This is a genomic window from Streptomyces sp. NPDC089424, assembly GCF_044749345.1.
GTDB lineage: Bacteria > Actinomycetota > Actinomycetes > Streptomycetales > Streptomycetaceae > Streptomyces.
In genome coordinates this window covers 226,854-340,074 of sequence record NZ_JBIVHU010000003.1, presented here as the reverse complement: position 1 = coordinate 340,074, position 113,221 = coordinate 226,854, and the positions used below count along the sequence as shown (strand labels likewise).

At 71.9% G+C, this 113,221-nt stretch carries 102 protein-coding genes and 2 tRNA genes (2 of these 104 only partly in view); 38 read left to right on the top strand and 66 right to left on the bottom strand.

All coding sequences use genetic code 11. The annotated features are described in order from the left end of the window. The 3 genes from sigR to ACIP2X_RS16510 form a co-directional block, all read right to left on the bottom strand. Positions 1 to 103 carry the start of an RNA polymerase sigma factor SigR gene (gene sigR / locus ACIP2X_RS16520; RefSeq protein WP_401674469.1) on the bottom strand. Its footprint begins 581 nt before the window's first position, so 103 of the gene's 684 nt are visible here — the first part of the coding sequence; the start codon lies at positions 101 to 103; its stop codon lies beyond the left edge, outside the window. A 256-nt stretch (positions 104 to 359) separates the two neighbouring features. Next, on the bottom strand, positions 360 to 1,001 hold the full coding sequence (locus ACIP2X_RS16515; protein ID WP_401673090.1) for an alpha/beta family hydrolase: 642 nt from the start codon (positions 999 to 1,001) through the stop codon (positions 360 to 362). A gap of 1 nt (position 1,002) precedes the next feature. Beyond that, positions 1,003 to 1,818 (bottom strand): SOS response-associated peptidase, encoded by an 816-nt coding sequence (locus ACIP2X_RS16510; protein WP_401673087.1) that lies wholly within the window; start codon positions 1,816 to 1,818, stop codon positions 1,003 to 1,005. Between the two features lie 50 nt (positions 1,819 to 1,868). Between ACIP2X_RS16510 and ACIP2X_RS16505 the strand changes: the two genes are divergently transcribed. From ACIP2X_RS16505 to ACIP2X_RS16490, 4 genes are all read left to right on the top strand, one after another. Next, positions 1,869 to 2,582, top strand: a complete 714-nt coding sequence (locus ACIP2X_RS16505; RefSeq protein WP_401673085.1) for a M50 family metallopeptidase — start codon at positions 1,869 to 1,871, stop codon at positions 2,580 to 2,582. A gap of 85 nt (positions 2,583 to 2,667) precedes the next feature. Further along, positions 2,668 to 3,984 (top strand): 3-phosphoshikimate 1-carboxyvinyltransferase, encoded by a 1,317-nt coding sequence (gene aroA, locus ACIP2X_RS16500; protein ID WP_401673082.1) that lies wholly within the window; start codon positions 2,668 to 2,670, stop codon positions 3,982 to 3,984. Positions 3,985 to 3,994: 10 nt separating this feature from the next. After that, complete coding sequence (rsgA, locus tag ACIP2X_RS16495) at positions 3,995 to 5,005, top strand: ribosome small subunit-dependent GTPase A (protein WP_401673080.1); 1,011 nt, start codon at positions 3,995 to 3,997, stop codon at positions 5,003 to 5,005. A 136-nt stretch (positions 5,006 to 5,141) separates the two neighbouring features. Further along, on the top strand, positions 5,142 to 5,465 hold the full coding sequence (locus tag ACIP2X_RS16490) for a DMT family transporter (RefSeq protein WP_401673077.1): 324 nt from the start codon (positions 5,142 to 5,144) through the stop codon (positions 5,463 to 5,465). 18 nt (positions 5,466 to 5,483) lie between these two features. Here the strand turns inward: ACIP2X_RS16490 and ACIP2X_RS16485 are convergent, their stop codons facing one another. Then, on the bottom strand, positions 5,484 to 6,089 hold the full coding sequence (locus ACIP2X_RS16485) for a TetR/AcrR family transcriptional regulator (RefSeq protein ID WP_401673074.1): 606 nt from the start codon (positions 6,087 to 6,089) through the stop codon (positions 5,484 to 5,486). 245 nt (positions 6,090 to 6,334) lie between these two features. On the opposite strand from ACIP2X_RS16485, the gene hisN reads away from it, so the two are divergent. Both hisN and ACIP2X_RS16475 read left to right on the top strand, forming a co-directional pair. Next, entirely contained in the window at positions 6,335 to 7,135 is an 801-nt protein-coding gene (gene hisN, locus ACIP2X_RS16480; protein ID WP_401673072.1) for a histidinol-phosphatase, read from the top strand. 110 nt (positions 7,136 to 7,245) lie between these two features. Beyond that, on the top strand, positions 7,246 to 7,638 hold the full coding sequence (locus ACIP2X_RS16475) for a cyclic nucleotide-binding/CBS domain-containing protein (protein WP_401673069.1): 393 nt from the start codon (positions 7,246 to 7,248) through the stop codon (positions 7,636 to 7,638). 97 nt (positions 7,639 to 7,735) lie between these two features. Here ACIP2X_RS16475 and ACIP2X_RS16470 read toward each other — a convergent pair whose 3' ends face one another. Continuing rightward, the gene (locus ACIP2X_RS16470) at positions 7,736 to 9,190 is read right to left on the bottom strand and encodes a catalase (RefSeq protein ID WP_401674466.1); all 1,455 of its coding nucleotides are present in this window, start codon (positions 9,188 to 9,190) and stop codon (positions 7,736 to 7,738) included. A 161-nt stretch (positions 9,191 to 9,351) separates the two neighbouring features. Here ACIP2X_RS16470 and ACIP2X_RS16465 point away from each other — a divergent pair, with 161 nt between their 5' ends. After that, a complete protein-coding gene (locus ACIP2X_RS16465) occupies positions 9,352 to 9,768 on the top strand; it encodes a Fur family transcriptional regulator (RefSeq protein WP_401673067.1) in 417 nt (138 codons plus the stop codon). 160 nt (positions 9,769 to 9,928) lie between these two features. Here the strand turns inward: ACIP2X_RS16465 and ACIP2X_RS16460 are convergent. The 4 genes from ACIP2X_RS16460 to ACIP2X_RS16445 form a co-directional block, all read right to left on the bottom strand. Beyond that, positions 9,929 to 10,002: transfer RNA gene (locus ACIP2X_RS16460), tRNA-Met, on the bottom strand. A gap of 104 nt (positions 10,003 to 10,106) precedes the next feature. After that, positions 10,107 to 12,023, bottom strand: a complete 1,917-nt coding sequence (locus ACIP2X_RS16455) for a tetratricopeptide repeat protein (protein ID WP_401673064.1) — start codon at positions 12,021 to 12,023, stop codon at positions 10,107 to 10,109. A 224-nt stretch (positions 12,024 to 12,247) separates the two neighbouring features. After that, positions 12,248 to 12,321, bottom strand: a tRNA-Met gene (locus ACIP2X_RS16450). A 44-nt stretch (positions 12,322 to 12,365) separates the two neighbouring features. After that, positions 12,366 to 15,338, bottom strand: a complete 2,973-nt coding sequence (locus ACIP2X_RS16445; protein WP_401674464.1) for a UPF0182 family protein — start codon at positions 15,336 to 15,338, stop codon at positions 12,366 to 12,368. Positions 15,339 to 15,499: 161 nt separating this feature from the next. Between ACIP2X_RS16445 and ACIP2X_RS16440 the strand changes: the two genes are divergently transcribed. After that, a complete protein-coding gene (locus ACIP2X_RS16440) occupies positions 15,500 to 16,042 on the top strand; it encodes a PPA1309 family protein (protein ID WP_401673062.1) in 543 nt (180 codons plus the stop codon). A gap of 51 nt (positions 16,043 to 16,093) precedes the next feature. Here the strand turns inward: ACIP2X_RS16440 and ACIP2X_RS16435 are convergent, their stop codons facing one another. The 4 genes from ACIP2X_RS16435 to ACIP2X_RS16420 form a co-directional block, all read right to left on the bottom strand. Then, entirely contained in the window at positions 16,094 to 17,191 is a 1,098-nt protein-coding gene (locus ACIP2X_RS16435; RefSeq protein WP_401673060.1) for a PDZ domain-containing protein, read from the bottom strand. A gap of 54 nt (positions 17,192 to 17,245) precedes the next feature. Continuing rightward, the gene (locus ACIP2X_RS16430; protein ID WP_401674518.1) at positions 17,246 to 17,428 is read right to left on the bottom strand and encodes a hypothetical protein; all 183 of its coding nucleotides are present in this window, start codon (positions 17,426 to 17,428) and stop codon (positions 17,246 to 17,248) included. Positions 17,429 to 17,522: 94 nt separating this feature from the next. Beyond that, positions 17,523 to 17,984, bottom strand: a complete 462-nt coding sequence (locus ACIP2X_RS16425; protein WP_401673057.1) for a molybdenum cofactor biosynthesis protein MoaE — start codon at positions 17,982 to 17,984, stop codon at positions 17,523 to 17,525. A 136-nt stretch (positions 17,985 to 18,120) separates the two neighbouring features. Beyond that, a complete protein-coding gene (locus tag ACIP2X_RS16420; RefSeq protein ID WP_401673055.1) occupies positions 18,121 to 19,233 on the bottom strand; it encodes an SDR family oxidoreductase in 1,113 nt (370 codons plus the stop codon). A 192-nt stretch (positions 19,234 to 19,425) separates the two neighbouring features. On the opposite strand from ACIP2X_RS16420, the gene ACIP2X_RS16415 reads away from it, so the two are divergent. Further along, entirely contained in the window at positions 19,426 to 20,880 is a 1,455-nt protein-coding gene (locus ACIP2X_RS16415; protein WP_401673052.1) for a zinc-dependent metalloprotease, read from the top strand. Beyond that, positions 20,877 to 21,392, top strand: coding sequence for an NUDIX hydrolase (locus ACIP2X_RS16410; protein WP_401673050.1), 516 nt, complete (start codon positions 20,877 to 20,879; stop codon positions 21,390 to 21,392). Before ACIP2X_RS16415 ends, ACIP2X_RS16410 begins: the two co-directional genes overlap by 4 nt. 58 nt (positions 21,393 to 21,450) lie before the next feature. Here ACIP2X_RS16410 and ACIP2X_RS16405 read toward each other — a convergent pair whose 3' ends face one another. The 4 genes from ACIP2X_RS16405 to ACIP2X_RS16390 form a co-directional block, all read right to left on the bottom strand. Beyond that, complete coding sequence (locus ACIP2X_RS16405; RefSeq protein WP_401673047.1) at positions 21,451 to 22,206, bottom strand: AIM24 family protein; 756 nt, start codon at positions 22,204 to 22,206, stop codon at positions 21,451 to 21,453. A gap of 16 nt (positions 22,207 to 22,222) precedes the next feature. Continuing rightward, positions 22,223 to 22,903, bottom strand: a complete 681-nt coding sequence (locus ACIP2X_RS16400; RefSeq protein ID WP_401673045.1) for an AIM24 family protein — start codon at positions 22,901 to 22,903, stop codon at positions 22,223 to 22,225. Positions 22,904 to 22,916: 13 nt separating this feature from the next. Continuing rightward, complete coding sequence (locus ACIP2X_RS16395; protein ID WP_401673042.1) at positions 22,917 to 24,647, bottom strand: TerD family protein; 1,731 nt, start codon at positions 24,645 to 24,647, stop codon at positions 22,917 to 22,919. A gap of 149 nt (positions 24,648 to 24,796) precedes the next feature. Next, on the bottom strand, positions 24,797 to 25,393 hold the full coding sequence (locus ACIP2X_RS16390) for a M48 family metallopeptidase (RefSeq protein WP_401673039.1): 597 nt from the start codon (positions 25,391 to 25,393) through the stop codon (positions 24,797 to 24,799). Positions 25,394 to 25,637: 244 nt separating this feature from the next. On the opposite strand from ACIP2X_RS16390, the gene ACIP2X_RS16385 reads away from it, so the two are divergent. Together ACIP2X_RS16385 and ACIP2X_RS16380 are read left to right on the top strand one after the other, a co-directional pair. Then, positions 25,638 to 26,864 (top strand): TOMM precursor leader peptide-binding protein, encoded by a 1,227-nt coding sequence (locus tag ACIP2X_RS16385; protein WP_401673036.1) that lies wholly within the window; start codon positions 25,638 to 25,640, stop codon positions 26,862 to 26,864. Further along, complete coding sequence (locus ACIP2X_RS16380) at positions 26,857 to 28,266, top strand: ABC1 kinase family protein (RefSeq protein ID WP_401673033.1); 1,410 nt, start codon at positions 26,857 to 26,859, stop codon at positions 28,264 to 28,266. The genes ACIP2X_RS16385 and ACIP2X_RS16380 overlap by 8 nt, the downstream gene beginning before the upstream one ends. A 25-nt stretch (positions 28,267 to 28,291) precedes the next feature. On the opposite strand, the gene ACIP2X_RS16375 is transcribed toward ACIP2X_RS16380, so the two are convergent. The 5 genes from ACIP2X_RS16375 to ACIP2X_RS16355 form a co-directional block, all read right to left on the bottom strand. Continuing rightward, positions 28,292 to 28,501 carry a hypothetical protein gene (locus ACIP2X_RS16375; protein ID WP_401673031.1) on the bottom strand — a complete coding sequence of 70 codons (210 nt, stop codon included), beginning with the start codon at positions 28,499 to 28,501 and terminating at the stop codon, positions 28,292 to 28,294. 142 nt (positions 28,502 to 28,643) lie between these two features. After that, positions 28,644 to 28,967, bottom strand: a complete 324-nt coding sequence (locus ACIP2X_RS16370) for a hypothetical protein (protein WP_401673029.1) — start codon at positions 28,965 to 28,967, stop codon at positions 28,644 to 28,646. Further along, entirely contained in the window at positions 28,964 to 29,332 is a 369-nt protein-coding gene (locus ACIP2X_RS16365) for a WhiB family transcriptional regulator (RefSeq protein ID WP_401673027.1), read from the bottom strand. Before ACIP2X_RS16365 ends, ACIP2X_RS16370 begins: the two co-directional genes overlap by 4 nt. A 175-nt stretch (positions 29,333 to 29,507) precedes the next feature. Beyond that, positions 29,508 to 29,831, bottom strand: a complete 324-nt coding sequence (locus tag ACIP2X_RS16360) for a hypothetical protein (RefSeq protein WP_401673024.1) — start codon at positions 29,829 to 29,831, stop codon at positions 29,508 to 29,510. Between the two features lie 165 nt (positions 29,832 to 29,996). Beyond that, positions 29,997 to 32,207 (bottom strand): ATP-dependent DNA helicase UvrD2, encoded by a 2,211-nt coding sequence (locus ACIP2X_RS16355; protein ID WP_401673022.1) that lies wholly within the window; start codon positions 32,205 to 32,207, stop codon positions 29,997 to 29,999. A 182-nt stretch (positions 32,208 to 32,389) separates the two neighbouring features. On the opposite strand from ACIP2X_RS16355, the gene ACIP2X_RS16350 reads away from it, so the two are divergent. Next, complete coding sequence (locus ACIP2X_RS16350) at positions 32,390 to 32,647, top strand: mycoredoxin (RefSeq protein ID WP_401673020.1); 258 nt, start codon at positions 32,390 to 32,392, stop codon at positions 32,645 to 32,647. A gap of 63 nt (positions 32,648 to 32,710) precedes the next feature. On the opposite strand, the gene nudC is transcribed toward ACIP2X_RS16350, so the two are convergent. From nudC to ACIP2X_RS16325, 5 genes are all read right to left on the bottom strand, one after another. Then, the gene (gene nudC / locus ACIP2X_RS16345; RefSeq protein WP_401673017.1) at positions 32,711 to 33,655 is read right to left on the bottom strand and encodes an NAD(+) diphosphatase; all 945 of its coding nucleotides are present in this window, start codon (positions 33,653 to 33,655) and stop codon (positions 32,711 to 32,713) included. Positions 33,656 to 33,803: 148 nt separating this feature from the next. Continuing rightward, entirely contained in the window at positions 33,804 to 35,207 is a 1,404-nt protein-coding gene (locus tag ACIP2X_RS16340) for a dipeptidase (protein WP_401673015.1), read from the bottom strand. Positions 35,208 to 35,217: 10 nt separating this feature from the next. Further along, positions 35,218 to 38,769, bottom strand: a complete 3,552-nt coding sequence (locus ACIP2X_RS16335) for an ATP-dependent helicase (protein ID WP_401673012.1) — start codon at positions 38,767 to 38,769, stop codon at positions 35,218 to 35,220. Between the two features lie 91 nt (positions 38,770 to 38,860). Then, the gene (locus ACIP2X_RS16330) at positions 38,861 to 42,271 is read right to left on the bottom strand and encodes an ATP-dependent helicase (protein WP_401673009.1); all 3,411 of its coding nucleotides are present in this window, start codon (positions 42,269 to 42,271) and stop codon (positions 38,861 to 38,863) included. Between the two features lie 257 nt (positions 42,272 to 42,528). Then, a complete protein-coding gene (locus ACIP2X_RS16325) occupies positions 42,529 to 42,915 on the bottom strand; it encodes an MGMT family protein (RefSeq protein WP_401673006.1) in 387 nt (128 codons plus the stop codon). Between the two features lie 186 nt (positions 42,916 to 43,101). Between ACIP2X_RS16325 and ACIP2X_RS16320 the strand changes: the two genes are divergently transcribed. The 3 genes from ACIP2X_RS16320 (at position 43,102) to ACIP2X_RS16310 (ending at position 49,281) form a co-directional block, all read left to right on the top strand. After that, positions 43,102 to 45,903: a YbhN family protein gene (locus ACIP2X_RS16320; RefSeq protein ID WP_401673003.1), complete on the top strand. Its 2,802-nt coding sequence runs from the start codon at positions 43,102 to 43,104 to the stop codon at positions 45,901 to 45,903. Between the two features lie 162 nt (positions 45,904 to 46,065). After that, positions 46,066 to 47,610 (top strand): alpha/beta hydrolase, encoded by a 1,545-nt coding sequence (locus tag ACIP2X_RS16315; RefSeq protein WP_401673001.1) that lies wholly within the window; start codon positions 46,066 to 46,068, stop codon positions 47,608 to 47,610. A 123-nt stretch (positions 47,611 to 47,733) separates the two neighbouring features. Next, entirely contained in the window at positions 47,734 to 49,281 is a 1,548-nt protein-coding gene (locus ACIP2X_RS16310) for an alpha/beta hydrolase (protein ID WP_401672998.1), read from the top strand. A 65-nt stretch (positions 49,282 to 49,346) separates the two neighbouring features. On the opposite strand, the gene moeZ is transcribed toward ACIP2X_RS16310, so the two are convergent. From moeZ to ACIP2X_RS16275, 7 genes are all read right to left on the bottom strand, one after another. Then, positions 49,347 to 50,525: an adenylyltransferase/sulfurtransferase MoeZ gene (moeZ, locus tag ACIP2X_RS16305; RefSeq protein WP_385376712.1), complete on the bottom strand. Its 1,179-nt coding sequence runs from the start codon at positions 50,523 to 50,525 to the stop codon at positions 49,347 to 49,349. 63 nt (positions 50,526 to 50,588) lie between these two features. Continuing rightward, on the bottom strand, positions 50,589 to 51,338 hold the full coding sequence (locus ACIP2X_RS16300) for a spherulation-specific family 4 protein (RefSeq protein ID WP_401672994.1): 750 nt from the start codon (positions 51,336 to 51,338) through the stop codon (positions 50,589 to 50,591). Then, complete coding sequence (locus ACIP2X_RS16295) at positions 51,326 to 52,408, bottom strand: NAD-dependent epimerase/dehydratase family protein (protein WP_401672991.1); 1,083 nt, start codon at positions 52,406 to 52,408, stop codon at positions 51,326 to 51,328. The genes ACIP2X_RS16300 and ACIP2X_RS16295 overlap by 13 nt, the downstream gene beginning before the upstream one ends. A gap of 446 nt (positions 52,409 to 52,854) precedes the next feature. Next, positions 52,855 to 54,093: a hypothetical protein gene (locus tag ACIP2X_RS16290; RefSeq protein ID WP_401672989.1), complete on the bottom strand. Its 1,239-nt coding sequence runs from the start codon at positions 54,091 to 54,093 to the stop codon at positions 52,855 to 52,857. Then, the gene (locus tag ACIP2X_RS16285) at positions 54,090 to 55,814 is read right to left on the bottom strand and encodes a DUF3492 domain-containing protein (protein WP_401672986.1); all 1,725 of its coding nucleotides are present in this window, start codon (positions 55,812 to 55,814) and stop codon (positions 54,090 to 54,092) included. Before ACIP2X_RS16285 ends, ACIP2X_RS16290 begins: the two co-directional genes overlap by 4 nt. Positions 55,815 to 56,025: 211 nt before the next feature. Then, entirely contained in the window at positions 56,026 to 57,558 is a 1,533-nt protein-coding gene (locus ACIP2X_RS16280) for a DUF3152 domain-containing protein (RefSeq protein WP_401672983.1), read from the bottom strand. An 8-nt stretch (positions 57,559 to 57,566) separates the two neighbouring features. After that, complete coding sequence (locus ACIP2X_RS16275) at positions 57,567 to 58,652, bottom strand: alpha/beta fold hydrolase (RefSeq protein ID WP_401672980.1); 1,086 nt, start codon at positions 58,650 to 58,652, stop codon at positions 57,567 to 57,569. Positions 58,653 to 58,973: 321 nt separating this feature from the next. Between ACIP2X_RS16275 and ACIP2X_RS16270 the strand changes: the two genes are divergently transcribed. From ACIP2X_RS16270 to ACIP2X_RS16255, 4 genes are all read left to right on the top strand, one after another. Further along, the gene (locus ACIP2X_RS16270; protein WP_401672978.1) at positions 58,974 to 59,198 is read left to right on the top strand and encodes a hypothetical protein; all 225 of its coding nucleotides are present in this window, start codon (positions 58,974 to 58,976) and stop codon (positions 59,196 to 59,198) included. 214 nt (positions 59,199 to 59,412) lie between these two features. Further along, positions 59,413 to 60,060, top strand: coding sequence for a TetR/AcrR family transcriptional regulator (locus ACIP2X_RS16265; RefSeq protein WP_401672975.1), 648 nt, complete (start codon positions 59,413 to 59,415; stop codon positions 60,058 to 60,060). Between the two features lie 139 nt (positions 60,061 to 60,199). Beyond that, positions 60,200 to 60,427, top strand: coding sequence for a DUF3107 domain-containing protein (locus ACIP2X_RS16260; protein ID WP_043503917.1), 228 nt, complete (start codon positions 60,200 to 60,202; stop codon positions 60,425 to 60,427). Between the two features lie 248 nt (positions 60,428 to 60,675). Then, positions 60,676 to 60,945, top strand: a complete 270-nt coding sequence (locus tag ACIP2X_RS16255; RefSeq protein WP_401672973.1) for a hypothetical protein — start codon at positions 60,676 to 60,678, stop codon at positions 60,943 to 60,945. Between the two features lie 196 nt (positions 60,946 to 61,141). Here ACIP2X_RS16255 and ACIP2X_RS16250 read toward each other — a convergent pair whose 3' ends face one another. Next, complete coding sequence (locus tag ACIP2X_RS16250; protein WP_401672971.1) at positions 61,142 to 61,909, bottom strand: ferritin-like fold-containing protein; 768 nt, start codon at positions 61,907 to 61,909, stop codon at positions 61,142 to 61,144. A 514-nt stretch (positions 61,910 to 62,423) separates the two neighbouring features. Between ACIP2X_RS16250 and ACIP2X_RS16245 the strand changes: the two genes are divergently transcribed. Next, positions 62,424 to 64,730: a DEAD/DEAH box helicase gene (locus tag ACIP2X_RS16245; protein ID WP_401672969.1), complete on the top strand. Its 2,307-nt coding sequence runs from the start codon at positions 62,424 to 62,426 to the stop codon at positions 64,728 to 64,730. 156 nt (positions 64,731 to 64,886) lie between these two features. Continuing rightward, the gene (locus tag ACIP2X_RS16240; RefSeq protein WP_401672967.1) at positions 64,887 to 65,762 is read left to right on the top strand and encodes an alpha/beta fold hydrolase; all 876 of its coding nucleotides are present in this window, start codon (positions 64,887 to 64,889) and stop codon (positions 65,760 to 65,762) included. Between the two features lie 45 nt (positions 65,763 to 65,807). Here ACIP2X_RS16240 and ACIP2X_RS16235 read toward each other — a convergent pair whose 3' ends face one another. Next, positions 65,808 to 66,704: an NYN domain-containing protein gene (locus ACIP2X_RS16235; protein WP_401672965.1), complete on the bottom strand. Its 897-nt coding sequence runs from the start codon at positions 66,702 to 66,704 to the stop codon at positions 65,808 to 65,810. Between the two features lie 225 nt (positions 66,705 to 66,929). On the opposite strand from ACIP2X_RS16235, the gene ACIP2X_RS16230 reads away from it, so the two are divergent. Continuing rightward, positions 66,930 to 67,082: a hypothetical protein gene (locus ACIP2X_RS16230; protein ID WP_393105601.1), complete on the top strand. Its 153-nt coding sequence runs from the start codon at positions 66,930 to 66,932 to the stop codon at positions 67,080 to 67,082. A gap of 72 nt (positions 67,083 to 67,154) precedes the next feature. On the opposite strand, the gene ACIP2X_RS16225 is transcribed toward ACIP2X_RS16230, so the two are convergent. From ACIP2X_RS16225 to ACIP2X_RS16215, 3 genes are all read right to left on the bottom strand, one after another. Beyond that, complete coding sequence (locus ACIP2X_RS16225) at positions 67,155 to 67,760, bottom strand: MarC family protein (RefSeq protein WP_401672962.1); 606 nt, start codon at positions 67,758 to 67,760, stop codon at positions 67,155 to 67,157. A 56-nt stretch (positions 67,761 to 67,816) separates the two neighbouring features. Then, positions 67,817 to 68,674 (bottom strand): PHP domain-containing protein, encoded by an 858-nt coding sequence (locus ACIP2X_RS16220; protein WP_401672960.1) that lies wholly within the window; start codon positions 68,672 to 68,674, stop codon positions 67,817 to 67,819. Between the two features lie 154 nt (positions 68,675 to 68,828). Beyond that, positions 68,829 to 69,470 (bottom strand): DUF6758 family protein, encoded by a 642-nt coding sequence (locus tag ACIP2X_RS16215; RefSeq protein WP_401672957.1) that lies wholly within the window; start codon positions 69,468 to 69,470, stop codon positions 68,829 to 68,831. A gap of 163 nt (positions 69,471 to 69,633) precedes the next feature. On the opposite strand from ACIP2X_RS16215, the gene ACIP2X_RS16210 reads away from it, so the two are divergent. Beyond that, a complete protein-coding gene (locus tag ACIP2X_RS16210) occupies positions 69,634 to 70,845 on the top strand; it encodes an MFS transporter (protein ID WP_401672954.1) in 1,212 nt (403 codons plus the stop codon). Between the two features lie 64 nt (positions 70,846 to 70,909). Here the strand turns inward: ACIP2X_RS16210 and ACIP2X_RS16205 are convergent, their stop codons facing one another. After that, positions 70,910 to 71,494, bottom strand: coding sequence for a suppressor of fused domain protein (locus ACIP2X_RS16205; protein WP_401672951.1), 585 nt, complete (start codon positions 71,492 to 71,494; stop codon positions 70,910 to 70,912). 503 nt (positions 71,495 to 71,997) lie between these two features. On the opposite strand from ACIP2X_RS16205, the gene ACIP2X_RS16200 reads away from it, so the two are divergent. Both ACIP2X_RS16200 and ACIP2X_RS16195 read left to right on the top strand, forming a co-directional pair. Beyond that, entirely contained in the window at positions 71,998 to 73,113 is a 1,116-nt protein-coding gene (locus ACIP2X_RS16200; RefSeq protein WP_401672948.1) for a magnesium and cobalt transport protein CorA, read from the top strand. 22 nt (positions 73,114 to 73,135) lie between these two features. Then, positions 73,136 to 73,654 (top strand): hypothetical protein, encoded by a 519-nt coding sequence (locus ACIP2X_RS16195; protein WP_401672945.1) that lies wholly within the window; start codon positions 73,136 to 73,138, stop codon positions 73,652 to 73,654. Between the two features lie 14 nt (positions 73,655 to 73,668). Here ACIP2X_RS16195 and ACIP2X_RS16190 read toward each other — a convergent pair whose 3' ends face one another. Then, positions 73,669 to 74,409, bottom strand: coding sequence for a hypothetical protein (locus ACIP2X_RS16190; RefSeq protein ID WP_401672943.1), 741 nt, complete (start codon positions 74,407 to 74,409; stop codon positions 73,669 to 73,671). Positions 74,410 to 74,635: 226 nt separating this feature from the next. Here ACIP2X_RS16190 and ACIP2X_RS16185 point away from each other — a divergent pair, with 226 nt between their 5' ends. The 3 genes from ACIP2X_RS16185 to ACIP2X_RS16175 are packed head-to-tail and all read left to right on the top strand — an operon-like array spanning position 74,636 to position 77,703. Then, complete coding sequence (locus ACIP2X_RS16185; RefSeq protein ID WP_401672940.1) at positions 74,636 to 75,931, top strand: magnesium transporter MgtE N-terminal domain-containing protein; 1,296 nt, start codon at positions 74,636 to 74,638, stop codon at positions 75,929 to 75,931. Beyond that, positions 75,915 to 76,526, top strand: coding sequence for a DUF1003 domain-containing protein (locus ACIP2X_RS16180; protein ID WP_401672938.1), 612 nt, complete (start codon positions 75,915 to 75,917; stop codon positions 76,524 to 76,526). The genes ACIP2X_RS16185 and ACIP2X_RS16180 overlap by 17 nt, the downstream gene beginning before the upstream one ends. Positions 76,527 to 76,569: 43 nt before the next feature. Further along, positions 76,570 to 77,703: an Mrp/NBP35 family ATP-binding protein gene (locus ACIP2X_RS16175; protein WP_401672936.1), complete on the top strand. Its 1,134-nt coding sequence runs from the start codon at positions 76,570 to 76,572 to the stop codon at positions 77,701 to 77,703. Between the two features lie 90 nt (positions 77,704 to 77,793). Here ACIP2X_RS16175 and ACIP2X_RS16170 read toward each other — a convergent pair whose 3' ends face one another. From ACIP2X_RS16170 to sigE, 5 genes are all read right to left on the bottom strand, one after another. Continuing rightward, entirely contained in the window at positions 77,794 to 78,528 is a 735-nt protein-coding gene (locus tag ACIP2X_RS16170) for a hypothetical protein (RefSeq protein WP_401672933.1), read from the bottom strand. 161 nt (positions 78,529 to 78,689) lie between these two features. Next, complete coding sequence (locus ACIP2X_RS16165; protein WP_401672931.1) at positions 78,690 to 79,109, bottom strand: sec-independent translocase; 420 nt, start codon at positions 79,107 to 79,109, stop codon at positions 78,690 to 78,692. 164 nt (positions 79,110 to 79,273) lie between these two features. After that, positions 79,274 to 81,292: a trypsin-like peptidase domain-containing protein gene (locus ACIP2X_RS16160; protein WP_401672928.1), complete on the bottom strand. Its 2,019-nt coding sequence runs from the start codon at positions 81,290 to 81,292 to the stop codon at positions 79,274 to 79,276. A gap of 134 nt (positions 81,293 to 81,426) precedes the next feature. Beyond that, positions 81,427 to 82,359 carry a zf-HC2 domain-containing protein gene (locus ACIP2X_RS16155; RefSeq protein ID WP_401672926.1) on the bottom strand — a complete coding sequence of 311 codons (933 nt, stop codon included), beginning with the start codon at positions 82,357 to 82,359 and terminating at the stop codon, positions 81,427 to 81,429. After that, positions 82,356 to 83,057: an RNA polymerase sigma factor SigE gene (gene sigE / locus ACIP2X_RS16150; RefSeq protein ID WP_401674462.1), complete on the bottom strand. Its 702-nt coding sequence runs from the start codon at positions 83,055 to 83,057 to the stop codon at positions 82,356 to 82,358. The genes ACIP2X_RS16155 and sigE overlap by 4 nt, the downstream gene beginning before the upstream one ends. 235 nt (positions 83,058 to 83,292) lie before the next feature. On the opposite strand from sigE, the gene ACIP2X_RS16145 reads away from it, so the two are divergent. Beyond that, positions 83,293 to 83,991, top strand: a complete 699-nt coding sequence (locus ACIP2X_RS16145; RefSeq protein ID WP_401674459.1) for an O-methyltransferase — start codon at positions 83,293 to 83,295, stop codon at positions 83,989 to 83,991. Between the two features lie 156 nt (positions 83,992 to 84,147). On the opposite strand, the gene ACIP2X_RS16140 is transcribed toward ACIP2X_RS16145, so the two are convergent. Continuing rightward, entirely contained in the window at positions 84,148 to 84,315 is a 168-nt protein-coding gene (locus ACIP2X_RS16140; RefSeq protein WP_003966491.1) for a DUF3117 domain-containing protein, read from the bottom strand. A 381-nt stretch (positions 84,316 to 84,696) separates the two neighbouring features. Here ACIP2X_RS16140 and ACIP2X_RS16135 point away from each other — a divergent pair, with 381 nt between their 5' ends. Further along, positions 84,697 to 85,500: an enoyl-CoA hydratase/isomerase family protein gene (locus ACIP2X_RS16135; RefSeq protein ID WP_401672924.1), complete on the top strand. Its 804-nt coding sequence runs from the start codon at positions 84,697 to 84,699 to the stop codon at positions 85,498 to 85,500. A gap of 14 nt (positions 85,501 to 85,514) precedes the next feature. Here the strand turns inward: ACIP2X_RS16135 and ACIP2X_RS16130 are convergent, their stop codons facing one another. Both ACIP2X_RS16130 and ACIP2X_RS16125 read right to left on the bottom strand, forming a co-directional pair. After that, positions 85,515 to 86,102: a DNA-3-methyladenine glycosylase I gene (locus ACIP2X_RS16130; protein WP_401672922.1), complete on the bottom strand. Its 588-nt coding sequence runs from the start codon at positions 86,100 to 86,102 to the stop codon at positions 85,515 to 85,517. After that, positions 86,099 to 86,452 carry a DivIVA domain-containing protein gene (locus tag ACIP2X_RS16125; RefSeq protein WP_401672919.1) on the bottom strand — a complete coding sequence of 118 codons (354 nt, stop codon included), beginning with the start codon at positions 86,450 to 86,452 and terminating at the stop codon, positions 86,099 to 86,101. The genes ACIP2X_RS16130 and ACIP2X_RS16125 overlap by 4 nt, the downstream gene beginning before the upstream one ends. Before the next feature lie 155 nt (positions 86,453 to 86,607). Between ACIP2X_RS16125 and folP the strand changes: the two genes are divergently transcribed. Then, the gene (gene folP / locus ACIP2X_RS16120; protein WP_401672917.1) at positions 86,608 to 87,468 is read left to right on the top strand and encodes a dihydropteroate synthase; all 861 of its coding nucleotides are present in this window, start codon (positions 86,608 to 86,610) and stop codon (positions 87,466 to 87,468) included. Positions 87,469 to 87,703: 235 nt separating this feature from the next. Here folP and ACIP2X_RS16115 read toward each other — a convergent pair whose 3' ends face one another. Beyond that, positions 87,704 to 88,462 (bottom strand): TIGR00730 family Rossman fold protein, encoded by a 759-nt coding sequence (locus tag ACIP2X_RS16115; RefSeq protein ID WP_401672914.1) that lies wholly within the window; start codon positions 88,460 to 88,462, stop codon positions 87,704 to 87,706. Positions 88,463 to 88,590: 128 nt separating this feature from the next. After that, a complete protein-coding gene (gene dapE, locus ACIP2X_RS16110) occupies positions 88,591 to 89,670 on the bottom strand; it encodes a succinyl-diaminopimelate desuccinylase (protein WP_401672911.1) in 1,080 nt (359 codons plus the stop codon). A gap of 83 nt (positions 89,671 to 89,753) precedes the next feature. On the opposite strand from dapE, the gene ACIP2X_RS16105 reads away from it, so the two are divergent. Together ACIP2X_RS16105 and ACIP2X_RS16100 are read left to right on the top strand one after the other, a co-directional pair. Next, positions 89,754 to 90,722: a heavy metal transporter gene (locus ACIP2X_RS16105; protein WP_401672909.1), complete on the top strand. Its 969-nt coding sequence runs from the start codon at positions 89,754 to 89,756 to the stop codon at positions 90,720 to 90,722. 339 nt (positions 90,723 to 91,061) lie between these two features. Continuing rightward, on the top strand, positions 91,062 to 91,508 hold the full coding sequence (locus tag ACIP2X_RS16100) for an ATP-binding protein (RefSeq protein WP_401672907.1): 447 nt from the start codon (positions 91,062 to 91,064) through the stop codon (positions 91,506 to 91,508). Positions 91,509 to 91,565: 57 nt separating this feature from the next. Here the strand turns inward: ACIP2X_RS16100 and ACIP2X_RS16095 are convergent, their stop codons facing one another. Then, positions 91,566 to 92,660: a bifunctional succinyldiaminopimelate transaminase/glutamate-prephenate aminotransferase gene (locus ACIP2X_RS16095; RefSeq protein WP_401672904.1), complete on the bottom strand. Its 1,095-nt coding sequence runs from the start codon at positions 92,658 to 92,660 to the stop codon at positions 91,566 to 91,568. A gap of 110 nt (positions 92,661 to 92,770) precedes the next feature. Then, on the bottom strand, positions 92,771 to 93,091 hold the full coding sequence (gene fdxA, locus ACIP2X_RS16090) for a ferredoxin (protein WP_362249186.1): 321 nt from the start codon (positions 93,089 to 93,091) through the stop codon (positions 92,771 to 92,773). 140 nt (positions 93,092 to 93,231) lie between these two features. Here fdxA and ACIP2X_RS16085 point away from each other — a divergent pair, with 140 nt between their 5' ends. Together ACIP2X_RS16085 and ACIP2X_RS16080 are read left to right on the top strand one after the other, a co-directional pair. Beyond that, positions 93,232 to 94,230, top strand: a complete 999-nt coding sequence (locus ACIP2X_RS16085; RefSeq protein ID WP_401674456.1) for a GNAT family N-acetyltransferase — start codon at positions 93,232 to 93,234, stop codon at positions 94,228 to 94,230. Positions 94,231 to 94,232: 2 nt separating this feature from the next. Further along, positions 94,233 to 95,096, top strand: coding sequence for a transglutaminase-like domain-containing protein (locus ACIP2X_RS16080; protein WP_401672900.1), 864 nt, complete (start codon positions 94,233 to 94,235; stop codon positions 95,094 to 95,096). Between the two features lie 286 nt (positions 95,097 to 95,382). On the opposite strand, the gene ACIP2X_RS16075 is transcribed toward ACIP2X_RS16080, so the two are convergent. The 4 genes from ACIP2X_RS16075 to ACIP2X_RS16060 form a co-directional block, all read right to left on the bottom strand. After that, a complete protein-coding gene (locus ACIP2X_RS16075) occupies positions 95,383 to 97,542 on the bottom strand; it encodes a hypothetical protein (protein ID WP_401672897.1) in 2,160 nt (719 codons plus the stop codon). 159 nt (positions 97,543 to 97,701) lie between these two features. Next, positions 97,702 to 98,112, bottom strand: a complete 411-nt coding sequence (locus tag ACIP2X_RS16070) for a DUF6113 family protein (RefSeq protein WP_401672895.1) — start codon at positions 98,110 to 98,112, stop codon at positions 97,702 to 97,704. Beyond that, complete coding sequence (mshB, locus tag ACIP2X_RS16065) at positions 98,109 to 98,981, bottom strand: N-acetyl-1-D-myo-inositol-2-amino-2-deoxy-alpha-D-glucopyranoside deacetylase (protein WP_401672892.1); 873 nt, start codon at positions 98,979 to 98,981, stop codon at positions 98,109 to 98,111. Before mshB ends, ACIP2X_RS16070 begins: the two co-directional genes overlap by 4 nt. A 29-nt stretch (positions 98,982 to 99,010) precedes the next feature. Continuing rightward, entirely contained in the window at positions 99,011 to 99,205 is a 195-nt protein-coding gene (locus tag ACIP2X_RS16060) for a hypothetical protein (RefSeq protein ID WP_365455014.1), read from the bottom strand. A gap of 177 nt (positions 99,206 to 99,382) precedes the next feature. Between ACIP2X_RS16060 and ACIP2X_RS16055 the strand changes: the two genes are divergently transcribed. Next, on the top strand, positions 99,383 to 101,503 hold the full coding sequence (locus tag ACIP2X_RS16055) for a prolyl oligopeptidase family serine peptidase (RefSeq protein WP_401672889.1): 2,121 nt from the start codon (positions 99,383 to 99,385) through the stop codon (positions 101,501 to 101,503). Between the two features lie 118 nt (positions 101,504 to 101,621). On the opposite strand, the gene ACIP2X_RS16050 is transcribed toward ACIP2X_RS16055, so the two are convergent. Genes ACIP2X_RS16050 through ACIP2X_RS16030 form a run of 5 tightly spaced genes read right to left on the bottom strand, consistent with a single transcriptional unit; the run spans position 101,622 to position 107,176 of the window. After that, positions 101,622 to 102,659, bottom strand: coding sequence for an ABC transporter ATP-binding protein (locus ACIP2X_RS16050; RefSeq protein WP_401672887.1), 1,038 nt, complete (start codon positions 102,657 to 102,659; stop codon positions 101,622 to 101,624). Next, positions 102,640 to 103,626, bottom strand: a complete 987-nt coding sequence (locus tag ACIP2X_RS16045) for an ABC transporter ATP-binding protein (RefSeq protein WP_401672885.1) — start codon at positions 103,624 to 103,626, stop codon at positions 102,640 to 102,642. The genes ACIP2X_RS16050 and ACIP2X_RS16045 overlap by 20 nt, the downstream gene beginning before the upstream one ends. Before the next feature lie 9 nt (positions 103,627 to 103,635). Beyond that, positions 103,636 to 104,622, bottom strand: coding sequence for an ABC transporter permease (locus tag ACIP2X_RS16040; protein WP_401672883.1), 987 nt, complete (start codon positions 104,620 to 104,622; stop codon positions 103,636 to 103,638). Then, positions 104,615 to 105,538 (bottom strand): ABC transporter permease, encoded by a 924-nt coding sequence (locus ACIP2X_RS16035; RefSeq protein WP_401672880.1) that lies wholly within the window; start codon positions 105,536 to 105,538, stop codon positions 104,615 to 104,617. Before ACIP2X_RS16035 ends, ACIP2X_RS16040 begins: the two co-directional genes overlap by 8 nt. 9 nt (positions 105,539 to 105,547) lie before the next feature. Further along, a complete protein-coding gene (locus ACIP2X_RS16030) occupies positions 105,548 to 107,176 on the bottom strand; it encodes an ABC transporter substrate-binding protein (protein ID WP_401672877.1) in 1,629 nt (542 codons plus the stop codon). A 202-nt stretch (positions 107,177 to 107,378) separates the two neighbouring features. On the opposite strand from ACIP2X_RS16030, the gene ACIP2X_RS16025 reads away from it, so the two are divergent. Next, positions 107,379 to 108,200: a class I SAM-dependent methyltransferase gene (locus ACIP2X_RS16025; protein WP_401672874.1), complete on the top strand. Its 822-nt coding sequence runs from the start codon at positions 107,379 to 107,381 to the stop codon at positions 108,198 to 108,200. 76 nt (positions 108,201 to 108,276) lie between these two features. Here the strand turns inward: ACIP2X_RS16025 and ACIP2X_RS16020 are convergent, their stop codons facing one another. The 4 genes from ACIP2X_RS16020 to ACIP2X_RS16005 all read right to left on the bottom strand — a co-directional run. Next, positions 108,277 to 109,395, bottom strand: a complete 1,119-nt coding sequence (locus ACIP2X_RS16020) for an ABC transporter ATP-binding protein (protein WP_401672871.1) — start codon at positions 109,393 to 109,395, stop codon at positions 108,277 to 108,279. A 14-nt stretch (positions 109,396 to 109,409) separates the two neighbouring features. Continuing rightward, entirely contained in the window at positions 109,410 to 110,471 is a 1,062-nt protein-coding gene (locus tag ACIP2X_RS16015; RefSeq protein WP_401672869.1) for an ABC transporter ATP-binding protein, read from the bottom strand. A gap of 15 nt (positions 110,472 to 110,486) precedes the next feature. Further along, complete coding sequence (locus ACIP2X_RS16010) at positions 110,487 to 111,464, bottom strand: ABC transporter permease (protein ID WP_401672867.1); 978 nt, start codon at positions 111,462 to 111,464, stop codon at positions 110,487 to 110,489. A 99-nt stretch (positions 111,465 to 111,563) separates the two neighbouring features. Next, positions 111,564 to 113,221, bottom strand: partial view of an ABC transporter substrate-binding protein gene (locus ACIP2X_RS16005; protein WP_401672864.1) — the 3' portion only. Its footprint extends 136 nt past the window's final position; only the last 1,658 of its 1,794 coding nucleotides appear in the window; its start codon lies off the right edge, out of view — the gene reads right to left on this strand; the stop codon is at positions 111,564 to 111,566.

Genomic DNA, 113,221 nt, shown 5'->3' with positions numbered 1-113,221 from the left:
GCGCACTGCGCTCCGCGGTCGTCTCCGCGCTGATGCCCTGGCCCTCGGGCAGCTCCGCCTGGCCGTTGTCGGTCCCTGCGTCGTTACCGGTGACCGGACCCACCTCCTCGGGAATCTGGGCAGGCCCGAAGCCGGTCCCACCAGAATCGGAGGATAGACGACGATCCGCACCCGCCGCCGCTCGAATGGGGGCGGTCTTGGCCGCGTGCAGCACCGTCCAGTCCAGGTCAGCACGGCTGCCACGGCTCGGGCAGAAGGTCGAACCCATGCGGCGGACTTCCTCTCCTACGACGTCGGTGCTGGTCATCAGCACTTCTGTCCGCCTCAACAGTGGCCGGGGTCCCGGCATTCCCGGAGCGTCACCCCAGTGACCCGGTCCACCCGAGCACCGCGTCGGTGATGATCGCGACAGCTTCCTCCTGGCTGATTTCCGCCCGTTTCGGCACGGCGAAGCCATGATCGCCGTAGGGCACCTCGACCAGCTCGTGGTCGCCGTCCGGGAACTCCCGCGGCCTGCCGAACGGGTCGTTCCCGCCCTGCACGACGAGGGTGGGCACCCCCGCGCCGAGCAGTTCCGCGGCGCGGGACCGCTCCGGCTTGCCCGGCGGGTGCAGCGGGAAGCTGAGCGCGAGGACGGCCGCCGCGCCCAGCTCCGTCGCCGTGCGGCAGGCGACCCGGGCGCCGGCGCTGCGCCCGCCGGAGACGACCGGGGTGCCCTGGGCCGCCAGCGTGGGCCAGATCCCGCGCCAGCCGGCGTCCAGCGTCCTCGGCGCGGGCGCCAGCTTCTTCCCGGCGACCCGCCAGGGCTGCTCCACCCGGGCCACGGTCACCCCGTGCGGGGGCAGGGCCTGCGCCAACGCCATGAGGTCCCGGGCCTCGATGCCGCCGCCGGCGCCGTGGCCGACGGCCAGGACGAGCCTGGCCCCCCGCGCCCGGTGCCAGGTGATGCGGGCGGTGCCCACCTCGGTCTCGACCGTCTCTTCGGTCACTTCTGGACTCACATCAGAAGAGTGTGCCCTCGACCGGTCCCTCCAGCTCCTTCAGCAGCTCCGGCCCGTTGTTGCGGACGTTGGAGACGGCCGTGGTCACCGGGTAGGCCCGCATCCGTCCCGGCGGGGGCGGGGCGAGCAGGTCGCGCAGGTCGTCGGGGTCGGTGCGGGACGGGTCGAGCCAGGCGTCCCAGCGGTCGGGGGTGAGCATCAGCGGCATCCGCGGGTGGATGTCGGCGAGCGTGTGCGGGCCCTCGGCCGGGGACACCGCCAGCGGGTCGCTCTCGGCCTCGGTGGTGATCACCGAGCAGGTGACCCACCAGGCCCGCGGGTGGTCGTCGGGCAGCGTCCGGTCCCGCCAGAACTCGTAGAGACCGGCCATCGCGAACACCGAACCGTCGGCGGGCAGCACGAAGTACGGCTGCTTGCGCGGCCGCTTCTTCCTGCCCTCGACCTCCAGCTCCCGTTCCTGCTGCCCGGTGACCCACTCGTAGTAGCCGTCGGCGGGCACGATGCAGCGGCGGGTGGCGAAGGCACGGCGGTAGGCCGGCTTCTCGTGCACCGTCTCGGCGCGCGCGTTGATCATCCGTGCGCCGCCCTCGGGCGTCCTGGCCCAGGACGGGACGAGCCCCCACTTCAGTTTGCGCAGCTGCCGAACCGGTCGCGGATCGGCCACGTCCTTCAAGGGACGGTCCAGGACGGCGTAGACCTCCTTGGTGGGCGCCACGTTGAAATCGGGCTCCAGGGTCTCCTCCGGCTCCCACTTCTCGATCTCGAAGATTCCCGCGAGATCCTCGGGTCCACGACTGGCCGCATACCGTCCGCACATACGTGCCACACTGCCAGACCTCCGCCGAACACAGGGAGCGCCCCGGAAACATGGACAGCACGACAGCCACGTCTCTTTGGGACGAACTCATCGGCAGCCAGCCCGACCCGGACCTGTGGGTCGTCCTCGCGACCCTGGCCGCCGCCGTCGCCGTGGTCGTCCCGCACGGACTGTGGCGGCTCGCCCGCAACGCGATCACCATCGCCCACGAAGGCGGCCACGGTCTGATCGCGCTGTGCACCGGCCGCACCCTGACCGGCATACGCCTGCACTCCGACACCAGCGGACTGACGGTCAGCCGGGGCAAGCCCTACGGCATCGGCATGATCCTCACGGCCGCCGCCGGCTACACCGCGCCCCCGCTGCTCGGCCTCGGCGGTGCGGCGCTGCTCGCCTCCGGGCACATCACGCTGCTGCTGTGGGTGGCGACGGCCCTGCTGGTGGCGATGCTGGTGATGATCCGCAACGCCTACGGCGTGCTGACGGTCGTCCTGGCGGGCGGCTCGTTCCTGCTGGTCTCCTGGCTGGCCGGGCCCCAGGTGCAGGCGGCGTTCGCGTACGTGGTGGTGTGGTTCCTGCTGCTCGGCGGGGTGCGTCCGGCGTTCGAGCTCCAGGCCAAGCGGCGCCGGGGCGGCGCGGGCGACTCCGACGCCGACCAGCTGTCGCGGCTGACGCACGTGCCGGCCGGGCTGTGGCTGTTCTTCTTCCACGCGGTGTCGCTGAGCTCGCTGATCGGCGGCGGGCGCTGGCTGCTGGAGGTGTGAGCGGCTCGCGAGGGGCGCCGGGAACTGCCCGACCAGCCACAACGCACCAGCACCCGATCCCCCGCCGCCCACTAGAGTGGGGCTCATGGCGCAGAACCCCGCAGACACCTCCCTCTGGCCCGCCCCGCACGCGAGCGGAGCCGTCGACGCGACGGTCCATGTGCCCGGATCCAAGTCGGTCACCAACCGCGCCCTGGTGCTCGCGGCCCTCGCCTCCGAGCCCGGCTGGCTGCGCCGCCCGCTGCGCTCCCGCGACACGCTGCTGATGGCCGCCGCCCTGCGGGCGATGGGCGTCGGCATCGAGGAGGGCGTGGGCCCCGACGGCACGGGCGAGGCATGGCGGGTGCTCCCGGCGGGCCTGCGCGGCCCGGCCACGGTGGACGTCGGCAACGCCGGCACGGTGATGCGCTTCCTGCCGCCGGTCGCCGCGCTCGCCGACGGGCCGATCCGCTTCGACGGCGACCCGAGGTCGTACGAGCGTCCCCTGAACGGCGTCATCGACGCCCTGCGCGTGCTCGGCGCCCGGATCGACGACGACGGTCGCGGCGCGCTGCCGCTGACCGTGCACGGCGGGGGCGCCCTGGACGGCGGCCCGGTCGAGATCGACGCGTCCTCCTCCTCCCAGTTCGTCAGCGCCCTACTGCTCTCCGGCCCGCGCTTCAACCAGGGCGTCGAGGTCCGCCACATCGGCTCGACGCTGCCGTCCGTGCCGCACATCCGGATGACCGTCGACATGCTCCGCGCGGTCGGCGCCCAGGTCGACACCCCGGAGGCGGGCGGCGAGCCCGACGTCTGGCGGGTCACACCGGGCGCCCTGCTCGGCCGGGACCTGACGATCGAGCCGGATCTGTCCAACGCCCAGCCCTTCCTCGCGGCGGCCCTGGTCACCGGCGGCAAGGTGCTGATCCCGGACTGGCCGTCCCGCACCACCCAGCCCGGGGACCGGCTGCGCGAGATCTTCACCGAGATGGGCGGCTCCTGCGAACTGACCGAGTACGGCCTGGTCCTCACCGGATCGGGCGCGGTCCACGGCATCGACGTGGACCTCGGCGACGTCGGCGAGCTGACCCCGGGCGTCGCGGCGGTCGCCGCGCTCGCCGACTCCCCCTCCACGCTGCGCGGCGTCGCGCATCTGCGGCTGCACGAGACGGACCGCCTGGCCGCGCTCACCAAGGAGATCAACGCGCTCGGCGGTGACGTCACCGAGACCGCCGACGGCCTGCACATCCGCCCGCGCCGCCTGCACGGGGGGATCTTCCACACGTACGAGGACCATCGCATGGCCACCGCCGGCGCGATCATCGGCCTGGCGGTGGAGGGCGTGCAGATCGAGAACGTGGCGACGACGGCGAAGACCCTGCCGGACTTCCCCGACCTGTGGACCGGGATGCTCGGGGCCTAGGGGTCACGCCATGCGCCGCTACGGCAAGCACACCGACGAGGACGACATCCGCTCCCGCCCCAACCGCAAGGGCAACCGGCCGCGTACGCACATCCGCCCCAAGCACGAGGACGCGGCCGAGGGCATGGTCCTCACCGTCGACCGGGGCCGCCTGACCTGCCTGGTCGAGGACACGGTGGTCATGGCCATGAAGGCCCGCGAGCTGGGCCGCAAGGCCGCGGTGGTCGGCGACCGGGTCGCCCTGGTCGGGGACCTGTCCGGCAAGAAGGACACGCTGGCGCGGATCGTGCGCATCGCCGAGCGCACCTCGGTGCTGCGCCGCACCGCGGACGACGACGACCCCTACGAGCGGGTGGTCGTCGCCAACGCCGACCAGCTCGCCATCGTCACCGCCCTCGCCGACCCCGAGCCCCGCCCGCGCCTGATCGACCGCTGCCTGGTCGCGGCGTACGACGGCGGCCTGGAACCGCTCCTGGTGCTGACCAAGTCGGACCTCGCCCCGCCGGACAAGATCCTCGAACTGTACGGCGACCTCGACATCCCCTACGTCGTCACCAGCCGCGAGGAACTGGCGAGCGGCGACGCGGCGGAGCGGGTGTTCGCGCAGCTGGACGGGAGGGTCACGGCCTTCGTCGGGCACTCCGGCGTCGGCAAGACCACCCTCGTCAACGCCCTGGTGCCCAAGGAGCGGCGGCGCACGACCGGGCATGTGAACGCGGTGACCGGGCGGGGCCGGCACACCACCACGTCCGCGCTCGCCCTTCCGCTGGACGGCACGGACGGCTGGGTGATCGACACCCCGGGCGTCCGGTCGTTCGGACTCGCGCACGTCGACCCGTCCCGGGTCATCCACGCCTTCCCCGACCTGGAGCCGGGCACGGAGGGCTGCCCGCGCGCGTGCAGTCACGACGAGCCGGACTGCGCGCTGGACCAGTGGGTGGCCGACGGGCACGCCGACCCCGCCCGGCTGTACTCGCTGCGGCGGCTGCTGGCGACGCGGGAGCAGCCGGAAGGTGACTGACGTTTCCGCTGTTTCTCTTCACGCGGGGTTTGTCCGGGGGCGGCTCCGGTAAGGGCATAATCGCAAAAGCCGGATGCCAACCCTGACAAACGCCGACAAGCGGTCACAGTACGTGGAGAAACGGGGAGGACAGCACATGGCGTGGCTGCTGGTCATCGTGGCCGGGTTGCTGGAAACCGGCTTCGCGGTCTGCCTGAAGCTGTCGCACGGCTTCACGCGGCTCTGGCCGACCATCGCGTTCGCCGTCTTCGCGCTCGGCAGCTTCGGCCTGCTGACGCTCGCGCTGCGGAAACTCGACGTGGGCCCCGCCTACGCGGTGTGGACCGGCATCGGCGCGGCGGGGACGGCCATCTACGGCATGGTCTTCCTGGGCGACCTCGTCTCCACGCTGAAGATCGTCTCGATCAGCCTGGTCATCATCGGCGTCATCGGCCTCCAGCTCTCCGGCTCGTCCCACTGAGCGCTTCGGAGCGCCGCCTCACACCGGCCGGCGGTGCAGCGCGCCGCGCACCAGGTCCCCGACGCCGCCCTCACCGGGCGGCGCCGCCACGCAGGACAGCGCGAGCCGGACGGCCAGTTCGCAGGAGCGGGCCAGGTCGGCGGCTTCCGCCGGGGGCGCGCCCGGGCCGCCGAGCACCGTCACGGCGCGGTCGCGGACCAGCGCCACGAAGTCGCCGGGCGACGGCAGCGCCCCGTCCGCCCGCCGTTGCGCGGGGACCGCGGAGGAGGACGGCACCGCCGACAGCGTGGGAGAGGGCAGCCGCTCGCTCCAGCAGCCGGTGAGCAGGGCACGGACGAGCACGTTGTCGCGGGCCGCGGAGGCGGTCCACTCGGCGGTCGCCGTCAGACGGTCGCGGGCGTCGCCCGGTGTGACGAGGGCCCGTTCGACGCCGGCGAGGTAGCCGTCGGCCTCGCGGCGCACCAGGGCTCTGGCCAGCCCTTCCTTGCTGCCGAACTCGTTGTACAGCGTCTGCCGGGACACGCCGGCCGCCGCCGCCACGTCCACCATCCGCACGGCGGCCCACGGCCGCCGCGCGAGTGCCGTGCAGGCGGCGTCCAGCAGGGATTCCCGTGCAGCAGGCATCGTCGCCTCCCTGGGGGGACGGACACTGCGCCCAGATTTGACGCGTACGCGAGCACTGTCAAGGGTTCGCGCAGGTCGTCCGGGGTGGAGGGCTCGGTACGTGTCCTCCACCCCGGACGGGTGGAGGGCTCGGTAGGTGTCCTCGCCGGGGGCGTGCGCTCCCGCCGTGCGCCCGCCGTCTGCCGCAACTCGCCACCACCGCCCCCTGTAGCTCCGCACGGACCATGACAGATACGGTTCGTTGCATGCCCGACTATCTCGACGACCTGCGTCTGGCCCACGTCCTCGCGGACGCCGCCGACGCCGCGACGACGGACCGCTTCAAGGCCCTCGACCTCAAGGTCGAGACCAAGCCCGACATGACGCCGGTCACCGAGGCCGACCGGGCCGCCGAGGAGCTCATCCGGGGCCACCTCCAGCGGGCCCGACCACGCGACGCGGTCCTCGGCGAGGAGTACGGCGTCCAGGGCACGGGCCCCCGCCGCTGGGTCATCGACCCCATCGACGGCACCAAGAACTACGTGCGCGGGGTCCCCGTCTGGGCGACCCTGATCTCCCTGATGGAGGCGGCGGAGGGCGGCTACCAGCCCGTCGTCGGCCTTGTCTCCGCCCCGGCCCTCGGCCGCCGCTGGTGGGCGGCGAAGGGCAACGGCGCCTTCAGCGGCCGCAGCCTCACCTCCGCGAGCCGGCTCCAGGTCTCCCGCGTCTCCAAGCTCTCCGACGCCTCCTTCGCGTACTCCTCCCTCTCCGGCTGGGAGGAGCAGGGTCGCCTGGGCGGCTTCCTGGACCTCGGCCGCGAGGTGTGGCGCACGCGCGCGTACGGCGACTTCTGGCCCTACATGATGGTCGCGGAGGGGTCCGTCGACATGTGCGCGGAGCCGGAGCTGTCCCTGTGGGACATGGCCGCCAACGCGATCATCGTCACCGAGGCGGGCGGCACCTTCACCGGCCTGGACGGCCGCCCGGGCCCGCACAGCGGCAACGCCGCCGCGTCGAACGGCGTGCTGCACGACGAACTGCTGGGCTACCTCAACCAGCGGTACTGAACGCACACTTGTTGACCCGTGCTTTACCTGCCACTCTGAAAGTCCCCCCGATTGTGAATTTGTGAAACGATGAACAAACGGCGGGGACACTCCAGGAGGTGGCTCCATCCATGCTCGTACGTGACGCCATGAGCACAGTCGTCCTCACCATCGGCCCCACCCACACCCTGCGCCAGGCCGCCGCACTGATGTCCGCCCGCAGAGTAGGCGCGGCCGTCGTCCACGACCCCGACGCCGGCGGCATCGGCATCCTCACCGAGCGCGACATCCTGAACTCCGTGGGCCTCGGCCAGAACCCCGACACCGAACACGCCCACGACCACACGACCACGGACGTGGTGTTCGCCGCCCCGTCGTGGACCCTGGAGGAGGCGGCCCGCGCGATGGCGCACGGCGGCTTCCGGCACCTGATCGTCCTGGACGGCGGCGAACCCACCGGTATCGTCTCGGTCCGCGACATCATCCGCTGCTGGGCACCCGCGCGGCAGCAGGTCCCCGCGTGAGTACGGGGACACCAGGCACCTGAGCACACGAACGGGCCGGGTCTCCCCGAGGGAGACCCGGCCCGTTTCCCCGGCAAGCGGTCCAGTGCTGGTGGTGTCAGCCGCGCAGGGTCTGGACCGCGGCCTCCAGCCGCTTGCCGAAGTCGGCGTCCGCCCGGCGGAAGTTGTCGATCGCCCGCGCGGCGATGTCGTCGCGCGAGACGCCGGAGATCGCACCGGCCAGGTTGTCGATCAGACGCTCCTGCTCGTCCGCCGACATCAGCCGGTAGAGGTTGCCCGCCTGGACGAAGTCGTCGTCCTCGGCGTGCGCCGGGGTCGGGTGGTTGCCGGTGCCGCCGGTGAAGCCGTCGAACGGCTCCCACAGTGCGCGCCCGGTCTGCGCCGGCCCCCCGAAGCTGTTCGGCTCGTAGTTCTTCGCACCGCCGTGGCGGCCGTCGTACAGGAAGCCGTCGCGGGAGTTGGTGCGCGCCTCGGTGGCGTGCGGACGGTTCACCGGCAGGTGGTCGGCGTTGATGCCGACGCGGTAGCGGTGGGCGTCGCCGTAGGCGAAGAGACGGCCCTGGAGCATCTTGTCCGGGGAGGGGCCGATCCCGGGCACGAAGTGGGCGGGGCTGAAGATCGACTGCTCGACCTCGGCGAAGACGTTCCGCGGGTTGCGGTTGAGCTCCAGCTTGCCGATCTCGACGACCGGGTAGTCCGCGTGGGGCCACACCTTGGTCAGGTCGAACGGGTTGAAGCGGTACGTCGCCGCGTCGGCCGCCGGCATGATCTGCACACCCACGGTCCAGGACGGGTACTCGCCCCGCTCGATGGACTCGCGCAGGTCGCGCTGGTGGGAGTCGGGGTCCTTGCCCGCGAGGACCTCCGCCTCCTGCGCCGTGAGGTTCTTGATCCCCTGGTCGGTCTTGAAGTGGTACTTGACCCAGAAGACCTCGCCGGCCTCGTTGCTCCACTGGAAGGTGTGCGATCCGAAGCCGTCCATGTGACGGTACGAGGCGGGGATGCCGCGGTCGCCGAACAGCCAGGTCACCTGGTGCGTGGATTCGGGGGACAGGCTCCAGAAGTCCCAGACGTTGTCCGCCTCCTGCGAGCCGGTGTACGGGTCGCGCTTCTGGGTGTGGATGAAGTCCGGGAACTTGATGGCGTCCCTGACGAAGAAGACCGGGGTGTTGTTGCCGACGAGGTCGTAGTTGCCCTCCTCGGTGTAGAACTTCAGCGAGAAGCCGCGCGGGTCACGGACGGCGTCCGCCGCGCCGAGGTTGCCGGCCACCGTCGAGAACCGGAGGAAGACCTCGGTCCGCTTGCCGGGCTCCGAGAGGAACTTGGCCCGTGTGTACGGGGTGACGTCGGCGGTCACGGTGAACGTGCCGTATGCCCCGGCGCCACGGGCGTGCACGACGCGCTCCGGGATGCGCTCGCGGTTGAAGTGGGCCAGCTTCTCCAGCAGCAGCTGGTCCTGGACGAGGACGGGGCCGCCCGCGCCCGCGGTCTCGCTGTTCTGGTTGTCGGCGACCGGAGCTCCGGCCTCCGTCGTGAGCGGTCCCTGGGTCACGTACGCCTCCTGCGTCACTCTTGCGTCTTCCAGCTGCATGGCCGGTTCCTGTCTCCGACCAGAGCCGAACTCGATCCTACAATGGACTTTGTCTAAGTCAATCACGGCTCCAAAGTCACACCTGTTCGGAATTTATTCCGCCTGCTGCTAAGGTGGTTGTCATGAGTGACCTTCTGGACCGGCTGCGCGGACGCGGATGGCGGATGACCGCGCAGCGGCGCGTCGTGGCCGAGGTCCTCGACGGCGAACACGTCCATCTGACGGCCGACGAGGTGCACGCCAGGGCTGTCGCGAAGCTGCCCGAGATCTCCCGGGCCACCGTGTACAACACGCTGGGCGAGCTGGTCTCCCTCGGTGAGGTGCTCGAGGTCAGCACGGACAAGCGCGCCAAGCGCTACGACCCGAACGCCCGCCAGCCGCACCACCACCTGGTCTGCGCCCGGTGCGGCGCGATCCGCGACGTCCACCCCACGGGCAACCCGCTGGCCGACCTCCCCGACTCGGAGCGCTTCGGCTTCACGGTCTCGGACGTCGAGGTGACCTACCGCGGCGTGTGCCCGAACTGCGCGGCGGCGTAAGCCTTCGCCGTTTCGCCGTTCCCACTGTTTTCGCCCCACTGAGCAGCCCCCGGCGCCGATCGGCCGCCGGGGGCTCGCTGTTGTGCCGAGGCGCGCGCCCGTGAGGCGCCAACACCAAGGGCCGGAGTCCAGTGACTGGACTCCGGCCCTCGGCCTTCAGTAGCGGGGACAGGATTTGAACCTGCGACCTCTGGGTTATGAGCCCAGCGAGCTACCGAGCTGCTCCACCCCGCGTCGGTGAATGCAACGTTACGTCAAGGACGCGGACAGAAGCAAATCACTTCAGAAGGCCGGACTTGAGGAGGGCCTGCGCGGCAGCGACGGCGCCCGCCCCGCCCTCAGGCGGACAGCTCCTCCCGCAGGGCGTCCCGCAGCCGCGCCGCCCGCTCGGCGACCTCCGCCGGCCCCAGGGTCACCGCGCGGTCAGCCCACCGCTGCCCCTCGGCCAGCTCCCCACGACGCGCGTAGACGAGGGCGAGCCGCAACGCCGCCCGCCCGTGCCCCGCGTCGGCCGCCCGGGTCCACCACACCGCCGCCTCCGGCTCACTGCCCTCCCGCGCCAGCAGCAGCCCCAGGTTGAACGCCCCGTTCCGCGATCCCGCCTCGGCCGCCGCCCGGTACCACCGGGCCGCCTCGACGATGTCACCCCGGGCGGCCGCGAGCATGCCGACCCGCACCTGCGCCCGCCGGTGCCCCTGCGTCGCGGCACGCTCGTACCACTCCTCGCACTCGGACTTCTCGTGCGACGGCTCCCCCAGCTCGTGCGGCGACACCGGCGGCCGCCGGGCGTCGAGCACCGCCGCCAGCCGGTACGCCGCCTCGGGGCTGCCGCCCCCCGCCGCGCACCGCAGGTGCCGCTCGGCCTCGCGCTCGTCCCCCTCCCGCAGCCGTGCCATCCCGACCTGCAGGGCCGCCTCGATGTGCCCGGCGGCCGCCGCCCGCTCGTACCAGCGCAGGGCGGCCCGGTCCTCGCCCCGCTTGGCGTGCAGGATCCCCAGGTTGAAGGCGGCGTCGACGCTCCCCGCCTCGGCCGCCTTGGAGAACCAGGGCTCCGCCCCGCTCTCGTCGCCCTCCTGGAGCAGCAGGATCGCCAGCGCGTTCGCCGCCTCCCGGTGCCCGGCGTAGGCGGCGCGCCGGTACCACTGCTCGGCCTGCGTGATCCGCTTCTGTTCGGCGCAGAGCAGCCCGAGGTTGTACGCCCCGTTCACGTCACCGGCGTCCAGGGCCGCCCGGTACCACCGCTCGGCGGTCTGCGTCTCGCCCCGCTCGGCGTGCAGCGCGCCCAGCGCGTTCGCCGCGTTGCCGTCGCCGTCCTGTGCGGCACGCAGCCACCACACGGCGGCGCTCTCCTCGTCCCCGGCGTCCCGCAGCAGGAAGCCGAGCGCGCAGGCGGCGCGCGCCTCCCCGTCCTTGGCGGACGTCAGGTACCAGCGCCCGGCCTCCTTCAGCTCCCCGCGCTTCTCCAGGATCGCCCCGAGGTGCAGCGCGGCCCGGCGATGCCCGCGCGCGGCGGCCTGCCGGTACCACTGCTCGGCCTCCTCCTCCGCGGGGACCTCCGCGCGAGCGCCCGGCCCGGCACCCGCGGGAGCGCCCGCAAAGGCGGCGGGCACGACGTCGGCACCGCCGGACCTGCCGCTGAATCCGCCCGTGATCACGACACCGTTGTCGGCCCCGGCCCCGCCCTCGTGCAGCCCTCGGCGATCAAGCGTGCGAGCCAGGCGGTACGCGGCCTCCCGGTGCCCCCGCTCGGCGGCGACCCGCATCCACTGCTCGGCGCCCCCGTCCCCCCGGTGCTCCAGGAGGTCGGCCAGCGCGTACGCCCCGAGGACGTGGCCCTGCTCGGCGGACTGCCGCAGCCAGTACTCGGCGGCCGGCTCGTCGCCCCGCTCCCGGTGATGCCGCCCGAGGGCGTGCGCGGCGGCCGCGCTGCCCGCGACGGCGGCGATCCGCCACCAGCCGGCGGCCTCGTCGGCGTATCCCCGCTGGTGCAGCAGGACGCCCAGATTGTTCGCGGCGGCGCGGTCGCCCTCGGCGGTCGCGGCGCGCAGATGGGGTTCGGCTCCGTCGAGATCGCCGCGGCGCAGGAGCATGGCCCCGAGGACGCTCATCGCCTCGGCGTCACCGGCCTCGGCGGCGAGCCGCTGACGCGCCTCCTCGACCGCCTCGCCCGTTTCGTCCCGGGTTTCCTCCTGGCCGGCAGACTGCACAAATCGCCCTGTCTCGAACAGAGTTGCCTTGTCCCCCATAACGTCCATCGTCGCACCACCTGCAACCTGGGTACACCTCGTATACCGCAGCCAGTGAGGTCACTTCAGCGTTTTGTCGACATGCCCACAGAGAGACAAGTCAAACACAGATCCCCCAACTCCCCACGGCGGCACGGCGATATGGCACGTCGGCACATGCGTTCGCACACCACGAAGGCCCGGATCCTTGGAGGATCCGGGCCTTCGCTTGGCCGACGTCACGTCGACTTCAGTAGCGGGGACAGGATTTGAACCTGCGACCTCTGGGTTATGAGCCCAGCGAGCTACCGAGCTGCTCCACCCCGCGCCGTTGTTCTGCAACCGTATCACGACGCGGGAGGAGCTTTTCGATCAGCTGCTCTGTGGACTGCCGCTCGGGCTCGGACTGCCACTCGGGCTCGGGCTGCCACTGGGGCTCGGGCTGCTGGTGGCGCCGTTGGAACCGGCGCCACCGCCGGCCCGCGACTGTGCCTCCTCGGCCCGCCGCAGCGCCGCCTCCAGGTCCTCCTGGGCCCGGCCGTACGCCTCCCAGTCGCCGTTCTTGAGCGCCTCCTGGCCGGTCTCGAAGGCCTTCTGGGCGTCGTTGAGCGCCTCCTGGACCGTCGGGTTCTCGCTCGTCGGCGGTGGCGTGGTGGTGCCGTCGCCCTCGCCGGGTTCCTCCGGCGGCGGCGGGGTCGAACCCTGCGCCCCGAAGACCTTGTTGAGGGCCTCGTCGAGGGTGTCCTCGAAGGCGGTGTTGCCGCCGTAGCTCACCAGCACCTTGCGCAGCAGCGGGTACTGGAGTCCGCCGCCTCGCACGTACACCGGCTCCACGTACAGCAGTCCGCCGTCCAGCGGCACCGTGAGGAGGTTGCCGTACTCCACCTCCGAGTCGCCGCCTCTCAGCAGCCGGATGGATTCGGCGATGTCCTGTTCCGAGTTGAACTGGCTCTGGACCTGCTTGGGTCCGTTGACCGTCGTACTCGTCGGCAGTTTCAGGATTCTGATCTTGCCGTAGTCGCTCTTGCCCGCCTCCGCGTCCACCGCCATGAACGCGCTCAGGTTGTCACGGCCGTTGGGCGTGAACGTCGTCGTCAGCGAGAACGCCTGCTCCGCCTGGTCGGGCATCCGCATGCTGAGGTAGTACGGCGGCACCGCGTCGCCCGACTTGTTGGTCGGCTCGTCCGGCACCTGCCACACCTCGCTGCCGCTGAGGAAGGTGTCGGCGTCCTTGACGTGGTAGCGGGTCAGCAGCTCACGCTGGACCTTGAACAGGTCCTGCGGGTACCGGAGATGGGCCATCAGATCGCCCGAGATCTCGCTCTTGGGCTCGACCGTGTCGGGGAACGCCTTCATCCAGGTCTTCAGGACCGGGTCCTGGGTGTCCCACTGGTAGAGCTTGACCTCACCGGTGTACGCGTCGACGGTCGCCTTCACCGAGTTGCGGATGTAGTTGACCTGGTTCTGCTGGGCCACCACCGCACGCTGGTCGTTGGTCGCGGTCAGCGAGTCGGCTGTGGTGTCACCGAGGGTCGTACGCGAGGCGTACGGGTATCCGTTCGTCGTCGTGTACGCGTCGACGATCCACTGGATCCGGTTGTTGACGACCGCGGGGTAGGCGTCGCCGTCGATGGTCAGCCACGGGGCGACCGCCTCCACGCGCTGCTTCGGCGTGCGGTTGTACAGGATCCGCGAACCGTCGCCGATCGCGCCCGAGTAGAGGATCTGCGGCTCGTTGAGCGCGACGGCGTAGGCGGCCCGGTTTATCGGGTTCTCGAGGTTGACGCCGCTCTTGCCCTCGTAGCTGTACGTCTTCTCACCGCTGTCGTCGGAGTAGTCGATCTCCTTCTGGGGACCGCCGACGATCGAGTAGGTGTTGGTCTTCTCGCCGTAGTAGATCCGCTGCTCGTACGAGCCGAGCTGGCCCTTGGACGGCAGGTCGGACTCGGTGAAGACCGGGCGGCCCTCGGTGTCCACGGAGGTGCCCTTGGCGGCGACCGCGCCGTAGCCGTGGGTGTAGCGGAAGTGGTTGTTGATCCAGTTCTTCTTGTCGATGCCCGCGTAGTTCAGCTCGCGCAGACCGATGACCGTGTCCTGCTCCTTGCCGTCCGCGCTGTAGCGGTCGACGTCCAGGTTGGTCGGGAAGGCGTAGTACTTCCGCATCTGCTGGAGCTGCTGGAAGGTCGGCGAGATGATGTTGGGGTCCATGATGCGGATGCTCGCCGTGGAGTCGACGTCGTCCCGCAGCTTGGTGGTGTCCTTGGTGTTGGCCGTGCCCGAGTACTCGGTGACCTGGGTGCCGTCGATGCCGTACGCCTCACGCGTGGCCGCGAGGTTCTTCTCGACGTACGGGGCTTCCTTGGCCTGCTCGTTCGGCTGGACCTGGAACTTCTGCACGATCGCCGGGTACAGCCCGCCGATCAGGATCGCGGACAGCACCATCAGGCCGAAGCCGATCAGCGGCAGCTGCCAGGTGCGCCGCCAGATCGTGGAGAAGAACAGCAGGGCGCAGATGACGGCGATGCAGAACAGGATCGTCTTGGCCGGCAGGTAGGCGTTGGCGTCGACGTAGCGCAGGCCCGTCCAGTTGTCCGTGGCCTTGAAGTCGCTGGACTTGACCGCCAGGCCGTACCGGTCGAGCCAGTAGGCGACCGCCTTCAGCGCGACGAAGATCCCGATGAGCACCGACAGATGTCCGGTCGCGGCGGCCGTGGCGCGCGCGCCCGGGCTGGTGACCCGCAGCCCGCCGTACAGGTAGTGCGTGAGCGCGGCGGCGATCAGCGAGAGGATCGCGGCGGCGAAGCCGAAGCCGAGCATGAACCGGTACCAGGGCAGGTCGAACGCGTAGAACGCGACGTCCAGATCGAACTGCGGGTCCTTCTGTCCGAAGGGCACGCCGTTGACCCACATCAGCCAGGTGCGCCACTGACCGGAGGCGGAGGCGCCCGCGATCAGGCCCACCAGGGCGGTGATCGCGAACAGCAGCCACTTCTTGTACGGCGCGATGCTCATCCGGTAGCGGTCGAGGCTCTGCTGCTCCATCGACATCGCGCTCAGCGGCGGACGCAGCCGGTGGGCCAGCCAGATGTTGAACCCGACGGCCAGGGCCATCAGCAGTCCGAAGACGAAGAAGAGGCCGATCTTGGTCGTCAGCGTGGTGGTGAAGACGGACGAATAATTCACCGACCGGTACCAGAGCCAGTCCGTCCAGAAGCCCGCGAACATGGTGAACGCCATGGCGAGCACGGCGAGGACACCCAGTGTCATGAGCAGGGTCCGGACACGCCGGGACGGGCGGCCCACTCTGATCCGTGGCCCCGTCGGGCCTCCGCCGCGGTCCGGCATCTGGAAAGCCAAGGTGGCACCTCGAAAATCGCTGTTGGTCTGTCGGGCCCCCGTTTTCGTGGGCCGTTTTGGGCCCCGTGATCGTAGGGCCTCACCTATGCAACTTACTCACGCTTTACTCGGTTCCCGGTTCGGGGTGGGAACGAGGCAGGATTGTGACCATGTCCAACACACCCATGGCGGCGAACCCGCTCACCCGGGCCGTACTCGAGATCGACGAGTACGCCTCCGGCCTCGGCTGGGACCAGCCCGCACGCCTTTTCGCCCTCGTAGACACCGCGCAGCTGCGGGCCCAGGAACCCGCGCTGGCGAGGCAGCTCGGCCTGGGTGACGAGCCGGACGCGGCCGGTCTCACCCCGATCGAGCAGGACGAAATCCCAACGGACAAGCCGCTCGACGAGTTCCTCGGCACCATCGCCTGGCCCGAGGCGGTGGCCGGCTGCGCGCTCACGGTGGAACGGCTGATGCTGCCGCCGACCGCCGAGACCCAGGTCCCGGACGATCTCGACGAGGCCGCGCTCGCCAAGTGGGTGGCCCGGCATCCGGAGCGCCAGGAGGTCCGCATGACGGTCGCCGTACTGCGCGACGGTGGACGCGACGCGGCCCTTCGGCTCCGGGAGAAGGACACTCCGACGGAGGTCCTCACCGGTTCCGAGCTGGTCCCCGGTCTCGCGGAGGCACTGGCGGCCACGTTCGCGGACTGAGCGGCCGCGGTGCGACCTCGGGCACGCGCGCGCGTGCCCGAGGTGCGGCGGTCAGCCCTTGGCCGTGCACTTCGGCAGGCCGGCGGTGTCGCCGTCGCGGATGTCCTTCAGGGCCCCGAGGGCGTCGTCGATGGTGTCGACCTTGACCAGGGTGAGGCCGTCGGGGGTGTCCGTCGCGGCGGCCGCGCAGTTGTCCGCGGGCGTCAGGAAGTACTCGGCGCCCTTGCTGCGCGCGCCCACCGTCTTCATCTCGATGCCGCCGATCGGACCGACCGTGCCGTCGTCGTCGATCGTGCCGGTGCCGGCGACGAAGGAGCCGCCCGTGAGGGAGCCCGGGGTGAGCTTGTCGTAGATGCCGAGCGCGAACATCAGGCCGGCGCTCGGGCCGCCGACGTCGGCGAGCTTGATGTCGATGGTGAACGGGAAGGTGTGGTCCGTTCCGGCGGAGATCCCGACGATGGCGCGCTTCTCGCCGGTGTCGTCGGAGGTCGCGGTGGTGATCGTGACCTTCTCCGTCCGCACCGGGTCGCGCTTCTCCTTCTCTGCGGCGGCCTGCTCCTTGGCGGGCACGATCGTGAAGACGACGTCCTCGCCGGGCTTGTGCTTGGTCACCAGTTCGGCCACGTCGCCGGGGGCCTTCACCACCGCGCCGTCGACGGCCTTGATCACATCGCCGGCGTGCAGCCTGCCCTCGGCCGGGGAGTCCTTCACGACGGTGGAGACGATCACCCAGGAGGCCACCTTGACACCGAGTTCCTTCAGGGCCGCCACCTTGGCGCTCTCCTGGGACTGGCTGAACTCCTCGGCGTTTTCCTGGGTCGACTGCTCCTCCGTCTTGCCGTCCGGGTAGAGGGTGTCGTGCGGGACGACCTTGTTGTCGTGCGCGAGCCAGCCGTAGACCGCCTCGACGAGGTTCATGCGGTAGTCGGCGCTGGTCACGCGGACGGTGGTCATGTTGAGGTGGCCGTCCGTCGGGTAGGTCTTGCGCCCCGCGATCTGCAGCACCGGCTCGCCGTCGTGGTCCCCCAGCGTGTTCACCGTCGGCCCCGGGGACATCTCCGCGTACGGCACGGGGATGAGCACACCCGCGCACAGAAGCGCGATCAGCATCAGGGTGGAGGCGAGCATCGTCGCGGTGCGGCGTGGCATGTCACGACGATACGGGACGGGCGTGTCGGCGCACCGTCAGGGCCGCCTCCCGGGTCACGGACCGGTGTGGGACCTCTCCATGGCCGCGCGGAAGCGCGCGTAGCCGTCCAGCTCGGGACCGTCGCTCCGGGCCCTGCGGGTCCTGTTGGCCCATGTGCCCCACAGACCCGCGCCGACAGCAGCCACAAGCGGAATCAGCAACCAGGCGAGCGCCGCCATGCCGACCTCCAACCCCATGAGCGCAACTGACTGATCAGCAGATTAACCGTTCGCAGTGACAACGCTCATACCAGGGGTGTGGTTACGCAACCGGAGTCGCCCGGCTGGAGGCTCAGCAGGCGCCGACCCACTCCTCGGTGCCGTCGGAGAACTTCTGGTGCTTCCAGATGGGCACCTCGTGCTTGAGGTCGTCGATCAGCTTCCGGCAGGCCTCGAAGGCCTCACCCCGGTGCGGGCAGGACACGCCGACCACGACGGCGATGTCACCGACCTTCAGATCCCCCACACGGTGGACGGCGGCCAGCGCGCGCACCGGGAACTCGGCGACGACCTTCTCGGCCACGCGGCGCATCTCGTCCTCGGCACCGGGGTGGCAGGAGTACCCGAGCTCGTCGACGTCGGCGCCCCCGTCGTGGTTGCGCACGGTCCCCACGAACAGGGCGGTTCCCCCGGCGGCGTCGTCCCCGACGGCCCTGAAGACCTCGTCGAGGGAGAGCGGCGTGTCGCGGACGCCGATCAGCTTGATGGGCTCCTGGGCGCCCTGCTCCCCGGGGTGATCGTCTGTGGCTGCCATGCGTCCATCGTGCCCCACGCGCGCGGAGCACGGAATAGCGCTTTCGCCCGGCACACGCGTGCGGGGGCTTGGAGCCTCCTACAGGACCGGCCCGTGCGACCGCGCCGACCGGCGCACGCCGCGGAGCCCGCCCGGCTCAGATCCGGCGCCGGGCCTTGCGGGCCCGCCGGACCACCGCCGCCGCTCCCAGCAGCGCCACCGTCGCTCCCGCGGCGCCCGCCGCCGTCGCGTCCTTGCGCCCGAGCCGCCGACCGGCCACGGTGTGCCGCCCGGAGACCTCTTCGAGCAGTTCGGCGAGGACCTCCTCGTTGGTCCACTGCGCCCGCCATCCGGCGTCGTGGAGCCTGCTCCCGCTGATCACCCAGGGATACATCGTGTACGCCAGGTCCCCCGCCGGAGAGGGCGTCAGGCCGATCCGGTGCAGACGGGCGGCCGCGCCCAGCGCCACCGCCGACGGCAGCTCCATCCGCCGGATCCCGCTCAGCTCCTCGACCTCCTCCTGCTCCAGCCACCCCTCGCAGCCCACGGCGAGCTCCCCGTCGACCTTCTCCAGGACGGCGTACTCCAGCGCGCTGCACAGGTCCTCGACGTGACAGAACTGCCAGGCCGGCCGCGACCCCGCGACGACGAGCAGCCGAGGTGACTCGAAGTACCTGGTCAGCGCGGTGTCCGTGCCTCCTACGAGGACAGCGGGCCGCACCACGGTGACGTTCAGCCCCGGATGCGCGCGGGGCGCCCGCCGCGCCAGGCGCTCGATCTCCAGCAGGTCCCCGACCCCGGTGGCCTCCGCCGTCGCCCGCAGCTCCGCGTCCTCCGACAGCGGCAGCTCGTTGTCCGGCAGCGCCCCGTAGACCATCGCCGAGGTGCAGAGCACCACCCGGTGCACCCCGACCGCCGCGGCGGCGGTCAGCACGGTCTGCGTGCCGCGCACGTTGTACGCCGTCCGGGCGGCCGCGTCCGTCTCCAGGTCCAGGTCGAGCGCCAGGTGCACCACCACGTCCGCGCCCCGCAGCTTCTCCACGATCGCCGGATCCCGCACGTCGAGGATGTGCCACTGCGCCTCGGCGCACTCCCCGCGCCGCTCGTCGATGGCGATGACCTGCTTGATCTCCTCCGACGCGGCCAGCCGCGCGGTGAGCAGCGCGCCCACACCGGACGCGGCGCCGGTGACCGCGACGACGGGTCCGCGCAGGGCGGAGGGGGTTGAGTGGTTTCGCGCTGCGCGAACCTGCGGATCTGGGGAACTCACCAGGTGTCTCCAGCGGTTGTCTTCACATACGAGCGCGAGGACGCGTACGTACCAGGTGGCATCCATCCTGCCGCAGCCCGTGAGTCGGCAAAGCACCGAGGCCCGATCCGCCCGGGGTGTCTAGGCTGGGTGGTGTTGTCGGGCAGTCGTGCCGCCGGCGGAGACCGGCGGCCTTACCAGCCGAGGAATCCCGTGAGTGACACCCCATTCGGATTCGGCCTTCCGCCGGAGGAGCCGGAAGACGGCGACGAGGGCAAGAAGAAGGACCAGCAGAGCGGTGGTGGTCAGGGACCGGCCAACCCGTTCGGATTCGGCGGGCTGCCCGGTGCCGGAGGCTTTGGTGGCCCCGGTGCGGACAATCCGCTCGCTGCCATGTTCGGTTCGCTGAACCCCACCGACCTGGGCGCCGCGTTCCAGCAGCTGGGCCAGATGCTCTCCTACGAGGGCGGCCCGGTGAACTGGGACATGGCCAAGCAGATCGCCCGCCAGACGGTCTCCCAGGGCACGTCGGACGGCACCAAGGACGCGAGCGTCGGCCCCGCCGAGCGCACCGCCGTCCAGGAGGCCGTCCGCCTCGCCGACCTGTGGCTGGACGACGCGACGTCCCTGCCCTCCGGGGCCGCCTCGGCGGTGGCCTGGAGCCGCGCGGAGTGGGTCGAGGCGACCCTGCCCGCCTGGCAGGAGCTGGTCGACCCGGTCGCCGAGCGTGTCGGCGCCGCGATGGGCGACGTCCTGCCGGAGGAGATGCAGGCCATGGCCGGCCCGCTGATCGGCATGATGCGCTCGATGGGCGGCGCGATGTTCGGCACCCAGATCGGGCAGGCCGTGGGCGTGCTCGCGGGCGAGGTCGTCGGCTCGACCGACGTCGGCCTGCCGCTCGGCCCGGCCGGCAAGGCCGCGCTGCTGCCGCTGAACGTCGCGGCGTTCGGCAAGGACCTGGGCGTGCCCAAGGAGGAGGTGCGGCTGTATCTCGCCCTGCGCGAGGCCGCCCACCAGCGCCTCTTCGCTCATGTGCCGTGGCTGCGCTCGCACCTGTTCGGCGCCGTCGACGGGTACGCGCGCGGGATCAAGGTCGACACGGCCAAGCTGGAGGACGTGGTCGGCCAGTTCGACCCGCAGAACCCCGAGCAGTTGCAGGACGCGCTGCAGCAGGGCATGTTCCAGCCGGAGGACACGCCCGAGCAGAAGGCGGCGCTGGCCCGGCTGGAGACGGCGCTGGCCCTCGTCGAGGGCTGGGTGGACGCGGTGGTGCACGCCGCCGCCAAGCCGCGGCTGTCCTCCGCCGACGCGCTGCGCGAGACCCTGCGCCGCCGTCGTGCGACGGGCGGCCCCGCGGAGCAGACCTTCGCCACGCTGATCGGCCTGGAACTGCGCCCGCGCCGGCTGCGCGACGCCTCCCGTCTGTGGGCGTCCCTCACGGACGCGCGCGGTGTCGACGGCCGCGACGCCCTGTGGGCGCACCCGGACATGCTGCCGACGGCGCACGATCTGGACGACCCGGACGGCTTCGTCCACCGCGAGCAGATGGACTTCTCCGAGCTGGACAAGATGCTCGGCGAGGCGGCGGACAAGCCTGACCTGCGCAAGAAGGGCCAGGACGAGGGTCCCGAGGACGACAAGGGCGACAAGGGCGACGACACCGAGTGAGCCTGCACGCCGACGCGGTCCTCGTACTGAAGAGCTACGAGGACCAGGAAGAACTGCGTCAGACGTATCTGGACCATCTGGCGGCCCACCCCGAGGGCATGTGGAAGGCGTGCGCGGACGGTCACATCACGGCGAGCGCCCTGGTGATCGACCCGGAGCAGGGGCGGGTGCTGCTCACCCTGCACCGCAAGCTGCGCATGTGGCTCCAGATGGGCGGCCACTGCGAGCCGGAGGACGCCTCGCTCGCCGCGGCGGCCCTGCGCGAGGGCACCGAGGAGTCCGGGATCCCGGGGTTGTCCCTGCTGCCCGGGGGTCCGGTGCGCCTGGACCGCCATCTCACACCGTGCGCCTGGCACCTCGACGTCCAGTACGCGGCGCTGGCCCCGGCCGGATCCGTGGCGGCGATCAGCGACGAGTCCCTGGACCTGCGCTGGTTCGGGTACGACGAGGTCGCGGACGTGGCCGACGAATCGGTCGTCCGGCTGGTGCGGGCGACCCGCGACCGGCTGTGAACGTGTAAGGGGCGCCCGCCGAGGCAGGCACCCCTTACACGTTCGCTTTCCGGACGGCTCAGCTCCAGACGTTGCCCTGGTTCTGTCCGCGCGCCCCGTGCTGTCCCATGCCGAACTGCGCGGCGGCGCCCTGCCCGATCACGGCGTTCTGCGGCGGCAGCAGCTCGCTGGGCTGGACCAGCACATGGCCGGTGCCCATGAAGCTGAGCTCCCAGCCCTCGCCGGTGTTGCCCCGGCGTCGCCACACTCCGGAGGAGTGCGTCTGGGCCTGCATCTGCACGCGCAGCGCGGTGGACCAGGCGACGATCGCGTCGGCGTCGCAGTTGACGTACCTGTCCGGGGTGACCTGCATCATCAGGGGCGCGCCCGAGGTCATCAGGGCGACCTTGCCCCGGCCGGTGATGTTGAGCTGGTACTTCCCGGAGCCGGAGATGCCGTAGAGGCTGTCGACGGCGATCACCTCGTGGTGCAGCCCGGAGTCCATCGCCAGCACGTAGCTGCTGTCGACGGTCAGTCCCTCCTGGTCCACGTCGATGAGGTGGACGTGCTGCTTGAGGTTGGCGAGATAGACCGTGCCCTGCCCGTGGCAGCGCATCAGGTCCAGGCCCTCACCGGTGCGGGCACGCGCGCGTGTGGCGCTGTTGCCCTGGTACTCGGCGTCGAACTCGACGAGCCCCTGGTAGGCGACCATGGTGCCCTTGCGGGCCAGGACGTCGTCGTGGCCCTCCAGGGTGACGCGCAGCATCTGCTTGTTCTGCAGGCTCCAGCGTTCCTGGCTCTGCTGGTCGTTGTGGGCGAAGATCGGACTCTGCATGGTGTGGTGCTCCCCCTCAGCCCCGGACCCGGAGGCGGTCGGTGCTGTCCTCGCTGGGCTGGACGACGACGATGCCCTCGCCGGAGAAGGCCATCTGGTAGGCCTCGCCGCTGCCCCTGCCGATCAGGGACTGCGCCTTGAAGCTGCGCTTGCCCTTCACCTTCAGGTTCGGGGACCAGGCGACCAGTGCGTCCGGATCGACGTAGGTCTCGTTCTCGCCGCCGCCGCAGTCGACGACGATCGGCTTGCCCCGGGAGGTCAGCGCGACCCAGCCCTGCCCGGAGATCCTGGTGTTCCACAGGCCCTGCCCCGCGAACTTCGCGAGCCCCTTGACCCGCTCGACGCCCCAGGTGAGGTGGGCGTCGAAGGCGAGCAGGTTGCTGGCGTTCACGGAGATGCCGTCGCCGTTGAGGTTGATCACGACGACGTTGGCGCCGTAGTCGGCGAGGTAGAGCAGTCCGTCACCGGAGCACTTCATCAGCGGCGCGCCCTCGCCGGTGAGCCAGTCCTTGGCGACCTGGCGCACGGCCGGCGGGTTGGGCTCGTACTGGATGAAGCCCTCGTAGGCGACCATCGAGCCCACGCGCGCGAGGAGGTCGTGCCCGGTCTGCATGGCGACCTTCAGCATGTGGTTGCCGTGGTTGTCCATGCGGGCGGTGACGGGAGCGGGAGCATAGCCCGCGAGCGGCTGGTTCATGACGGGCTCTCCCTCAGATCTCGTACGGCTGGACGACGACGAAGTTCCCGGGCGCGGCCCGGAACTGCAGGTTGACGCTCTCCCCGGTGTCCCCGGGGTAGGCGTTGCGGCGCATCCGTACCTGGCTGGAGACGATCACCTGGGCGGCGGCGGACCAGGCGACGACGGCGTTGCAGTCGGCGAACGTCGTGGGCGTGACGGGCAGCACGACGGGCGTGCCGTGCGTCTTGACGACGATGGTGCCGGTGCCGGTGAACTGCATCGTGAACAGCGCGCCGCCGGGAATGCCGTGCCCCTCGATGCGGCGCACCTCGTACTGGAGGCTCTCGTCGAACGCGAGGACGTTCTCGGCGGAGACACAGATCCCGTCGCCCTGGAGTTCGATGGGGTGCAGCATCGTGGAGTTCTCGGCGAGGAACACCTGACCCTGGCCCGTGCAGCGCATCAGCTGCATCTCCTGGCCGGTCGCGTTGCCCACGATGCGGCCGCTGAACCCGGCGCCCTTGTAGCTGAAGTCGACCTTGCCCTGGTACAGCACCATGCTGCCCTGCCGGGCCAGCACGGGCTGACCGCCGATGCCGAGGTCGACACGGATGAGCTTCTTGTTCTGCTGCGTCCAGCGCTGCCCGGTCGGCGTCTCCTTGAACTTCTGGAGCGCACCGGCGACCCCGGGGGCCTGTGCGGTGCCCTGGGGCGCGGTCTGCGGGGCCCCGTAAGGGGCCTGGCCGTGTCCGGGGGGCGGCGTCGGCTGACCGTAGCCCGGGGGCGGGGTCGGCTGGCCATAGCCCGGGGGCGGGGTGGGGGTCTGCGGGACGGGCGGCTGTCCGTAGCCGGGGGGCAGCGGGGCCGTCTGGCCCGGTGCGGGCTGGTACGGGGGCTGCTGCTGGGGCGGCTGGCCGTACGGGGGCTGCGGCGGGCCGCCGTAGGGCGGGGCGGGTGCCGGCGCGGGCGGCGGAACGGTGGCTCCGCCGGGCGGTGTCATGGGCGCGACGACGGTCGGCGTGGTGTGCACCGGGGGCGCCGGTGCGGGGGCGGGAGCCGGCGGCGGGGTGGCACCGGCGGGCGGCGGGAATCCCTGGGCGGCGGGCTGCGGCGCGGGAGGCGTGGCTGCCGGGCCGGACGGGACCCCGAACGCGGGCGGCGCGGAGGTCTGCGCCGGCGGGGCGAAACCGGGGGCGCCACCGCTCTGCGGCTGCGGCTCAGCCGGCGTCTCCTCTTCGAGCACCTCGCCGCCGAAGTTCTTCAGCAGCGCGTCGAGTCCGCCGTCGAAGCCCTGCCCCACCGCCGCGAAACGCCACACGTCCTTCAGGTAGAAGTCGCCCAGCATCACGGCCCGTTCGGTGGAGAACTCCGAGCCGTCGAACGCGTACCGTGCCACCTCCTCGCCACCCGCGACGATGCGGAGGTAGCCCGGGGCGATCTGCGACATCTGCCCGGCGCCGTCGAGGGTCGCCGTGAACGAGAGCCTGTGGATCTGCGACGGAATCCGGTCGAGCGTGATCCGGAACGATTCCGTGTCGCCCGCCTGCGCGCCCAGGAGCTGGATGGACTCCTCGGGGGACTTGGGCTGGTTGAAGAAGACGAAGTACCGGTCGTCCGAGAGCCGTTCGTCTGCGTCCAGACCGAAGCAGCTGATGTCGAAGCTCAGTCCGGGTCCCGAGATCTGTACCCCCACGTACAGATCCGTGCCCGTCGTCAGGTCACTGATCCTGGCCTTGTGGCCGCGTTGGAATTCCCTGGCCATGCGTAACGACCGTCCCCCATCCCGAAGTGCTGGTGCGTCGCGCCAGGCTAACGGCAAACTCGGACACCGGACGAGGTCGGTACAGAGCCGGTACACAACCTCTTTACCGGACATGCCCGCAGCACATGCCCCTCAGCCGTGCGGGCGGATCACTCCCCGCGCGCGGTGGGCAGGTGCGGCAGGCGGTCCGCGGCGACCACCCCTTCGAGGTAGCCCCGGGCCCGCTCCGTGCGCGGATAGGCCTCCAGCAGCCGCCAGAAGCGGGGCCCGTGCCCGGGCACCAGCAGATGCGCCAGCTCATGGACCAGCACGTAGTCGACGACGTACTCGGGCATGCCCTGCAGACGGTGCGAGAGGCGGATGCTGCCCTCGGAGGGGGTGCACGAGCCCCAGCGCGTGTTCTGGTTGGTGACCCAGCGCACCGACGTGGGCCGCGCGCGGCCGTCGAAGTACTGGACGGACAGCCGCTCGGCCCGCTCGGCGAGCTCGGCGTCGCCCAGCACCCGCTTGCTCTCCTGGGCGGCCAGCTTGTCGAGCATGACGGTCACCCAGCGCTGCTCCTCGGCCTCGGACATCCGGGCAGGGATGAGCACGACGGTGCGATCGCCCTCGCGGTACGCGGAGACCGTCCGGCGTCGACGGCTGCTGCGGCGCACCTCGATCACGCTCGCCCCCGAGCCGCCCGGCGGCGGGCTCGTCGTGCTGCGCTGCGGCGTTCCGGAGCGATGCAGTGGGTCGGCGGACACGCCCCGACGTTACCCGCTGCACACGGGGGAAGTCCCGAGTCCGGGACGGTTCGATTCCGATCGCCCACCATGCGTTTGATTTGTACGACAAGAATCCACTGCCTGTGGATAACTTTCGCCGCCGTCGGCCGGTGCCGGGCATGCTGGCATGCGTCGGCGAGGATCCGGCCGGGCCCGACCAGCCGGGCCGCCCCCGCCGACGAACCGCAACATTCCGGGACTTTCCTGGCTACGGGGGCCTGTCATGCATCCCATGGTGAAACCCGCGCTGCGACGCGGCTGGCGCGACCTGAAGACCGTGCAGTTCGGCATGACGCCGGCGCACGCGATGACGCTGGGTCCGATGGACATCGCGACCGGCACCTTCCTGGACCTGCTCAACGGCACCCGAGGGCTGCCGCTCCTGCGCGAGGAGGGCCGCCGGATGGACCTGCCCGACGGCCACGTGGACGAACTGGTACGGCGACTCGCCCGGTCCGGGCTCCTCGACGACGCCAAGGGCGGCGGGCCCGCCGCCGACGACCTGCGTGGCAAGCAGGCCGTCCTCGACCGGCTCCGCCCCGACCTGGCCACACTGTCCCTGACCACCACCGAGCCTGGCGAGGCGATGGAGCGCCTCGCCGCCCGCCGCACCCTGCGCGTGCAGGTACGAGGCGCCGGCCGGGTCGGCGCCACGGTCGCCGCCCTGCTGGCGGGCGCCGGCATCGGCGAGGTGGACGTGCGCGACGGCGGCACCGTCGAGCCGTGGGACGTGGCGCCGGGCGGGCTGCCCGCGGAGTCCGTGGGCGAGCGCCGCGACGAGGCCGCCCGCCGCCTGGTCCGCCGCGCCGCCCCCGACGGCCCGCCCCGCCGCGACCACCGGACACCGGCTCAGGCCGCCGAGCCGGGCTTCACCCTGGTGATCCTCACCCCACGTGACGACGTCGCGGTGCACGCCCCCGCCCCGGACACGGCCGAACCCCTGGTCGCCTCCGGTACGCCCCACCTGTACGCCGGGGTCGTCGAGGGCACCGGCGTGGTCGGCCCCTTCGTCCTGCCGGGCGAGACCGGCTGCGCCCGCTGCCTGCACGAGGGCCGGACGGACCGGGACCCGACCTGGCCCCGCCTGGTCGCCCAGTGGCACTCGGGCCGGCAGCGCTCGGTCCGACCGTGCGACGTGACCTTGGCCACCACGGTCGCCGGCCTGACCGCCGCCCACGCCCTCGCCTTCCTCGACGGCCGCCCTCCCACCAGCGCGGGAGCCCGCTGGGAGATCTCCGTCCCCACCCTCCAATGGCACGCGCGACCCGTCTGGGCGCATCCGGCATGCCCGTGCGGCGCGGCGGAGAGGGGTACGGAGAAAGCCAACACGGAACGCGCCGCCGAGGACGCGGAGGCACACGAGACAATGGCGGTGGAACGGTCGTCAACGGAGGTACGCCGTCGGGCAGGCGCGGCGCGCCCGGCTGTGACTTGGAGGGCGCATGTCTGATCTTCCCCGCAAGGCGGTCACCCGGACCGCCAAGCTCGCCGCGCTGCCGCTCGGCTTCGCCGGGCGGGCGACCTGGGGCCTGGGCAAGCGGATCGTCGGCGAGTCCGCCGATCTCGTCGGCCGCGAACTGCAGCAGCGCACCGCAGAGCAGCTCTTCAAGGTGCTCGGAGAGCTCAAGGGCGGCGCGATGAAGTTCGGGCAGGCGTTGTCCGTCTTCGAGTCGGCGCTGCCCGAGGAGATCGCCGGTCCCTACCGGGCGGCCCTGACCAAGCTCCAGGAGGCCGCGCCGCCGATGCCGACACGCACGGTGCACAAGGTCCTCGCGGAGCAGCTCGGCGAAGACTGGCGGGAGCTGTTCCTGGAGTTCGAGGACAAGCCGTCCGCCGCGGCCTCGATCGGCCAGGTGCACCACGGGGTGTGGCACGACGGCCGCGAGATCGCGATCAAGGTGCAGTACCCGGGAGCCGGCGAGGCCCTGCTCTCCGACCTCAACCAGCTGAGCCGTTTCGCCCGTCTGCTGGGCCCGCTCATCCCCGGCATGGACATCAAGCCGCTGATCGCCGAGCTGAAGGACCGCGTCTCCGAGGAGCTGGACTACGGGCTGGAGGCGCAGGCCCAGCAGGAGCACGCCGAGGAGTTCGCCGACGACCCGGACTTCGTGGTGCCCGCCGTGGTCCACCAGTGCGACCAGGTCCTGATCACGGAGTGGATCGAGGGCACCCCGCTCTCGGAGATCATCGCGGACGGCACCGAGGAGCAGCGGGACCGCGCCGGCCAGCTCCTCGCCCGTTTCCTCTTCTCGGGCCCCGCCCGCACCGGCCTGCTGCACGCCGACCCGCACCCCGGAAACTTCCGCCTTTTGCCCGGCGGCCCGGAGGGCGAGGACGACTGGCGCCTCGGGGTTCTGGACTTCGGCACGGTCGACCGCCTCCAGGGCGGCCTGCCGACCCCCATCGGCGACTCCTTGCGCATGACGCTGGAGGGCGAGGCGCAGGCCGTGTACGACCTGCTCCGCATCGAGGGCTTCGTCAAGGAGTCCATCGAGCTCGACCCCGACGCGGTCCTCGACTACCTCCTGCCGATCATCGAGCCGGCCCGCGTCGACGAGTTCACCTTCACCCGCGGCTGGATGCGCAGCCAGGCGGCCCGCGTGGCCGACATCCGCTCCCCCGCCTATCAACTGGGCAAGCAGCTCAACCTCCCCCCTGCCTACCTCCTCATACACCGGGTGACCCTGAGCACCATCGGCGTCCTGTGCCAGCTGAACGCCACGGTCCGCCTTCGCGAGGAGCTGGAGCAGTGGCTGCCCGGCTTCGTTCTGGAGGAGGACCTGGAAGAGAACCTCGAGGAGGAACTGGAGGAGGAGCTGGAAGAGGGGGACGCGGCCGCCGTCGAAGCGTGAGGTCAGGGCTTCGAGGGACCGGCGCTCACCACCACGCCGAGTCCAGCCGCCCCTCGATGGCCCGCAGGTGCCGGCGGGAACACCCGTCGCAGAAGTACTGGCGCGTGCTGTTCTCCACGGAGCACGTCCAGGTCGGCTGGGGCGCAAGGGCCTGGGCGCCGCAGCGGGCGCAGACGACGGCGCGGGGTTCCGGGGCGGAGCCGCCCCTGTCACTGTCTCCGGGAAGACTCGTCATCTCACCGACGATATCCCCGTGACCGGCGGATCCTCGGCTACAACGCACCGCGGGGGCCGGTCCGTTCGGTCGGACCGGCCCCCGCGGCGAAGCATCCGCCTCCTCTGACCGCTCGGGCGGGAGGCACCGCTTCAGGTGGGTGTCACTGCATGACGGCCATGGCCAGCGCCCGGCGGGCGCGCCGCGAGGCGCGCTCGGCCCGGCGCTGCATGCGGCGCGCCGCGACCAGGCTCATGGCCCGGCGCTGCTCCCGCGCCTCATACAGGCGGTCGTGCATATGCGCACGAGCCAGGGCTTCTGGGATGAGTTGCATCTCTCGGGTCCTGTTCTGACGCGAGTCGTTCGCGCCGGTGCTGGTGACGTCTGATGTCGCGGAGCCGGTGGGCTCGTTCGTGGACGGCTTCATCGGGGCCTGCTTCTGGGGGTCGTGCGTGAGGGGGCGGTCGATCGTTCCTGCGGTGTTCATGCCGTGACCGGGTTCTTCCGCGGGCGGCCACGCGGCCGCTTCCGGGCGACGACGACACCCTGGACGAACAGCTCGCCACCCCAGACGCCCCAGGGCTCACGCCGCTCCTTGGCGCCGGCGAGGCAAGCCTCGACCAGCGGGCAGGTACGGCAGAGGGACTTGGCGTACTCGACGTCCGCCGGGGACTCCGCGAAGAAGACCTCCGGGTCGTAGGAACGGCACGGGACGGGTACGCCGAGGTTCTCGATGGCGTCGTCGAGCGCGGAGAGCGCAGTGAGCGGGGTCAAGGTGGAGTCCTCCGTGAGGCCGGGCGGGGGGATCGTTTCGGAAGGCGGTACGGACGGGGCGTGCGCTTCGAGTTGCACGGTGTCGAGTTCCTCGTCTGGTCGTTCCGGTCGGGGTGGACCGGGTGGCGGCTGGTACCGGGTTCTTTTCTTGTCCCGAGGCCCCTTCGCTCCGTCGTCCCGTTCGGGACAAACAGAAGGGCCGCGGATCCCGGATGGGGTTCCGCGGCCCTGAAGGCGCCGGCCTGATTGCCGATCAGGCTGGATCACTCCAGGGTTCTGGCCCACGGAAGGCCCACATCTGGTGGTGCTGCGTCGTCTGCTTCCGGAATCCGGCACCGGTCGCCGTGTGGGCATAGGCCTGGGCCTGTGCCACTACTGCCGCTTCCAGTGCCTTGGTCGGTCGCTCATTGCGCTCACGGACGGGAAGGCCCGCGAGAGACAGGGAGGACGCCGGACGGACGGCACGAATGCCGGACAGACCGGTGCCCGGGTTGGAGATGCCGAGCATGCACAGGGAAGCGACCGAGCGATCGGTCATTTTGACGATGCTGCTGGAGCTCTTCTTGATGCTGATCACTGGACTCGCCTCCTCTCGGCGTCTTCGGGGACTGGGATCAACCAGTCCTGCGGATATGCAAGTAGAACACGGAATCAGGGCCTCCGAGAAGGCCTCCGTTCCCGTGCCTAAGAACCTATGGGGATTGCTGGGGCATGCGCAAACTATTTTTTCGACGAGTTCGCATCAGTCCCCGTCCTCCCCCGCCTCGATCTCCTGGCCTGCGCAGATGGCCAGAACATCGGCCCCGTAGCGGTTGAGCTTGCGCATCCCGACGCCGGGGATCCGTGCCAGCTCGCCCTCGTCGTCCGGCGCGGTCTCGGCGATGGCCACGAGGGTCTTGTCGGTGAAGACGCAGAAGGCGGGCTGACCGCTGCGCCGGGCCTGCACCGCACGCCAGTCCCGCAACCGCTCGTAGAGCCCCTCGTCCATGTCGGAGGGGCAGTCCTCGCAGCGCATCAGCTTCATCTCACCGGCGTCGGTGAGGGTGCGTCCGCAGACCCGGCAGCGCGCGGGGGCACGCTGCGTCCGCCTCGGCACGGCGACACCACCCGCACGGTTCGCCCCACTGGAGTAGCCGCGCTCGACGCCGCCGGCAGCTCCCGTGCCGGCACGGCCCGCAGCGGCGCCGGAGCCGGGGCGCAGTCCGTCGAGGAAACGGCTCGGGCGGCGGCTCGGACGGCCACCGGGCGAGCGGGCGAGCGCCCATGAGACGTGCAGGTGCGAGCGGGCGCGGGTGACACCGACATAGAGGAGGCGTCGTTCCTCCTCGATCTGATCGTCGGTCTTCGCGTAGGTGATCGGCATCATGCCCTCGGCCACTCCGACCAGGAAGACGACGTCCCACTCCAGTCCCTTGGCCGAGTGCAGGGAGGCGAGGGTGACGCCCTGCACGGTCGGGGCGTGCTGGGCGTTCGCCCGCTCGTCGAGTTCCGCGACGAGGTCGGCGAGCGTGGCACCGGGCCGGGCCGCGGCGAAGTCCTGGGCGAGGCCAGCGAGCGCGGCCAGCGACTCCCAGCGTTCTCTGACGGCACCGGAGCCGGCCGGGGGCGTGGTCGTCCAGCCCTCCCCGGAGAGCACGGCACGCACCTGGGACGGCAGGTCGACGGCCTCGTCGAGGAGGGAGTCGTTGCCGCCGAACCGGGCGGCGCCGCGCAGGGCGACGCCGGCCTTGCGCACCTCGGGCCGGTCGAAGAACCGCTCGGCGCCCCGCAACTGGTAGGGGATCCCGGCATCGGCGAGCGCCTGCTCGTAGGTCTCGGACTGGGCGTTCGTACGGAACAGGACCGCGATCTCGCCGGCCGGGACGCCGGAGTCGAGGAGTTCGCGGATGCGGCGGGCGGCGCCCTCGGCCTCGTCGGGCTCGTCGGTGTACTCGGTGTAGACGGGCTCGGGTCCAGCGGGGCGCTGGGAGACCAGTTCCAGCCGGTGGTCGGCGGCGCGGCCGTGGGCCTGGGCGAGCAGTCCGTTGGCGAGGTGGACGACCTGGGGCGTGGAGCGGTAGTCGCGGACGAGCTTGACGACCGTGGCGCCGGGGTGGCGGGCGCGGAAGTCGAGGAGGTAGTCGGGGGTTGCGCCCGTGAACGAGTAGATCGTCTGGCTGGCGTCGCCGACGACGCACAGGTTGTCCCTCTCGCCGAGCCAGAGGTCCAGCAGGCGCTGCTGGAGCGGGCTGACGTCCTGGTACTCGTCGACCACGAAGTGCTGGTACTGGGCACGTACCTGGCCGGCGATGTCGTGCCGGTCCTGGAGGACGGCGACGGTCAGCAGCAGGACGTCCTCGAAGTCGATGACCGCGCGGTCGCGCTTGAGGTCCTCGTAGGCGGTGTAGACCTGGGCGATCTCGGCGGGATCGCGGGGGGTCTCGCGGCCGGCCTTCGCGGCCGCGAGCGCGTAGTCGGACGGGACGGTCTGGGTGACCTTGGACCATTCGATCTCGCCGGTGACGTCGCGCAGCTCGCCCCGGTCCAGGCGGATGCGGCAGGCGGCGGCCGCGTCGGCCACGAGCTGGACCTTGCGGTCGACCAGCCTGGGCATCGAACCGCCGACGGCTTTCGGCCAGAAGTACTGGAGCTGACGCAGGGCCGCCGAGTGGAACGTACGGGCCTGGACGCCGGCGGCGCCGAGCTGGCGCAGCCGCCCGCGCATCTCGCCGGCGGCGCGGTTGGTGAAGGTGACGGCGAGCACGCTGGAGGGCTGGAGGATTCCGGCGCGCACTCCGTAGGCGATCCGGTGGGTGATCGCCCGGGTCTTGCCGGTGCCCGCGCCGGCCAGCACGCACACCGGTCCGTGCAGCGCGGTGGCGACCTCACGCTGCTCGGGATCGAGCCCGTCGAGCACCGCGTCGGCCGAATCCGGAACCTGCGGGAAGAGGGTGGAGTGCGTTGCTGCTGTCACACGGCCATGCTGCCAGGTCGCCGGAGACGGGTGAGCCGGTTGTCCACAGGCGGAGCCACGCGGTCGTACTAATGCGGCCGGGATCACGTCGTGGGGCGGCGGGCGGCGGGGAATGGCGCCGACATCGCGTACGTTCCGTCTCTGCTAGCACTTCCCCGACCCGCCGAAGGAGCGCGAGAGACATGCCGGGCACTGTGACGATGTACAGCACCACGTGGTGCGGCTACTGCCGCCGGCTGAAGAGCCAGCTGGACCGCGAGGGCATCGCGTACAACGAGATCAACATCGAGCAGGACCCGGACTCCGCCGCGTTCGTGGAGAAGGCGAACGGTGGCAACCAGACGGTTCCGACCGTGCGGATCGTGCCCCTCGCGGGCGGCACGGAGGTCGTCATGACCAACCCGAGCCTGGCTCAGGTGAAGCAGGCGCTCAGCGCCTGACCCTGCCGAGGGCCCTCGCCGGACGGTGTCCGGCGAGGGCCTTTTTCGGCCTGGAGGGCGGCTTCAGAACGTGCTGCGGGTCGGCAGGGGCTTGCCGTACCAGAGCTCGATCAGGCGGGCCGCGATCGAGATGCCGTACGGAGGCATCACCTCGCCCGAGTCGAAGGCGGCGCGCAGTTCGTCGCGGGAGAACCAGCGGGCCTCGCTGATCTCGTCGCCGTCGACGTCGATCTCGGTGGAGGTGGCGCGGGCCATGAAGCCGAGCATCAGGCTGGACGGGAAGGGCCAGGGCTGGCTCGCCACGTACTCGACCTGACCGACGGTGATGCCGGCCTCCTCGCGGACCTCACGGCGCACCGACTGCTCGATGGACTCGCCGGGCTCGACGAACCCGGCCAGCGTGGAGAAGCGCCCTTCGGGCCAGTGGACCTGGCGGCCGAGCAGGATGCGGTCCTCCTCGTCGGTGACGGCCATGATCACGGCGGGGTCGGTCCGCGGGTAGTGCTCGGCGCCGCAGGCGGGGCAGCGCCGGATGTGCCCGGCGGCCGCGATGACCGTGCGCTCGCCGCAGCGGGAGCAGAAGCGGTGGGTGCGCTGCCAGTTCTCCAGCCCCACCGCGTGCACCATCAGGCCCGCGTCCCTCGGCGACAGCAGCAGGCCGGCCTCCCGCAGGCCCGCCGGGCGCGCGGACTGGTCCATGCGGCCGGGCAGCGCGTCCTTCTGGAGCGCGAAGTAGCTGACGCCGTCCTCGTCGATGCCCAGGAAGTAGCGGTGTGCCTCGGTGAGCGGGGCTTCGAAGGACGGGCCCATGACGAGTTCGGTCCGTCCGTCGGACGTCTCGTCGATGAGGACCTGGCCGCCGGAGACCACGAAGCAGCGGGTCGTGGGATGGCTCCACGCCGCCGCCAGCCAGGCCTCGTCGAGCCGGTGGTGCGCGGCACGGTCGATGCCGCTCGGGGCGGTGAGCGAGATGGGTCGGTCGGCGGTGTGGTCGGTCCAGGTGGTCACAGGTGCTTCCAACTCCCCCGGTGGAACGGATGGTTCGGCGGCGGTTCAGCGGGATGTGCGGCGGGAGGCGACCGGGTCCGGCGGGGCACCGAGACGCGGGCGGCCCTTCCAGTGTGCCGCGCGCGGGACGCCCTCTCGGCCGTGGCGGTCAGGGCGCACGGCGCCAGTGCCTGGCGAGATCGCCCCAGAGGTACGCGGTGGCCTCGGCGCCCTTGAGGAGCAGGTCCAGCTCGACCTTCTCGTTCGGGGCGTGCCAGCCGTCGGAGGGGACGGAGATCCCCAGGAAGAGAACGGGTGCGCCGAGGACTTCCTGGAGGTCGGCGGCGGGTCCGGAGCCGCCCTCTCGGGTGTGGCGTACCGGCAGGCCGAAGGCGCGGCCCATGGCACGTACGACGGACTGCAGCGCGGGGTGGTCGAGCGGTGTCAGACAGGGACGGGTGGCCGAGGAGAAGGCGATCTCGTACCGGACACCGGCGGGCACCTGGTCGGCGGCCCAGGCGCGGACCACCTGCTCGATGTGGTCCGGGTCCTGCCCGGCGACCAGGCGGAAGGAGAGCTTCACCATCGCCGAGGACGGGATGATCGTCTTGGTCCCGGGGCCCTGGTAGCCGCCGCCGATGCCGTTCACCTCGGCGGTCGGGCGGGCCCAGACGCGCTCCAGCGTGGTGTACCCGGCCTCGCCCTGGGTGGCGTGCGACCTGGCCGTGCGCAGCCACCGGGCCTCGTCGAAGGGCAGCTCGGCGAAGAGCGCGCGCTCCTCGTCGGTGAGGTCGACGACCCCGTCGTAGAAGCCCGGGACCGCCACGCGGCCGTGCTCGTCGTGCAGGGCGGCGACCAGGCGGGCGACGGCGGTCGCCGGATTGGGCACGGCGCCGCCGAAGGAGCCGGAGTGGATGTCCTGGTCGGGGCCGTGCAGCCGGATCTCGCACTCGGCGAGGCCGCGCATGCCGGTGCACACCGTGGGGGTGTCCTCGGACCACATCCCGGTGTCGGAGACGATCACCGCGTCCGCGGCGAGCCGCCCCGCGCGCTCCTCGACCAGGGCCCTGAAGTACGGCGAACCGGACTCCTCCTCCCCCTCGATCAGCAGCTTCAGGCTGACGGCGGGGGTGGTGCGGCCGGTCGCGGCGAGGTGGGCGCGGACTCCGAGGGTGTGGAAGAACACCTGGCCCTTGTCGTCGGCCGCCCCGCGCGCGTAGAGGCGGTTCCCCTTCACGACCGGGTCGAAGGGGTCGCTGTCCCAGCCGTCCTCGCGTGCGGCGGGCTGCACGTCGTGGTGGCCGTAGACGAGGACCGTCGGCGCCTGCGGGTCGTCCGAGGGCCACTCCGCGTAGACGGCGGGGGCGCCCGGGGTCTGCCAGACCTCGGTGGTGGGGAAGCCGGCCTCCTTGAGCCTGCTCGCGAGCCAGTCGGCGCTGCGCCGCACGTCGGAGGCGTGCTCGGGCTGCGCGGACACCGACGGGATGCGCAGCCACTCGGCGAGATCGTCGAGGAAGGCGGCGCGGTGCCGGTCGATGTACGTGCGGACGGCGCTGTCCGGGGTCTCGCTCATGCTCACGAGCCTATCGGCCCGCGCTGACACCCTGTTCGTGCGGTTCGTCACCGTACGGCTCGTCCAGCAGCAGTCGTTCCAGCGCGGAGCGGTCGGGGAGGTCGTCCGGGCGCGCGACCTCACCCGTCCGCACGTACACGAACACGGCCGTGACCGACTCCAGGGGCACGCCCTGCTGCTCGGCCCAGGCCAGCCGGTACACGGCGAGCTGGAGGGCGTCGGCGGACCCGCCACGCCCCGTCTTCCAGTCGACGATCTCGTACGTCGTCCGCTCGCCGTCCCCGTCCCGGTAGACGGCGTCGATGCGGCCCCGTACGACACGGCCGGCGATGGCCAGCTGGAAGGGCGCCTCGACGCGGTAGGGCGTGCGGTGGGCGTACGCGGTGCGCTCGAAGGCCTCCTTCAGGGCCTCCAGATCGCGTTCGTCGGCGATCTCGGCGTCGCTGCCCGGCAGTTCCTCGGGCTCCAGCATGGGCAGCGTCAGCTCCTCGAAGCGGGCCTCCACCCAGGCGTGGAAGCGGGTGCCCCGGCGGGCCGCGGGCTGTGGCGGACGCGGCATGGGCCGGACCAGTTCCTGCGCGAAGCCGTCGGGGTCGGCGGCCAGGCGCAGCAGCTGGGAGGCGGTCAGCGAGGCCGGCAGCGGCACCTCCGTGACGGCCTCCCGCGCGCGCAGCAGCTCACCCGTGAGGGCGTCGAGGTCGCGGTCCCAGGAGGCGATGGCGCGGGACTCCTCCGGGGTGAGGGGGTCCGGCCCCGAGGGCGACGGGTGCGGGCGGGGGCCCCGGGTGGGGTCGGCGTCCGAGGGGGCCGCCTGGTGCGGGACGGTCGGGCGGCGGGCGGGCTCGTCCGTGTCCCAGGAGTCCCAGTCGCCCGGCTCGTCCTGGAGGGCGTCCCCCTCGAAGGGAAGGTCGCCCCCGAAGGAGGGGTCCTCCCCATAGGAAGGGGCATCGGGGTCGTCCGGGATGCCGTCGGGGAACTCGTCGTCCGGCGGGGGCGGCCACTCGGGGTCGTCGTACGCGTCCGGGTCGTGCACGGGGGCCCGGTGGTCGTCGTCGTGTGCGGCGAGGGCGTCGAGGTGGGCCAGTACGGTCTCGGCGGCCGTGCGGCGCCGGGCCTGGGCGGCGGCGTCCAGGGGCAGCGGCCACAGCTGGTCGGCGGCCGTCCCCTGGAGCGCGGGGTTCTCCTCGTCCTCGGCGGGTTCGTCCGCCCACGCCTCGATCTCGCCGTGACCGGCGGCGCAGTGGGCGTAGAGGTCTAGCAGGAAGCCGGAGGGGCCGCGGGGCTTCTTCTGCGTGGGGCCCCACCAGTGGCCGGAGCCGAGGAGCAGGGAGCGGGGCCGGGTGAAGGTGACGTAGCCGAGGCGGAGCTCCTCGATGTGCTGGTGGTCCTTCATCGCCTCGTGGAAGGCCTTCATACCGCGCGCGTCCCACGTCCGCAGGTCCGGCAGCGTGTCGGCGTCGCCGCGCAGTTCGTGCGGGAGCACCTTGGCCTGGGCGGTCCACTTCTCGCGGCCCTGGCCGCTGGGGAACGTCCCGGTGACGAGCCCGGGGACGGCCACGACGTCCCACTCCAGGCCCTTGGACTTGTGCGCGGTGAGCACCTTGACGGTGTTCTCGCCGCCGGGCAGCGCGTTGTCGAGGCCCTTCTCGTACTGGGCGGCCGTGCGCAGAAAGCCCAGGAAGGCGAGCAGGCTCGCCTCGCTCTCGTGGGCGGCGAAGGAGGCGGCGACGTCCAGGAAGTTGGACAGGGTCTCGCGGCGGCGGGCGGCGAGGGCGTGCGGGGACGCCGACAGCTCGACCTCCAGGCCGGTGACGGCGAGGACGCGGTGCAGCACGTCCATGAGCGGGTCCGCGAGGGAACGGCGCAAATCGCGCAGCTCGGTGGCGAGGCGGGCGAAGCGCACGCGCGCGTCGGGCGAGAACGGCAGCCCGTCGTCGTCCCCGCCGCCCTCCATCGGGGTCTCCAGGAACGTGTCGAGCGCGTCGGCGAGCGAGATCACCTCGGCCGGGTCGACCCCCTCGACCGCTTCGGCGAGCCTGCGGTCGGGGTCGTCGTCCCCCGCCACGCGCGCGTGCGACACGAGCAGCCGGGCACGCCGGCCGAGCAGGGCGAGGTCGCGCGGGCCGATGCGCCAGCGCGGGCCCGTCAGGAGGCGGACCAGGGAGGCGTTGGCGCCCGGGTCCTGGAGCACCTCGCAGACGGCGACGAGGTCCGCCACCTCGGGCAGGTGCAGCAGTCCGGAGAGGCCGACGACCTCCACGGGGACGTCGCGGGCGACGAGCGCGCCCTGGATCTCGGCGAAGTCGGTCGCCGTCCGGCACAGGACCGCGATCTCGCCCGGTTCCGTGCCGGTGCGCACTAGGTGGGCGAGGGAGTCGGCGATCCAGTCGATCTCCTCGGCGTGCGTGCGCAGCAGCGCGCAGCGGACGACGCCGTCGCGTTCGGCGCCGGGGGCCGGGCGCAGGGCCTCCACGCCCGCGTGCATGGCGCGCAGTGGTCCGGCGAGGCCGTTGGCGAGGTCCAGGAGCCGGCCGCCGCTGCGGCGGTTCTGGCTCAGCGCCTGGCGCTCGGCCGTGGTGCCGTCCGGGTGGGCGAAGTGCTCGGGGAAGTCGTCGAGGTTGGCGACGGAGGCGCCGCGCCAGCCGTAGATGGCCTGGCAGGGGTCGCCGACGGCGGTCACGGGGTGCCCGGTGCCGCCGCCGAAGAGGCCTGCCAGAAGGACGCGTTGGGCGACGGACGTGTCCTGGTACTCGTCGAGCAGGACCACGCGGAACTCGTCACGCAGGATGCGGCCGACGTCGGGGAGCCGGGCGAGCCGGGCGGCGAGCGCGATCTGGTCGCCGAAGTCCAGCAGGTCGCGTTCGCGCTTGGCGGTCCGGTAGCGCAGGACCAGTTCGGCCAGCTCCCGGCGGGCGGCGGCGGTGTCGGGGACCTTGCGCAGGTCCGCGTTGGTGAGCCGGGCGCCCTCCAGCGTGCGCAGCAGCTCGGCGTCCCACGCGCGCAGGTCCTCGGGCCGTACGAGGTGTTCGGCGAGCTCGGAGTCGAGTGCGAGGAGGTCGCTGACGAGGTCCGGGAAGGAGCGGGTCAGCGCCGGGTAGGGGCCCGGGGCCTCGCGCAGCACGCGCGCGGCGAGCTGGTAGCGGGTGGCGTCGGCGAGCAGTCGGGAGGTCGGTTCGAGACCGATGCGCAGGCCGTGGTCGGTCAACAGGCGGCCCGCGAAGGCGTGGTAGGTCGAGATGACCGGCTCGCCGGGCGGATTGTCCGGGTCGATGACGTCGGGGTCGGTGACGCCGGCCTTCACGAGCGCCTTGCGCACCCGCTCGGCGAGTTCACCGGCGGCCTTGTTGGTGAAGGTGAGGCCGAGCACCTGTTCGGGCGCGACCTGGCCGGTGCCGACCAGCCACACCACGCGTGCCGCCATCACCGTCGTCTTGCCGGAGCCGGCTCCGGCGACGATCACCTGCGGAGCGGGCGGCGCGATGATGCAGGCCGTCTGCTCCGGGGTGAACGGAATCCCGAGGAGCTCCTTGAGCTGCTCGGGATCGGTGAGAAGTGCGGACACCCGAAAGAGGCTAGCGGCGGGCACTGACAGCGGATGCCGAATCGGCCGCCGGAACGGGAGAAGCGCAGGTCATGAGGCATCGTGCCCTAGGTCACTCGACCACGTGGCGTCCTTCGGGGCGGGCGCTGCACGACGCCCGGAACGCGCAGTGCGCGCAGTGCTGGCCGGTCGTCGGTGAGAACCGCTCGTCGAGCACCTTCCCGGCCGCCGTCGCCAGCAGCTCACCGACCCACTCCCCCTGCAGGGGCTCCTGGGCCTGCACCTTGGGCAGGGTCTCACCGCCGTCGCGCCGGGCGGCACCCTGACGCAGCTGCACGAGTTCGGCGCCGCCCGGCTCCGGGCGCACACCGTCGAACGCCTCGTCCACGGCGCCCTCGCGCACCGCCAGCTGATAGACGGCCAGCTGCGGGTGGCGCGCCACCTCCTTGGACGTGGGCGCCTGCTTGCCGGTCTTGAAGTCGACGACATAGGCGCGTCCCTCGCCGTCCGCCTCGACGCGGTCCATGGAGCCCCGGATGCGCACCTCGTAGTCGCCCGCTCCGAGCGTCACGTCGAAGTCGTGCTCACTGGCCACCGCCGTGCGTCCGGTGCGGTCCATCACATGCCACTGGAGGAAGCGTTCGAGCGCCACGCGCGCGTGCTGCTTCTCCTGCACCGACTTCCACGGGGCGTCGAAGGCGAGCGCGTTCCACACCGAGTCGAGGCGCTCCATGAGCACGTCGAGGTCGGCCGGGGTACGTCCGGAGGCGACCTCGTCGGCGAGGACGTGCACCACGTTGCCGAAACCCTGCGCGGCGGTGGCGGGCGTGTCGGCCTTCACCTCACGGCCGAGGAACCACTGCAGGGCGCAGGTGTTGGCGAGCTGGTCCAACGCGCTGCCCGACAGCACGACGGGCTGGTCGCGGTCGCGCAGCGGCACCTTGGACTCGGTGGGCTCGAACATGCCCCACCAGCGGTACGGATGCGCGGAGGGGACCAGCGGGCGCCCTTCCTCGTCGGCGAGTGCGGCGAGCCGGGCCAGCCGGCGCGCGGCGGCCTCCCTGAGCGCGTCGGACGCGCGCGGGTCGACGGTGGTGGCGCGCAGTTCGGCGACGAGCGCGGCCACGGACAGCGGGCGGCGAGGGCGGCCGGTGACGTCCCTGGGTTCGACGCCGAGCTCCGTCAGGAAGCGCGAGGGCTGGTCGCCGTCGTCCGCGGGGGCCTTGACCGCGGTGACGACGAGACGTTCACGCGCGCGTGTGGCGGCGACGTAGAACAGGCGGCGCTCCTCGGCGAGGAGGGCGCCGGGGGTGAGGGGTTCGGCGAGTCCGTCGCGGCCGATGCGGTCGGCCTCCAACAGGGAGCCGCGGCGGCGCAGGTCCGGCCACAGGCCCTCCTGGACCCCCGCCACCACGACGAGGCGCCACTGCAGTCCCTTGGCGCGGTGCGCGGTCATCAGGCGTACGGCGTCGGGCCGTACGGCGCGGCCCGCGAGGGTGTCGGCGGCGATGTCCTCGGCCTGCAGCTCTTCGAGGAAGTTCAGCGCGCCTCGGCCGCCGGTGCGCTCCTCCGCGCGGGCCGCGGTCGCGAACAGCGCGCACACGGCGTCCAGATCGCGGTCGGCGTTGCGTCCGGCCGCACCGCCTCTGCGGGTGGCGCGCTCCAGTCGGGCGGGCCACGGTGTGCCCTCCCACAGGTCCCACAGCGCCTCCTCGGCCGTGCCGCCGCCCGCGAGCCGTGCGCGCGCCTTCTGCAGCAACGCGCCCAGACGCTGGGCACCGCGCGCGTACGCCGGGTCGTGCGCCACCAGCCGCTCGGGTTCGGCGAGCGCCCGCGCGAGCAGGTCGTCCGACGGCGGCGGCACGGCGTTGCCCGCGGCCCGCTCCTCGTCGCGCAGGGCCCGCCCGAGGCGGCGCAGGTCCGCGGCGTCCATGCCGGCGAGGGGCGAGGCGAGCAGGGTGAGCGCGGTCTCGGTGTCGAGCCAGCACGCCTGCGTCTGCGCCTGCGGGACGGGCAGGGAGTCCTCCGGCACGGGCGCAGAATCCTCCGGCACAGGCGGGGATTCCTCCGGCACGGGCGGGGAATCGGGCCCCGCCGCCCCCTCGGCGCTCTCTTGGGGCCGCGGCCCCGCCTCCGCCGTGGCCACCGCACGCAGCGCCGTCAGCAGGGGTGCGACCGCCGGCTCGTGGCGCAGCGGCATGTCGTCGCCGTCGATGTCCAGGGGGACGCCGGCGGCCGTGAGGGCTCGGCGCACCGTCGGGATCGTGCGGGTTCCGGCGCGCACCAGGACCGCCATCTCGCCCCATGGGACACCGTCCTCCAGGTGTGCGCGGCGCAGGATGTCGGCGATGTTGTCCAGCTCGGTGCCGGTCGTCGGGTACGTGTAGACCTCGACGCGGCCGCCGTCCCTCAGGGGGGTCAGTTCGCGATGGGCGCGGACCTTCTCGGCCGGGAGCCGGGTGAGCGGCATGCGCTGGGTCAGCAGCCGGGTCGCGGTCAGCAGCGCGCCGAAGGAGCGGCGTGAGGTGCGCAGGACCTCGACGGGAGCCGGGCGGCCGTCCGCGCGCGGGAAGTCGCCCGGGAAGTCGAGGATGCCGTTCACGTCCGCGCCGCGGAAGGCGTAGATCGACTGGTCGGGGTCGCCGAAGGCGACCAGGGTGCGGCCCTTACCGGCCAGGGCGTGCAGCAGCCGCACCTGGGCGGGGTCGGTGTCCTGGTACTCGTCCACGAACACGGCGTCGTAGCGGGCGGCGAGCCCCGCCGCGACCTCGGGGCGGCGGGCGAGGAGCACCGCGCGGTGCACCAGTTCGGCGTAGTCGAGGACGCCCTGCAGGTCGAGGACGTCGAGGTACTCGGCGAGGAACGCGGCCGCCGCCCCCCAGTCGGGGCGGCCGATGCGCCGGGCGAAGGCGTCCAGGGCCTGGGGGCCCAGGCCGAGTTCGCGGCTGCGGGCGAGCACCGCGCGGACCTCGTCGGCGAAGCCCCGCGTGGTCAGGCAGGCGCGCAGCTCGTCCGGCCAGCGCACATGCGCGAGGCCGAGCCGCTCCAGACCGGGCTGGCCCGCGAGGAGCTCCCGGACCGCGACGTCCTGTTCGGGTCCGGACAGCAGCCGCAGCGGTTCGACGAACAGGTCGCTGTCCTGGTGGGCGCGGACCAGGGCGTAGCAGTACGAGTGGAAGGTGGTCGCCCGAGGCGCGCGCGCCGCCCCTATGCGCAGCGCCATGCGGTCGCGCAGTTCGACGGCCGCCTTGCGGCTGAACGTCAGCACCAGGATCCGCTCGGGGTCGGCGCCGCGCGCGACGCGGGCCGCGACGGACTCCACCAGGGTGGTCGTCTTGCCCGTTCCGGGACCGGCGAGGACGAGCATCGGACCGGCCCCGTGGTCAACCACCGCGCGCTGCGCCGCGTCCAGACGAGGGGGATCCGAACGGGCCGGCGGGGTGCGTACCAGTCGGTAAGCGCCACGGCTCCCCTGCCGCACAGGCTGGTGCGGCAGACGCCTGGTGGTGGAGGAGGAGCTCACGTGGTTCGCCGGTCCTGGTGGTTGTGCTGGGTGGGCGACCGCCGCGCGTGGAGGGCGGTGGCCGCGGGATGAGGGGGACACGTGCAGCCGACGCTACGCCGACGGGCCGGACGGAAGCCGGGCTTCCGCTTATTCCCACACGGCTCACACGACCCGCGTGTCCCTTGCACCACGAACGTACGTCATGCCACGGATGTGCCCCGTTTCCCCCGTACGGATCAGAGGCCTCCCGCCGACGCCTTCGATGGCGGAAGCTGTCAGGTGTGAGCCCCCGCGCGTTCGCCGCCGTCCCACCGCGCGCGTCTCATGTCGACGCGCGGCAGGTGACCCTCGGCCGCCCGGGCCGCCTCCTTCAGGGGCGTGCCCTCGGCGCGGTAGTAGCCGAGCGCCTCCAGTTCGTGCCCCGGGAGCAGGACACCGTCGGCCCGGACGACGCGCCACCACGAAACGGCACCCCCGTAGAGGGCCATCACCCGGCCGACCTGCCGGGGGCCGCCCTCCTCCAGCCACTCGGCGACGTCCCCGTACGTCATGACCCGCCCCTCCGGAATCAGATCGGCGACCTCCAGGACCCGCTCGGCGTACTCCGGCAGGTCCTGCGCGTACTCCGGGCGGGCGTCCTCAGGAAGGCTGTCCTCGCTCATTCGCCCCATCCTGCCGCACGCCTCCGACAACGCGACGCGCTGGCCACTGTGCGTAACCCTCGCCCCGGGGCAGAGCTTCGGGCAGACTGTGCGCCCCCGCATTTGCACCCTGATGCCCCCGTGTGTCGGTGGGGCATGCCACCATCGTGCGGGCGGTGACCGGTGATACGAGACCAAGAAGAGACGATGAAGCAGCAGGGTGTGCACGCCAAGGACGCGGAGAGCACCCCTGATGCCCCGTCGCGCCCGGACACCGCGGACGCGGACGACACGCTCGTGAAGGGGACGGACGACGCGGACGTGGAGGGGGACGACGAGCCGGCCCGGCGAAGCACCTCCGGGAACGCCGACGGCGCGTCCGGCCGGGGCACCGGCGACGACTCCGGCGACCCGCACACGGACGAGGTCGAGGGCGACGAGCCGCTCCTGCCCGCGCGCGTGCACCGTCCCTCCGACCTGATGCGGCTCCTGGTCGGACTGCTCGCCGTCGGCGTGCTGCTCGCCATCGCCGCCTTCGCGCACGGCACCACCTCGGGACTCGAACAGGACATCAACAAGGGCACCGGACAGGCGCCCGACCTGCTCATCAAGATCGCGGGACTGGCGTCCAGCATCGCGATCCTGCTGGTGCCGGTGGCGTTCGCGATCGAGCGGCTGATCAAGCGCGACGGACTGCGCATCGCCGACGGCGTGCTCGCGGCGGTCCTCGCCCACGGCGTCACCCTCGCCACCGACCTGTGGGTCGCCCGCGCGGCGCCCGACTCGATCCAGGACGCGCTCACCCAGCCCTCCCCCGGCGACATCCACGCCCTGACCGACCCGGTCCACGGCTATCTGGCCCCGGTCATCGCGTACATGACGGCCGTCGGCATGTCCCGCAGACCCCGCTGGCGCGCGGTGCTGTGGATCGTGCTGCTCCTGGACGCCTTCTCGATGCTCGTCACCGGGTACACCACGCCGTTCTCGATCATCCTCACGGTGCTGATCGGCTGGACGGTGGCCTACGGCACGCTGTACGCCGTCGGCTCCCCCAACGTCCGCCCCACGGGCCGGACGCTGATGGCGGGCCTGCGGACGGTCGGGTTCCACCCGGTGAGCGCGTCCCGCGAGGACACGCCGGACGCCGCCGACGCCGGCGACCGCGGCCGGCGCTACTTCGTCACCCTGGAGAACGGCCCGCCCCTGGACGTCACGGTCGTCGACCGCGAGCAGCAGGCACAGGGCTTCTTCTACCGGGTGTGGCGCAACCTGACCCTGCGCGGCTTCGCCACCCGGCGCAGCCTCCAGTCGCTGCGGCAGGCGCTGGAGCAGGAGGCCCTGCTCGCCTACGCGGCGATCGCGGCCGGCGCCAACGCGCCCAAGCTGATCGCCACCTCCGAGCTCGGCCCCGACGCCGTGATGCTCGTCTACGAGCACAGCGGCGGCCGCACCCTGGACTCGCTGCCCGAGGAGGAGATCACCGACGAGCTGCTGCGCCACACCTGGCACCAGGTGCGGGCACTGCAGTCGCGGCGCATCGCGCACCGCAGGCTCGCGGGCGACGCGATCCTGGTGGATCGTTCCGGCACGGTGATCCTCACCGACCTGCGCGGCGGCGAGATCGCGGCGGGCGACCTCCTGCTGCGCATGGACGTCGCCCAGCTGATGACGACGTTCGCCCTGCGGGTCGGCGCGGAGCGCGCGGTGGCCTCCGCGGTCGAGGTGCTCGGCCCCGACGCGGTGGCCGACTGTCTGCCCATGCTCCAGCCCATCGCCCTGACCCGCTCCACGCGCGCGACGCTGCGACGGCTGGCCAGGGAACGGGCGGAACGCGAACGCGAGGCCGTGCTGGAGGCCTCCCGGCAGTCCAAGCAGGCCCGGCTGGAAGCGGCCGGGGACGACGCCGAGGTCGTACTGGAAAAGCCCGACAAGAAGGCCGTACGCGCGCAGAACAGGGCCGAGAAACGGGCCATCGACGAGGCCCTGGACGAGGCACGCGAGGACGACCTGCTCACCCAGATCCGGCACCAGGTGCTGCGGATCCGGCCGCAGGCGCCCGTCGAGCCGGCCCGTCTGGAGCGTGTGCGGCTCCGCACGCTGCTGAGCCTCATCGCCGGCGCGATCGGCGCGTACTTCCTGCTCACCCAGCTCACGCACATCGAGTTCGGACCGCTGATCGCCAATGCCGAATGGGGCTGGGTCATCGCGGCCGTCCTGTTCTCGGCGCTGAGCTATGTGGCCGCCGCGATGGCCCTGCTGGGCTTCGTGCCCGAGCGGGTGCCGTTCGTGCGGACCGTGGCGGCCCAGGTCGCCGGGTCCTTCGTGAAGATCGTGGCGCCCGCCGCGGTGGGTGGTGTCGCGCTGAACACGCGCTTCCTGCAACGCTCGGGCGTGCGGCCCGGGCTGGCCGTGGCCAGCGTCGGTGCCTCGCAGCTGTTCGGGCTGGGCTGTCACATCCTGATGCTGCTGGCCTTCGGCTATCTGACCGGTACCGAGAAGACGCCCTCCCTGTCGCCGTCCAGGACGGTCATCGCGGGTCTGCTGACGGTGGCGGTCCTGGTGCTCGTGGTGACCTCCGTGCCGTTCATGCGCAAGTTCGTCTCCACGCGCGTGCGCTCGCTGTTCGCCGGCGTCGTGCCGCGCATGCTGGACGTGCTCCAGCGGCCGCAGAAGCTGGTCACCGGCATCGGCGGCATGCTGCTGCTCACCGCCTGCTTCGTGATGTGCCTGGACGCCTCCATCCGCGCGTTCGGCGACGAGACGACCTCGATCAGCATCGCCAGCGTGGCCGTGGTCTTCCTCGCGGGCAACGCGCTCGGCTCGGCCGCCCCGACGCCCGGCGGTGTGGGCGCCGTCGAGGCGACCCTGACCGTCGGCCTCATCGCCGTCGGCCTGCCCAGCGAGGTCGCCGCCCCCGCGGTACTGCTGTTCCGCCTGTTGACGCTGTGGCTGCCGGTGCTGCCGGGGTGGCTGGCGTTCAACCATCTGACGCGCAAGGGCGCGCTGTAAGGACACCCGTGGGCGCGCCGCGTCGATCACGCGCACGCGCGCGTGCCGTCGGCGGCTCCACCCGAGGTGCCCGAGGTCGCACGGGCCCGCCCCGCCTGGCCCGTACCTCGGACGGCCCGCGCACGGCGAGCGCCGTGGCCTTCGCGGGCGCAGGATGGATGCATGCCGAAACCTTCCCGGCTGCGCGCCGCTGCCCTGACCGCCTCCGCCGTGCTGCTGTCCACCGCGCTGGCGGGGTGCGGCAACGACTCCCAGGACCAGGATCTGACGGCCCAGAAGCTGAGCTGGAAGGACTGTCCGGCACCCGACCAGGCTCAGGGCGGCGGTGACGCCCCGTCTCCGCTGCCGAACGGCGGCGAGTGGCAGTGCGCGACCATGCAGGCACCCCTCGACTGGAACGAACCCCAGGGCGACACCATCGGCATCGAGCTGATCCGGGCCAGGACGAGCGGCCCTGCGGACAAGCGCATCGGCTCGCTGATCTTCAACTTCGGCGGGCCGGGCGGTTCGGGCGTCACGACGCTGCCCGCCTTCGCCGAGGACTACACGACGCTGCGTACCCGCTACGACCTGGTGAGCTTCGACCCCCGCGGGGTCGGCCGCAGCGCAGGGGTCTGGTGCGAGAACGACCAGCAGCTCGACGTCTACTTCCAGCAGGACGCCACCCCGGACGACGCCGCCGAGCGCACCGAGTACGTCGACAACGTCCGGCAGTTCAACGCCGCCTGCGAGAAGAACTCCCGGAAGATGCTGCCGCAGGTGCGGACCACCGACGCGGCCCGGGACATGGACCTGATGCGCCAGGTGCTCGGCGACGACAAGCTCCACTACTTCGGCATCTCCTACGGCACCGAACTGGGCGGCGTCTACGCGCACCTGTTCCCCCAGCACGTCGGCCGGGCGGTGTTCGACGCCGTGGTCGACCCCACGCAGAACTCCGAACAGGGCTCGCTCGGACAGGCCAAGGGCTTCCAGCTGGCCCTCGACAACTACGCGCAGAACTGCGTGTCCCAGGAGGAGGACTGCCCGGTCGGGGACAGCGCGCAGGACGTCAAGGACCGCATCGCCAAGCTGCTCAAGGACCTGGACAGCAAGCCGATCCCCGGCATCTTCCCGCGTGAGCTGACCGAGACGGCCGCCACCAGCGGCATCGCGCAGGCCCTGTACTCGCAGGACTTCTGGGATTACCTCACCGAGGGCCTGGAGCAGGCCTACGACGGGGAGGGGCAGATCCTGATGATGCTGTCGGACTCCTTGAACGGCCGTAACCAGAACGGCGAGTACAGCAATCTCACCGCGGCCAACGTCTCCATCAACTGCGCCGACGACAAACCCCGCTACACCACCGAGTACGTGCAGGGGAAGCTGGGCGAGTTCCGGGCCGCCTCACCGGTGTTCGGCGACTTCCTCGCCTGGTCGATGATGAGCTGCACCGACTGGGCGGTGGCCGGCGCCGCCGACCATCCGGACGTGAGCGCGCCGGGCTCGGCGAAGATCCTCGTGATCGGCAACACCGGCGACCCGGCCACGCCGTACGAGGGTGCGCGCAGAATGGTGCAGGCGCTGGGCAAGGGGGTCGGCGTGGAGCTGACCTACAAGGGGCAGGGGCACGGCGCGTACGACAGCGAGAGCAAGTGCGTGAAGCGGGAGGTGGACGGCTACCTCCTCAACGGGAAGGTGCCCGACAGCGGGACCGTCTGCTCCTGACCAGCGAATCCCCAGGTCACAAGGTTATCCACAGGCGCCTACGGGTGCGGCCTGCTCCGCCTACCATGGCGGGACAGCCGTTCGCGACGGAGCGCGGGCGGCGTGACAGGGGGGATCGTGGTCATGGCACGCTTCGTACGGTGGACGGCGCTGGCCGTCGCCGCCGGGCTGTTGGCGGCGGGTTGCGGGGGCTCGTCGGACGACTCGTCCGACAACGGCAAGGGGACGTCCGCCCCACCGCCGGCCGACCCCTCCGGCGGATCCGCCGCGAAACTGCCCTCCTCGCTCGCGAACCAGAAGCCGGACTGGGGCGACTGCGAGTCCACCGACGCCGCCCCCGCACCCGGAGACGAGTGGCGGTGCGCGACGTTGAAGGTCCCGCTGGACTGGGCGAAGCCGGACGGCGGGACGATCGACCTGGCCCTGGTCCGCTCGGAGGCTCGCGGCGACGACCGCATCGGCTCACTGCTCTTCAACTTCGGCGGCCCCGGCAGCTCGGGCGTCGCGACCCTCCCGGCGTACGCGTCCACCGTGTCGAAGCTGCACGAGCGGTACGACCTCGTGAGCTGGGATCCGCGCGGAGTGGGGGCCAGCGAGGGCATCCGCTGCCGCAGCGACAAGGAGATACAGGCCGCCGAGGCGGTGGACGTCAGCCCCGACACCCCGGCCGAGGAGACGGCGTACTTCGAGGACGCCGCCGACTTCGGGAAGGGCTGCGAGGCGTCCACGGGAGAGCTGCTGGCACATGTCTCGACCGCGGACACCGCACGCGACTTGGACCTGATGAGGCATGTCCTCGGCGATGCGAAGACGCACTACTTCGGCATCTCGTACGGCACCGAACTCGGCGGTGTCTACGCCCATCTCTTCCCGAAGAACGTGGGACGGCTGGTCCTGGACGCGGTCGTGGACCCGAGCGCCGACGCGGTCGGTCACGCCAAGAACCAGACGCTGGGCTTCCAGCGCGCACTGGACGACTACCTCAAGTCGACCGGCCAGGACCCGAAGCAGGGCTCGCGGAAGATCGCGGACCTGCTGAAGCGGATCGACGCGGAGCCGCTGGCGACGTCGAGCGACCGGAAGCTGACGCAGTCGCTCGCGTTCACCGGCATCGTCCTGCCGCTGTACAGCAAGTCGAGCTGGCCCACGCTCACCATGGCCCTGGAGTCCGCCGAGGGGGGCGACGGATCCGCGCTGCTGGCACTGGCCGACAGCTACAACGAGCGTGACGAGGCGGGCCGTTACACCACGACGACCCATTCGCAGCGGGTCATATCGTGCCTCGACGACAAGCAGCGGCCCACGCCCGCGGAGGCGAGGAAGCTGCTGCCGGAGTTCGAGAAGATCTCGCCGGTGTTCGGTCCGTTCCTCGGCTGGGACACGGCGGGCTGGTGCCACGAGTGGCCGGTGGCCGGGCAGTTCGACACCCCGGAGGTGAGCGCCCCGGGCGCCGCGCCGATCCTCGTCGTCGGCAACACGGGTGACCCGGCGACACCGTACGAGGGCGCCCGCAGGATGGCGGACGAACTGGGCGAGGGCGTCGGCGTGATGCTCACCTGGAAGGGCGAGGGTCACGGCGCCTACGGCAGCGGAAGCGACTGCGTCGACTCCACGATCAACGCATACGCCCTGACCGGCACGCTGCCGAAGGACGGCAAGGTCTGCTCATGACGCCGACGGGGGCTTCGCGTACCGGTGTACACGAAGCCCCCGCGGGACGGAAATGCTGGGCCGGATCAGTAGACCGGCTTGTCCGGTTCGATTTGGTTGACCCAGCCGATGACGCCGCCGCCGACGTGGACGGCGTCGGAGAAGCCCGCGGACTTCAGGACCGCGAGGACTTCCGCACTGCGGACACCCGTCTTGCAGTGCAGGACGATCTTCTTGTCCTGCGGGAGGGTCTCCAGGGCGGTGCCCATGAGGAACTCGTTCTTCGGGATCAGCTTGGCGCCCGGGATCGAGACGATCTCGTACTCGTTGATCTCGCGGACGTCGATGATCTCGATGTTCTCGCCGTCGTCGATCCACTCCTTGAGCTGCTTGGGAGTGATCGTCGAGTCGGCGGCCGCCGCCTGGGCCTCCTCGGAGACGACGCCACAGAAGGCCTCGTAGTCGATGAGCTCGGTGACGGTGGGGTTCTCGCCGCAGACCGCGCAGTCGGGGTCCTTGCGGACCTTGACCTGGCGGTACTGCATCTCCAGGGCGTCGTAGATCATCAGGCGGCCGACCAGCGGCTCGCCCGTGCCCGTGAGGACCTTGATGGCCTCGGTGACCTGGATGGAGCCGATGGACGCGCACAGCACGCCCAGCACACCGCCCTCGGCGCAGGAGGGGACCATGCCCGGCGGCGGGGGCTCCGGGTAGAGGCAGCGGTAGCAGGGACCGTGCTCGGACCAGAACACGGAGGCCTGACCGTCGAAGCGGTAGATCGAGCCCCAGACGTACGGCTTGTTCAGCAGCACGCAGGCGTCGTTGACCAGGTAGCGGGTCGCGAAGTTGTCCGTGCCGTCGACGATCAGGTCGTACTGGCTGAAGATGTCCATCACGTTGTCGGCCTCGAGCCGCTCTTCGTGCAGGACGACGTTCACGTACGGGTTGATGCCGAGCACGCTGTCGCGGGCCGACTCGGCCTTGGAGCGGCCGATGTCCGCCTGGCTGTGGATGATCTGACGCTGCAGGTTGGACTCGTCGACCTCGTCGAACTCCACGATGCCAAGGGTGCCGACGCCCGCCGCGGCCAGGTACATCAGGGCCGGCGAGCCCAGGCCGCCGGCGCCGACACACAGCACCTTGGCGTTCTTCAGCCGCTTCTGCCCGTCCATCCCGACGTCGGGGATGATCAGGTGGCGGGAGTACCTGCGGACCTCGTCTACGGTGAGCTCGGGGGCCGGCTCGACCAGGGGTGGCAGCGACACGGGGACTCCGTTGGTCGGTCTATCACTACGGATGTTCTTCGCGTAACACTGCCACGGCCTTTTTCATTCCGAGACACCTGTTCCGACACGCGAGACGATTTCGTCCCAGTAGCCGGGCATCGTCTCCCAGGGATCCATGCGCCCGCCGCGATCGGTGCGGTCGGTGAGGTAGATGGTTCCGGCGCCCTGCCAGCGTGCGATGCGCATCGCCTCGTCGAGATGGCCGCGGGGCACCCCGTGCACGAGGTGGCAGAAGCGCTCGGGCCCGTGCTCGGCCGTCCATTCCGCCGCCTGCGACCAGCGGTAGTCGCTCCAGGAGCCGCGGAAGGTGATCAGTTGTTCGGCGCACTCGGCGTACCCGGGACACGGGTGTGTGCCGTGGCCGAGGACGATGTGGGCCTGGTCACGCAGGGCACGCAGGGTGGCCGTGATGCGCGCGACCCCGGGGAGGGACTCGCGGTCGGCCGGGCAGCGGTCCAGCAGGAAGCCGTCGACCTGGTACCAGTCGACATAGCGACGGGCGTCCGCGATCGTCTCGCCGAAGGGGCGGGCGCCGTACCGGGCGTCGAGACGGCCGAGGACACGCACGCCCGCGTTGCGCAACCGGCCGGCCGCCTCCAGGCAGTGCGGGTCGGGGAGCGCTCCGGGGCCGTCCGCGACGTTCAGGACGACCCAGTGCAGGGCGGCGCCGTGGCGGGTGAGTTCGGCCCATTCGGTGACGGCGAGCAGAGGGTGGGCGGGGCCGGGGACACCTAAGCCGGTGTGCAGGCCGGTGTCGGCGGTTCTCGCCTTCTTCCAGGTCAGATACGGCATGCCGCCTCCATCCAGATGTCGGCGAGGGACTCCTCGAGATTGATGCGGGGCCGCCAGCCGAGGCGGTCGCGGGCCGTGCGCACGTCGGCCTGCTGCCAGCTGCCGCAGCCGTCCGGGTAGGGGTACGCGGCGGGGCCGGAGTGCGCCGAGGCGTGGGAGGCCTGGAGCGGGTGGGCGCTGTGCGACTGGTGGGCCCCGGGGACGGCGTGGAGCGCGTGGTCGGAGTCGGTGCGGTGGACCAGGGCGTCGGCGGTCCGGGGGTGCGCCAGGGTTTCCGAGCGGGGGTGGCCGATCGAGGGGCGCAGGGCGCCGGGCGGGCCGTCGAGTTCGTGCAGGGCGCCGCCGTAGCCGGCGACGCGGGCGAGGACCGCGGCGGCGTCGCGGAGCCGGACGGCACGGCCGGACCCGATGTTGATGACGCCCTGCGCGGCGGAGAGCGAGGCGGCGTGCACCGCGCGGGCCACGTCGCGGACGTCGATGAAGTCGCGCTGGGCGCCGAGGCCGCCGAGTTTGAGTTCGCCGTCGCCGGTCTGCATGGCGCGGCGCATGGCCTCGGCGAGGCGGCCGAGGGGGGAACCGGCGGGGGTGCCGGGACCGGCCGGGGAGAAGACCCGCAGGACAACCGCGTCCAGGCCGGAGCCGAGGACGAGTTCGGTGGCGGCGAGTTTGCTGACGCCGTAGGGGCCGCCGGGGCGGGGCACGGCGTCCTCGGCGGTGGAGGAGCCGGGCTGGCTCGGGCCGTACTCGGCCGCGCAGCCGATCTGGACCAGGCGGGCGCCGCAGCCGCTGCGGCGCAGGGCCTCGCAGACGGTGGCCACGGCGACGGTGTTGTGGCGGGTGAGTTCGCGCGCGCCGCCCCGGGTGGTGCCCGCGCAGTTGATGACCACGCCGGGGTGGACCGCGTCGAGGAAGCGGGTGAGGGCACCGGGGCTGCCCGAGGCGAGGTCGAAGCGGACGTCGGCGTCGTCGCCGCGGCCGAGGGCGGTGAGCTGGACGGCCGGGTCGGCGAGGAGGCGGTCGGCGACGAAGCGGCCGAGGTAGCCGTTGGCTCCGATCAGCAGGACTCTCATCGGACGGCTCCCGGGGCCGGGGCGGCGGATCGGGAGGTTGTCATCGGGGTCTCCTTGGGGAGGGGTGCAGCGGCCTGCGGCGCCGGGGCGCGTGGGGCCAGGTCGGTGGGGTGAGGGTGAGGTTGTTGCTGCGGCCGCGGGGGCGGGCGGGGCCAGGGGGTGAGCCGTGACCCGCGACGCCCGGCGGTTGCAGCCACGTACGCGGTGCCATGCGACGCCCGGCGGGTGGCCAGGTCCGGAACCGGTCCCGTGTTCCCGCGGCACCCGGCGACCGGAACCCGGCGACGGGGCCTTCGCGTTGGCTGCGGCGGCCGGGGCGGCGGCCGGTACGTCGTGGCCCGCGCGCGCCATCGGATGTCCGCCCTACGCCGGCGGCGGCCCGTGCGGGTCGTGGGGGTGCGCCGCGCGCCTGCGGGCGGTGGACGGCGCGTGCGCGGACGTGGGTCTCACCATCGCGTCGCCGTTTCGGCGTGCGCCGAGGCGCGGGTGAGCTTGCGGGTGGCGTGCACCAGCAGCGCGAGAGCCGCCGTTCCGCTGATCAGCGTGGGGATGGCACCGGGGCCCCAGGCGCCGATCAGGGTCTCGACGGGGGTGGCGAGGAAGGCGCAGTGCGGGAGGCGGGCCGTGAACAGGCTCGCCAGGGCGGCCGTCTGGGCCGTGGCCGTGGCCGTGAGGATCACGCTGGGGGCATAGGTGAAACCGTGGACGGCCAGGAGGCGGGCCAGGAAGAGCAGGGCGGCCAGGGTGAGGGCCTGGGGGTAGGGCACGGGTCCTTGGAGGGCCGTGGCGGTGAGGGTGAGCAGTGCCGCCATGACCCCGAGGAACAGGCCGAACGTGCCCAGCAGCAGCGGTCGTACCGAAGCGGCGAAGTCCTCGAGGCCCCTGCTGGCCCCCAGCTTGTGGCGGGCCCGCGCCGCGAAGTGGTGGGCGAGCCAGGCGGCGGGCGCGCAGGCCAGGGTGAGGGCGAGAACGGGGACCAGGGTGAGAGGCCAGGGCGCGTCGGGCGCGTCGGCGGGGAGGGCTTCGGGGCCTCCGGCTGCGGCCGCCGCCAGGAGGCCGTCGCCCAGGGTGGCGTGGACGAGCAGCGCGCAGGTCCAGAGGTGGGTGCCGGCGGGCTGCGGTCTGCCCGCGCTCAGGGGGCCCCGGTGCAGGGCCACCCGGAAGGAGAGGACGACGGCCAGGGTTCCCGCCGCGGCCGCGAGCAGGCGTGACTGGCCGTGGGTGAGGTGCAGGGCGGCCAGCGTCGCGGTGCAGGTGATGCCCGGGAGGAGCGTGCGCAGGATCCAGAAGGTGCGCGGGCGGGGCGTGGACGACGGCGTGCCTGACTGGGGCGCGGACGAGGGCGTCACGGCGTGCGGCGTGGCCGAGGCGGCGTGGGGCGTGTCGTTGTCGCGCGGGAAGCGGGCGTACATCTCCTCCGCCAGCGAGAAGACGTCCCTGTGCCGGAAACGGGCGGCGGTGCGGTCGGTGATGCCATGGGCCTCCAGTCCCGCGGCAATCTCCAGCGGGTCCACCGCGCGGGCGCACAGCTCACGGTGACGGTGCATCAGACTCTTCACCGGATCCGCGGCACCCCGGCGCGGAGCGGACCGCGCGGCGGACGGGGACGCGAGCCCTGCCGTGGGCTCCGTCGGTGGCTCGGTCGGTTGCTCCGTCGTGAGGTCGCGTTCGTGCACGTCGGTCATCGGACCGCCTCCGCCGCCGGGACGCGCGTGGTGGCGCGCACGGGTGGGCCCGCCGCCCAGCCGGGGCCGCCACGGGCCACCATGCGGCTCGCGGGGGCGGTCCAGCGGCCGGGGAGGTGGGCCTCGGCGGGCACGGCGAAGGGGAGCGGGTCACCGGTGTCGTCGAGCGGCGCGTGGCGGGCCGGACTGCGCGAGACGATCTCCAGGTAAATGCCGTGAAATGCCGCGACGTTCTGCTCGACGGTGAACAGTTCGAGTGCGCGGGCGCGCGCGGCGGCGCCCAGGCGCTCCCTGCGCTCGGGGTCGCGCAGCAGCGCCACGCACGCCTCGGCGAGCGCCCGGGGGTTGCGGGGCGGCACCACGAGCCCCGTGCCGCCGATGACCTCGACCACCGCGCCGACGTCCGTCGACACCGTCGCCCGGCCGCAGAACATGGCCTCGACCAGGCCGATCGGGAAGCCCTCGACGACGCTGGACAGCACGCTCACGGCCCCGCTCGCGTAGGCGTCGGCGAGGGTCGGGGTCTCCGGGCCGCCGAGTTCTTCGAAGGAGACCGGGTTGTCGCCGACCGCGTGCGGCCCGACGGCCTCGTCGGGGAAGAGCTGCGCGGCCAGCGCCTGGCAGTGCGCGAGGTAGGCGGCTCCCTCGGGGCCCGTGGGGGCGCCGAGGACCCGCAGGCGGGTGCCCGGTTCCTCCTTGCGGATCTCCGCGAAGGCGTGCAGGAGGGAGACGAGGTCCTTGGCCGGTTCGACCCGGCCGACCCAGACCAGCGTGTCGGGTGCCGCGCGCTCCGGGGACTCCCCCACCTCGGCGAAGGGGGCCGCGTCCATGCCGGGGTAGACGGTGCGGAGCTTCGCGCGGTCGGCACCGCAGCGCTCCTGCCAGCGTCGGGCGTGCGCGTTGCCGGGCGTGAGGCAGGCGGCCTGCCGGTAGATCTCCGCGGCCAGCCGGCCGTGGAAGGCGGCGAGCAGGGACCGTACGGCGGGCGAGGAGTCCTGGGGGGCGAGGTAGTGCGTGCGCAGGCGCACCCCGTACTCGGTGACCAGCAGGGGTACGCCGGTGAAGTGCCGGGCCAGCAGGCCGGGCAGGGCCGCCACGCCGCCCGAGGCCGCGTGGCACAGGTCGGCCGAGCCGAGCCCGTCGTCCTCGTACCAGTCGAGCGAGAGGGGGCGCAGGGCGTGTTCCAGACGGGCGGCGACGGTGAGCAGATCCGTCACGCGCACCTCGTACGCGGTGCGCAGGGCGCCCGGCGCACGACAGGCGCGCTCCAGGGCGCGTACGGCGGTCTCGGAGCGCAGCGCGCCCACCAGTCCGCCCTCGTCGCGGGCGAGTTCGGCGAGGCCGTACAGCGCACTGGCGAAACGGTCCGCCACCGTGGCCGTGGAGTCGTCCGGTCCGTCGGAGGCTCCCTCGCCCCCGTCCGCGGCGACCCCGGAGCACAGCACGGCGGCCAGTTCCCCGTAGCACTCGGCGAAGCGCCGGCGGGCGCGGCGACCGTGGACGACGCCGTCCTCGTCCGCCGTCCACAGCGGTGCCGTACGGACGCGGCGGACCTGGGGCGGCAGCGCGAGCAGGCCCTCGCTCTCCTGGCCCTCGCTGCGGCTGAGCGCGTAGACGTCGATCTCGTGCTGCGCGAGCCCGCGCACGAGCCGGTCGCACCAGTGGCCGGCGTCACCGCTCACGTACGGATAGCCACCCTCGGTGAGGAGTCCTATGCGCACGAGTGCACCCCCGATCTTCCCTAAGGGAAGCCGTCGTTGGACCGACGGCTCGCAGCGGGAAAGAACGTATGCGGACAAGCCGGTGGCGCGACGGACGGTTGTCCGTCGCGCCACCAAAAGGGGTGAACGGTCGTAACTTTCTCGTGCGGATCGCGTTCCGTCGCGCTAGGAGATCATGTGCGCACGGATCGTCATCACGGCGAAAGTGGGATCAACTCTCCGGGAACGGCCAGGGGTTGGCCTTGCACCGGATCCCGTCGTGATCCAGGAACTTCGTCTGCTGCTGCATGACGGGCGCCAGCTCGCCGGACTTGTCGCAGGTGACGTGGTCGTAGCCGAGGCGGTGGCCGATCTCGTGATTGATCAGCATCTGCCGGTAGGCATAGATCTTGTCGCCGTAGGTCTCCGAACCCTGGGCCCAGCGGTAGGCGTTGATCATCACGCGCTCGGTGGCGGCGGAGTCGCAGGACACATTGTCGACGGTCGTGTCCAGGCCCGATTTGTCGCACCATTCCGCGGTGGTGCCGGGGCTGGCGAGCGTGATCACGAAGTCGGGCTTCCCGGAGTGGATGCGTTCGAAGGTGCGGCCGCCGTTGTGCGCCCAGCTGCGGTCGTCGTTGAGCGTCTTCTGCACGGCCTGCGCGAAGAGTTCGCCGTCGAGGCCGAGTCCCTGCTCCACGTCGACGCGGTAGGTGTACTTCTGTCCCGCGCCGGGCGCCTTGTCGATGCCCTGGATCGCGTCGAACTTCCCGGACCCGTCGAGCTTCGCGCTCAGCGGGTAGACACGGCCCATCTTCTGCGCGTACGTCAGCAACGGCGCGCTCGGCGAACCGGACGGCGTCGGCCGCCCGTCCCCCCGCGACGCCGGACCCGGGACGTCCCTGGCACGTTCCGCGGCGGACCGGGACTCCACGGCACCGTCGTCGTCCTGGCCGGTGACCTGCCCGGCGACGACCACGGCGAGCACGGTGGTCACGGCGGCGGCCGCGATGCCCGCGAAGGCGCGGCCCTTGCCGCCCCTGGGCGCGGGTTCGCCGCTCGGCGGCGCGTCGTCGTCGGCGACATCGGGTTCCGCGTCCCAGCTGGTGACGGAGCCGTACGGATCCGACAGGTGCCCGGTGGTGGTGGTCGTCGGCGCCGGGCGACGGCGTACGAAGACGTCGTCCCGTTCCTCGAAGGCGTCGACGTAGTCCTGGCGCGGGCCGGGGGGCGCCTGCCGCTGGCGGGGAAACGCCGGAGCCCCTGTGCCCGCAACCGTGCGCCCCCTCAACTCACCCCAGCCGCCCCCGTCCTCACGCTGATCGGGATGGCCGCCCCGCACCTGGGAGGTGCCGTCCGCGAGCCGCGGGATGCCGTGTGCGGGGGTGCCGTCCGGCAGGCGGGGGAAGCCGTGCGCGGGCGTGCCGTCGGGCAGACGCGGAACCCCCTGCGCGGGAGTGCCGTCGGCAAAGCGAGGCACGCCACGAGCAGGAGTGCCGTCCGTCGGACGCGGCATGCCGTGTGCCGGAGTGCCGTCGGCAAAGCGAGGCACCCCCTGCGTGGGGGTGCCGTCCGGCAGCCTCGGCACGCCGCGAGCGGGAGTGCCGTCGGTGAAACGAGGCACCCCCCGCGGAGGCGTCTCCTCGGCGACCCCCTGCGACCCCGCGCCCCGCCGCCCCCCGGAAGGCCCGGGTGCACGCCGGCGTGGCACCTTGTCCGTGGCCTCACCCTTGGGTGCCGGACCACGGCGACTGTGGCGTCCCACCTCGCCCCTCAGCTCCCCGCGCTCGCGGAATCGGCCCCACCCTCGGAGGCCCTGTCGCCGGGTCCACGCCCGGCCGAAGCGGCACCGCCGGAGGCAGTCCCACCGGAGGCAAGATACTCACTCGCTCTCACCTTGGTCTCCGCCTCCGCCTCTGCCATCAGTTCACAAAACGCCGTCGCCACGGTCTCCGGGTACTCCATCATGGCCACATGTCCGGCGTTCGGGAGCGTGAGGAGACGCGCGTCACGGAACGCACGGGCGGCTCGCTGCGCCATGCGGAAGCCTACGAGTTGGTCGCGTCCACCGTAGACGAGCAGCGTGGGGGCGAGAACCCGCTCGGCCTGCCGCCACAGTCCGTGCTGGCCGCCCAGTGTGTACGCGTTGACGATCCCGCGCGCGGAACGCGCCATCGCGTCCCAGAAGTACGGCAGTTGCAATCGCCTGTCCATCTCCTCGACGGCGTTGCGGAAACCCTCGGGCGAGACCCGGTCGGGTTCGCCGTAGCAGAGCGTCAGGACGCCCTTGACCCGCTGCTCGGGCGTCCAGCCGGTGGTGAACCGGGTGAAGAGCCGGACCATTCCGGGCAGCGCCAGCAGGGCCGTGGGCACGGCACTGCGCTGGATGCGCAGCTCCGGGAGCGCGGGCGACACCAGCGTCAGCGTACGGACCAGGTCGGGACGGACGGCGGCGACGCGGGTGGTGACCGCGCCGCCCAGGGAGTTGCCGAACAGGTGCACGGGGCCGCGTCCTGAGGAGTCCAGATAGCGGATGACCGCGCGCGCGTGCCCGGTGACCGAGTAGTCGCCGTCGTCCGGCGGCGGCGAGTCGCCGAAGCCCGGCAGGTCGACGGCCTCGCAGTCGGCGTCCGCGTCGAGCAGCTCCATCAGCGCCGACCAGTTCTGCGAGGAGCCTCCGAGACCGTGGACGAACAGCGCGGCGGGCAGTCCCTCGCGCGCGGGCGGCCGCGAACGCACCGTGAGCGTGATGCCGGGCAACCGGACCGACTTGAGCCGCTCGCCTTCCGCGACCCGGACGGGAGCCACCTTCGGGAGCACGTTGCTGGTCGGCACGAACGGCAGCTCGGTCGAAGACATGCGGCAATGTTACGAGGTGATCACGCGATGGTTCATGTGTTCGCCGTCAAGGACACGGGAGATCACCGTCACAGCCATGGGACACACCCCTCCCGCACACGGAAGATCCACAGACGGAGGATTCACAGACGGAGGATTCACAGACGGAGGTTCCACAGATGGGCGAGCCCCCGCTGCCGCTCCGTCACGGGGTGCGCAGCGCGTGACGATCCCGACGCGGATCGCATAGCGTCCGGATCGGGTGTCTCCTACGCTCGTAATGAGGGCACCCGCGTGTGGCCCCTGCATCTCTCAGGGACGTTCGTAGGAAGGGAGCCCGCCATGGCCGTCGATCCCACCGATCCCGAGACCTTCGAGGACGAGGAGACCGAGCAAGAGCAGGAGTTCGATGTCGAGGCCCCCGTGGCCGACGCCGCCGAACAGCACGCGGACCTCGCACCGGACCGCGACGACCCGCTGACCGGCGTCGAGCCGGACCGGGCCAGCGAGGGCGACCTCGCCGAGCAGGCCCGCGTCGTGACTCTGGACGAGGACGACTATCGGTGACGGTGATGGTCGCGGTGACGGATGACGACACCGGCACCGTGGCAAGGGAAAGAGGCCCTTTTTTGCCCGCTCCGGACGCGTTCAAAACGGTCTGTGCGACTTTCGTGGCCGTCCGGTCCGTGAAATTCTGCGCTCGCAGCGCGCACAGCACGGTTACCGAAAAGTACGATGGCCGCGCGGCGCACACCGCATGTGGACGACATTGGGAGGCGGCGTGACAGCCATCGAGCAAACTGAGGCGGCGCGCCCGCGGGGTACGCGCCTGCCGCGCCGTGCCCGTCGGAACCAGCTCCTGGGCGCGGCCCAGGAGGTCTTCGTGGCGCAGGGCTACCACTCGGCCGCCATGGACGACATCGCCGAGCGCGCCGGCGTCAGCAAGCCGGTGCTCTACCAGCACTTCCCGGGCAAGCTCGACCTCTACCTGGCGCTGCTCGACCAGCACTGCGAGGCCCTGATCCAGTCGGTGCGCCACGCGCTCGCGTCGACCACCGACAACAAACAGCGCGTACGGGCCACGATGGACGCGTACTTCGCGTACGTCGAGGACGACGGCGGCGCCTTCCGGCTGGTCTTCGAGTCGGACCTGACGAACGAGCCCGCGGTCCGCGAGCGCGTCGACAAGGTCACGAACGACTGCGCCGAGGCGATCTGCGACGTGATCGCCGAGGACACCGGCCTCTCGCGCGCGGAGTCGATGCTCCTGGCCTCCGGGCTCGGCGGCCTGGCGCAGGTGGTGGCCCGCTCCTGGCTGCACAGCGACCGCAGCGTCCCGCGCGACCAGGCGGTGCAGCTGCTGGCCTCGCTGGCCTGGCGGGGCATCGCGGGCTTCCCGCTGCACGGCAACGAGCAGCAGCACCACTGAGGCCCGCGCGTTTGTTCCCGTGGGGTGTTCGCTCCTGGCGTTCTCGCGTGGAGCGTGCGCGTCCCCTCACCGGGCTAATGTGTGCTGGGTACGGCGCGGACGCCCGCGCACTTCACTGACCGTTCGGAGGGACATAGCCGTGGAGGTCAAGATCGGCGTTCAGCACGCGCCGCGCGAGATCGTGCTGGAGAGCGGTCAGAGTGCCGAGGAGGTGGAGCGCGTGGTGGCCGAGGCGCTGGCCGGCAAGTCGCAGCTGCTCAGCCTCGTGGACGAGCACGGCCGCAAGGTCCTGATCCCGGCCGACCGTCTCGCGTACGTCGAGCTCGGTGAGCCGGCGCCGCGCAAGGTGGGCTTCGGCGCGCTGTAGGCGAACGCCGCGGACAGCAGCAGACGGGAGGGCTCGGTGGCTTGGACAAGCCACCGAGCCCTCCCGTTTCGGTTCGCGGTTGCCTTTCGACCGCTGACGAGGCGCGCTTTCGACCGATTGCGACGCGTCGCGCACGGATTCACGAACGGATCACACCTCCCCCACAGGGGAGGATTGCATTCCGCAGGTCAGGGGTAAGACGGGCTACGACCGTTTCGGGCAGGCCGGCCATGTGGGAGGACCCTGACATGCTCCTTGAAGCACTCAGCTCCGCGATCCTCGGCCTGGCTCTGTCATGGGCCTGCGCCGCTCGCCTGCCGCACCGCCTCCCGGCCCGTCACCTGGTCCTGTCGACCGGGGTGGCCGGGGCCCTCTTCGGCGCCTTCCTCACGCACAGCGCGCTGGAGACCGGCGGTGTCCTGCTGGTGCTTCTCGGTGCCGCGATCGTCTCCGTCGCCTCGCTCTCCCTGCTGCTGCGCCCGGCGGGAAGACTGCGCCGACGCTCGGCGACGGCCTGAGCCGCCGCCGCGGCCACCGCCGCCCGTAGGGCCCGTCCGGCGACCACGCCGGACAGGCCCTCATCTTTGCGCCCAGGGCCTCCGCACGGCGTCGGCTGAGCACCGGGAGTCGGACCGGAGCCGCACCTCGCGCAGCACACCCGCCCGAGGCCCCGCCCCTGAGCCCGACCTCGACCGGGCGGCCCGTCGGCGTTCCCTACGCCGCCAGGCCCAGCGCGGCCATCCGCTTCGTGTGTGCCTCGGTGATGCGGGAGAACATCCTGCCGACCTCGGCGAGGTCGAAGCCGTCGGCGACGCCGCCCACCAGCATCGTGGACAGGGCGTCCCGCTCGGCCACCACCCGCTGGGACTGGGACAGCGCCTCCCCCATCAGCCGCCGTGCCCACAGCGCGAGCCGTCCGCCCACGCGCGGATCGGCGTCGATCGCCGCGCGCACCCGGTCGACGGCGAAACCGGCGTGACCGGTGTCGTCGAGCACGGCGAGCACCAGGGAGCGGGTGTCGGCGTCCAGCCGCGCGGCCACCTCACGGTAGAAGTCGCTGGCGATGGAGTCGCCGACATAGGCCTTGACGAGCCCCTCCAGCCAGTCCGAGGGCGCCGTCTGCCGGTGGAAGCCGTCGAGCGCGGCGACGAACGGCTCCATCGCGGCGGTCGGCGCCTCACCGATCTCGGTCAGCCGGCCGCGCAGCCGCTCGAAGTGGTGGAACTCCGCCGACGCCATCTTCGCCAGCTCCGCCTTGTCCTCCAGCGTCGGCGCCAGCTTGGCGTCCTCCGCGAGCCGCTCGAACGCCGCGAGCTCCCCGTACGCGAGCGCGCCCAGCAGGTCCACGACCGCGGCCCGGTACTGCGGATCGGCGGCGGCGGTCGCCCAGTCCTGGGCGGCGACCCCGGTGTGCGCGGCGGCGTCGGCGTCGGTGGTCTCGGCGGCGTGCTCAGGCTTGTCAGAGGTCGTCATGGAGCGCACAATAGCCCGCTCGCCACGGGGTGGAAGTCCCTGGTCAATCAGTGTGACCACGACGACGCGAATGACCGTTCGCGAGAGTGTGACGACGACTACGTGACCGAATCGGCCATCGCATGTGCGCGATTCCGGGGTATGGTGGTAATGCGCCTGCTGATGCGACGACGTCTTCGCCGCGTCTCGACAGGCCGCACGTATGAGGATGCCCGGTCGGAGGCCCGATCGGCTCCGACCCGACAGCCCTCCCTGACCGTACGGCACAGTGCGTACGACGATCGGAGGGGCCCCCTCAGCGGTACGAACGCTGGAGCGTTGGCAGAGGTCCCGTGTCCTACGGCGCGCCCCACGGCCGCCGACGTCCCCGGCACGGTCCGACACGACCCCCGCGCTCGCCTCGTACCGCGCACACAGAAGAGGCAGCACCCTGACTACGACGTTCCGAGAGCTCGGGATCCTCCCCGAGACCGCCGAGGCCCTGGAGGCCGTCGGCATCGTCACCCCGTTCCCCATCCAGGAGATGACCCTCCCCGTCGCCCTTTCCGGCACGGACGTCATCGGCCAGGCCAAGACCGGCACCGGTAAGACGCTGGGCTTCGGCCTGCCGCTCCTGGAGCGCGTCACCGTCCCCGCCGACGTCGAGGCCGGGCGCGCCGCGCCCGAGGCCCTCACCGACGCCCCGCAGGCCCTCGTCGTCGTCCCGACGCGCGAGCTGTGCACGCAGGTCACCAACGACCTGCTGACCGCGGGCAAGGTGCGCAACGTGCGCGTCTGCGCGATCTACGGCGGCCGGGCCTACGAGCCGCAGGTCGAGTCCCTGAAGAAGGGCGTCGACGTGGTCGTCGGCACCCCGGGCCGCCTGCTGGACCTGGCGGGCCAGAAGAAGCTCAACCTCGGCCACATCAAGAGCCTCGTCCTCGACGAGGCCGACGAGATGCTCGACCTGGGCTTCCTGCCCGACGTCGAGAAGATCATCAACATGCTTCCGGTGCGCCGCCAGACGATGCTGTTCTCGGCGACCATGCCGGGCGCGGTCATCGGCCTGGCCCGCCGCTACATGTCGCAGCCCACGCACATCCGCGCCACCGCGCCGGACGACGAGGGCGTGACGGTCGCGAACATCTCGCAGCACGTGTACCGCGCGCACAACATGGACAAGCCCGAGATGGTCGCGCGCATACTGCAGGCCGAGGGCCGTGGTCTGGCCATGGTCTTCTGCCGCACCAAGCGCACCGCGGCCGATCTGGCCGACCAGCTCAAGCAGCGCGGCTTCGCCTCCGGCTCGGTCCACGGCGACCTCGGCCAGGGCGCCCGTGAGCAGGCGCTGCGCGCCTTCCGCAACGGCAAGGTGGACGTCCTCGTCTGCACCGACGTCGCCGCCCGCGGCATCGACGTCGAAGGTGTGACGCACGTCATCAACTACCAGTCGCCGGACGACGAGAAGACGTACCTGCACCGCATCGGCCGTACGGGCCGCGCGGGCGCCTCGGGTACGGCGATCACGCTGGTCGACTGGGACGACATCCCGCGCTGGCAGCTGATCAACAAGGCGCTGGAGCTGAACTTCAACGACCCGGTCGAGACGTACTCCACGTCGCCGCACCTGTTCGCCGAGCTGAGCATCCCCGAGGGCACCAAGGGCGTCCTGCCGCGCTCGGAGCGTACGCGCGCCGGGCTCGACGCGGAGGAGCTGGAGGACCTGGGCGAGCCGGGCGGCCGCGGTGCGCGCGGTCGCGGTGGCCGGGGCGGCCGCGAGGAGCCTCGTTCCACAGGCGACCGCGAGCGTGCCGACCGTACGCCGAGGCGCCGTCGCCGCACGCGCGGCGGCACCCCGCTGGACGCGACGCAGACGCCGGAGCCCACCGCGACAGCCGAGGTGGCCACCGAGACCACCGCCGAGGAGGCCGCCGGCCCGCGCACCCTGCGCCGCCGTCGGCGCACCCGCGCCGGCGCCCCCCAGGCGACGGCTCCGGCGGTGGCCGACTCCCCCGTGAGCGAGGCCGCCGAGGCCGCGGTCACCACGGCCGAGGGCACCGCCGCGGTGGACACCGTGGACGTGACGGAGGCTCCGGCGAAGTCGCGCCGCCGTCGCACCCGTAAGTCGGCCGAGGCGCGTCCCGACCAGGCCGTGGAGGCCGTCGAGACCGTGGCACCCGCCGAGGCCCCGCGGTCCGCCGAGGCGGCGGTCGACACGGCCGAGGCCGCCGAGACCAAGCCCCGTCGCACCCGGACCCGCAAGACGGCCGCCGTCGCCGCGGACGTGGCCCTCGACACCGCCGAGGGCGTGGCGGCCAAGCCGAAGCGCACCCGCACCCGCAAGGTCGCGGAGCCCGCCCAAACCACCGACGCCGCCGAGGTCACCGTGCCCGCCCAGGCCGGCGAGGCCGTCGTGGAGGCGGAGGCGAAGCCGAAGGCCCGCCGTACCCGCAAGACCACGGCCGCCGCCGAGGCCGCGGCCGACACGGCCGAGGGCGCCGAGGCCAAGCCCAGGCGCACCCGCAAGGCGGCCGCCACCACGGAGGACGCCGAGGCCAAGCCGAAGCGGACCCGCAAGTCCGTGGCGGCGACCGCCGAGGCGGCGGTGGACACCGCCGAGGGCGTGGAGGCCAAGCCGAAGCGCACCCGGAAGACCGCGGCCGCGAAGCCCGAGGCCGACACCGTCGAGGGTGCCGAGGCGAAGCCCAAGCGCACCAGGACGCGCAAGGCGACCGCCCCCGCCCCGGAGGCGACCGCCGAGATCCCGGCGCAGGCCACGCAGGAGCCGGAGGCCAAGCCGCGCCGCCGCACCCGCAAGGCCGCGGCCGCCGCGGAGCCCGCGGACGGCTGATCACGGCAGCCCGACGGCCCGGTCCCCCTGTACGGGGGGTGCCGGGCCGTCGGCGTTCCGGCACCCGGGAGGCCGCCGGACCCGCCCGGGTACGGCCCACCCCGCGGCTCACCTCGTCGCCCCGCCCCGTACACCCCCACCCGCTACCCTCGGCCCGTGACCACGCCCGCCGCCCACACCCCGCCTCCCGGCGCCCGCGCCTGTCCGCTGCCCACCGCACGCGGTGACTTCGCGGTGGTGGACGTGCCGGTCGCCCCCGGCGTCGAGCCGCGCGGCACGGCGCTGCTGATCCCCGGGTTCACGGGCAGCAAGGAGGACTTCCGCCTGATGCAGGGGCCGCTGGCGGCACGCGGGTACCGTACGGTGGCGGTGGACGGCCGGGGACAGTTCGAGTCGGACGGCCCCGAGCACGACGAAACGGCGTACGCCCAGCCGGAGTTGGCACGCGACGTGCTCGCGCAGGCCGCGGCCCTGGGCGCCCCCCTGCACCTCCTGGGCCACTCCCTGGGCGGCCAGATCACCCGCGCCGCGGTCCTGCTGGACCACACCCCGTTCGTCTCGCTGACCCTCATGTCGTCGGGTCCTGCGCAGATCTCGGCCTCCCAGCAGCAGCGCGTGAAGCTGCTGCGGGACGCGCTCGCCGTGATGTCGATGGCGGAGGTCTGGGAGGTGATCCAGTCCATGGGCGCCCCGGAGGAGGTCGGGGGACCGGCCCGCGGCATCGGCGGTCCGGACCTCCTGCGCCGCCGCTGGCTCGGCAACAAACCGGCGCAACTCATCGCCACCGGACGCCAGTTGACCACCGAACCGGACCGCGTCGCCGAACTCGCCGCCGTGCCGCTGCCGTTCCACGTCCTGTCCGGTGTACGGGACGACACCTGGCCGCTGCCGCTCCTCGACGACATGGCCGTACGGCTGCACGCGCGCCGCACGGTCGTCGAGGACGCCGAGCATTCGCCGAACGCGGACCAGCCGCTCCCGACGGCCCGCGCGATCGCCGACTTCTGGGACGACCCCCGCGCCGGGGACTAGCCGGCCTCGGAGCGCGCCCCGCGCCACGCACCGGGGCGCGCCCGGTCAGTACTGCGTCTGCAGGTGCTCCCAGAAACCGTCCCGCAGCGCGCGCCGCAGATCCGCCTGCCCCCGCAGCGAGTACTGCAGCAGTCCCTCGGCCTCCACCAGCAGGTCCTGGTCCACCGAACCGGGCAGATACGGATGCCCCGGCAGCAGCTCCACCAGCGACTCCCGCCCTCGTGCCGCCAGCCACTTCGCCGCGATCTGCGCGCCGACGAAGCGGACGTCGTCGCGGGCGGGCCGCGCCGCCCCGGAGGGCTCGTAGGCGGCTGCCGTGCGACGGGCGACGTAGGGCTTGAAGAAGTCGAGGTCGAGGGTGCGCTGGCTGTCGACCTCCCACAGCAGCGGTTCGGCCTGGTTGCGGCCCTCGGGTGCCTCAATGCCCCACAGGTGCACCCGCGCCCCGTACCCCTGCGCCGCCTCGACCGCCGACACCAGGTCCTCGTCGCCGCCGAGCAGGGCCGCGTCGCTGATGGCGCGATGCCGGGCGAGGGACTCCAGATCGGTGCGGATCAGCGAGTCGACGCCCTTCTGCTGGTTGTTGGCGTTGAGGTTGCCGAGGCGGACCTTGACGTCGGGCAGCTCCGCGATGGACTGCTGCTCGGTGGTGTGGATGCGGCGCCGGGCGCCGTCGTACCAGTAGACCCGCAGCAGCCGGCTGTCCGCGAAGATCTGGCGGGCCTTGTCGATGAGCGCCTCGATCAGGCCTTCGGCGTCCAGGTCGAAGGCGCGCCGGTCCTCGGTCCCGGCGACCAGCCGGCCGGCGGCGGCGTAGAGATACCCCGCGTCGACGAAGATCGCGTGGGTCGAGGGCGTCTTCGCCACCTCGGCGAGCATGCGCTGCAGCAGCTCGTTCGTGCGGTCGATGCGGGCGGACAGGGCCGCGAGGTCGTCGTTCATCGCCTCCATTGTCCCGTCGGTCACGCTGCGAACACAACTGGTCCCGGTTAGTCTCGAGAGAGCCGCTTACCGGTCAGTATTTAGTCGTTCGAAAAATTTCCTTAGCGTAGGGAATGTTTGTAACCGACACCCCGTTGCATACGTATGGAGCCCGAAGGCACTTCTGCCTCTCGCGCCATCACCAGTAGTTCTCCTCAGGAGGATGACCAGACGAAGGGAGAAGCCATGCGCTTCGAAATCATGCGACTCGACGACGTGGACGGCACGCCCGTCGACACGACCGTCGTGGACGCCGCCTCCGTCAACCGGATCGTTCAGCAGGCCGCGGCCACCGGTCAGCGGCTCTGGATCCGCCCGGCCGAGACCACGGCCTCATAACCGCGGATCAGACCCCAAGCTTCAGGGCCCCGCACGGACACGCCGTGCGGGGCCCTGCTGTGCATGCGGGGCTCAGCTCGCCCGGATGACCTGGGTGACCCCGTTGATGATCTGCTGCACGGCGATCGCGGACAGCATCATGCCCGCGAGCCGCGTCACCAGCACCACGCCGCCGTCCTTGATGACCCGGATGATCAGCAGCGAGTACCGCATGACCAGCCACAGCACGACGTGGATGGCGAGGATCGCGGCCCAGACCGAGACCTGGGGGCCGATGCCGTCCGCCTTCTGCACGGCGAGGATGACCGACACGATCGCGCCGGGCCCGGCCAGCAGTGGCATGCCGAGCGGCACCAGCGCGACGTTGACGTCCTTCGTCTGCTGGGGCTCGTCCGACTTGCCGGTGAGCAGGTCGAGCGCGATCAGCAGGAGCAGCAGCCCGCCGGCGATCATCAGGGCGGGCACGGAGACATGCAGGTAGGCGAGGATCTGGTGCCCCAGCACCCCGAACACGGTGATCACACCACCGGCGACGCAGACGGCCTGGAAGGCCATCCGCCGCTGCACCTTGGCGGGTCGCCCGGCGGTCAGGCCGAGGAAGATCGGGGTGATCCCGGGGGGATCCATGATGACGAAGAGCGTGAGGAAGAGAGAGCCGAAGACAGCGAGGTCGAACATGGGTGAGCCACAGGCCTTGCGAGGAGATGACGGAGGTGGGCGTGCGGGGGTGAGCCTCAGGCTCCGCCGGTGCCCGGCACCGGGAACGCGCCCGTCGCCCGCCGGGTGATCTCCCCGTACACCTCGGGGTCCGTCGTGTACGCGCCGAGCGCGACCGTCTTGCGGCTGCCGTGGTAGTCGCTGGACCCGGTGACCAGCAGCCCGAGCTCCTTGGCCAGGCCGCGCAGCCGCGCCCGGGTGTCGGGGTCGTGGTCCATGTGGTCGACCTCGATGCCGTCCAGCCCGGCGGCGGCCAGTTCGGCGATCGCCGACTCCGGCACCGTGCGCCCGCGCTTGGCGGCGCCCGGATGCGCGAACACGACGGCTCCGCCGGCGCCCTTGACCAGCCGGATCGCCTCGAACGGGTCGGTCTCGTGCTTCCCCACGTAGGCCCGCCCGCCGTCGGCGAGCCAGTCCTGCGTGAAGGCATCGCTCACGCTCGGTACGACACCCAGCTCGACCAGCGCGGTCGCCACGTGCGGGCGCCCCACGGACCCCTCGCCGGCGATCCGCGCGACCTGCTCCCAGGTGACCGGCACGCCCAGCTCGTTCAGCTTCGTGATCATCCCCTTGGCCCGCGGCACCCGGTCGTCGCGCACCAGCTCCCGCTCGGCGAGCAGCGCGGGCTCCTCGGCGTCGAAGAGATAGGCCAACATGTGCATGCCGATCCCGTCGATCCGACAGGAAAGCTCGGCTCCGGTGACCAGCGTGAGCCCCTCGGGCAGCGCCTCGATCGCCTCGGCGTGCCCCCGGGTCGTGTCGTGATCGGTCAGCCCGACCACGTCCAGCCCGGCGGCGGCGGCGTTGCGGACCAGCTCGGCAGGGGTGTCCGTGCCGTCGGACGCGGTGGAGTGGGTGTGCAGATCTATGCGCACGACGGACTCCAGGCGGTCACTGAACGGAAGGGGACACCCAAGGATAGCGGGTGATCCGGCGCCCTCCTGTCACACCCTCTACCGACGAGCGCCCCCTACACGCACAGGGTCCACGCCACCGAGGACCGCGTCGAGGGAAGCCGGCCAGACCCCGTCACGGCTGGAGCAGCCGCGGCGACAGCGCGCCGCACGGCACCAGCTCGACCTCCGCGCCCGCGTCCCGCACGTCGGTCAGCACCAGTTCGTCGTACATCAGCAGCCCGGACTGCTCGGGCCACACCACGGCCCACAGCCACAGTCCCCGGGCCTCCCCCGCGAACACCGCCCGGTCGTCGGGCGCCCCGGTGACATGCCACAGCGGCGTGGGCCGCCCGGCGGCCAGCACCTTCGCCTGGGGCGGCTTCTCGACGTTCATGTACGGCCCCGGATCCGGGCCGGCGATCCCCGCGTACCGCGCACCGAGGCCGACGCCGAGTTCCTCGGCGACCAGGACCAGCTCGCCGATGCCGCCGAGGGGCCCGGGGCCCGAGCACGCCACCGCGGTGGCACGACCACCGCTGCGATCGTCACCGGCACAGACCACGCCCGTGAAGAGCCAGCCGACCGGCAGGGGCCACGGCATCCACACCGGCACCTGCGTGCGAGCCACCACGACACCGAGGGCCTCGACGCTGGGCGGGATCGCGGGCTGCAGCGGATGCACCGTGCCGTGCACATCGCACTGCCAGGTATCGGCGAAGAGTCCGGGAGCCCTGACCCGGCCACCACACTTCGGGCAACTGGGTTCGCCCCTCATAGGGCTCCACGGTCCTACCCCTTCTTCGCCACGTCAAGGACGATCACCCGTCCGGGCGGAAGGGGCCCCGCAAACCATTAGATGTAGGTTGCATTAATTAGCCACACTAATTTATTATGTGCATACGTCAACCATTTCCCCGTCAGCAAGGGAGCCCCCAGGCATGCACAGCAGCACGGGAGTCCTGCGACAGCCGAAGGCGGTCTGGGCCACCGCCGGCGCCTCGGTCGTCGCCTTCATGGGCATCGGGCTGGTCGACCCGATCCTGCCGTCGATCGCCAAGGGCCTGGAGGCCACGACCAGTCAGGTCTCGCTGCTCTTCACCTCGTACTTCCTGATCACCGCGGTCGCGATGCTGCTCACCGGTTTCGTCTCCAGCCGCATCGGCGGCCGCAGGACACTGCTGCTCGGCCTCGCCCTCGTGGTGGTGTTCGCCGGCCTGTCCGGCACCTCCGGCTCGGTAGGCGAACTCGTCGGGTTCCGGGCAGGCTGGGGACTGGGCAACGCGCTGTTCGTCTCGACGGCCCTCGCGGTCATCGTCGGCGCGGCGGCCGGCGGCAGCGCCGCCGCGATCCTGCTGTACGAGTCCGCGCTCGGCCTCGGCATGGCGTGCGGGCCGCTGCTGGGCGCGCTGCTCGGCGACGCCAGCTGGCGCTACCCCTTCTTCGGCACCGCGTTCCTGATGGCCGTCGGCTTCCTGTGCATCACGGCGTTCCTGAAGGAGCAGCCGAAGCCGGCCCGCCGGACCGCACTGCTCGACCCGATCAGGGCGCTCGGCCACGGCGGGCTCGCCTCGGCGGCGACATCGGCGTTCTTCTACAACTACACGTTCTTCACCGTGCTGGCCTTCACGCCGTTCGTGCTGAACATGAGCCCGTACCGCTCGGGCGCGGTGTTCTTCGCCTGGGGCGTGCTGCTCGCGGTCTTCTCGGTGCTCGTCGCCCCCCGCATGCAGGCGCGGTTCGGTTCGCTGAAGGTGCTCGGCGGCTCGCTGGTGCTGCTCGCGGTCGACGTACTCGTCCTCGGCTACGGCGACCACACCACGGCGGTCGTCTGCACGATCCTGTCCGGTGCCTTCATCGGCGTGAACAACACCGTCTACACCGAACTGGCGCTCGGGGTGTCGGACGCGCCGCGTCCGGTGGCGAGCGCGGGCTACAACTTCGTGCGGTGGTTCGCGGCGGCCGCCGCGCCGTTCCTCGCGCCGAAGCTGGAGGAGTGGACCGACGTGCACGTGCCGTTCGTGGTGGCGGCCGTCACCGCCGTGCTCGGCGCGGTCGTGGTCGCCGTACGGCGCGAGGCGCTGACGGAGAAGGCGGAGGAGCTGGAGGTGCGGCACGCCACCGAGGACGGCGTGGGCGTCTTCGCCAACTGACCGCTCCCGTACGGACCTTGGTGAGCTTGCTCACGCCCTCGGCACACCCGGGCGCGCCCCTCGCTCAGTCCAGCGGCACGGAGGTGCGCAGCGGATCGCGCAGGTCGGTTCCGTGCGTGAGCCAGCGCTCCTGGAGGGCCTGGGCCCCGTGGACCCGCTTCCAGGCGGCCTCGTTCGGGGTCATGGGCAGCAGCGGCAGGAAGCGGACCGGGTCGAGGGGCTCGTCCAGGTCCAGGTCCTCGACCAGGCCGCCCGGCTCGCCGACCAGCACCGAGGTGAACGGGGCGCCCGGCCACAGCGGTTCGCCGACGTCCAGGGAGGCGCCGGGGGCCACGACCACGCCCTCGACCTGCGGGGACGCCGCGAGGACGGCGAGCGGCCGCAGCACCTTGTCGGTCTCGGCGATGCCGGCGCGCACGGACAGGAACAGTTCGGCACGCGGGCCCTTGACCGGATCGGCGAGGACCGCGGTGGGGTCGGCCATGGGTTGGGCGGACATGCCGAGCGTGGCGTAGCGGACCAGGTCCCCCTCCTGGAAACGCAGGACCTCCACGCGGTCGGTACCGAGGAAGGTGACCGCGGCGCGCGCGTCCGGTTCGCCGAGCGCGGAGCGCAACCGGGCCTCGACCAGTGGGAGAACATCAGCCATGCGGCGAGCATAGAACTCGTCAGCAGCACGCAAAGCAGCGCCTTGACACTTCGGTCTGCTGATACTCTTGCCCGGTGGTTCGGGGCAGCACGCAGTAGCGTCGCGATCAAGTCCCGACGCCGACGACACTCCCTTACGAGGGACCGGCCGGAGGAGGTGGGGCTGCAATGGACCGAAGTCGACCGTGCAGTACCACCCGCTCTTCCGGCCGCTGACGTTGCTCTGGCTCTAGCCTGCCGCCACCTCTCGCATGCGCACCTCCTGCGTTGCCCGCGGAAGAGCACTTCGTTCCGTCTTGCCTCTGCCTGATCTGTATGACCTGCATCAGCAGCTGAATCAGTAGCGAAGTTCGCCACCGCGACGGTGCGGTGCTCCCCGCTTTGTGGACGTGCCAAACATCCTCCCGGCCCGATGGGCGGGGAGACCTCGCAGGACGTCCCCATTCCGGGCAGTTCCACCCGGCGCCCACGGCCTCTCGCTGCTCGCCCGCGAAGGAGCCCGCCATGTCGATGATCCGTGACCTCCGTGCCGCGGTCCGCACGCCGCGTCCCGCGCTGCGCAAGGACACCGGGGCGTACGACACGACCCGCGACCCCCAGACCACCACCGCCGTCGTCGACTGCGCCGTCTACCGCGACGGTGCCCGTGTCGAGACCGCGGGCCCGCTCACCCCGCACGAGGCGATGCGCCGGGTGCGCCGTGACGGCGGCTTCGTGTGGATCGGGCTGCACGAGCCCACGGAATCCGAATTCGCGGGTATCGCCAGTGAGTTCGGCCTGCACCCGCTGGCCGTCGAGGACGCCGTCCAGGCCCATCAGCGGCCGAAGCTGGAGCGCTACGACGACTCCCTGTTCACGGTCTTCAAGACCATCCACTACGTCGAGCACGACGAACTCACCGCCAGCAGCCAGGTCGTCGAGACCGGCGAGGTGATGTGCTTCACCGGGCGGGACTTCTTCATCACCGTCCGGCACGGCGGGCAGGGCTCGCTGCGGGCACTGCGTCACCGGCTGCAGGACGACCCCGAACTGCTCGCCAGGGGCCCCTCGGCGGTGCTGCACGCCATCGCCGACCACGTCGTCGACGGCTACATCGCGGTCGCCGACGCGGTGCAGGACGACATCGACGAGGTCGAGACCGAGGTGTTCTCGCCGGGCCGCAAGGGCGCGCCGCGGGGCGTCGACGCCGGGCGGATCTACCAGCTCAAGCGCGAGGTCATGGAGTTCAGGCGCGCGGTGCAGCCGCTGATGCGGCCGCTGCAGCTGCTGAGCGAGCGGCCGATGCGGCTGATCGACCCCGACATCCAGAAGTACTTCCGCGACGTCGCCGACCACCTCGCCCGGGTCCAGGAGCAGGTCACGGGCTTCGACGAGCTGCTCAACTCCATCCTCCAGGCCAACCTGGCGCAGGCGTCCGTCGCGCAGAACGAGGACATGCGCAAGATCACGTCCTGGGCCGCCATCATCGCCGTACCGACGATGGTGTGCGGTGTGTACGGGATGAACTTCGACTACATGCCCGAGCTGCGCTGGAAGTTCGGCTACCCGATGGTGCTCGGCATCACGGCCATGATCTGCCTCGGCATCCACCGCACGCTGAAGCGCAACGGCTGGCTGTGAGCGGCCTCGCTACGCTGCTCCCATGACTAGCGAGCTGCTCGACCAGGCCCTCGTCGAGGAGGCCACGAAGAAGTCCGGCCTCATCTGGGTGCGGGGTGCCGGGGCGCCGGCCGCTCGTACGCTGTGGCACGTCTGGCACGAGGGCGCCGCCTGCGTGGTCGGCGACGGGCCGGGCGAGCAGCCGCTTCCTGGCCTCGTCGACGGGGGCGCGGCCGAGGTCACCGTGCGCAGCAAGGACAAGGGCGGCCGGCTGGTCACCTGGACGGCCCGGGTGGTCGAACTGCCGTCCGGATCCGAGCGGTGGGAGGCGGCGGTCGCCGAACTGAAGGGCAAGCGCCTCAACGCGCCCGACGGCGAGGCCATGACCGCGCGCTGGGCCCGGGAGTGCCGGGTGGTGCGCCTGGAGCCGACCGGCACGACCTCGCCGCTGCCGGACGGCTCGCTGGCCGAGAAGCCGCTGCCGACGCCGGTGACGACACGCGAGCCCCTCCCCGCCGGGCTGCCGCGCCTGCTGTTCCGGAGGAAGCGGAAGCGGTCCTGATACTCCGGGAGCGACTACGACGTCGGGAGTTGCTGGCCGTAGTCCACCGTCTTGTCCTTGGCGGGGGGCTCCAGGGCGAAGTCCTTGCCCCAGTCGGAGAAGGTGAGCGTGCCCGCGCCGCCCGCGCGGACCAGGCGCAGCGGGTACGGCCGGCCCTCCAGCGAGACGTCCAGGGTGCCCCCGGCGCCCTTGTCGCCGGTGATACGGACGGTCCGCACACCGGCCTCCTCGTGGCGCCCGTCGGTCGCCAGGGCACCGTGCAGCGTCAACAGGCCGCCGAGCAGGACATCCTTGTCGGTGAATCCGCTGAACCGCTTGTAGGACGGATCGCCCTCGGGCACCTTCACGAACTTGCCGTCGAGCTTGTCGGCCGCGGCGACGTCGGACTTCTCGCCCTCGCCGTCCCCCTCGCCCCCGCCGTGGCTCCAGAACTCAGCGTCCGCCATCAGGAACAGCTTCTCGCCGACCCGCAGCAGCTCGAAGGTCGCCCCCTCCGCGCTCACCGACCCGGTGCCGCCGTCCGCCTTCAGGCGCATGTCCAGCTTGTACGTGCTGCCGCCCGCGACGACCGTCCCCGACAGCCGGACCGCCGTCGCGGACTCGGCCGCCGTACGCGTCGTGGCCTGGATCTTCTCGGCGGGCAGCTTGCCGACGCCGTTCGTGCCCGCGTCCGGGTCCTCGCTGCCGCACCCGGTCAGCCCCGTCCCCGCCACGACCAGCACGCACATCGCGCTCACCAGAGTGGTCCGGCGCATACGGCCCTGACGCATCGCAGTCACAGGTGGTGTTGCCTTTCCGACGTCGGTCCTTCAGCGGCGTAACGCAGCGTACCGGGGTGCCGCGCGGCCCACGGAGCCAGTCCGTCCGGACCGCTCACCAGGGCGGATCCGATCGGGACGGGCTAGCCTGAAGCCCATCCGAGCGAGCAATTCGGCACAAGCGGAGCAAACGCAACGCACGGCAGGAAAAGGAGGCGCAGCCATGGCCGCCGGCGCCCCCCGGATCTTCGTCTCGCACCTCTCCGGCACCGCCGTCTTCGACCCGAACGGCGACCAGGTGGGCCGCGTACGGGATCTGGTCGTCATGCTGCGGGTCGGCAACAAGCCGCCGCGGCTGCTCGGGCTGGTCGTCGAACTCACCACCCGACGCCGGATCTTCCTGCCCATGACGCGGGTCACCGGCATCGAGTCCGGACAGGTCATCACCACCGGCGTGGTCAACGTCCGCCGCTTCGAACAGCGGCCCACCGAGCGCCTCGTCTTCGGCGAGCTGCTCGACAAGAGCGTCACCCTCGTCGAGACCGGCGAGCAGGTCACCGTCCTCGACCTGGCCGTGCAGCAGTTGCCGGCCCGCCGGGACTGGGAGATCGACCGCGTCTTCGTGCGCAAGGGCAGGAAGGGCAGCGCCTTCCGGCGGGCCAGGGGCGAGACGCTGACCGTCGAGTGGTCCGGCGTCACCGGATTCTCCCTGGAGGAGCACGGACAGGGCGCCGAGAGCCTGCTCGCCACCTTCGAGCAGCTGCGCCCCGCCGACCTCGCCAACGTCCTGCACCATCTGTCGGCCAAGCGGCGCGCGGAGGTGGCCGCCGCCCTCGACGACGACCGCCTGGCCGACGTGCTCGAGCAGCTCCCCGAGGACGACCAGATCGAGATCCTCGGCAAGCTCCAGGAGGAACGCGCCGCGGACGTCCTGGAGGCGATGGACCCGGACGACGCGGCCGACCTGCTCTCCGAGCTTCCGGAGGAGGAGAAGGAGCGGCTGCTGAGCCTGATGGAGCCCGCGGACGCGGCCGACATGCGGCGCCTGATGGCGTACGAGGAGCACACCGCGGGCGGCCTGATGACCACCGAGCCGATCGTGCTGCGCCCCGACGCCACCGTGGGCGAGGCCCTCGCCCGGGTCCGCAACCCCGACCTCTCCCCCGCGCTCGCCGCGCAGATCTACGTCTGCCGGCCGCCCGACGAGACCCCCACCGGCAAGTACCTCGGCACCGTCCACTTCCAGCGGCTGCTGCGCGACCCCCCGTACACCCTGGTCAGCTCGATCCTCGACGACGATCTGCAGACCCTCGCCCCCGGGGCGACGCTTCAGCTCGTGGCGGGGTTCTTCGCGACGTACGACATGGTCTCGGCGCCCGTCGTCGACGAGTCCGGGTCGCTGCTGGGCGCGGTGACCGTGGACGACGTGCTGGACCACATGCTGCCCGAGGACTGGCGCGAGTCCGAGTTCGAGCTGGACGAGGACGAGGGGGTGAGCGCCCATGGCTCCCGACCGTGAGGTGCGGCGCGAGGCGGCGCGCGAGACCGGCCGGGAGCGCATGCCCGTCGGCGCCACCGCCACCACGCGCCCGCGCGCCCGGCTCGACCAGCCGCGGCCCCGGCGTCCCCGGATCCTGCCGGAGTGGGACCCGGAGGCGTTCGGGAAGCTGTCCGAGCGTGTCGCCCGCTTCATCGGCACCGGGCGGTTCCTGGTCTGGATGACGATCGTCATCGTGGCGTGGGTGCTGTGGAACGTGTCCGCACCGGCGGGCCTGCGTTTCGACACCTACCCGTTCATCTTCCTGACCCTGATGCTCTCGCTCCAGGCCTCCTACGCCGCCCCGCTGATCCTGCTCGCGCAGAACCGGCAGGACGACCGCGACCGGGTCAACCTCGAACAGGACCGCAAGCAGAACGAGCGGTCGATCGCCGACACCGAGTACCTGACGCGCGAGATCGCGGCCCTGCGCATCGGGCTCGGCGAGGTCGCGACCCGGGACTGGATCCGCTCCGAGTTGCAGGACATGGTCAAGGACCTCCAGGACGGGCAGCCCGACGGTCACCGGGTATTCCCGGCGGAACGGTCGGGGGCGCGTGACGCAGACGACCGCTGACGGGCTTTCCGCAGTCTGTGTGCGGCGCCGTACCATCGTGTCTATGGCTACGGAAGACGCGGTGCGCGAGGCACTGGCGACGGTGAACGACCCCGAGATCAACCGGCCCATCACCGAGCTGGGGATGGTCAAGTCGGTGGAGATCGGCGCGGACGGAGCGGTCGCGGTCACCGTGTACCTCACGGTCTCGGGCTGCCCGATGCGCGACACCATCACGCAGCGCGTGACCGATGCGGTCTCCCGGGTCGACGGCGTCACCCGCGTCGACGTCACGCTCGACGTGATGAGCGACGAGCAGCGCAAGGAGCTGGCGAACGCCCTGCGCGGCGGCCAGGCCGAGCGCGAGGTCCCCTTCGCCAAGCCCGGCTCGCTCACCCGCGTGTACGCGGTCGCCTCCGGCAAGGGCGGCGTCGGCAAGTCGTCCGTCACGGTCAACCTCGCGGCCGCGATGGCGGCCGACGGCCTGAAGGTCGGTGTCGTCGACGCCGACATCTACGGCCACAGCGTGCCGCGCATGCTGGGCGCCGACGGGCGGCCCACCCAGGTCGAGAACATGATCATGCCGCCGTCCGCGAACGGCGTGAAGGTCATCTCGATCGGCATGTTCACTCCGGGCAACGCCCCCGTCGTCTGGCGGGGCCCGATGCTGCACCGCGCGCTCCAGCAGTTCCTGGCGGATGTGTACTGGGGCGACCTGGACGTCCTGCTGCTGGACCTGCCGCCCGGCACCGGCGACATCGCCATCTCCGTGGCCCAGCTGGTCCCCAACGCCGAGATCCTGGTCGTGACGACCCCGCAGCAGGCGGCGGCCGAGGTGGCGGAGCGGGCCGGATCCATCGCCGTGCAGACCCACCAGAAGATCGTCGGCGTGGTCGAGAACATGTCCGGGATGCCCTGCCCGCACTGCGGCGAGATGGTCGACGTCTTCGGCACGGGCGGCGGCCAGACGGTCGCCGACGGCCTGACCCGCACCACGGGCGCGAACGTCCCGGTCCTCGGCAGCATCCCGATCGACGTCCGTCTGCGCGAGGGCGGCGACGACGGCAAGCCGGTGGTCCTGAGCGACCCCGACTCCCCCGCCGGCGCGGCGCTGCTCGCGATCGCAGGCAAGCTGGGCGGCCGCCAGCGCGGTCTGTCGGGCATGTCGCTCGGCATCACCCCGCGCAACAAGTTCTGAGCCGCGCCCGCACGCCGGACGCGTGCGGTGCGACGCGTGTGCGGTACGACGAGAGGGCGCCCCGTCCCGGCGGCGCCCTTCGTCATACGCTCACGCGTACTGGGCGATGTCCTTGACCACCGAGAACCCGAGCCCGTACGCGCTCATCCCACGGCCGTACGCGCCCAGGTGGACGCCGTCCTGCGTCGATCCCGCCAGCACCCAGCCGAACTCGGACTCGCGGTAGTGGAACGACGTGGGGACGCCGTCGACGGGAAGTGAGAGCGTCGACCAGTCCTCCCCGGCGAGATCGTCCGCGAGGACCCACGCGGTCTCGGTCTGCTGCTCCAGCCAGTGGTCGCGCAGGCTGTGGTCCATCTGCCCGGGCCAGGTGAAGGACAGCAGCCCCACCCCGGCGAGCCAGGCGGCCGAGGAGACCGAGGTGGCCTCCAGCAGCCCCGTGCCGTCGGCACTGCGCCGCACGGGGTTGGCGGCGACGGTCACCACGACCGCGAACCGCTCCCGTTCCTCGGCGACGCCCTCGGCGCGCACCGAGGGCTCGTCACCGTGGCCGATCGAACCGTGCTCCACGGCCCCGTCGGCCGTCATGCCCACCTGCATCAGCCAGCGCGGGCCCGTGAACGCCTCGTCGAGGCCGTACCACGGGAAAGGCGCACGCAGGTAGGCGTCGACCGTACGCCGGGCGGACAGGAGCTGTGCTCCGCCCTCCGCGGCCGGCGCCTGTGCGACTGCCCGACTCGTCGTCTCCATGTGCCCGGACGCCTCCTCGCTTCTCGTCGGATCGAACGGCCCGCCCCCCTTCGGGCGTACTCGTCCGCTCCGCACAACAACTCGGCAGCATATCCACACCGGTGCGGGCAGCCGGGAACGCGCCCGGCGCGTGGGTCGCGTGGGCGTCGTGCCGGGGCCGTGGGGCGGGAGGACGAAAAGGGCCGACGCGCCGGCATCCGCCGAGGTGGCGAGGGGAGAGGCGGGTTCTACGGGCCTCAGGTGGCGTCCGCGTCGAAGGGCGGGCGGTCGTCGGGCTTCTTCGTCATGTCGACGCGGGCGCCCGTGGAGCCGGGACCGGCGGCCGGGTCGGCGTCGCGGCTGTGCACCGCGTCCGTGACCTCGGCCATCTCCTTCTTCAGGTCGAAGCCGTTGCGGATCTCCTTGAGCCCCAGTTCCTCGTTGTCCAACTGCTTGCGGATGAAGGTCTTGGGGTTGAGATCCTCGAACTCGAAGTCCTTGAACTCCGGACCGAGTTCCTGCCGGATGTCCTGCTTCGCGCTCTCCGAGAACTCACGGATCTTCCGGATCGTGCGCGTCACGTCCTGAATGACCTTGGGGAGCTTGTCCGGACCGAAGACGAGCACGGCGAGGACGACGAGCGTCACCAGCTCCAGCGGTCCTATGTCATTGAACACCTGAAAGCTCCTTGTGTGTCCCGGGCCGGATCCACGGTACCCGTCGATCCTGTCCTACCGGTACTGTCCCGAGCCCCGCACCTGCGGGTTGGTGAGCGTTTTTCCGGTTGTTTGCCTTGGGGGCACCGGTCGCCGTCCGGTCTGTGAGATGTGTTCGCCTCACGTCAGGCGCCGCCGGAGGAACCGAGCACCAGGGAGATCGTCCGCTCCTCGCCGTCCCGCCGCAAGGTCAGCTCCAGCCGGTCGCCGGGGCGGTGGGCGCGGGTCTTGACGATGAGTTCCTCACCCGAGTGGATCCGCTGGCCGTCGACCTCGGTGATCACGTCGCCCGGCTCGATGCCGGCCTCGTCGCCGGGGCCGCCGGGGGTCACAGGTGCGGCGCCGTCGCTGCCCTCGGTGCCGACGCGGGCGCCGTCGCCGGTGTAGCCCATGTCGAGGGTGAGGCCGATGACGGGGTGGGTCGCCCTGCCCGTGTTGATCAGCTCCTCGGCGACGCGCTTGCCCTGGTTGATCGGTATGGCGAAGCCGAGGCCGATGGAGCCGGACTGACCGCCCTCCACGTCGGCGCCGTCGCCCGCGGAGCGGATGGCGGAGTTGATGCCGATGACGTGGGCACGGGCGTCGAGCAGCGGGCCGCCGGAGTTGCCCGGGTTGATGGGGGCGTCGGTCTGGAGGGCGTCGACGTAGGAGATGTCGCTGGCGTCGCCCTCCTCGCCGCCCGCCGTGATGGGGCGCTCCTTGGCGCTGATGATGCCGGAGGTGACCGTCCCCGCGAGGTCGAAGGGGGCTCCGATGGCCACGACCGGGTCGCCGACCTGGACGTTGTCGGAGTTGCCGAGGGGCAGCGGCCTCATACCGGTGACGCCGCGCACGCGGACGACCGCGAGGTCGTAGCCGCCGTCCTGGCCGACGACCTCGGCCTTCGCCGTCGTGCCGTCGTGGAACGTGACCGTTATCTCGCCGTCCTCGCCCGCGGGCTCCACGACGTGGTTGTTCGTGAGGATGTGGCCCCGGCCGTCGAGCACGAACCCGGTGCCGGTGCCCGCCTCGCCGGAGCCGCTGACGTGCAGGGTGACCACGCTGGGCAGGGCCCGCGCGGCGATCCCGGCGACGCTGTCGGCGTCGCGCCCGGCATCCTCCTGCCCCGCCTGCGGCAGCTCGACCTGCCCTACGCCGCCGTTGCGCTCCAGATACGCGCCCACCAGGCCGCCGATGCCGCCGGACACCAGGGCGACGAGCACGGTGCCGACGACGATCACCTTCACGGCTCGCCTGCGGCGCTGCCGCTCGGTGAGGACCGCGGCCCCGGTCTGCTGGAGCGGGGCGGGGGTGAGTGCGGCGCCGGGGGCGGTGGCGGGGTCGGCCGCGGCCCAGGGGTCGTAGCGGTGCCAGGGGTCGGGGGCGGGTGCGGCCGGCGGCGCGGTGGGAGCGCCGGTGGCGGGGTCGGTGGGTGCGGGGGCCGCCGTCCTGGGGGCCGGGACGGCCGGTGCGGGGGCCTGAGGGGGCAGCAGGGGGGTCTGGGCCGCGGCGGGCGCCGGAGCCGCTGCGGGGGCTTGAGCGGCCGGGTCCGGGGCCGGAGAGGCGGTCTGCGGAACCGCGGGCGGCGGGACCGCGACGGTGGGGGCCGGGGTCCCGTGCGGGGGCGTCACGACAGGTGCCCCGGTGGGCGTCGCGGGGGGCGCCACCGTCGCCGTGCCGTGCGCGGGCGTGGTCGCCGGATGCTGTACGGGCGGTGCGGGCGCCCAGGGGCCGGGCTCGCCGTACGGCGGGGTGCTGTACGGATCGGGATCGTGCAGGGGCTTGGGAGCCTCGCCGGCGGCCGGAGCAACCGGAACGTCCCGCTCCGCACCGGACACGCTCATGCCACCCGGCGGCACGTCGGATCGCGGCCCGTCGGCCCTCGGCACCTCGTCCTGCGGGTCCTCGCCCCCGGGCACGTCACCCGGCCGCACGTCGTACTGCGGGCCCGCGAACCCCGGCACCTCGTCCTGCGGCGCCTGGCCTCCGGGCACGTCTCCACTCAGCACCCGGCTCCCGGGCACGTCGCCCGGCGGCACGTCGTGTCGCGGGCCCTCGGACGGGTTCGGCTTCTCGGGGGCCGCCTCCGCGGGTGCCTCGTCCGGGCGCCTCAGTTCGAAGTCGCCCTCCCCCTTGTCCGGCGTCGGCGCGGTGCCCTCGTTCATGCTCTCCCCACAGCTGGCCGCGGCCCGGCTCGTCGTTGGTGTGGCCGCAGTGCGAATTCCGCGCCGGACGCCAGTGCGCAGGCGCGTTTCACCGTGGATTCAACCAGGTTCGCGCGCCGGGGCGCAGGGACCGGTCAGCGGGGGGTGACGGAGGAGGAGGCGGAGGGCGTCACCTTCGCGTCCGTGACGGGCGCCGCGAGCAGACCGGGGGTCATGACCTCGGGAGCCGTGGACCAACTGGTGAGCGTGATCGGCGGTGTCGCGGCAAGGGGGCGTATGAGCGGCGACATCGCGGCCGCGTCGGCCACCATGGGAGCCGTCAGGGCGTGCGTCGGCCGGGACGCCACCCCGGGCAGCAGCGGTGCGGACACCGCCGTCGCGGCCGCCGGGGTCTCCCCGAGCGTCCGTCCGCCCTGGATCTGGGCGAGCTGGGGGCCGGCCCCACGTCGCCGCTGGTTCTCGGGCGTCGTCGTGCCCGACCCCGGTCGCGCCGGGGTCACGTTGCTTCCCGAGCCGCCCCGGTTCTCCGCGTCGCCCGGCGTGCCGGTGGTGACGCCGCCCAGCGCGATCGCGGCCAGGGAGACCGCCCCGGCGGCCACGAAGGCGAACCGGCGCCCGCGTGACGCCGCCGCCCGCTCGGCCTCGCTGCGGCCGACGTCATGGATGCGGAAACCGCGCTGTGCGGAGGCGGGCAGGACGGCGGCGTGCGCCGCCGTGGGGACGTAATCGAAGTCGAAGCCCTCGCCGCGTCTCATGCCGAAGACGCCTCCGCCGAAGCCTCCCCCCATCGGTGGCACACCACCGTCGAGGTCACCTCCGCCGGGCAGCCCCTGGAGCCGGGCCAGGAAGCTCTCGGAGGGCGGCGGCGGGGCCGCCTCCGCGAAGACGTTCTTCAGCCGGCGCTGCGCGTCGACCTCCGCCTTGCACTTCGGGCAGGTCGCCACGTGCGCCAGCACACGCTCACGCGTGTCATGACCCAGCTCGCCGTCCACCAGGGCGGCGAGTCGGTCTCCCAGGTGCTGCTCCGCGAGGCGCTCCTCGGCGGCCGTCGGACGTGTCGCACTCACGCGGACGCGCCTCCTCCCCCCAGAGCGGGCACGCGGGGCACGAAGGAGCGACGCTCGGCGCGCGCCTCCGGGGACCGGTGCGCGAGGGCCTTGCGCAGCTGGGAGCGGCCACGGTGGATCCGGGACCGGACCGTGCCGAGCTTGACGCCGAGGGTCGCGGCGATCTCCTCGTACGACAGTCCCTCGATGTCGCACAGGACGACCGCGGCGCGGAACTCGGGCGCCAGGGTGTCGAGGGCCTGCTGGACGTCCGCGTCGAAGTGGGCGTCGTTGAAGACCTGCTGCGGGGACGGCTCGCGGCTCGGCAGTCGCTCGGCCGCGTCCTCGCCGAGGGCGTCGAAGCGGATGCGCTGCTTGCGGCGGACCATGTCCAGGAAGAGGTTCGTGGTGATGCGGTGCAGCCAGCCCTCGAACGTCCCCGGCGAGTAGGTCGACAGGGAGCGGAACACCCGCACGAAGACCTCCTGCGTGAGGTCCTCGGCGTCGTGCTGGTTGCCGGTCAGGCGGTACGCCAGCCGGTAGACACGACCGCTGTGGGTGCTGACGATCTCCTCCCAGGTGGGCGGAGTCCACGCCTGCCCGTCCGCGTCGGTGGAGAACGTCGCGGTCCGGTCGTGGTCAGCGGCGTGGCTGTGGTCAGCAGCGGTGTCGTTCACGGATTTCGGCCTGCCCGCCGACCCGAGGAAGCGCCTCAGCACTCCTGTGCGGTCCACAGACGCAGCCGCACCTCCCCTGTCAGCTCTGGTGGTGTCCAGTGGAGCCCCTACCATAGCCACCTCGCCCGTTAGCTCCCCATAAGCGGTTTTACGAGAAATTGATCTGTGCTGGTACGGCTCATGCGGCTGCGTCAGCACTTGCTCGGCGCCCCGCTCGTCGTCGTGATCCAACCGTGTCCCCCGCCGTCGTCTCCCACCCCTCTAAACGCCCGGTCCCATCTGCGGGTTCCCGGCACCAACGGATACAGTCACGCCCAGGCAACCACGGGGACAGGAGAGGGTCATTACCGGCAACCGGCTGACGAGCTGGGCGTTCGCCGACGCCTTTGTCGCCGAGGACGACGCGCTGCACTGGGCCCGGGAACGCGCCCGGGACGCAGGGCTGCGCTCGGTGTCGCCCGGCACGGGCGCCGCCCTGCGGTTGCTGGCCGCGTCCGTGGACGCCAAGGCGGTCGCCGAGATCGGCACCGGTACCGGCGTCTCCGGGATCCACCTGCTGCACGGCATGCGCGCGGACGGCGTGCTGACCACCGTCGACCCCGAGCCGGAGCACCAGCAGTTCGCCCGGCAGGCTTTCCGCGCGTCCGGGTTCGCGAGCAACCGGGCCCGGTTCATCCCCGGCCGCGCCCTGGAGGTGCTGCCCCGGCTCGCGGACGCCGGATACGACCTCGTCTTCTGCGACGGTGACCGGCTCGAGGTGCTGGACTACCTCGCTGAATCGTTGCGCCTGCTGCGGCCGGGCGGCCTGGTGGTGTTCGAGGGCGTCTTCGCCAACGGGCGCACGGTGGACTCGGGCCCGCAGCCCACCGAGGTGCTGCGGCTGCGGGAGCTGCTGCGCGCGGTGCGCGAGAGCCAGGAACTGGTGCCGTCGCTGCTGCCGGTCGGCGACGGACTGCTGTGCGCGGTCAAGCGCTGACTGGGCCTGCTCTGCTCCATTGCCCCTTTTCCGCCGGTGCGACGGCGCTCCATGGCGCGAATTCAGGGCGCGGCTGAGCGGAGAAAGCCGGGAATGCAGCGGCCCCGGCACCGGATGCGGTGCCGGGGCGGCTGAAAGGGTATGGTCGCCTCCGGGTCAGCCCACGACCTTCTTGAGGGCGTCGCCGAGCGCGTCGGCCTCGTCCGGGGTCAGCTCGACGACGAGCCGACCGCCGCCTTCGAGCGGAACGCGCATGACGATGCCCCGCCCCTCCTTGGTCACCTCGAGCGGGCCGTCACCCGTCCGCGGCTTCATGGCCGCCATGCTCGTTCCCCTTCCTGAAAACCAGCTCATCGTCAAGGCCGACGGCGCCCGCTGATGGGCACGCGCGGTCCGTGAAACAAGACACGCGACACCGGCATCGAACACATTGCTTCCAGGCCATTATCCCGCATCTCACGACCCGATGACCAACATCGGTCGGCATCGCTTGGGCAACGCGCGCGAGCAAAACCACTCAATTCGGCGATGTGACTGCGATACTGCGCAGCCGCATGGACTTCCGCCGACCGAAAACCGGGCCCAATTCTTTGACGCAGCTCACACGGACGCCCGGAGCCGTTGTCCGTGATCTCCGCCATGCTGTCCTCAGACGGGACGTACCGACCGGTACGCCCCGAGCCGCCGAACCGGAGGGGATACGCCATGGCCGACACCGTGCTCTACGAGGTGAACGACGGGCTGGCGACGATCACGCTGAACCGCCCCGAGGCGATGAACGCGCTGAACATCGAGACCAAGGTCGCGCTCCGGGACGCGGTACGGTCCGCGGCGGCCGACGACGCCGTGCGGGCGGTGCTGCTGACCGCGGCAGGTGACCGGGCGTTCTGCGTGGGCCAGGACCTCAAGGAGCACATCGGGCTGCTGGCCGAGGACCGGGAGGCGGGCGAGGGGCAGACCATGAGGACCGTCCGCGAGCACTACAACCCGATCGTCCGGGCCCTGACCGACATGGCGAAGCCCGTGGTCGCGGGCGTGAACGGGGTGGCCGCGGGAGCAGGCTTCGGCTTCGCGCTCGCCGCCGACCACCGGGTCGTGGCGGACACCGCGGCCTTCAACACCTCGTTCGCCGGCGTCGCGCTGACCGCCGACTCCGGCGTCTCCTGGACGCTGCCGCGCGTGGTCGGCCCCGGCCGCGCCACCGACCTGCTGCTCTTCCCGCGCAGCATCAAGGCGCAGGAGGCGTACGAGCTGGGCATCGCCAACCGGGTCGTGCCCGCGGCGGAGCTGCGCGCGGAGGCCGAGCAGGTGGCCCGCGCGCTCGCCGAGGGCCCGACGGTGGCGTACGCCGCGCTGAAGGAGGCCGTGGCCTACGGGTTCAGCCACTCCCTGGCCGAGACGCTGGAGAAGGAGGACGAGCTGCAGTCGCGGGCGGGGGCCTCGGAGGACCACCGGATCGCCGTGCAGGCGTTCGTGAACAAGGAGAAGCCGAAGTACCTGGGGCGCTGAGCCGCTCCGCCCGCTCAGCCGGCGCGGCGTGCGGCGCAGTCCGCCAGGTGGTCGTCGACCAGACCGCACGCCTGCATCAGCGCGTACGCCGTCGTCGGTCCCACGAAACGCAGGCCCCGCTTCTTCAGTGCCTTGGACAGGGCCGTCGACTCCGGGGTGACCGCGGGGACGTCGGCGAGGGTCTTGGGGACCGGGCGGGTGTCCTGGTCGGGGGCGTGCGACCAGATGAGGTCGTCCAGCTCACCGGGCTCCCAGCCGGCCAGCGCACGGGCGTTGGCCAGGGTGGCGTCGATCTTCGCGCGGTTGCGGATGATGCCGGCGTCGGCGAGGAGGCGCTCGCGGTCGTCGTCCGTGAAGGTGGCGACCGTGGCGATCCTGAAGTCGGCGAAGGCGGCGCGGAAGCCGGGGCGGCGGCGCAGGATCGTGATCCAGGACAGGCCGGACTGGAAGGCCTCCAGGGAGAGCCGCTCGAACAGCGCGTCGTCGCCGTGGACCGGGCGGCCCCACTCCTCGTCGTGGTACGCCACGTAGTCCGGCGTGGACAGGGCCCAGGGGCAGCGCCGCACGCCGTCCGGGCCGGCCACGGTGGCTCCGTCGGTCATCGCGGGCCCTCTTCCCGGCCGGGCTTGTCCATCGGGATGCGGGCCGCCGCCTGGGCGCCGGCCAGGGCGGACTCCAGGTCGGCGATCCGGGCGTCCCGCTCCGCGAGCTCGGCGGCGACGCGGTTCAGGGCGTCGTCGACGTCGGCCATGCGGTAGCCGCGGGCGGCCAGGGGGAAGCGCAGGGCGTCGATGTCCGTCCGGCCCACGGGTCGGTCCAGGGGCAGCGGGTCCTGCAGTCGCTCGGGCGCCGCCTCGGGCAGCGGGCCGTGCTCGCCGCCGCCGACCACCGCGAGGGTCACCGCGGCGACCACGACGGCGAGGGCGACGACCAGGAACAAGAACATAACCATCGCTGAGGTCCCCACGCGGAGTGTGGCGGCGCACCTGTGGCGTACGCCGGCATCGGATGTGTCAGGGTCCGATCGTGCCATGCGAGTCTGACAGTTAGGGTCACAGGCGGTCGTACAGGGCCGGGACCAGGACGAACGAGGAGAGGTCACACGGGATGCTCAGGCTGGGCAGGCGGGAGTTCGACCCGCGCGAGCCGGTGATCATGGCGATCGTCAACCGGACCCCGGACTCCTTCTACGACCAGGGGGCCACGTTCCGCGACGAGCCGGCGCTCGCCCGGGTGGAGCAGGCGGTGGCCGAAGGGGCCGCGATCATCGACATCGGCGGGGTCAAGGCGGGGCCCGGCGAGGAGGTGACCGCGCAGGAGGAGGCGCGGCGGACGGTCGGCTTCGTGGCCGAGGTGCGGCGCCGCTTCCCGGACGTGATCATCAGTGTGGACACCTGGCGGCACGACGTCGGCGAGGCCGTGTGCGAGGCCGGGGCGGATCTGCTGAACGACGCGTGGGGCGGGGTGGACCCGAGGCTCGCGGAGGTCGCCGCGCGGTACCGGGTGGGGCTGGTGTGCACCCATGCCGGTGGGGCGGAGCCGCGTACGCGGCCGCACCGGGTGACGTACGACGACGTCATGGCGGACATCCTGCGGGTGACGCTCGGGCTGGCCGAGCGGGCGGTCTCGCTGGGGGTCCCCCGGGAGTCCGTGATGATCGATCCCGGGCACGACTTCGGGAAGAACACGCGGCACAGCCTGGAGGCGACGCGGCGGCTGGGCGAGATGGTCGAGACCGGCTGGCCGGTGCTGGTGTCGCTGTCCAACAAGGACTTCGTCGGGGAGAGCCTGGACAGGCCGGTCAAGGAGCGGGTGATCGGGACGCTGGCCACGACGGCGGTGTCCGCGTGGCTGGGGGCGCAGGTGTACCGGGTGCATGAGGTGGGGGAGACCCGGCAGGTGCTGGAGATGGTGTCGGCGATCGGGGGGTGGGGTGGGCCTGCGGTGGCTCGGCGGGGGTTGGCCTGAGGCCGTTGCCATTGCCTTTGCCCACCCACCCGCCCGACTCGCTCGGACAAGAGGTGCCCCCCTCCGGGGCTCCGCCCCGGACCCCGACCTAGCCCACCCACCCGCCCGACTCGGTCGGACGAGAAGTGGGCCTCGCCGGGGCTCCGCCCCGGACCCCGCCGGGGACTCCGTCCCCTGGACCCCTGGCAAGGCTCCGTTCCCTGGGCCCTGGCGGGGCTCCGCCCGGACCCCGCGGCTAGCGGCCCGCCTCCTTCGACACCAGGGCCACCGCCTCGTCCACGTCGTCGGTGACGTGGAAGAGCTGGAGGTCCTTCGCCGCGGCCTTGCCCTGGGCGATCACGGTGTGGCGGAGCCAGTCGACCAGGCCGCCCCAGTAGTCGGTGCCGAAGAGCACGATGGGGAAGCGGGTGACCTTCTGGGTCTGGACCAGGGTCAGGGCCTCGAAGAGCTCGTCCAGGGTGCCCAGGCCGCCGGGGAGGACCACGAAGCCCTGTGCGTACTTCACGAACATCATCTTGCGGACGAAGAAGTAGCGGAAGTTCAGGCCGATGTCGACATAGGGGTTCAGACCCTGCTCGAAGGGCAGCTCGATGCCCAGGCCCACCGAGATGCCGCCCGCCTCGCTGGCGCCCTTGTTGGCCGCCTCCATCGCCCCGGGGCCGCCGCCGGTGATGACCGCGAAGCCCGCCTCCACGAGGCCCCGGCCCAGGCGGACGCCGACCTCGTACTCGGAGGACTCCACGGGCGTGCGGGCGGAGCCGAACACGCTGATCGCGGGCGGGAGTTCGGCGAGCGTGCCGAAGCCCTCGATGAACTCCGACTGGATGCGCAGGACGCGCCACGGGTCGGTGTGGACCCAGTCCGACGGGCCTCCGGCGTCCAGCAGCCGCTGGTCCGTCGTGCTCGCCGTCACCTGGTTGCGCCGTCGGAGGACCGGTCCGAGCCGCTGCTCCTCCGGCGGCTGCCGCTTTCCCTCAGGGTTGCCGGTGGCCATGTGTGCTCCCTCCGCTTGCGGGGTGTTTCCACCTCAGCGTAGATCCACGGCGGTAACAGAGGGGGGACATGTGCATGTCTGCAACGCAGCGCCCCTGAGGAAACCCTCCGGTGGACGCCCCGCCCCCCTCACTCCGTGAGCCAGGCCCGCAGCCGCTCCTCGCCGGCGAGGATCTTCGCCGTCTCCACCCGCTCGTCCCGCTTGTGCGCCAAGTGCGGGTTGCCGGGACCGTAGTTGACCGCCGGGACGCCGAGGGCGCTGAAGCGGGAGACGTCCGTCCAGCCGTACTTGGGCTGCGGGGTGCCGCCGACGGCCTCGATGAAGGCCGCCGCGGCCGGGTGCGACAGTCCGGGGAGAGCGGCTCCGCTGTGGTCGTCCACGACGAATTCGCTGACGCCGCAGTCCGCGAACACCTCGCGGACGTGTGCGACGGCCTCCTCCTCGGTGCGGTCCGGCGCGTAGCGGAAGTTGACCGTCACCACGCACTCGTCGGGGATGACGTTGCCGGCCACACCGCCGGAGACGCCGACCGCGTTCAGGCCCTCGCGGTACTCCAGTCCGTCGATCACCGGGTTACGGGGCTCGTAGGAGGCGAGCCGGGCCAGGATCGGGGCGGCCGCGTGGATCGCGTTGGAGCCCATCCAGCCGCGCGCCGAGTGCGCCCGCTCGCCCCTGGTCCTCAGCAGGACGCGCAGGGTGCCCTGGCAGCCGCCCTCGACCTGGCCGTCGGACGGCTCCAGGAGCACCGCGAAGTCACCCTCCAGCCACTCCGGGTGCGCCTCGGCGATGTGCTTGAGGCCGTTGAGGTCGGCGGCGACCTCCTCGTTGTCGTAGAAGACGAACGTCAGGTCGCGGTTCGGGTCCGGGACCGTCGCCGCGATACGCAGCTGGACCGCGACGCCCGCCTTCATGTCGCAGGTGCCGCAGCCCCACAGCACCCCGTTCTCGTCCAGCCGGGACGGCACGTTGCCGGCGATCGGCACCGTGTCGATGTGCCCGGCGAGGATCACGCGCTGGGACCGGCCCAGGCCGGTGCGGGCGACGACGTTGTTGCCGTACCGCTCGACGGCGAGGTGCGGCAGGTCCCGCAGCGCGTTCTCGATCGCGTCCGCGAGGGGCTTCTCGCTGCCGCTCTCCGACGGGAAGTCGACGAGCTGGGCGGTGAGCTGGGCGGCGTCCAGGGCGAGGTCAAGGGGGGAGTCGGCCATGGGTCGACCCTAGCGCTCCCCGGCCTGGGAGGACTTTCCGCGCATGCCTCCGGCCACTCCGTACTCTCCAGTACCTTGTACGCGTGCCAGAGCCGTCACCTCATCTTCAGCGCCGTGGCCGCCTTCTCCGAGTGGGGGCGGCCTTCGTCGTCCTGCTCGCGGTCGCGGGTTATCTCGTGGTGCAGTACGTCACGGGAGGCGCCGGCGGCCCGGGGTGCAAGGTCGTCTCCGCCGACGGCGACGGGGAGACGTACGAGTTCACCCCCGAGCAGGCCGTCAACGCGGCGACCGTCACCGCCGTCGGCACCGCGCGCGGGCTGCCCGAACGGGCCGTCACGATCGCCCTCGCGACGGCGCTGCAGGAGTCCGCGCTGCACAACATCGACCACGGCGACCGCGACTCGCTCGGCCTGTTCCAGCAGCGGCCCTCGCAGGGCTGGGGCACGCAGGAACAGATCATGGACCCGATCTACTCCGCGGGCATGTTCTACGACCATCTGGTCGACGTCCCCGGCTACACCCGGCTGCCCCTCACCGTCGCCGCGCAGCGCGTGCAGCGCAGCGGCTTCCCGCAGGCGTACGCCAAGCACGAGCCGGACGCCACCCTGCTCGCCGCCGCCCTCACGGGGCGCGCGGCCGCCACGCTGACCTGCGAGGGGCGGCCCGGCACCACCCCGACGGCCGGGCCGGACGCGGTGCGTTCCGCGCTGGTGCGGGACTTCGGCCGGGACGCGGTCCAACCGGCCGGGGCCGAGGTGGGCGCCCGTACGGCCTCCCCCACGCCGACCCTCGCCCCCGGGACCAGCGGGCGCACGGTGACGGTGCCGGTCGCCGAGGGCACCGACGGGCGCGGGGCGCGGGAGCGGGGCTGGCAGTACGCCCACTGGGCCGTGGCCAACGCTTCCTCGCTGCACATCGAGCGGGTCTCGTACGCCGGGCGGGAGTGGGTCGCGGGACACACCGACAGCCGGTGGCGCGCCATCGAGGACGCGAAGAACACGGACGGGGCCCAAGGCACCGCCGACACCGTCCGTATCGTCACTGCACGGTAGTGCGAGGGATCATCCCCACGGGTTACGTACGCCCCCTCGGGGCGGCCGGGTGCTCAGGTTTTCGCAGCCTCACCCCCGCATGTGCCAAAACCCTTGGGAACGCGGAGCCGTAAGGATTCGGCGGACTTTCGGACCGGGTGTTCTTTGCCCGTTTTTATCCGCAGCCGATAATGCGACGCATTGCCAACTCTTTACGTTGGCACGCCGCAACCTTCGCGGGCTTCGAGCGGTAGTCACTGCGTCCGAGCCCGGGGCACGAGGACGCGACCGACGACGTCGCGGAGTCAACTCCCGGGAAAGGCAGGACACTTCACCGTCATCTCCCGTCGAAGGAGCATCATGTCCCTCCCCCTGACCCGTCGGATCGCCCGTGCCGCGCTGCTTGTCGCAGCGGGAGCGGCTGCCGGGGTCGGTGCGGCCGGCTCCGCCAGCGCGGCCCCCGAGCTGCCCGCCACCGGCAACCTCGGCGGACTGACCGCCCTGGACGCGGCGAACGTCGGCAACACCGTCGACAGCACGGCGCAGAACGTCACCGGTGCCGCCGGCGACACCGGCAGCAAGGCCGTCAAGAAGGCCGTGCCCGCCGCGGGCAAGACCGGTGGCCAGGTCGCGAAGAAGGCCACGCCCGCGGTGCAGAAGGCCGCGGGTGACGCCGCCGGTGCCGCCGGGGCGGTCGTGGGCGACGCCGCGGCCAGCGCGACCAAGGGCGGGCTGCCGACGGACGGGCTGACCAAGGGCGGGCTGCCGGTGCAGACGCTGCCCACCAAGGGGCTGCCGCTCGGCTGAGTGCCGGACGCTCCACGCGAAGGGGCCCAGGGACGTCCCTGGGCCCCTTCGCCGTGCTCACGCGAGGCGCTTGACCGCCGCCGCGACCCGCTCATCCGAGGCCGTCAGGGCCACGCGCACGAAGTGCTCGCCCGCCCGGCCGTAGAAGTCGCCCGGCGCGACCAGGATGCCCAGGTCCGCGAGGTGGGCCACGGTGGTCCAGCAGGACTCGTCCCGGGTCGCCCACAGGTAGAGGCTGGCCTCGCTGTGCTCGATGCGGAAGCCGTGGCCCAGCAGGGCCTCGCGCAGCGCCGCGCGACGGGCCGCGTAGCGGTCGCGCTGCTCGCGGACGTGGACGTCGTCACCCAGCGCCGCCACCGCGGCCGCCTGCGTCGGCGCGGACGTCATCATGCCGCCGTGCTTGCGGATCTCCAGCAGCGGGCCGAGGACCGCCGGGTCGCCCGCGAGGAACGCGGCGCGGTAGCCCGCGAGGTTGGAGCGCTTGGACAGCGAGTGCACCGCGACGATGCCCTCGTACGAGCCGCCGTTGACGTCGGGGTGGAGGACCGAGACCGGGTCGGCCTCCCAGCCGAGTTCGAGGTAGCACTCGTCGGAGAAGACCAGGACGCCGTGCTCGCGGGCCCAGGCGACGATCCGGGTCAGCTCCTGCTTCGACAGCACCTTGCCCGTCGGGTTGGAGGGCGAGTTCAGCCAGAGGAGCTTCAGTCCCTGCGGGTCCAGGTCCGTCGGGTCGTCGTAGACCTCGTGCTCCGCGCGGGCCAGACGCGCGCCGACCTCGTACGTCGGGTACGCGAGGCGCGGGTGGGCGATCCGGTCGCCGGGGCCGAGGCCCAGCTGGGTCGGGAGCCACGCGACGAGTTCCTTGGAGCCGACGACCGGCAGGACGTGGTGGTGGGTGACGTCCTGGGCGCCGAGGCGGCGACGCAGCCAGCCGGTGATCGCGTCCCGCAGTTCGGGCGTGCCCCAGACGGTCGGGTAGCCGGGCGAGTCGGCGGCGGCGACGAGCGCCCGCTGGACCAGCTCGGGGACCGGGTCGACGGGGGTGCCGACGGAGAGGTCGACGATGCCGTCCGGGTGCGCGGCGGCCGTCTCCTTGTACGGCGCGAGCTTGTCCCAGGGAAAGGTGGGCAGGCGGTCGGAGACTGCGGACACGGTGTCTGGCTCTCTTTCTGGTGCGGCAAACGCCTCGGTCCCGTGCGTCCGCGATCGGGGTGATCGGGCCGTACGGGACCGAGGCGGCGCGGTTCGGGCCGCCTAAGGGGTCACTCGGCCTGCGGCGGCAGCGCGGCGACGAAGGGGTGGTCCCGCTCGATCAGGCCCAGCTTGCTCGCGCCACCGGGCGAGCCGAGCTCGTCGAAGAACTCGACGTTCGCCTTGTAGTAGTCCTTCCACTCCTCCGGAGTGTCGTCCTCGTAGAAGATCGCCTCGACCGGGCAGACCGGCTCACATGCCCCGCAGTCGACGCATTCGTCCGGGTGGATGTACAAGGACCGTGAGCCCTCGTAGATGCAGTCGACCGGGCACTCCTCGATGCACGCCTTGTCCTTGACGTCGACACAAGGCTGCGCGATGACGTAGGTCACGCTGTCGTTCCTCCTCGGTAGGGCGCCGGCGGGCCTCCTCAGGCTCCGCCGCCTGGCGCGCGGGAGCGCGGCGTCGTCGATGCCCGCCCCTAGTATCTCCGTTCCTGGGCATGATCCGAACAGGAGGGGTGAACCGACCTGTGGAAATATCGGCGGCTGGACGCCTTGAGGTCCGTATCACCACAGCTGACGTGGGCAAACGAGTCTCCGTACGGCGGTTGAGGGACGCTGGAGTCGCGGGGCGGAAATTCACCGACACGGTGGGTGTTCTCACATCCTGGGACGACGGTGTGCTCGTGATCACACGACGGGACGGCGAAAGCGTCCGGATCAGGGAGTCGGCGCTGGTCGCGGGGAAGGTGGTCCCGGCCGCGCCGGCCCGCCGCCGCGGTCCCGCCGCCTCCTACGAGGAGCTGGCCCGGGTCGCCGCGCGGGGCTGGCGACCACTGGAGAGCGAGCGGCTCGGCGCGTGGGAGCTGCGCGCCGCCGCCGGCTTCACCCGGTGCGCCAACTCGGTGCTGCCGCTCGGGGACCCGGGCGTGTCGCTCGACGAGGCGCTGGACGCCGTACGGCGCTGGTACGGCGTACGCGGCCTGCCCGCGTATCTGCAGACCGCCACCGGCGCCGAGGGCACCCAGGAACTGCTGTGCGCGGAGCTGGAGCGGCGCGGGTGGGTACGGGAGGTGTCCGCGGAGGTGTGGACCGGCGCCCTCGCGCCGCTCGCCGACCGGGCCGAGGGTGCCGGGGTGGTGCTGTCCCGGGAGGCGGACGCCGGGTGGCTGGCGCGGTATCAGCGCAAGGGGGTGAGCGAGGTGGCGCTGCGCGTGCTGGGGAGCGGTGCTTCGGTGTGGTTCGCGAGCGTTCCCGGTGAGGGTGGGACACCCGCCGCGATCGGGCGCTGCGTCGTCGACGGGCGGTGGGCCGGGTTCGCCGCCGTCGAGGTGGATCCCGCGCTGCGGCGGCGGGGACTGGCGAGCGAGGTGATGGCGGCACTGGCCCGGCGCGCGCTGGACGAGGGCGCGTCGGCGGCGTGGCTCCAGGTCGAGACGGACAATGCCGGTGCACGGTCGATGTACGCCGGGCTGGGCTTCAGCGCGCATCACACGTACCACCACTACCGGGAGCCGGAGGGCCGATAGCCATGCGTCCACCCTTCCCTCCACCGCCGGAGCGGACCGCGGACCTGCGCCGGCGGTTCGCCGAGGAGGCGCGGTCCGAGCGGCCCGACCTGGCGACGCTGTGCCTGCTCCTGGGGGCGCAGGCCGACCGGGGACTTGACGAGGCGGGCATCGACGCCGCGCAGGTGGAGCTGGACCGGCTGGCGGGGATGCTGCCGTTCCGGCCGGGCGGGGCGCGGGCCTGGGCCGGGGCGGTGCGGGACCTGCTCGGGGAGCGGTGCGGGTTCCGTGGCTCCGCCGCGGACTATCAGCGGCTGGAGTCGTCCCTGCTGCACGCCGTGCTGACGCGGCGGCGGGGGCTGCCGATCCTGCTGTCGGTGGTGTGGCTGGAGGTGGCCCGGCGGGCGGGCGCCCCGGTGTACGGCGTGGCGCTGCCCGGGCATTTCGTGGTCGGGTTCGGCGGGGCGCCGGGCGAGGCCGGGGAGCAGGTGCTGGCCGATCCGTTCGACGGGGGGCGGGTGCTCAGCGGGAACGACGCGGAGTTGCTGGTGGCGGGGGCCACCGGGGCGCCGCTGGATCCCTCGATGCTGGTGCCCGCGGATCCGCTGGAGGTGGTGGTGCGGATCCTGAACAACATCCGGGCGTGGGCCGCGGCGCGGGCCGAGCGGTCGGATGTGGCGCTGTGGGCGGTGGAGCTGTCGTTGCTGCTGCCCTCGCATCCGGCGCGGCTGCGGTACGAGCGGGCGCAGGTGCTGGTGCGGCGCGGGGAGTTCGAGGACGGGGCCGCGGAGTTGGACGCGTACGCGGAGGTGGTGGGGGTCGTGGACGAGGGGGCCGCGGAGAAGGTGCGCGGGGAGGCTCGGGCGGCGCGGGCGCTTCTCAATTAGCGCGAGTGCGGGGGGTTTTGGTCGGCGGTGCGGTGTGGGGGCTGGTCGCCGTGGGCGGGTGCGGGTGGGTGGGGGCCGGGCGCGCAGTTCCCCGCGCCCCTGAGGGGCGGTGCGCGCTGCGGCGTCGGCAGGGCGGCGTGGGGAGCGGAGGCCCGTGGGCGGGTGCGGGTGGGTTCCCCGCGCCCCTGAGGGGTGGTGCGCCTGGCCGCGTCGGCAGGGCGGCGTGGGGCCGGGCGCGCAGTTCCCTGCGGAGGGCACCCGGGGTGGGTGCCCTCCGCAGGGGGGGTCAGCTTGGGTTGGTTTCGATTGTGGCGACTCGGTTGGTCGTGCTCTTCAGGGCCGGGCGCAGGGCGCCGATCACGTCCTGGACGGTGACCGGGGTCTTCTGTCCGGTGCCCCGCGTGATGAGGACGCCGTCGAAGGTCGAACCGTAGAGCTCCTTCAGGGCCGCCTCGTCGTAGGTGTCGACGAGCTTGCCGTCGACCGCCTGGACGCGGAGGAACTTCCACAGCGACTTCTCGGGGCTGAAGGCGATCGAGTGGGCCGGGTCGGTCTGGACGGTGACTATGGCGGACATCGCCGGCTCGGCGAACTCCTTCATCATCCGGTCGACCTCGGCGTCGGGCACCGTCGGCTGCTTCGCGGTGGTCGGGACCTGGACCGGCGTGGCCGCCCCGGTCTCCACCTGGCTGCGGTAGGCCTGCTCGACGGCCTCGGTGGCCTGGTCGACGGCGATGCCCTTGCCGGCCTTGCCGTAGACGGCGACGGCCTTGCCGGACTCGAACTTGATGGTGCCGTCGCCGGCGCTGCCCGCGCCGCCCGCCGCGGTCTCCAGGGCGGAGTGCAGCTTCTCCTCGTCGACCGGCATGACCGGCTCGACGACCCGCTCCTGGCCGAAGAGCGAGCCGATCACGGAGACCGGGTTGTAGTCGCTGGTCGCGGCGGCGTCGACCGTGGCGTCGGTGTCGAACTGGAGCCCCGACTGGTCCGGCCTGAGGGAGAGGGTCTCGCCGTCGACGGACAGCTTCACCGGGTTGTCGACGCGGTCGCCGAGGGCCTGGTCGAGCGCCTTGACGGCGTCGTCGCGGGTGCCGCCGCCGATGTCCACGCCGAGCACGGTGGTGCCCTTGGGCACGTCGGAGTGGTTCATCAGCAGACCGGCGCCGTAGGCGACGCCGGCGACGGCGATGACGCCGCCGCTGAGCAGCACCAGCTTGTTGCGGCCCTTCTTTTTCTTCTTGGGCGCGGCCGGGGCAGGACTCTGCCGGGCCGGCTCGGGCCGCTTCGGCGGGGTGTGCGCCGCCGGACCGTCGGCGGGGGCGCCCGGCCCGAACGGCGTGCTCCGGTCGGCGGGCGGGACGACGGGGATGCCGCTGGTGAGGGTGTCCCCGGAGACGTTGTCCACGGGCACGCCGAACGGGCTGCCGGGCGGCGGCTCGGGGGCCGGCGGCTGCGGGGTGAGGATCGCGGTGTCGTCGCTCAGGGCGCCGCCGGGGCGCGGGGTCGCGCCGGGGCCGCTCGGCAGGGCGAGGGGGCTGCTGCCGGTGACGGGGCCACCGGTGGGGCCCGTGGGGGCCTGCGGGCCGGCCGGGCCGCCGTAGCCGCCACGGCCGTTCGGAACGGGCCGGCCGTCGGGGACGGCGCCCTGACCGCCGTACGGGCTCTGCGCGCCGTAGGGGTCCTGGCCGCCCTGACCGCCGTTCTGTCCGGGTTCGTTGAAGTACGGCAGGTCGTCGCGGCGCGGTTCGCCGGGCCGCGAGCCGTGGGCGCCCGCCGCGAGGGCCTCGGTGACGTCGAAGGAGCCGGTGCCGCCGCCGTGACCGGGGGCCACGGGACCGCCGGTGGCGCCCGGGAGGCCACCGCCCTGGGTGCCGCCGGGGCGGGAGCCGCCCGGCATGTTCATGGAGCCGACGACACCGCCGGGACGTGCGGCACCCGGAGCCGCGGGGGCGGCGGGAGCGGCCGGGGCGGCCGAACCCGTGGGCGTGCCCGCCCCGTTGGTGGCGCCACCGCCCTGACCGGGCTTGCCCTGACCGGACTTGCGCGGCGCGAACCAGTCGCTGGTCTTCTCCTCGGCGGGCTGGGGCCGTTGCTGCTCGGCCGTGGCCTCGGGGGCGCCCGGGGACGGGACCGCGCCCGGCGCCGGGGCCTGGGCGTCGCCGCCGTCGGCGTTCCCGGGGTGCTCGGCGCTGTCGGCGTTCTCCGCGTCGGCGACGGGCTTGCGCACGACGACCGGTGGAATGGGCCGTGAACCGGGGATGTTGATCCGGATCCGGGTCGTCAGCGTGGTCTCGGTCTTGCGCTCCTCGGCCCCTGCGCCCGAACGGCCCCTGTCCGCACCGTTGTCGGAAACCGTGGGGGTGCCGTAGGGCGGCGTGCCCGAGGGGTATGCGGTACCCCCGTGCCCGTTGGGCCCGGAGGACGGACTGTCAGTTTCACGACTCAAGGCAGGTTCTCCCGGTTGGCTCCACCGCCGGTTCCGACCTCATATACGCGGGCAGCGCGGCGGCGGCTCCACCATACTGGCCACTTCGCGCGGGTATCCCGCGACCGCTGGGGAAACCCACACGGGACTCGCACGAGCCCAGGACGGCGAACCGGTACGTCATTCGCCAAGTCGGACGGACCGGCCACCCGCGCGGGGCGCCGGAACGAGGGTGGCGCAGATCACAGCCACGGCCATGCCGCCGAGCAGGTAGGCGTAGGAGCCGACGCCCGCGGCGAAGAGGAAGTCCCCTTCGGGGCGGCTGGCGGTGAGCAGGATGACGGAGAGCATCCAGCCGGCCGCGCCCGCCACGGCTCCGGCCCGCCCCCCGGTCAGCCACGCGCCGCCGACGAACGCCCCGGCCGCGCCCACGAGCGCCAGCAGCAGCCCGCCCGGGAACCAGGCGGCCTGCACCAGTGACCCGGCGGCTCCGACCACCAGGCCGACCGCGAACAGGCCGAGGTAGGCCGCGAACCGCCCGGCGGAGGGGCCTCGCAGCGGCTGGGCGAGCGTCGGGGGCCGGTCGCTCACGACGCCACCTCGATCCCGGCGAACAGGTCCGTCTCGCGCCCCGAGGGGCCTTCGCCGCGCGCCGGTCCACCTCGCGCCAACTCGTAGTACTCCGTGCCGAACAGCGGCTGGGCGAGCTGGTTGGACAGCGCGAAGTACGGCTCGGCGACCTCGATCTGCGTGACGTGCGCGGCCATCGCGGCGGCCTTGGCGGCGGCGTACGCGGTGCCGTCGATCTCGGTGGTGATCCGCTCGTCCTCGACCACGCCGGGCACGTCGTCCGCCACCGCGCTCCGGGTGAAGGCGAGGCCGGGCAGGGCGTCCTGGAGGCGGTCGAAGGCGTCCTCGGCGATGGTGCGCGGGACGCGGTTCCAGTAGATCTTGGCGATGCCCAGGCCGGCCTCGGCGGCGAGGTCGGCGGCGCGCATGGCGATGCGGTGGGCCTGGATGTGGTCGGGGTGGCCGTAGCCGCCGTTCGGGTCGTAGGTGACGAGCACCTGGGGCCGTACCTCGCGGATCACCTCGACGAGCCGGGCGGCGGCCTCGTCGACGTCCGCCTGCCACAGGCAGCCGGGGTCGTCGTTGTCGGGCAGGCCCATCATCCCGGAGTCCCGGTAGCGGCCCGCCGCGCCGAGCTGGCGGAAGTCCTCGACGCCGAGTTCCCGCATGGCCGCGGTGAGCTCGCCCAGGCGGTGCTCGCCGAGGGCGGTGCCGCTCAGATGCCCGAGCTCGGGCGGGATGACCTCGCCGCGTTCACCGAGGGTGCAGGTGACCAGGGTCACCTGGGCACCCTCGGCCGCGTACCGGGCCATGGTCGCGCCGTTGTTGATCGACTCGTCGTCCGGGTGCGCGTGCACCAGCAGCAGACGCCGGGAGGGCCGTTCCGTCATGGACCCACCCTACGAGCAGTCCGGGCCGCTCAGAACTTGATGCCGCCGATCATGCCCGCGATGTTCGTGGTCAGCTCGCTGATCGTGGGCGCCACGGTGGACGACGCGAGGTAGAAGCCCAGCAGCATGCAGACCACCGCATGCCCTGCCTTCAGCCCCGACTTCTTGATCAGCAGGAAGACGATGATCGCCAGCAGCACCACCGCCGAAATCGAGAGTGCCACGGCGGCTCACCTCCAAGAACCGGGGATGTGGGGACAAACAGTGCGAGGAAACATGTAAATCCATACAGCGGCCAGCAGGTTCATACCCACGCAGCGCTAGTGATCATAACTATCCGTACGCGCGCATCGAATGGCGCACGGCCGCACAAGGGGGCGCATGGCCAATATGGTCGGGGCATGACCACCGAGCCTGACTCCTTCCCCCGACGGCACGCCCGCACCCAGCGGTTCACGCTCGGCGCGCCGCGTTCGTTCACCGTGGCTCCCGACGGTTCCCGTGTCGTCTTCCTGCGCTCGCACGCGGGCACGGACCGGGCGAACGCCCTGTGGGTGCTCGACCTGGCGGACTCCGCCGAGCGCCTGGCGGCCGACCCGCGCGACCTGCTGGGCGGGTCCGCGGAGCACCTCTCGCCCGAGGAACGGGCGCGCCGCGAGCGCAGCCGTGAGGGCGGCGCCGGCATCGTCGGCTACGCCACCGACACGGCCGTGGAGTTGGCCTCTTTCACCTTGTCAGGGCGGCTCTTCACGGCCGAACTGCGGGCCGGCACGGCGCGTGAACTCACCGTCCCCACCCCGGTGATCGACCCGCGCCCCTCCCCCGACGGGCGGCACGTCGCGTACGTCGCGCAGGGCGCGCTGCGGGTGATCGGCGCCGAGGGCGAGGGCGACCGGGCACTCGCGGAGCCGGACGGGGAGTCGGTTTCCTACGGTCTGGCCGAGTTCATCGCGGCGGAGGAAATGGGCCGTTCGCGAGGTTTCTGGTGGGCGCCGGAGTCGGACCGGCTGCTGGTGGCACGGGTGGACGACACGCCGGTGCGGCGGTGGTGGATCTCCGATCCGTCTCAGCCCGAACGTGATCCACAACACGTCCGCTATCCGGCTGCCGGGACGGAGAACGCGGACGTCCGGCTGTTCGTGCTCGACCTGGACGGCGCGCGCACCGAGGTGGTCTGGGACCGGGCGCGCTATCCGTATCTGGCGCGAGTGCACTGGTCAGCGGCGGGCGCACCGCTGATCCTGGTGCAGGCGCGTGACCAGCGCAGCCAGTTGTTCCTGGCGGTCGATCCGGACACGGGTGCGACCCGGATGGTGCACGCCGACGAAGATCCGATTTGGCTTGATCTTTTCCCCGGGGTGCCGTGCTGGTCCCCCTCGGGGCAGCTGGTGCGGATCGCCGACGAGGGCGGCGCGCGGGTCCTCGCGGTGGGCGAACGCCCTTTGACGGGACCGCAGTTGCACCTGCGCGCGGTGCTCGACGTGACGGCCGACGACGTGCTCGTGGCGGCCTCCGCCGGGGCGGAGGCGCCCGGTCCGGAGACCGGCGAGGTGCACGTCTACCGCGTGAACGAGCTGGGGGTCGAGCGTCTGTCGCAGGAGCCGGGCGTGCACTCGGCGGTGCGCGCAGGGGACGTGACCGTGCTCGTGTCGGCGACGCCGGATCGGCCGGGCACGACGGTGCGGGTGCTGCGCGCGGGCACGCAGGTGGCGACCGTCCCGTCGTACGCCGAGGATCCCGGTATGTCCCCGCGCGTGACCCTCACCTCAGGGGGCGCACGGGGGATTCCGTGCGCCGTGCTTATGCCGCAGGACTACCGAGGAGACACTTCCCTTCCGGTCCTCCTCGACCCCTACGGTGGTCCGCACGGTCAGCGCGTTCTCGCCGCCCACAACGCGCATCTGACCTCGCAGTGGTTCGCGGACCAGGGGTTCGCGGTGGTCGTCGCCGACGGGCGCGGCACGCCCGGCCGCTCCCCCGCCTGGGAGAAGGCGGTCCGGGACGACTTCACCCTCACCCTCGACGACCAGATCGAGGCACTGCAGGACCTCGCGAAGACCTACCCTCTGGACCTCACCCGGGTCGCCGTCCGCGGGTGGTCCTTCGGCGGCTGGCTGGCCGCCCTCGCCGTGCTGCGCAGGCCGGATGTGTTCCACGCGGGCATCGCCGGGGCCCCGGTGACGGACATGCGGCTCTACGACACGCACTACACGGAGCGCTACCTGGGCCATCCGGCCACGTCCCCGCAGGCGTACGCGAAGAACTCCCTGGTCACCGACGACGGACTGGCCTCGGCGGCGGAGCCGCACCGCCCGCTGATGATCGTGCACGGCCTGGCCGACGACAACGTGGTGGTCGCGCACGCCCTGCGGCTGTCGTCCGCCCTGCTCGCCGCCGGCCGCCCGCACGAGGTGCTCCCGCTGTCCGGCGTGACCCACATGACGCCGCAGGAACAGGTCGCCGAGAACCTGCTGCTGCTTCAGGTGGACTTCCTGAAGCGGTCGCTGGGCCTGCCCCGCTGAACGGCAACGGGCCGGGGGACATGGCGCCCCCGGCCCGTTCACGGCACCCGCACGGCCGTACGTCTCCGAGGGTGGCGGGTCCGCATATCGCCACCGGGTCCGCGGGGTTGCCTGTGTGTTACCGCGTCTCCCCCGGTGCGACGACCTGCTTCTCCTCCGCGAAGAGACAGGCCGAGGGATGCGCGGCCGGGCCGCCGGCCGAGCGGTACCCGGCCGGGACCTCCAGCGCCGGGACCTCCAGGGCGCAGCGTTCGCGCGCCTTGAAGCAGCGGGTGCGGAACCGGCAGCCGGACGGGATGTTCGTCGGGGAGGGCACGTCACCGGCGAGGATGATCCGCTCGCGGTGCTCCCGGGCCTCGGGGTCGGGCACGGGGACGGCGGAGAGCAGCGCCTGCGTGTAGGGATGCGTGGGGTGGTCGTAGATCTCGGCGTCCCGGCCGGTCTCCACGATCCGTCCGAGGTACATCACCGCGACCCGGTCCGAGATGTGCCGCACGATGGACAGGTCGTGCGCGATGAACACGTACGACAGGTCGAACTCGGCCTGGAGCCGCTCCATCAGGTTGATGACCTGCGCCTGCACCGACACGTCGAGGGCGGAGACGGGTTCGTCGGCGACGATGACCTCCGGGCGCAGCGCCAGCCCGCGGGCGATGCCGATGCGCTGCCGCTGGCCGCCGGAGAACTGGTGCGGATAGCGGTTGACGTACTCCGGGTTCAGTCCGACGACCTCCAGCAGCTCCTGCACCCGTCCGCGCCGGTCGCCCTTCGGGGCCACCTCGGGGTGGATCTCGTAGGGCTCACCGATGATGTCGCCCACCGTCATACGGGGGTTGAGCGAGGTGTACGGGTCCTGGAACACCATCTGGATGTTGCGCCGGACGGCCTTCAGCGCCTTGCCGGACAGTCCGGTGATGTCCTCGCCCTTGTACCGGATCACCCCGGCGGTCGGCCGCTCCAGGTTCACCAGCATCTTCGCGACCGTCGACTTGCCGCAGCCGGACTCCCCCACGATGCCGAGGGTCTCGCCCCGGTCCAGCGTGAAGTCGACGCCGTCGACGGCCTTCACCGAGCCGATCTGCCTGTGCCGGAGGATGCCCCGGGTGAGCGGGTAGTGCTTGACGAGGCCGCTGACCTCAAGAATCGGATCGGTCATCGAGGCACTCCCTCCAGAAGTGGCAGGCGCTGCCCCGCTCCCCGGACACCTCGTACAGCGGCGGCACGTCCGTCAGGCACACGTCCCGGGCCATCGGGCAGCGCGGGTGGAAGGCACAGCCCGGCGGGATGTCCAGGAGGCTGGGCGGCAGCCCCTTGACGGCGTGCAGCTCCCGGCCCTTGCGGTCCAGGCGCGGGATGGAGTCGAGCAGGCCGCGCGTGTACGGGTGGGCGGGCGCCTTGTAGATGTCGTGCACGGGTGCCGACTCCACGATCCGGCCCGCGTACATCACGGCGATCCGGTCGGCGACGTCGGCGACCACGCCCAGGTCGTGGGTGATCAGGATCAGGCCCATGTCCAGCTCGCGCCGCAACTCCGCGAGCAGCTCCATGACCTGGGCCTGGACCGTGACGTCGAGCGCGGTGGTGGGCTCGTCGGCGATGATCAGGGCCGGCTCCAGGGCGAGCGCCATGGCGATCATGATGCGCTGGCGCATCCCGCCGGAGAACTGGTGCGGGTACTGCCGCACCCGCTCCCTGGCCCCCGGGATGCGCACCCGGTCCATGAGCTCGACGGCCTCGGCCCGCGCGGCCTTCCTGGACATGCCCCGGTGCACGACGAACATCTCGCCGAGCTGGTCGCCCACCGTCAGCACGGGGTTGAGCGAGGACAGCGCGTCCTGGAAGATCATCGCCATCCCGGCGCCCCGCACCTTGCGCCGCTCCTCCTCCTTCAGCCGGAGCAGGTCCCTGCCCTGGAAGAGGACCTCGCCGCCGGTGATCCGGCCGGGGGGCGTGTCGAGGATGCCCATCACGGCCTGCGCGGTGACGGACTTGCCCGAGCCGGACTCCCCCAGCACCGCGAGCGTCTCGCCCGCGTCCACGTGGTAGGTGACGCCGTTGACGGCCTTGGCGACCCCGTCCCGGGTCCGGAACTCCACGTGCAGGTCACGTACGTCGAGCAGCATCCGGGCACCTCACCTCAGCTTGGGGTCGAGGGCGTCGCGCACCGCGTCGCCGAGCATGATGAACGCCAGCACGGTCACCGCGAGCGCCCCGGAGGGCCACAGCAGGGCGTGCGGGGCGTTGCGGATGTAGGGCGAGGCGGCGGAGATGTCGATGCCCCAGGAGACGCTCGGCGGCTTCAGGCCGACGCCGAGGTACGACAGCGTCGCCTCCAGCGAGATGTAGGTGCCGAGCGCGATCGTCGCCACCACGATGACCGGTGCCACGGCGTTGGGCGCGATGTGCCGCAGCAGCAGCCGGGAGGAGGAGGCGCCGAGGGAGCGGGCGGCCTGGACGTAGTCGTGCTGCCGGGCGGTGATGACCGCGCCGCGGGCGATCCGGGAGATCTGCGGCCAGCCGAGCAGCACCATGAACCCGATGACCGGCCAGATGGTGTTGCTGGTGACCACCGACAGCAGCACGAGTCCGCCGAGGACGACCGGGATCGCGAAGAAGATGTCGGTGATCCGGGACAGGATCGAGTCGCCGAGACCGCCGAAGAAGCCGGCGAGGCCGCCGAGGACGCTGCCGAGGAGCGCGACCCCGAGCGTGGCGCAGACGCCCACCGCGACGGACGTACGGGCGCCGTAGACCGTGCGCGTGTAGACGTTGCAGCCCTGTCCGTCGTATCCGAAGGGGGCGCCGGGCTGGGAGCCCTCCTGGGCCTTGGCGAGGTCGCAGCGCAGCGGGCTGCCGGAGGCGATCGCGGACGGCCACAGGGAGATGAAGACCAGGAAGAGGATCACCAGGGCCGAGAGCAGGAAGACCGGGTTGCGGCGCAGGTCGTGCCAGGCGTCGGACCACAGGGAGCGCGGCCGGCCGGACGGGCCGCCGGCGTCCGGTCCGCCGGGCGGACGCTCCAGCGTCCGGGCCTCACTGGCGGCGAGGTCCATCGCGCCGCCCATGCCGGTGCCGGCGACGGCGCCCATGGGCGCGCCGGTGTCCTGGGCGTCAGACATAGCGGATCCTCGGGTCGAGTACGGCGTACAGGAGGTCGACGAGGAGGTTGGCGAGCAGGAAGACGAGGACGAGGACGGTCACGAAGCCGACCACGGTCTGGGTGTTCTGGCGGAGGATGCCCTGGTAGAGCTGGTAGCCGACGCCGTGGATGTTGAAGATGCGCTCGGTGACGATGGCACCGCCCATCAGGGCGCCGATGTCGGTGCCGATGAAGGTGACGACGGGGATCAGGGAGTTGCGCAGCAGATGCCGGGTGATCACCCGGTGCCGGGGCAGGCCCTTGGCGACGGCGGTGCGCACGTAGTCGGAGCGGCGGTTCTCCGCGATGGACGTGCGGGTCAGGCGGGTGACGTACGCCAGCGAGACGGAGGCGAGGACCAGGCCGGGCAGCAGCAGTTCCGCGAAGGGGGCCTCGGGGGACACCGACGGCGCGATCCAGCCCCACTCGACGCCGAGCAGGAGCTGGAGGAGCAGGCCGGTGACGAAGGTGGGGACGGAGATGACCACCAGCGTGGCCAGCAGGACGCCGGTGTCGACGGGCCGGCCGCGGCGCAGGCCGGTGACCACGCCCAGGGTGATCCCGATGACGATCTCGAAGAGGATCGCGACGACGGTCAGCCGGATGGTGACCGGGAAGGCGCTGCCCATCAGCTCGGTGACCGGCTGCCCGTTGAAGGCGGTGCCGAAGTCGCCGGTGAAGAGGTTGCCCATGTAGGTCAGGTATTGCTGCCAGACCGGCTTGTCGAGGCCGAACTCCTTCCTGAGCTGCGCGGCCGTCGCCGGGTCGCACTCCCGCTCCCCGCACAGGCCGGCGATGGGGTCGCCCATCACGTTGACCATCAGGAAGATCAGCAGCGTGGCCCCGACGAAGACCGGGATCATCTGCAGCAGCCGCCGGACGACGTACCGTCCCATGGCGCCGCCTCAGCTGACCTTGATCTCGTCGTAGACCGGGACGGAGAACGGGTTGAGCTTCACGTCGGACAGCCGCTGCGAGTAGCCGGCGCTGCCGTTCTGGTACCAGAGCGGGATGGCGGCCATGCTGTCCCGGACGACCTCCTCGGCCTGCTGGAAGGTTCGCACGGCAGCGGCGGCGTCGGTCTCGGAGTTGGCCCGGTCGACCAGCTCGTCGAACTTCTCGTCGGACCACTTGCCGTCGTTGGAGGAGGCGCCGGTGTAGTAGAGCGGCTGGAGGAAGTTCTGGATCAGCGGGTAGTCCATCTGCCAGCCGGCGCGGAAGGGGCCCGTCATCTTCTTGTCGGTGATCCGGCCCCGGAAGTCGGCGAACGTGCCGATCGGGTTGGTGACGCAGGCGCGGTCGTTGTCGAGGGCGTTGTTGATGGAGTTGCAGACGGCGTCCACCCACTGCTTGTGCGAGCCGGTGTCCGCGTTGACCGTGATCTTCACCTGGCCGCCGGGCAGCCCGCCGCCCTCCTCGATCAGCTTCCTGGCCGCGGCCGGGTCGTACTGGCACCACTCGCCGCACAGGCCCGGTTTGTAGCCGCCGTCCTCGCCCAGCACCGGTGAGGTCCAGTCGGTGGCCGGGGTGCGGGTGCCGGCGAAGATGGTCTTGGTGATCTGCTCCCGGTCGATCGCCCGGGACAGGCCCTTGCGGACCTTGTCCATGCCGGGCTTGTCCCAGTTCTTGTCGTAGTACGGGAAGGCGAGGGTCTGGAGGATGCCGGCCGGGGTGTTGAGGTAGCGGTCGCCGAGGTCCGTGCGCACGTTCTTCAGCTGGGCGGCGGGCACGTCGTCGACGAGGTCCAGGTTCCCGGCCATCAGGTCGGTGTAGGCGGTGTTGTTGTCGGTGTAGACCTTGAGGTCGACGCCGCCGTTCTGCGCCTTGTCCGGGCCCGGGTAGCCCTCCCAGGTGCGCAACGACATCTGGGCGCCCTTGGTGTACGAGTCGACGGCGTAGGGGCCGTTGCCGACGGGCCTGCTCAGCCAGGCCGCGTGGTCGTCGAAGAAGGCGCGGGGCAGCGGGGCGAAGGCGGCGTAGCCGAGGGTGTCGGGGAAGCTGGAGAACTTCTGGCTCAGCCGTACGGTGAAGGTGCGGTCGCCGGTGACCCGCAGGCCGGAGAGGGTGTCGGCGCTCTGTGCGCCGCCGCCGTCCGGGTGCACCTTGTCGTAGCCGTCGATGTAGCTGAAGAAGTAGGCGTTGCGCTGGTTGTTCCTCAGGCTCGCGCCGTAGTTCCAGGCGTCGACGAAGGAGCGGGCGGTGACCTTCTCGCCGTTGCTGAAGGTCCAGCCGTCCTTGACGGTGACGGTGAAGTTCTGGGAGTCGCTCGTCGTGATGGACTCCGCGAGCATGTCCTCGGCCTTGCCGCTCACCGGGTCGTACCGCTTCAGTCCGCGGAAGATCATGTCGAGGACCTTGCCGCCCTGCACCTCGTTGGTGTTGGCGGGCTCCAGCGGGTTCTGCGGGTCGCCCCAGGAGGAGCTGAGCACCGCGCCCCCGTCGCCGCTGCCGCCGCCGCCCCCGCCGCAGCCGGCGCCCAGCAGAGCGACCGCCGCCGCACACGCGGCCCATCGGGCGTGCCGTGCTCCACGCATGGGGTGCCTCCTCGGGATCCGCCGCCAGCGCCGGGACGCTGACCCGTTGTCGACCACTGTTCTGACCCGCTATCAGCCAATATCGACGCATACAATGAGCAACGCACACGGGGACGGCCCTTTGGGCTAGGCGGCATCCGTTCTTCCGGCGTAAATCCCTGATTTCTGTACTGATCAGCCGTACAGCAGGCACACTGCCCGGATGGTTGATCGTTCCTTCGGTGACGCCTTCCTCGCCGGGCTGTACGACGCGCTCAACCCGTGGGGTCCGGGTGACGACTTCTTCCTCGATCTGGTGATGTCCGCCGACGCCGTGCTCGACGTGGGCTGCGGCACCGGACGCCTTCTCGGGCGGGCCCGCCGGGCCGGGCACGAGGGCCGGCTGACCGGAATCGATCCCGCCGCCGCCATGCTCGTCCAGGGCCGCCGGGCGAACCGCGAGGTGGAGTGGGTGCTCGGAGACCTGCGCTGCACGGCGTGGCGGGAGGAGTTCGACCTGGTCGTGATGACGGGGCACGCCTTCCAGGAACTGGTCGGCGACGAGGAGCTGCGCCTCGCGCTCGCCGCGGTCCGCGAGAGTCTGCGGCCGGAGGGGCGGTTCGTCTTCGACACCCGCAATCCGGCCGCCCGGGCCTGGGAGACATGGACCCCGGAGCGGATCCGCGAGGTGCCCGGCCCGGACGGCGACCTGGTGCGGGTGTGGCACGAGGCGCTGACGCCGGTGCGCGGCGAGCGGGTGTCGTTCACCGAGACGTTCGACGCCCCGCGCTGGGACGGGCCGCGGACCAGCCACAGCACGATCAGGTTCCTGGACGTCAGCACGCTGGACCGCCTCCTCGACGAGGCGGGACTCGTCACGCGGGAGCGGTACGGCGACTTCGACCGCGGGCCCCTCACCGCCACGAGCCCCGAGATCGTCAGCGTCACGGCTCGCGCGGACCAGGGGCTGTCTGACAATTCGCGTCGTCGCCCGGAGGCCGGCCGGACGGCGTCAGGTGCGTGCGCTCGGTGCGCCGGGCCCTGACCCGCGTACTGGACGTCTGGGCAGCGCGAAGCCCCCGGGACCGGTGTTGCGCCGGTCCCGGGGGCTTCGCGTGGGCTCAGTCCTGGTCCTGGGCCTCCTCCAGCGCCTTCAGCGCCGGGTCCAGGACGACGTCCTCGCCACGGGCCTCCGTGGTGGGCTCCTCCGGGAAGTGGCAGGCCGTCAGGTGGCCGTCCCGGTTGCCGGAGATCTGCACCAGCGGCGGCTCGTCCGTCGCGCACTTGTCCTGCGCCTTCCAGCAGCGGGTGCGGAAGCGGCAGCCGGACGGCGGGTGGATCGGCGAGGGCACGTCGCCGGCGAGGCGGATGCGCTCACGGCCCTCTTCCTCGTCCCCGAACTCGACCTCGGGCACCGCGGAGAGCAGGGCGTGGGTGTACGGGTGCCGCGGCCGGTTGTAGATCGAGTCGCGGTCACCGACCTCCACCACCTTGCCGAGGTACATGACGGCCACGCGCTGCGAGAAGTGCCGCACGATGGCCAGGTCGTGGGCGATGAACATGAAGGCGATGCCCAGCTCCTGCTGCACCTTCTGCAGCAGGTTCACCACCTGCGCCTGGATCGACACGTCGAGCGCGGAGACCGGCTCGTCGGCGACGATCAGCTTCGGGTTCAGGGCCAGGGCGCGGGCCACGCCGATGCGCTGGCGCTGACCGCCGGAGAACTCGTGCGGGAAGCGGTTGTAGTGCTCCGGGTTGAGGCCGACGAGCTCCAGCAGCTCACGGACCTTCTTCTCCCGGCCGCCCGCCGGGTTGATCCCGTTGACCTCCATCGGCGACTTGATGATCGTGCCGACGGTCTGCCGCGGGTTCAGCGAGGAGTACGGGTCCTGGAAGATCATCTGGATCTCGGACCGCACCGGCGCGAGCTGGCGGCGGGAGGCGTGCGTGATGTCCTGGCCGGCGTACGTGATCTGGCCGGACGTCGGCTCCAGCAGCCGGGTGATCAGCCGGCCCGTCGTCGACTTGCCGCAGCCGGACTCGCCGACCAGGCCGACGCTCTCGGCGACGCCGACGGTCAGGTCGACGCCGTCGACGGCCTGCACCGCGCCGACCTTCCGTTTGATCGGAAAGCCGCCGAATATCGGGAAGTGTTTGGTCAGGCCCTTGACCTCGAGCAGCGTCTCGCTTCCGGTGCCGGTGGAGCCCTGCTGTGCGGGGAGGGTGAGGTTCTCGCTCATGATCTCGGTTCTCCCTAGCGCAGCCGGGGCTGGATCTCGTCGATGAAGATGGTCTGCTTCTGCTCGGCCGTCAGGTGGCACGCCGAGGCGCGGCCCTCGCCCAGGGGCGGCCGTGCGTCCGTGCAGAGGGTGCCCGACACGCGGTCCTGGAAGGCACAGCGCGGGTGGAAGGGGCAGCCCGACGGCGGGTTGAGCAGCGACGGCGGGGAGCCCGGGATCGGCGTCAGTTCCTCGAGGATGTCGCCGTCCAGCCGCGGCATGGAGCTGAGCAGGCCCCAGGTGTACGGGTGCTTGGGAGTGCGCAGCACCTCCTTGACGGTGCCGCGCTCCACGGCCCGGCCCGCGTACATCACCAGCAGGTCGTCGGCCATCTGCGAGATGACCCCGAGGTCGTGGGTGATGAAGATGATCGCGGAACCGAACTCCTGCTGCAGATCCTTGAGCAGGTCCAGGATCTGCGCCTGCACGGTCACGTCGAGCGCGGTGGTCGGCTCGTCGGCGATCAGCAGGTCGGGGTCGCACATCAGCGCCATGGCGATCATCGCGCGCTGGCGCATACCGCCGGAGAACTGATGGGGGTAGTCGTCGAAGCGCACCTTGGGCTGCGGGATGCCGACCTTCTCCAGCATCTGGATCGCGCGGTCCTTGGCCTCCTTCTTGGAGGCACCGGTGTGCTTCATGTACGGCTCGGACAGCTGCCGGCCCACCGTGTAGTACGGGGAGAGGGCGGTCAGCGGGTCCTGGAAGATCATCGCCATCTTGTTGCCGCGGAGCCGCTCCAGCTCCTTCTCACCGGCGGTGACGAGCTCCTTGCCGTCGAGGACGATCTCGCCGTCGACGGTGGTGGTCCGCGGGCTGTGCAGGCCCAGGATCGTCAGGTTGGTGACGGACTTGCCGGAGCCGGACTCGCCGACGATGCCCAGGGTCTTGCCGCGCTCGACATCGAAGGACAGTCCGTCGACCGCCTTGACGATGCCGTCCTCGGTGGAGAACTGCACCCGCAGGTCACGGACCGAGAGGAAGCTCTCAGGCCCGGTCGGGGCCGGGGCGTCCTCGGTCTTGGTCAGTGTGGTCACGGTGGTTCGTTCTTCCTAGGAGAGACGGACGCGCGGGTCGATCCAGGCGTACACGATGTCGACGAGGATGTTCAGCAGCAGGATGACGAAGGCGCCGACCAGCATGACGCCCATCGTCAGCGGGAGGTCCTTGGTGACCGCGCCGTCGACCGCGAGGCGGCCGATGCCCTGGAGCGAGAACGTCAGCTCGGTGACGACGCCACCGCCGAGCAGGGAGCTGATGTCGATGCCGAGGACGGTGACGATCGGGATGAGCGAACCGCGCCAGGCGTAGCGGAAGAAGACGTACCGCCTCGGCATGCCCTTGGCGCGGGCCGTGCGGACGTGTTCCTCGGCGAGCTGCTCGATCAGCGAGGCGCGCGCCATACGGGTGTACTGCGCCGTGAAGATCGTGGCCATGACGGCCATGGGGATCCACAGGCCCCCCAGCCAGCCGACGGGATCCTCCGTGAACGGCACGTACTTCGGATCCTCCACCCAGCCGGTGCTGTACACGAAGATCAGCAGCACGATCGGGCCGAGGAAGTAGATCTGCATCGAGCTGAGGACCATGGACGTGCCGGTGGCGATCTTGTCCGCCGCGGTTCCCCGGCGATAGGCGGCCAGCATGCCGGCGCCGATGCCGATGGTGAGGAAGACGACCATGGCGCCGACGGTCAGCGAGAGGGTCAGCGGGAAGCGGTCCATGATCGTGTCCCAGACCAGGTCGCCCGAGTAGAACGACTGGCCGAGGCACGGGGCCGGGCAGTGACCGTCGGGGAAGTCACGGCCGACGACGATGCCGGACATGAAGTCCCAGAACTGGGTGGTGACGGGCAGGTTGAGACCGAGCGCGTGCCGGATGGCCTCGAGTCTGTCGGGCGAGCAGTCCCTGCCACAGGCCAGTGAGGCGTAGTCGGATGGCGCAGCGACGAAGAGGAAGAAGGTCGCGGCACCGATGAGGAACAGGGTGACGACGGCACCGACCGTGCGCCGAAGGATGAACTGAAGCATGGCGGGAAGGCTGCTCTCTGCGGAGACGGTGGGAGGTTTGCGTGGAATCGCGGGGGCGCGCTCCGCCTGGTGCGCACCCCCGCGATCAGCCGTAGAGAGTTACGACTTCAGGAACAGTCGGGTGACGTCGATGTAGCTGGACTCGGTGCTGTAGCGGGCACCGCCGATGTTCGAGCCGTAGAGCTGGAACTGCTTGGTGTACCACAGCGGAGCGGCCGGGTTGACCGTCTCGAGGATGTAGTGGTGCGCCTCGATCCAGGTCTTGGCGGCCTCGGTCGGCTCCTGGGTCAGGGCCTTGTGGATCAGCTCCTGGACCTTCGGGTCGTTGACGTGCGAGTAGTTCGGCGAACCCTCGGCGATCTGGTCACCGTCGTAGACCGGCGTCACGACCGTGGCCGGGGACGGCCAGTCCTGGCCCCAGCCGGAGATGTAGATGTCGTACGGGTTGTCGACCTTGCCGATCTGCTCGTAGTAGCTCGCGGAGTCGACCTCCTTGGCCACGATGTCGAAGCCGACCTTGGTCAGCGCGTCCTCGACGGCGACCTTGCGCTTCTGACCCTGCTCGCTGTTGTTGTAGGCGAACACGAGCTTCTTCTCGGCGGCCGGGACGTCCTTCAGGAGCTCCTCGGCCTTCGCGATGTTGCCCTGCGGCGTCTTCAGACGGCCGTAGGGGTCGTAGCCGGCCTCGTAACCCGGCAGGGTCGGGGCGAACAGGTTCGGGGCCACGTCGCCACCGTAGGCGCCGCCCTCACCGGCGATCAGCGACTTCGAGTTCACCGCGTAGGTGATGGCGTCGCGGACCTTCTTGTTCTTGACCCGGTCCAGGTTGAAGTTCAGCACCTGGACGTAGGGCTGGTAGCCCTTGATCGTGCGCTTGTTGACCGCCGGGTCGCCGACGACGTCCTGGATCTGGGTGGACTCGACGCCGCCGGTCAGCTGGATGGCGTTCTTGGAGCCGCCCTGGTCGGAGATCAGACGCTTGGTCTGGGTCGACTCGGTGACACCGAACTGGAAGTCGAAGCCGTCGACGTACTGGTGCCGGACGGAGTCGGACTTCGGGTCCCACTGGTCGTTCTTGACCAGCTTGAGGACCTTGCCGATCTTGTACTCGGCGATCTTGTACGGGCCGGTGGAGACCGGCGCCTTGTCGTACCGCTCCTTCGTGTCGGACTTCTCCGGAACGATGGAGTAGCCCGGCATGGCCAGCGTCTGCGGGAGGTCCGGACGCGGCTTGTCGAAGTGGAAGACGACGGTCTTGTCGTCCGGGGTCTCCAGGACCGAGTCCGGCAGGTGCTTGCTGCCGAAGCCGCCGTCCGGCAGCGCCTCGCGGTACTTCGCGCCGCTCAGCCAGGTCTGCAGGTACGTCGGGCCGTCGAAGATGAACTCCGCGTACTGGCGCTCGATGGTGTGGCGGACGTCGGCGGAGGTGATCACGTTGCCGTTCTGGTCCTTGACGCCGTCCTTCAGCGTGAAGGTCCAGGTCTTGCCGCCTTCGGTGGACTTGCCGGAGTCGGTCGCGAGGTCACCGACGACGGAGACACCGCCCTTGCCGTCCTCCTCGAAGTTGGTCAGGCCGCGGAAGAGCAGGTTGGCGACCTGGCCGGCGTCGGAGACGTAGATCTGGCCCGGGTCCAGGTGGGACAGGCCCGACTCCTGGAAGACGGTGATGGTGCCGCCGGGCTTGGCTCCGGGGACCTCCTCGGCCGGGCCGGCCGAGGCCGCGGCGTCGGCGTAGGTGACCGCCTTCGACTGGGTGG

Bases quoted from the DNA above. Each gene is read 5' to 3' on its own strand.
- ACIP2X_RS16510 (WP_401673087.1), bottom strand. From the start codon at position 1,818: ATGTGCGGACGGTATGCGGCCAGTCGTGGACCCGAGGATCTCGCGGGA.
- ACIP2X_RS16505 (WP_401673085.1), top strand. From the start codon at position 1,869: ATGGACAGCACGACAGCCACGTCTCTTTGGGACGAACTCATCGGCAGC.
- aroA (WP_401673082.1), top strand. From the start codon at position 2,668: ATGGCGCAGAACCCCGCAGACACCTCCCTCTGGCCCGCCCCGCACGCG.
- rsgA (WP_401673080.1), top strand. From the start codon at position 3,995: ATGCGCCGCTACGGCAAGCACACCGACGAGGACGACATCCGCTCCCGC.
- ACIP2X_RS16490 (WP_401673077.1), top strand. From the start codon at position 5,142: ATGGCGTGGCTGCTGGTCATCGTGGCCGGGTTGCTGGAAACCGGCTTC.
- ACIP2X_RS16485 (WP_401673074.1), bottom strand. From the start codon at position 6,089: ATGCCTGCTGCACGGGAATCCCTGCTGGACGCCGCCTGCACGGCACTC.
- hisN (WP_401673072.1), top strand. From the start codon at position 6,335: ATGCCCGACTATCTCGACGACCTGCGTCTGGCCCACGTCCTCGCGGAC.
- ACIP2X_RS16475 (WP_401673069.1), top strand. From the start codon at position 7,246: ATGCTCGTACGTGACGCCATGAGCACAGTCGTCCTCACCATCGGCCCC.
- ACIP2X_RS16465 (WP_401673067.1), top strand. From the start codon at position 9,352: ATGAGTGACCTTCTGGACCGGCTGCGCGGACGCGGATGGCGGATGACC.
- ACIP2X_RS16455 (WP_401673064.1), bottom strand. From the start codon at position 12,023: ATGGACGTTATGGGGGACAAGGCAACTCTGTTCGAGACAGGGCGATTT.
- ACIP2X_RS16445 (WP_401674464.1), bottom strand. From the start codon at position 15,338: ATGCCGGACCGCGGCGGAGGCCCGACGGGGCCACGGATCAGAGTGGGC.
- ACIP2X_RS16440 (WP_401673062.1), top strand. From the start codon at position 15,500: ATGTCCAACACACCCATGGCGGCGAACCCGCTCACCCGGGCCGTACTC.
- ACIP2X_RS16435 (WP_401673060.1), bottom strand. From the start codon at position 17,191: ATGCCACGCCGCACCGCGACGATGCTCGCCTCCACCCTGATGCTGATC.
- ACIP2X_RS16430 (WP_401674518.1), bottom strand. From the start codon at position 17,428: ATGGGGTTGGAGGTCGGCATGGCGGCGCTCGCCTGGTTGCTGATTCCG.
- ACIP2X_RS16425 (WP_401673057.1), bottom strand. From the start codon at position 17,984: ATGGCAGCCACAGACGATCACCCCGGGGAGCAGGGCGCCCAGGAGCCC.
- ACIP2X_RS16405 (WP_401673047.1), bottom strand. From the start codon at position 22,206: ATGCAGAGTCCGATCTTCGCCCACAACGACCAGCAGAGCCAGGAACGC.
- ACIP2X_RS16400 (WP_401673045.1), bottom strand. From the start codon at position 22,903: ATGAACCAGCCGCTCGCGGGCTATGCTCCCGCTCCCGTCACCGCCCGC.
- ACIP2X_RS16395 (WP_401673042.1), bottom strand. From the start codon at position 24,647: ATGGCCAGGGAATTCCAACGCGGCCACAAGGCCAGGATCAGTGACCTG.
- ACIP2X_RS16385 (WP_401673036.1), top strand. From the start codon at position 25,638: ATGCATCCCATGGTGAAACCCGCGCTGCGACGCGGCTGGCGCGACCTG.
- ACIP2X_RS16380 (WP_401673033.1), top strand. From the start codon at position 26,857: ATGTCTGATCTTCCCCGCAAGGCGGTCACCCGGACCGCCAAGCTCGCC.
- ACIP2X_RS16375 (WP_401673031.1), bottom strand. From the start codon at position 28,501: ATGACGAGTCTTCCCGGAGACAGTGACAGGGGCGGCTCCGCCCCGGAA.
- ACIP2X_RS16370 (WP_401673029.1), bottom strand. From the start codon at position 28,967: ATGAACACCGCAGGAACGATCGACCGCCCCCTCACGCACGACCCCCAG.
- ACIP2X_RS16350 (WP_401673020.1), top strand. From the start codon at position 32,390: ATGCCGGGCACTGTGACGATGTACAGCACCACGTGGTGCGGCTACTGC.
- ACIP2X_RS16340 (WP_401673015.1), bottom strand. From the start codon at position 35,207: ATGAGCGAGACCCCGGACAGCGCCGTCCGCACGTACATCGACCGGCAC.
- ACIP2X_RS16325 (WP_401673006.1), bottom strand. From the start codon at position 42,915: ATGAGCGAGGACAGCCTTCCTGAGGACGCCCGCCCGGAGTACGCGCAG.
- ACIP2X_RS16320 (WP_401673003.1), top strand. From the start codon at position 43,102: ATGAAGCAGCAGGGTGTGCACGCCAAGGACGCGGAGAGCACCCCTGAT.
- ACIP2X_RS16315 (WP_401673001.1), top strand. From the start codon at position 46,066: ATGCCGAAACCTTCCCGGCTGCGCGCCGCTGCCCTGACCGCCTCCGCC.
- ACIP2X_RS16310 (WP_401672998.1), top strand. From the start codon at position 47,734: ATGGCACGCTTCGTACGGTGGACGGCGCTGGCCGTCGCCGCCGGGCTG.
- ACIP2X_RS16300 (WP_401672994.1), bottom strand. From the start codon at position 51,338: ATGCCGTATCTGACCTGGAAGAAGGCGAGAACCGCCGACACCGGCCTG.
- ACIP2X_RS16295 (WP_401672991.1), bottom strand. From the start codon at position 52,408: ATGAGAGTCCTGCTGATCGGAGCCAACGGCTACCTCGGCCGCTTCGTC.
- ACIP2X_RS16290 (WP_401672989.1), bottom strand. From the start codon at position 54,093: ATGACCGACGTGCACGAACGCGACCTCACGACGGAGCAACCGACCGAG.
- ACIP2X_RS16275 (WP_401672980.1), bottom strand. From the start codon at position 58,652: ATGTCTTCGACCGAGCTGCCGTTCGTGCCGACCAGCAACGTGCTCCCG.
- ACIP2X_RS16270 (WP_401672978.1), top strand. From the start codon at position 58,974: ATGGCCGTCGATCCCACCGATCCCGAGACCTTCGAGGACGAGGAGACC.
- ACIP2X_RS16255 (WP_401672973.1), top strand. From the start codon at position 60,676: ATGCTCCTTGAAGCACTCAGCTCCGCGATCCTCGGCCTGGCTCTGTCA.
- ACIP2X_RS16245 (WP_401672969.1), top strand. From the start codon at position 62,424: ATGACCCTCCCCGTCGCCCTTTCCGGCACGGACGTCATCGGCCAGGCC.
- ACIP2X_RS16235 (WP_401672965.1), bottom strand. From the start codon at position 66,704: ATGAACGACGACCTCGCGGCCCTGTCCGCCCGCATCGACCGCACGAAC.
- ACIP2X_RS16230 (WP_393105601.1), top strand. From the start codon at position 66,930: ATGCGCTTCGAAATCATGCGACTCGACGACGTGGACGGCACGCCCGTC.
- ACIP2X_RS16225 (WP_401672962.1), bottom strand. From the start codon at position 67,760: ATGTTCGACCTCGCTGTCTTCGGCTCTCTCTTCCTCACGCTCTTCGTC.
- ACIP2X_RS16215 (WP_401672957.1), bottom strand. From the start codon at position 69,470: ATGAGGGGCGAACCCAGTTGCCCGAAGTGTGGTGGCCGGGTCAGGGCT.
- ACIP2X_RS16210 (WP_401672954.1), top strand. From the start codon at position 69,634: ATGCACAGCAGCACGGGAGTCCTGCGACAGCCGAAGGCGGTCTGGGCC.
- ACIP2X_RS16205 (WP_401672951.1), bottom strand. From the start codon at position 71,494: ATGGCTGATGTTCTCCCACTGGTCGAGGCCCGGTTGCGCTCCGCGCTC.
- ACIP2X_RS16200 (WP_401672948.1), top strand. From the start codon at position 71,998: ATGTCGATGATCCGTGACCTCCGTGCCGCGGTCCGCACGCCGCGTCCC.
- ACIP2X_RS16195 (WP_401672945.1), top strand. From the start codon at position 73,136: ATGACTAGCGAGCTGCTCGACCAGGCCCTCGTCGAGGAGGCCACGAAG.
- ACIP2X_RS16190 (WP_401672943.1), bottom strand. From the start codon at position 74,409: ATGCGCCGGACCACTCTGGTGAGCGCGATGTGCGTGCTGGTCGTGGCG.
- ACIP2X_RS16185 (WP_401672940.1), top strand. From the start codon at position 74,636: ATGGCCGCCGGCGCCCCCCGGATCTTCGTCTCGCACCTCTCCGGCACC.
- ACIP2X_RS16180 (WP_401672938.1), top strand. From the start codon at position 75,915: ATGGCTCCCGACCGTGAGGTGCGGCGCGAGGCGGCGCGCGAGACCGGC.
- ACIP2X_RS16175 (WP_401672936.1), top strand. From the start codon at position 76,570: ATGGCTACGGAAGACGCGGTGCGCGAGGCACTGGCGACGGTGAACGAC.
- ACIP2X_RS16160 (WP_401672928.1), bottom strand. From the start codon at position 81,292: ATGAACGAGGGCACCGCGCCGACGCCGGACAAGGGGGAGGGCGACTTC.
- ACIP2X_RS16140 (WP_003966491.1), bottom strand. From the start codon at position 84,315: ATGGCGGCCATGAAGCCGCGGACGGGTGACGGCCCGCTCGAGGTGACC.
- ACIP2X_RS16135 (WP_401672924.1), top strand. From the start codon at position 84,697: ATGGCCGACACCGTGCTCTACGAGGTGAACGACGGGCTGGCGACGATC.
- ACIP2X_RS16130 (WP_401672922.1), bottom strand. From the start codon at position 86,102: ATGACCGACGGAGCCACCGTGGCCGGCCCGGACGGCGTGCGGCGCTGC.
- ACIP2X_RS16125 (WP_401672919.1), bottom strand. From the start codon at position 86,452: ATGGTTATGTTCTTGTTCCTGGTCGTCGCCCTCGCCGTCGTGGTCGCC.
- folP (WP_401672917.1), top strand. From the start codon at position 86,608: ATGCTCAGGCTGGGCAGGCGGGAGTTCGACCCGCGCGAGCCGGTGATC.
- ACIP2X_RS16115 (WP_401672914.1), bottom strand. From the start codon at position 88,462: ATGGCCACCGGCAACCCTGAGGGAAAGCGGCAGCCGCCGGAGGAGCAG.
- dapE (WP_401672911.1), bottom strand. From the start codon at position 89,670: ATGGCCGACTCCCCCCTTGACCTCGCCCTGGACGCCGCCCAGCTCACC.
- ACIP2X_RS16100 (WP_401672907.1), top strand. From the start codon at position 91,062: ATGTCCCTCCCCCTGACCCGTCGGATCGCCCGTGCCGCGCTGCTTGTC.
- ACIP2X_RS16080 (WP_401672900.1), top strand. From the start codon at position 94,233: ATGCGTCCACCCTTCCCTCCACCGCCGGAGCGGACCGCGGACCTGCGC.
- mshB (WP_401672892.1), bottom strand. From the start codon at position 98,981: ATGACGGAACGGCCCTCCCGGCGTCTGCTGCTGGTGCACGCGCACCCG.
- ACIP2X_RS16055 (WP_401672889.1), top strand. From the start codon at position 99,383: ATGACCACCGAGCCTGACTCCTTCCCCCGACGGCACGCCCGCACCCAG.
- ACIP2X_RS16050 (WP_401672887.1), bottom strand. From the start codon at position 102,659: ATGACCGATCCGATTCTTGAGGTCAGCGGCCTCGTCAAGCACTACCCG.
- ACIP2X_RS16045 (WP_401672885.1), bottom strand. From the start codon at position 103,626: ATGCTGCTCGACGTACGTGACCTGCACGTGGAGTTCCGGACCCGGGAC.
- ACIP2X_RS16040 (WP_401672883.1), bottom strand. From the start codon at position 104,622: ATGTCTGACGCCCAGGACACCGGCGCGCCCATGGGCGCCGTCGCCGGC.
- ACIP2X_RS16035 (WP_401672880.1), bottom strand. From the start codon at position 105,538: ATGGGACGGTACGTCGTCCGGCGGCTGCTGCAGATGATCCCGGTCTTC.
- ACIP2X_RS16030 (WP_401672877.1), bottom strand. From the start codon at position 107,176: ATGCGTGGAGCACGGCACGCCCGATGGGCCGCGTGTGCGGCGGCGGTC.
- ACIP2X_RS16025 (WP_401672874.1), top strand. From the start codon at position 107,379: ATGGTTGATCGTTCCTTCGGTGACGCCTTCCTCGCCGGGCTGTACGAC.
- ACIP2X_RS16020 (WP_401672871.1), bottom strand. From the start codon at position 109,395: ATGAGCGAGAACCTCACCCTCCCCGCACAGCAGGGCTCCACCGGCACC.
- ACIP2X_RS16010 (WP_401672867.1), bottom strand. From the start codon at position 111,464: ATGCTTCAGTTCATCCTTCGGCGCACGGTCGGTGCCGTCGTCACCCTG.